The 113,263-nt window shown below is 72.5% G+C and carries 102 protein-coding genes, 1 tRNA gene and 4 pseudogenes (2 of these 107 running past the window's edge); 57 read left to right on the top strand and 50 right to left on the bottom strand.

Annotation, left to right across the window (positions count from 1 at the left end):
- The 4 genes from nuoL to GA0070214_RS09005 form a co-directional block, all read left to right on the top strand.
- Positions 1-116, top strand: the 3' end of a protein-coding gene (gene nuoL / locus GA0070214_RS09020) for an NADH-quinone oxidoreductase subunit L (protein WP_091261512.1). 1,810 nt of this gene lie to the left of the window's left edge; only the last 116 of its 1,926 coding nucleotides appear in the window; its start codon lies off the left edge, out of view; the stop codon is at positions 114-116.
- 64 nt (positions 117-180) lie between these two features.
- Complete coding sequence (locus GA0070214_RS09015; protein ID WP_091261222.1) at positions 181-1,713, top strand: NADH-quinone oxidoreductase subunit M; 1,533 nt, start codon at positions 181-183, stop codon at positions 1,711-1,713.
- Entirely contained in the window at positions 1,710-3,263 is a 1,554-nt protein-coding gene (nuoN, locus tag GA0070214_RS09010) for an NADH-quinone oxidoreductase subunit NuoN (RefSeq protein ID WP_091261220.1), read from the top strand. The genes GA0070214_RS09015 and nuoN overlap by 4 nt, the downstream gene beginning before the upstream one ends.
- A gap of 87 nt (positions 3,264-3,350) precedes the next feature.
- Positions 3,351-4,433, top strand: a complete 1,083-nt coding sequence (locus tag GA0070214_RS09005) for a polyprenyl synthetase family protein (protein WP_091261218.1) — start codon at positions 3,351-3,353, stop codon at positions 4,431-4,433.
- Positions 4,434-4,545: 112 nt separating this feature from the next.
- Here GA0070214_RS09005 and GA0070214_RS09000 read toward each other — a convergent pair whose 3' ends face one another.
- Positions 4,546-5,724: an MFS transporter gene (locus GA0070214_RS09000; RefSeq protein WP_091261217.1), complete on the bottom strand. Its 1,179-nt coding sequence runs from the start codon at positions 5,722-5,724 to the stop codon at positions 4,546-4,548.
- A gap of 154 nt (positions 5,725-5,878) precedes the next feature.
- On the opposite strand from GA0070214_RS09000, the gene GA0070214_RS08995 reads away from it, so the two are divergent.
- Entirely contained in the window at positions 5,879-6,661 is a 783-nt protein-coding gene (locus GA0070214_RS08995) for an IclR family transcriptional regulator (protein ID WP_091261215.1), read from the top strand.
- A gap of 7 nt (positions 6,662-6,668) precedes the next feature.
- Here GA0070214_RS08995 and sigJ read toward each other — a convergent pair whose 3' ends face one another.
- Positions 6,669-7,577 carry an RNA polymerase sigma factor SigJ gene (gene sigJ, locus GA0070214_RS08990; protein WP_091261214.1) on the bottom strand — a complete coding sequence of 303 codons (909 nt, stop codon included), beginning with the start codon at positions 7,575-7,577 and terminating at the stop codon, positions 6,669-6,671.
- A 137-nt stretch (positions 7,578-7,714) separates the two neighbouring features.
- Between sigJ and wrbA the strand changes: the two genes are divergently transcribed.
- Positions 7,715-8,326: an NAD(P)H:quinone oxidoreductase gene (wrbA, locus tag GA0070214_RS08985; RefSeq protein ID WP_377462985.1), complete on the top strand. Its 612-nt coding sequence runs from the start codon at positions 7,715-7,717 to the stop codon at positions 8,324-8,326.
- Positions 8,327-8,413: 87 nt separating this feature from the next.
- Here wrbA and GA0070214_RS08980 read toward each other — a convergent pair whose 3' ends face one another.
- Positions 8,414-10,534, bottom strand: coding sequence for a PhoX family protein (locus tag GA0070214_RS08980; RefSeq protein WP_091261210.1), 2,121 nt, complete (start codon positions 10,532-10,534; stop codon positions 8,414-8,416).
- Between the two features lie 221 nt (positions 10,535-10,755).
- Here GA0070214_RS08980 and GA0070214_RS08975 point away from each other — a divergent pair, with 221 nt between their 5' ends.
- Both GA0070214_RS08975 and GA0070214_RS08970 read left to right on the top strand, forming a co-directional pair.
- Entirely contained in the window at positions 10,756-11,271 is a 516-nt protein-coding gene (locus GA0070214_RS08975; protein WP_208602699.1) for a sigma-70 family RNA polymerase sigma factor, read from the top strand.
- Positions 11,268-11,993, top strand: coding sequence for an anti-sigma factor family protein (locus GA0070214_RS08970; protein ID WP_091261206.1), 726 nt, complete (start codon positions 11,268-11,270; stop codon positions 11,991-11,993). Before GA0070214_RS08975 ends, GA0070214_RS08970 begins: the two co-directional genes overlap by 4 nt.
- 7 nt (positions 11,994-12,000) lie before the next feature.
- Here the strand turns inward: GA0070214_RS08970 and rarD are convergent, their stop codons facing one another.
- From rarD to eccE, 4 genes are all read right to left on the bottom strand, one after another.
- A complete protein-coding gene (rarD, locus tag GA0070214_RS08965; RefSeq protein ID WP_091261204.1) occupies positions 12,001-12,924 on the bottom strand; it encodes an EamA family transporter RarD in 924 nt (307 codons plus the stop codon).
- Positions 12,921-13,409 carry a GNAT family N-acetyltransferase gene (locus GA0070214_RS08960; RefSeq protein WP_091261202.1) on the bottom strand — a complete coding sequence of 163 codons (489 nt, stop codon included), beginning with the start codon at positions 13,407-13,409 and terminating at the stop codon, positions 12,921-12,923. Before GA0070214_RS08960 ends, rarD begins: the two co-directional genes overlap by 4 nt.
- A gap of 94 nt (positions 13,410-13,503) precedes the next feature.
- Positions 13,504-13,890, bottom strand: a complete 387-nt coding sequence (locus GA0070214_RS08955) for a phage holin family protein (protein ID WP_091261200.1) — start codon at positions 13,888-13,890, stop codon at positions 13,504-13,506.
- A 47-nt stretch (positions 13,891-13,937) separates the two neighbouring features.
- Complete coding sequence (gene eccE / locus GA0070214_RS08950) at positions 13,938-15,692, bottom strand: type VII secretion protein EccE (RefSeq protein ID WP_425255628.1); 1,755 nt, start codon at positions 15,690-15,692, stop codon at positions 13,938-13,940.
- 286 nt (positions 15,693-15,978) lie between these two features.
- Between eccE and GA0070214_RS08945 the strand changes: the two genes are divergently transcribed.
- Complete coding sequence (locus GA0070214_RS08945) at positions 15,979-16,296, top strand: WXG100 family type VII secretion target (RefSeq protein WP_091261506.1); 318 nt, start codon at positions 15,979-15,981, stop codon at positions 16,294-16,296.
- Between the two features lie 20 nt (positions 16,297-16,316).
- A complete protein-coding gene (locus GA0070214_RS08940; RefSeq protein ID WP_091261196.1) occupies positions 16,317-16,610 on the top strand; it encodes a WXG100 family type VII secretion target in 294 nt (97 codons plus the stop codon).
- 68 nt (positions 16,611-16,678) lie between these two features.
- On the opposite strand, the gene mycP is transcribed toward GA0070214_RS08940, so the two are convergent.
- Positions 16,679-17,881 carry a type VII secretion-associated serine protease mycosin gene (mycP, locus tag GA0070214_RS08935; protein WP_091261194.1) on the bottom strand — a complete coding sequence of 401 codons (1,203 nt, stop codon included), beginning with the start codon at positions 17,879-17,881 and terminating at the stop codon, positions 16,679-16,681.
- A gap of 153 nt (positions 17,882-18,034) precedes the next feature.
- On the opposite strand from mycP, the gene GA0070214_RS32325 reads away from it, so the two are divergent.
- Together GA0070214_RS32325 and GA0070214_RS08920 are read left to right on the top strand one after the other, a co-directional pair.
- Positions 18,035-21,196 carry an SseB family protein gene (locus tag GA0070214_RS32325; RefSeq protein ID WP_244167602.1) on the top strand — a complete coding sequence of 1,054 codons (3,162 nt, stop codon included), beginning with the start codon at positions 18,035-18,037 and terminating at the stop codon, positions 21,194-21,196.
- Positions 21,193-21,558, top strand: coding sequence for a hypothetical protein (locus tag GA0070214_RS08920; protein WP_091261193.1), 366 nt, complete (start codon positions 21,193-21,195; stop codon positions 21,556-21,558). Before GA0070214_RS32325 ends, GA0070214_RS08920 begins: the two co-directional genes overlap by 4 nt.
- A 1-nt stretch (position 21,559) precedes the next feature.
- Here the strand turns inward: GA0070214_RS08920 and GA0070214_RS08915 are convergent, their stop codons facing one another.
- From GA0070214_RS08915 to acs, 5 genes are all read right to left on the bottom strand, one after another.
- A complete protein-coding gene (locus tag GA0070214_RS08915) occupies positions 21,560-22,492 on the bottom strand; it encodes an alpha/beta fold hydrolase (protein ID WP_091261191.1) in 933 nt (310 codons plus the stop codon).
- Between the two features lie 167 nt (positions 22,493-22,659).
- The gene (locus tag GA0070214_RS08910; protein WP_091261189.1) at positions 22,660-25,089 is read right to left on the bottom strand and encodes an immune inhibitor A domain-containing protein; all 2,430 of its coding nucleotides are present in this window, start codon (positions 25,087-25,089) and stop codon (positions 22,660-22,662) included.
- 286 nt (positions 25,090-25,375) lie between these two features.
- Positions 25,376-27,706 carry an immune inhibitor A domain-containing protein gene (locus GA0070214_RS08905; RefSeq protein WP_091261188.1) on the bottom strand — a complete coding sequence of 777 codons (2,331 nt, stop codon included), beginning with the start codon at positions 27,704-27,706 and terminating at the stop codon, positions 25,376-25,378.
- 376 nt (positions 27,707-28,082) lie between these two features.
- Positions 28,083-30,875, bottom strand: a complete 2,793-nt coding sequence (locus GA0070214_RS08900) for an immune inhibitor A domain-containing protein (protein ID WP_091261187.1) — start codon at positions 30,873-30,875, stop codon at positions 28,083-28,085.
- 242 nt (positions 30,876-31,117) lie between these two features.
- Positions 31,118-33,106, bottom strand: coding sequence for an acetate--CoA ligase (gene acs, locus GA0070214_RS08895; RefSeq protein WP_091261185.1), 1,989 nt, complete (start codon positions 33,104-33,106; stop codon positions 31,118-31,120).
- A gap of 199 nt (positions 33,107-33,305) precedes the next feature.
- Here acs and GA0070214_RS08890 point away from each other — a divergent pair, with 199 nt between their 5' ends.
- Complete coding sequence (locus GA0070214_RS08890; protein WP_091261183.1) at positions 33,306-34,052, top strand: Fic family protein; 747 nt, start codon at positions 33,306-33,308, stop codon at positions 34,050-34,052.
- A 24-nt stretch (positions 34,053-34,076) separates the two neighbouring features.
- On the opposite strand, the gene GA0070214_RS08885 is transcribed toward GA0070214_RS08890, so the two are convergent.
- The 3 genes from GA0070214_RS08885 to GA0070214_RS08875 form a co-directional block, all read right to left on the bottom strand.
- Positions 34,077-34,886 carry an HAD family hydrolase gene (locus GA0070214_RS08885; RefSeq protein ID WP_091261181.1) on the bottom strand — a complete coding sequence of 270 codons (810 nt, stop codon included), beginning with the start codon at positions 34,884-34,886 and terminating at the stop codon, positions 34,077-34,079.
- A gap of 385 nt (positions 34,887-35,271) precedes the next feature.
- Entirely contained in the window at positions 35,272-35,652 is a 381-nt protein-coding gene (locus tag GA0070214_RS08880) for a VOC family protein (protein ID WP_091261179.1), read from the bottom strand.
- A 99-nt stretch (positions 35,653-35,751) separates the two neighbouring features.
- The gene (locus GA0070214_RS08875; RefSeq protein WP_244167601.1) at positions 35,752-36,327 is read right to left on the bottom strand and encodes a DUF6518 family protein; all 576 of its coding nucleotides are present in this window, start codon (positions 36,325-36,327) and stop codon (positions 35,752-35,754) included.
- Positions 36,328-36,482: 155 nt separating this feature from the next.
- Between GA0070214_RS08875 and GA0070214_RS08870 the strand changes: the two genes are divergently transcribed.
- The 9 genes and pseudogenes from GA0070214_RS08870 (at position 36,483) to GA0070214_RS08830 (ending at position 43,725) form a co-directional block, all read left to right on the top strand.
- Positions 36,483-37,094 (top strand): RNA polymerase sigma factor, encoded by a 612-nt coding sequence (locus GA0070214_RS08870; RefSeq protein WP_091261175.1) that lies wholly within the window; start codon positions 36,483-36,485, stop codon positions 37,092-37,094.
- Positions 37,091-38,068 (top strand): CU044_5270 family protein, encoded by a 978-nt coding sequence (locus GA0070214_RS08865; protein ID WP_091261173.1) that lies wholly within the window; start codon positions 37,091-37,093, stop codon positions 38,066-38,068. Before GA0070214_RS08870 ends, GA0070214_RS08865 begins: the two co-directional genes overlap by 4 nt.
- A gap of 284 nt (positions 38,069-38,352) precedes the next feature.
- Positions 38,353-39,456 (top strand): septum site-determining protein Ssd, encoded by a 1,104-nt coding sequence (gene ssd, locus GA0070214_RS08860; protein ID WP_091261171.1) that lies wholly within the window; start codon positions 38,353-38,355, stop codon positions 39,454-39,456.
- Positions 39,453-40,664, top strand: a complete 1,212-nt coding sequence (locus GA0070214_RS08855; protein WP_091261170.1) for a TadA family conjugal transfer-associated ATPase — start codon at positions 39,453-39,455, stop codon at positions 40,662-40,664. Before ssd ends, GA0070214_RS08855 begins: the two co-directional genes overlap by 4 nt.
- Before the next feature lie 470 nt (positions 40,665-41,134).
- Positions 41,135-41,863 (top strand): annotated as a pseudogene (locus GA0070214_RS08850) (hypothetical protein); the annotation flags it as partial.
- On the top strand, positions 41,863-42,597 hold the full coding sequence (locus tag GA0070214_RS08845) for a type II secretion system F family protein (RefSeq protein WP_091261168.1): 735 nt from the start codon (positions 41,863-41,865) through the stop codon (positions 42,595-42,597). The pseudogene GA0070214_RS08850 and the gene GA0070214_RS08845, both read left to right, overlap by 1 nt.
- 23 nt (positions 42,598-42,620) lie before the next feature.
- Positions 42,621-42,788, top strand: a complete 168-nt coding sequence (locus GA0070214_RS08840) for a DUF4244 domain-containing protein (protein ID WP_013283643.1) — start codon at positions 42,621-42,623, stop codon at positions 42,786-42,788.
- Between the two features lie 137 nt (positions 42,789-42,925).
- Complete coding sequence (locus GA0070214_RS08835) at positions 42,926-43,243, top strand: TadE family type IV pilus minor pilin (protein WP_091261498.1); 318 nt, start codon at positions 42,926-42,928, stop codon at positions 43,241-43,243.
- 113 nt (positions 43,244-43,356) lie between these two features.
- Positions 43,357-43,725, top strand: coding sequence for an Rv3654c family TadE-like protein (locus GA0070214_RS08830; protein ID WP_091261167.1), 369 nt, complete (start codon positions 43,357-43,359; stop codon positions 43,723-43,725).
- 117 nt (positions 43,726-43,842) lie between these two features.
- Here the strand turns inward: GA0070214_RS08830 and GA0070214_RS08825 are convergent, their stop codons facing one another.
- From GA0070214_RS08825 to GA0070214_RS08815, 3 genes are all read right to left on the bottom strand, one after another.
- A complete protein-coding gene (locus tag GA0070214_RS08825; protein WP_091261165.1) occupies positions 43,843-44,421 on the bottom strand; it encodes an LURP-one-related family protein in 579 nt (192 codons plus the stop codon).
- A gap of 121 nt (positions 44,422-44,542) precedes the next feature.
- Positions 44,543-44,749 carry a hypothetical protein gene (locus GA0070214_RS08820; RefSeq protein ID WP_091261163.1) on the bottom strand — a complete coding sequence of 69 codons (207 nt, stop codon included), beginning with the start codon at positions 44,747-44,749 and terminating at the stop codon, positions 44,543-44,545.
- Positions 44,750-44,851: 102 nt separating this feature from the next.
- Entirely contained in the window at positions 44,852-47,266 is a 2,415-nt protein-coding gene (locus tag GA0070214_RS08815; RefSeq protein WP_091261162.1) for a DEAD/DEAH box helicase, read from the bottom strand.
- Between the two features lie 164 nt (positions 47,267-47,430).
- On the opposite strand from GA0070214_RS08815, the gene GA0070214_RS08810 reads away from it, so the two are divergent.
- From GA0070214_RS08810 to topA, 6 genes are all read left to right on the top strand, one after another.
- Positions 47,431-47,787 (top strand): STAS domain-containing protein, encoded by a 357-nt coding sequence (locus tag GA0070214_RS08810; RefSeq protein WP_091261160.1) that lies wholly within the window; start codon positions 47,431-47,433, stop codon positions 47,785-47,787.
- On the top strand, positions 47,787-48,224 hold the full coding sequence (locus GA0070214_RS08805; RefSeq protein WP_091261158.1) for an ATP-binding protein: 438 nt from the start codon (positions 47,787-47,789) through the stop codon (positions 48,222-48,224). Before GA0070214_RS08810 ends, GA0070214_RS08805 begins: the two co-directional genes overlap by 1 nt.
- Positions 48,225-48,540: 316 nt before the next feature.
- Complete coding sequence (locus tag GA0070214_RS08800; RefSeq protein ID WP_091261156.1) at positions 48,541-50,889, top strand: sodium-translocating pyrophosphatase; 2,349 nt, start codon at positions 48,541-48,543, stop codon at positions 50,887-50,889.
- 119 nt (positions 50,890-51,008) lie between these two features.
- Positions 51,009-51,548: a hypothetical protein gene (locus GA0070214_RS08795; protein WP_091261154.1), complete on the top strand. Its 540-nt coding sequence runs from the start codon at positions 51,009-51,011 to the stop codon at positions 51,546-51,548.
- Positions 51,539-52,147 carry a hypothetical protein gene (locus GA0070214_RS08790; RefSeq protein ID WP_091261152.1) on the top strand — a complete coding sequence of 203 codons (609 nt, stop codon included), beginning with the start codon at positions 51,539-51,541 and terminating at the stop codon, positions 52,145-52,147. Before GA0070214_RS08795 ends, GA0070214_RS08790 begins: the two co-directional genes overlap by 10 nt.
- A gap of 313 nt (positions 52,148-52,460) precedes the next feature.
- Complete coding sequence (gene topA, locus GA0070214_RS08785; protein WP_091261150.1) at positions 52,461-55,292, top strand: type I DNA topoisomerase; 2,832 nt, start codon at positions 52,461-52,463, stop codon at positions 55,290-55,292.
- Positions 55,293-55,340: 48 nt separating this feature from the next.
- Here the strand turns inward: topA and GA0070214_RS08780 are convergent, their stop codons facing one another.
- Both GA0070214_RS08780 and GA0070214_RS08775 read right to left on the bottom strand, forming a co-directional pair.
- Positions 55,341-56,309 (bottom strand): type IV toxin-antitoxin system AbiEi family antitoxin domain-containing protein, encoded by a 969-nt coding sequence (locus tag GA0070214_RS08780; protein ID WP_091261149.1) that lies wholly within the window; start codon positions 56,307-56,309, stop codon positions 55,341-55,343.
- A 105-nt stretch (positions 56,310-56,414) separates the two neighbouring features.
- A complete protein-coding gene (locus tag GA0070214_RS08775; RefSeq protein ID WP_091261147.1) occupies positions 56,415-57,722 on the bottom strand; it encodes a D-arabinono-1,4-lactone oxidase in 1,308 nt (435 codons plus the stop codon).
- Between the two features lie 222 nt (positions 57,723-57,944).
- Between GA0070214_RS08775 and GA0070214_RS08770 the strand changes: the two genes are divergently transcribed.
- A complete protein-coding gene (locus tag GA0070214_RS08770; protein WP_091261145.1) occupies positions 57,945-58,520 on the top strand; it encodes a TetR/AcrR family transcriptional regulator in 576 nt (191 codons plus the stop codon).
- Positions 58,521-58,635: 115 nt separating this feature from the next.
- On the opposite strand, the gene GA0070214_RS08765 is transcribed toward GA0070214_RS08770, so the two are convergent.
- Entirely contained in the window at positions 58,636-59,844 is a 1,209-nt protein-coding gene (locus GA0070214_RS08765; protein WP_091261143.1) for an amino acid deaminase/aldolase, read from the bottom strand.
- 274 nt (positions 59,845-60,118) lie between these two features.
- Here GA0070214_RS08765 and tmk point away from each other — a divergent pair, with 274 nt between their 5' ends.
- From tmk to GA0070214_RS08735, 6 genes are all read left to right on the top strand, one after another.
- Complete coding sequence (gene tmk, locus GA0070214_RS08760; protein WP_279615644.1) at positions 60,119-62,212, top strand: dTMP kinase; 2,094 nt, start codon at positions 60,119-60,121, stop codon at positions 62,210-62,212.
- Positions 62,209-63,519 (top strand): DNA polymerase III subunit delta', encoded by a 1,311-nt coding sequence (locus tag GA0070214_RS08755; protein ID WP_091261141.1) that lies wholly within the window; start codon positions 62,209-62,211, stop codon positions 63,517-63,519. The genes tmk and GA0070214_RS08755 overlap by 4 nt, the downstream gene beginning before the upstream one ends.
- A 123-nt stretch (positions 63,520-63,642) precedes the next feature.
- A complete protein-coding gene (locus GA0070214_RS08750) occupies positions 63,643-63,972 on the top strand; it encodes a YbaB/EbfC family nucleoid-associated protein (protein ID WP_091261137.1) in 330 nt (109 codons plus the stop codon).
- A 1-nt stretch (position 63,973) separates the two neighbouring features.
- On the top strand, positions 63,974-64,279 hold the full coding sequence (locus GA0070214_RS08745) for a type VII secretion target (protein WP_091261135.1): 306 nt from the start codon (positions 63,974-63,976) through the stop codon (positions 64,277-64,279).
- Positions 64,279-64,947: a hypothetical protein gene (locus GA0070214_RS08740; RefSeq protein WP_091261133.1), complete on the top strand. Its 669-nt coding sequence runs from the start codon at positions 64,279-64,281 to the stop codon at positions 64,945-64,947. The genes GA0070214_RS08745 and GA0070214_RS08740 overlap by 1 nt, the downstream gene beginning before the upstream one ends.
- A gap of 288 nt (positions 64,948-65,235) precedes the next feature.
- Positions 65,236-66,072, top strand: coding sequence for a PSP1 domain-containing protein (locus tag GA0070214_RS08735; RefSeq protein ID WP_091261132.1), 837 nt, complete (start codon positions 65,236-65,238; stop codon positions 66,070-66,072).
- Between the two features lie 131 nt (positions 66,073-66,203).
- Here GA0070214_RS08735 and GA0070214_RS08730 read toward each other — a convergent pair whose 3' ends face one another.
- Positions 66,204-67,940: a metallophosphoesterase family protein gene (locus GA0070214_RS08730; protein WP_091261130.1), complete on the bottom strand. Its 1,737-nt coding sequence runs from the start codon at positions 67,938-67,940 to the stop codon at positions 66,204-66,206.
- Between the two features lie 133 nt (positions 67,941-68,073).
- On the opposite strand from GA0070214_RS08730, the gene GA0070214_RS08725 reads away from it, so the two are divergent.
- Positions 68,074-68,147, top strand: a tRNA-Thr gene (locus tag GA0070214_RS08725).
- A gap of 149 nt (positions 68,148-68,296) precedes the next feature.
- Here GA0070214_RS08725 and GA0070214_RS08720 read toward each other — a convergent pair.
- Entirely contained in the window at positions 68,297-68,746 is a 450-nt protein-coding gene (locus GA0070214_RS08720; RefSeq protein WP_091261128.1) for an SRPBCC family protein, read from the bottom strand.
- Between the two features lie 115 nt (positions 68,747-68,861).
- On the opposite strand from GA0070214_RS08720, the gene GA0070214_RS08715 reads away from it, so the two are divergent.
- Entirely contained in the window at positions 68,862-69,635 is a 774-nt protein-coding gene (locus tag GA0070214_RS08715; protein WP_091261126.1) for a class I SAM-dependent methyltransferase, read from the top strand.
- Between the two features lie 15 nt (positions 69,636-69,650).
- Here the strand turns inward: GA0070214_RS08715 and GA0070214_RS08710 are convergent, their stop codons facing one another.
- Positions 69,651-70,397 (bottom strand): DUF899 family protein, encoded by a 747-nt coding sequence (locus tag GA0070214_RS08710; RefSeq protein ID WP_091261124.1) that lies wholly within the window; start codon positions 70,395-70,397, stop codon positions 69,651-69,653.
- Between the two features lie 56 nt (positions 70,398-70,453).
- Between GA0070214_RS08710 and GA0070214_RS08705 the strand changes: the two genes are divergently transcribed.
- Complete coding sequence (locus GA0070214_RS08705) at positions 70,454-71,104, top strand: winged helix-turn-helix transcriptional regulator (RefSeq protein ID WP_091261122.1); 651 nt, start codon at positions 70,454-70,456, stop codon at positions 71,102-71,104.
- Here GA0070214_RS08705 and GA0070214_RS08700 read toward each other — a convergent pair whose 3' ends face one another.
- The 3 genes and pseudogenes from GA0070214_RS08700 to GA0070214_RS08690 all read right to left on the bottom strand — a co-directional run bounded on the left by GA0070214_RS08700 (position 71,105) and on the right by GA0070214_RS08690 (position 73,278).
- On the bottom strand, positions 71,105-71,689 hold the full coding sequence (locus GA0070214_RS08700) for a GNAT family N-acetyltransferase (RefSeq protein ID WP_091261120.1): 585 nt from the start codon (positions 71,687-71,689) through the stop codon (positions 71,105-71,107).
- A gap of 366 nt (positions 71,690-72,055) precedes the next feature.
- Positions 72,056-72,505: pseudogene (locus tag GA0070214_RS32320) on the bottom strand (SRPBCC family protein); the annotation flags it as partial.
- Between the two features lie 119 nt (positions 72,506-72,624).
- Positions 72,625-73,278 (bottom strand): SAP domain-containing protein, encoded by a 654-nt coding sequence (locus GA0070214_RS08690; protein WP_091261492.1) that lies wholly within the window; start codon positions 73,276-73,278, stop codon positions 72,625-72,627.
- Between the two features lie 445 nt (positions 73,279-73,723).
- Here GA0070214_RS08690 and GA0070214_RS08685 point away from each other — a divergent pair, with 445 nt between their 5' ends.
- Positions 73,724-75,925, top strand: coding sequence for an acyltransferase family protein (locus tag GA0070214_RS08685; RefSeq protein ID WP_091261116.1), 2,202 nt, complete (start codon positions 73,724-73,726; stop codon positions 75,923-75,925).
- A 52-nt stretch (positions 75,926-75,977) separates the two neighbouring features.
- Here GA0070214_RS08685 and GA0070214_RS08680 read toward each other — a convergent pair whose 3' ends face one another.
- On the bottom strand, positions 75,978-76,598 hold the full coding sequence (locus tag GA0070214_RS08680) for a pyridoxamine 5'-phosphate oxidase family protein (protein WP_091261114.1): 621 nt from the start codon (positions 76,596-76,598) through the stop codon (positions 75,978-75,980).
- A gap of 165 nt (positions 76,599-76,763) precedes the next feature.
- Here GA0070214_RS08680 and GA0070214_RS08675 point away from each other — a divergent pair, with 165 nt between their 5' ends.
- From GA0070214_RS08675 to GA0070214_RS08665, 3 genes are read left to right on the top strand one after another with little or no spacing between them, the layout of a single operon-like run.
- The gene (locus GA0070214_RS08675) at positions 76,764-77,270 is read left to right on the top strand and encodes a DUF2231 domain-containing protein (protein ID WP_091261490.1); all 507 of its coding nucleotides are present in this window, start codon (positions 76,764-76,766) and stop codon (positions 77,268-77,270) included.
- The gene (locus GA0070214_RS08670; protein WP_091261111.1) at positions 77,267-77,806 is read left to right on the top strand and encodes an Hsp20/alpha crystallin family protein; all 540 of its coding nucleotides are present in this window, start codon (positions 77,267-77,269) and stop codon (positions 77,804-77,806) included. The genes GA0070214_RS08675 and GA0070214_RS08670 overlap by 4 nt, the downstream gene beginning before the upstream one ends.
- A gap of 49 nt (positions 77,807-77,855) precedes the next feature.
- Entirely contained in the window at positions 77,856-78,962 is a 1,107-nt protein-coding gene (locus GA0070214_RS08665) for a glycosyltransferase family 9 protein (RefSeq protein WP_167364214.1), read from the top strand.
- Between the two features lie 3 nt (positions 78,963-78,965).
- Here the strand turns inward: GA0070214_RS08665 and GA0070214_RS08660 are convergent, their stop codons facing one another.
- Together GA0070214_RS08660 and rfaE2 are read right to left on the bottom strand one after the other, a co-directional pair.
- Positions 78,966-79,844 (bottom strand): glycosyltransferase family 2 protein, encoded by an 879-nt coding sequence (locus tag GA0070214_RS08660; protein ID WP_091261108.1) that lies wholly within the window; start codon positions 79,842-79,844, stop codon positions 78,966-78,968.
- Entirely contained in the window at positions 79,841-81,688 is a 1,848-nt protein-coding gene (gene rfaE2 / locus GA0070214_RS08655) for a D-glycero-beta-D-manno-heptose 1-phosphate adenylyltransferase (RefSeq protein WP_091261106.1), read from the bottom strand. The genes GA0070214_RS08660 and rfaE2 overlap by 4 nt, the downstream gene beginning before the upstream one ends.
- 121 nt (positions 81,689-81,809) lie before the next feature.
- Here rfaE2 and GA0070214_RS08650 point away from each other — a divergent pair, with 121 nt between their 5' ends.
- Positions 81,810-82,358: a type 1 glutamine amidotransferase domain-containing protein gene (locus GA0070214_RS08650; protein ID WP_091261104.1), complete on the top strand. Its 549-nt coding sequence runs from the start codon at positions 81,810-81,812 to the stop codon at positions 82,356-82,358.
- Between the two features lie 51 nt (positions 82,359-82,409).
- On the top strand, positions 82,410-84,083 hold the full coding sequence (locus GA0070214_RS08645) for an MDR family MFS transporter (RefSeq protein WP_091261101.1): 1,674 nt from the start codon (positions 82,410-82,412) through the stop codon (positions 84,081-84,083).
- A 29-nt stretch (positions 84,084-84,112) separates the two neighbouring features.
- Here the strand turns inward: GA0070214_RS08645 and GA0070214_RS08640 are convergent, their stop codons facing one another.
- Positions 84,113-85,063 (bottom strand): alpha/beta hydrolase, encoded by a 951-nt coding sequence (locus GA0070214_RS08640; RefSeq protein WP_091261099.1) that lies wholly within the window; start codon positions 85,061-85,063, stop codon positions 84,113-84,115.
- 19 nt (positions 85,064-85,082) lie between these two features.
- On the bottom strand, positions 85,083-85,976 hold the full coding sequence (locus GA0070214_RS08635; RefSeq protein ID WP_091261096.1) for a LysR family transcriptional regulator: 894 nt from the start codon (positions 85,974-85,976) through the stop codon (positions 85,083-85,085).
- Positions 85,977-86,059: 83 nt separating this feature from the next.
- Between GA0070214_RS08635 and GA0070214_RS08630 the strand changes: the two genes are divergently transcribed.
- Positions 86,060-86,959, top strand: a complete 900-nt coding sequence (locus GA0070214_RS08630; RefSeq protein ID WP_091261094.1) for an EamA family transporter — start codon at positions 86,060-86,062, stop codon at positions 86,957-86,959.
- Here GA0070214_RS08630 and GA0070214_RS08625 read toward each other — a convergent pair.
- Positions 86,952-87,443: an NUDIX domain-containing protein gene (locus tag GA0070214_RS08625; RefSeq protein ID WP_091261092.1), complete on the bottom strand. Its 492-nt coding sequence runs from the start codon at positions 87,441-87,443 to the stop codon at positions 86,952-86,954. The two genes, GA0070214_RS08630 and GA0070214_RS08625, sit on opposite strands and share 8 nt — an antisense overlap.
- A gap of 85 nt (positions 87,444-87,528) precedes the next feature.
- On the opposite strand from GA0070214_RS08625, the gene GA0070214_RS08620 reads away from it, so the two are divergent.
- Positions 87,529-89,178 (top strand): fatty acid--CoA ligase, encoded by a 1,650-nt coding sequence (locus GA0070214_RS08620; protein WP_091261089.1) that lies wholly within the window; start codon positions 87,529-87,531, stop codon positions 89,176-89,178.
- A gap of 184 nt (positions 89,179-89,362) precedes the next feature.
- Here the strand turns inward: GA0070214_RS08620 and GA0070214_RS08615 are convergent, their stop codons facing one another.
- The 5 genes from GA0070214_RS08615 to GA0070214_RS08595 form a co-directional block, all read right to left on the bottom strand.
- Positions 89,363-90,376: an NADPH:quinone reductase gene (locus tag GA0070214_RS08615; protein WP_091261087.1), complete on the bottom strand. Its 1,014-nt coding sequence runs from the start codon at positions 90,374-90,376 to the stop codon at positions 89,363-89,365.
- A gap of 109 nt (positions 90,377-90,485) precedes the next feature.
- Positions 90,486-91,139 (bottom strand): HAD family hydrolase, encoded by a 654-nt coding sequence (locus tag GA0070214_RS08610; RefSeq protein WP_091261085.1) that lies wholly within the window; start codon positions 91,137-91,139, stop codon positions 90,486-90,488.
- A 28-nt stretch (positions 91,140-91,167) separates the two neighbouring features.
- Positions 91,168-92,025 carry an SCO6745 family protein gene (locus GA0070214_RS08605; RefSeq protein WP_208602696.1) on the bottom strand — a complete coding sequence of 286 codons (858 nt, stop codon included), beginning with the start codon at positions 92,023-92,025 and terminating at the stop codon, positions 91,168-91,170.
- Between the two features lie 139 nt (positions 92,026-92,164).
- Positions 92,165-92,902 (bottom strand): FKBP-type peptidyl-prolyl cis-trans isomerase, encoded by a 738-nt coding sequence (locus GA0070214_RS08600; RefSeq protein ID WP_167364213.1) that lies wholly within the window; start codon positions 92,900-92,902, stop codon positions 92,165-92,167.
- A gap of 41 nt (positions 92,903-92,943) precedes the next feature.
- Complete coding sequence (locus tag GA0070214_RS08595; protein ID WP_091261077.1) at positions 92,944-93,594, bottom strand: DUF4241 domain-containing protein; 651 nt, start codon at positions 93,592-93,594, stop codon at positions 92,944-92,946.
- A 90-nt stretch (positions 93,595-93,684) separates the two neighbouring features.
- Here GA0070214_RS08595 and GA0070214_RS08590 point away from each other — a divergent pair, with 90 nt between their 5' ends.
- Positions 93,685-94,077, top strand: coding sequence for a PPOX class F420-dependent oxidoreductase (locus GA0070214_RS08590; RefSeq protein ID WP_091261075.1), 393 nt, complete (start codon positions 93,685-93,687; stop codon positions 94,075-94,077).
- Between the two features lie 37 nt (positions 94,078-94,114).
- Here GA0070214_RS08590 and ku read toward each other — a convergent pair whose 3' ends face one another.
- Entirely contained in the window at positions 94,115-95,152 is a 1,038-nt protein-coding gene (gene ku, locus GA0070214_RS08585) for a non-homologous end joining protein Ku (protein WP_091261074.1), read from the bottom strand.
- An 85-nt stretch (positions 95,153-95,237) separates the two neighbouring features.
- Between ku and ligD (GA0070214_RS08580) the strand changes: the two genes are divergently transcribed.
- The 4 genes from ligD (GA0070214_RS08580) to GA0070214_RS08565 are packed head-to-tail and all read left to right on the top strand — an operon-like array spanning position 95,238 to position 98,526.
- Positions 95,238-96,176, top strand: a complete 939-nt coding sequence (gene ligD, locus GA0070214_RS08580) for a non-homologous end-joining DNA ligase (RefSeq protein ID WP_091261485.1) — start codon at positions 95,238-95,240, stop codon at positions 96,174-96,176.
- Positions 96,166-97,080, top strand: a complete 915-nt coding sequence (gene ligD / locus GA0070214_RS08575) for a non-homologous end-joining DNA ligase (RefSeq protein WP_091261072.1) — start codon at positions 96,166-96,168, stop codon at positions 97,078-97,080. The genes ligD (GA0070214_RS08580) and ligD (GA0070214_RS08575) overlap by 11 nt, the downstream gene beginning before the upstream one ends.
- 33 nt (positions 97,081-97,113) lie before the next feature.
- Entirely contained in the window at positions 97,114-97,632 is a 519-nt protein-coding gene (locus tag GA0070214_RS08570; RefSeq protein WP_091261070.1) for a SigE family RNA polymerase sigma factor, read from the top strand.
- Between the two features lie 6 nt (positions 97,633-97,638).
- Complete coding sequence (locus GA0070214_RS08565) at positions 97,639-98,526, top strand: hypothetical protein (protein ID WP_091261068.1); 888 nt, start codon at positions 97,639-97,641, stop codon at positions 98,524-98,526.
- Between the two features lie 60 nt (positions 98,527-98,586).
- Here GA0070214_RS08565 and GA0070214_RS08560 read toward each other — a convergent pair whose 3' ends face one another.
- The 3 genes from GA0070214_RS08560 to GA0070214_RS08550 form a co-directional block, all read right to left on the bottom strand.
- A complete protein-coding gene (locus GA0070214_RS08560) occupies positions 98,587-99,582 on the bottom strand; it encodes a hypothetical protein (RefSeq protein WP_091261066.1) in 996 nt (331 codons plus the stop codon).
- A 95-nt stretch (positions 99,583-99,677) separates the two neighbouring features.
- Positions 99,678-99,848: a hypothetical protein gene (locus tag GA0070214_RS08555; RefSeq protein WP_208602684.1), complete on the bottom strand. Its 171-nt coding sequence runs from the start codon at positions 99,846-99,848 to the stop codon at positions 99,678-99,680.
- A 28-nt stretch (positions 99,849-99,876) separates the two neighbouring features.
- Entirely contained in the window at positions 99,877-100,245 is a 369-nt protein-coding gene (locus GA0070214_RS08550; protein ID WP_091261064.1) for a DUF4267 domain-containing protein, read from the bottom strand.
- Positions 100,246-100,332: 87 nt separating this feature from the next.
- Between GA0070214_RS08550 and GA0070214_RS08545 the strand changes: the two genes are divergently transcribed.
- The 4 genes from GA0070214_RS08545 to GA0070214_RS08530 all read left to right on the top strand — a co-directional run bounded on the left by GA0070214_RS08545 (position 100,333) and on the right by GA0070214_RS08530 (position 103,745).
- Positions 100,333-100,911: a TetR/AcrR family transcriptional regulator gene (locus GA0070214_RS08545; protein ID WP_091261062.1), complete on the top strand. Its 579-nt coding sequence runs from the start codon at positions 100,333-100,335 to the stop codon at positions 100,909-100,911.
- A 27-nt stretch (positions 100,912-100,938) separates the two neighbouring features.
- Positions 100,939-101,676: a TIGR03089 family protein gene (locus GA0070214_RS08540; RefSeq protein ID WP_091261060.1), complete on the top strand. Its 738-nt coding sequence runs from the start codon at positions 100,939-100,941 to the stop codon at positions 101,674-101,676.
- A gap of 237 nt (positions 101,677-101,913) precedes the next feature.
- Complete coding sequence (locus GA0070214_RS08535) at positions 101,914-102,831, top strand: alpha/beta fold hydrolase (RefSeq protein ID WP_091261058.1); 918 nt, start codon at positions 101,914-101,916, stop codon at positions 102,829-102,831.
- A 68-nt stretch (positions 102,832-102,899) separates the two neighbouring features.
- A complete protein-coding gene (locus GA0070214_RS08530; RefSeq protein WP_091261482.1) occupies positions 102,900-103,745 on the top strand; it encodes a patatin-like phospholipase family protein in 846 nt (281 codons plus the stop codon).
- Positions 103,746-103,823: 78 nt separating this feature from the next.
- On the opposite strand, the gene GA0070214_RS08525 is transcribed toward GA0070214_RS08530, so the two are convergent.
- Complete coding sequence (locus tag GA0070214_RS08525) at positions 103,824-104,264, bottom strand: DUF1801 domain-containing protein (protein ID WP_091261056.1); 441 nt, start codon at positions 104,262-104,264, stop codon at positions 103,824-103,826.
- A gap of 651 nt (positions 104,265-104,915) precedes the next feature.
- Here GA0070214_RS08525 and GA0070214_RS32315 point away from each other — a divergent pair.
- Complete coding sequence (locus GA0070214_RS32315) at positions 104,916-105,218, top strand: GNAT family N-acetyltransferase (RefSeq protein ID WP_244167599.1); 303 nt, start codon at positions 104,916-104,918, stop codon at positions 105,216-105,218.
- A 319-nt stretch (positions 105,219-105,537) separates the two neighbouring features.
- On the opposite strand, the gene GA0070214_RS08515 is transcribed toward GA0070214_RS32315, so the two are convergent.
- Positions 105,538-105,804 (bottom strand): hypothetical protein, encoded by a 267-nt coding sequence (locus tag GA0070214_RS08515; RefSeq protein ID WP_091261054.1) that lies wholly within the window; start codon positions 105,802-105,804, stop codon positions 105,538-105,540.
- Positions 105,801-106,088, bottom strand: coding sequence for a DivIVA domain-containing protein (locus GA0070214_RS08510; protein ID WP_091261052.1), 288 nt, complete (start codon positions 106,086-106,088; stop codon positions 105,801-105,803). The genes GA0070214_RS08515 and GA0070214_RS08510 overlap by 4 nt, the downstream gene beginning before the upstream one ends.
- A 396-nt stretch (positions 106,089-106,484) precedes the next feature.
- Between GA0070214_RS08510 and GA0070214_RS08505 the strand changes: the two are divergent.
- Positions 106,485-106,694 (top strand): annotated as a pseudogene (locus tag GA0070214_RS08505) (winged helix-turn-helix domain-containing protein).
- Positions 106,695-106,998: 304 nt separating this feature from the next.
- On the opposite strand, the pseudogene GA0070214_RS08500 reads toward GA0070214_RS08505, so the two are convergent.
- The 4 genes and pseudogenes from GA0070214_RS08500 to GA0070214_RS08485 all read right to left on the bottom strand — a co-directional run.
- Positions 106,999-107,671 (bottom strand): annotated as a pseudogene (locus tag GA0070214_RS08500) (IS5 family transposase).
- Between the two features lie 86 nt (positions 107,672-107,757).
- Positions 107,758-109,605, bottom strand: coding sequence for a hypothetical protein (locus tag GA0070214_RS31370; protein WP_139141775.1), 1,848 nt, complete (start codon positions 109,603-109,605; stop codon positions 107,758-107,760).
- Positions 109,556-112,048, bottom strand: coding sequence for a sensor histidine kinase (locus tag GA0070214_RS08490; protein ID WP_091261048.1), 2,493 nt, complete (start codon positions 112,046-112,048; stop codon positions 109,556-109,558). Before GA0070214_RS08490 ends, GA0070214_RS31370 begins: the two co-directional genes overlap by 50 nt.
- 15 nt (positions 112,049-112,063) lie before the next feature.
- Positions 112,064-113,263, bottom strand: partial view of a TRM11 family methyltransferase gene (locus GA0070214_RS08485; protein ID WP_139141774.1) — the 3' portion only. Its footprint extends 168 nt past the window's final position; only the last 1,200 of its 1,368 coding nucleotides appear in the window; the start codon falls outside the window, past its right edge — the gene reads right to left on this strand; the stop codon is at positions 112,064-112,066.

Below are 113,263 nucleotides of genomic sequence, written 5' to 3'. Positions count from 1 at the left end.
GCCGGCTCCGGCGGCTGCAGACCGGTTTCGTGCGGTCGTACGCGACCTCGATCCTGACCGGCGCGCTGCTCGTGGTGGCGGCGTTCCTGGCGGTGCAGGCGGGGTGGCTGGCGTGATCGACCTCAACGCGGCCGCCCCCGCCGGCGGGCCACGCAGTCACGACGGAGGTAAGGCCGAATAATGTCCAACTTCCCGTTCCTCTCGGTGCTGACCGTGGCACCGCTGGTCGGCGCCCTGATCGTGGCCCTGCTGCCGCGGCGCAACCCGGACCTGGCCAAGCTGGTGGCGTTCGGTTGGTCGCTGCTGGTGCTGGTGCTGTCGGTGGTCATGTGGATCGCCTTCCAGGCCGACGGTGACCGGTTCCAGTTCCGCGAGTCCTACGCGTGGATCCCGAACTGGGGCGTCAACTTCACCTTCGAGGTGGACGGCATCGCGCTGGTCATGCTGATGCTGATCGCGATCCTGGTGCCGCTGGTGATCCTGGCGTCCTGGCACGACGCCGAGTCGTCCAAGCGCTCGGTGCCGGTCTACTTCGCGCTGCTGCTCATCCTCGAGTGCACGATGATCGGCGTCTTCGCGGCCGCCGACGTCTTCCTGTTCTACGTGTTCTTCGAGGTCATGCTGGTGCCGATGTACTTCCTCATCGGCAGCTACGGCGGCCACCAGCGGCAGTACGCGGCGGTCAAGTTCTTCCTCTACTCCCTGGTCGGCGGCCTGTTCATGCTGGCCGCGGTGATCGGTCTCTGGGTGGTCGGCGGGAAGACCTTCGACTGGCAGGCGCTCAGCCAGGCCGAGTTCGCCACCGACACGGCCCGCTGGCTGTTCCTCGGCTTCTTCCTCGCGTTCGCGATCAAGGCGCCGTTCTTCCCGTTCCACACCTGGCTGCCGGACGCCGGTGGCGCGGCCCCGGCCGGCGCCGCGGCGCTGCTGGTCGGCGTGCTGGACAAGGTCGGCACCTTCGGGATCCTGCGGTACTGCCTGCCGCTGTTCCCCGAGGCGTCGCGGTGGTTCGCCCCGTGGGCGCTGGCGCTCGGCGTGATCGGCATCATCTACGCCGCGCTGCTGGCGGTCGGGCAGAACGACCTCAAGCGGCTGGTGTCCTACACCTCGATCGCGCACTTCGGCTTCATCGGGGTCGGCATCTTCGCCTTCACCACCCAGGCCGGCACGGGCGCGGTGCTCTACATGCTCAACCACGGCCTGGCCACCGGCCTGCTCTTCCTCGTGGTGGGCATGCTCATCGCCCGCCGCGGCTCGGCGCTGATCAGCGACTTCGGCGGTGCGGGCAAGCTGGTGCCGGTGCTCGCGGGCGTGCTCTTCTTCGCCGGTCTCGCCTCGCTGGCGCTGCCCGGCACCGCGCCGTTCGTCTCCGAGTTCCTGGTGCTGATCGGCACGTTCACCACGAACAAGCCGGTCGCGGTGATCGCCACGCTCGGCATCATCCTGGCCGCGGCGTACGTGCTGTGGATGGTGCAGCGCACCACCCAGGGCACCCTCAACCCGGCCCTGACCGAGGTCGACGGCATGCGCCGCGACCTCAGCCTGCGCGAGAAGATCGTGGTCGCTCCGCTGATCGCGCTGATCGTGCTGCTCGGCTTCTATCCCAAGCCGGTCACCGATGTCATCAACCCCGCCGTCCAGGCGACCATGCAGGACGTCGGCAAGACCGATCCCGCCCCTGAGATCGGCAGCGTCCAGGAGGCTGCGAAGTGAGTGAACTGAAGCTGCCGTCGATCGACTACGCGGCGCTCGCTCCCATCCTGATCATGCTGGGCGCCGCCCTGGTCGGCGTCCTCGTCGAGGCGTTCGTGCCGCGCCGCCTGCGCAACGCGGTGCAGCTCGCGCTCGCCCTGGTCGCCGTGCTCGTCGCGCTGACCATGGTGATCCTGAACGCCGACGACCGGCTGATCACCGCCGGCCAGGCCATCGCGGTGGACGGGCCGACGCTCTTCCTCCAGGGCGCCATCCTGATCCTGGCCGCCATGGCGCTGCTGCTCGTCGGCGAGCGCACGGTGGAGCGGGGCGGGGCCTTCGTGGCCCAGGCCGCGGTCACCGCCGAGTCCGCCGACGACCGGCGGCAGGCCGACGGGATGGGCGGCACCACCGAGGTGTACCCGCTGGTCACCTTCGCGATCGGCGGCATGCTGATCTTCGTGGCGGCGAACGACCTGCTGACCATGTTCATCGCGCTCGAGGTCTTCTCGCTGCCGCTCTACCTGCTCTGCGCGCTGGCCCGCCGCCGGCGGCTGCTGAGCCAGGAGGCCGCGCTGAAGTACTTCATGCTCGGCGCGTACGCCTCGGCGTTCTTCCTGTTCGGCGTGGCCCTGATCTACGGCTTCACAGCCGGGATCCCGGGCCGGGGCGCGGGCGTCGACTTCGCCACCGTCCACGCCGCCGTGGCCGAGTCCTCGTCCAGCCCGGTGCTGCTGTTCGCCGGCATGGCGCTGCTCGCCATCGGCCTGCTCTTCAAGGCCGCGGCCGCCCCGTTCCACGTCTGGACCCCGGACGTCTACCAGGGCGCGCCGACCCCGGTGACCGGCTTCATGGCCGCCTGCACCAAGGTCGCCGCGTTCGGCGCCCTGCTGCGGGTCTTCCACGTCGCCTTCGCCGGCGCCTCCTGGGACTTCACCCCGGTCCTCGGCGCGGTGGCGGTGCTGACCATGCTGGTCGGCGCGGTGCTGGCCGTCACCCAGACGGACATCAAGCGGCTGCTCGCGTACTCGTCGATCGCGAACGCGGGCTACCTGCTGGTGGGCGTGCTGGCACCCAGCAAGGAGGGGCTGTCCGGCACGATGTTCTACCTGGTCGCGTACGGCTTCTCGGTGCTCGCCGCGTTCGCCGTGGTGACCCTGGTCCGGGACGCCGACGGGGAGGCCACCCACCTGTCCCGCTGGGCCGGGCTGGGCCGCCGGTCGCCGTTCTTCGCGGCGATCTTCACGTTCATCCTGCTGGCCTTCGCCGGTATCCCGCTCACCAGCGGGTTCACCAGTAAGTTCGCCGTCTTCGCCCCGGCGCTGGACGCGAACCAGGCCTGGCTGGTGATCGCGGGCGTGCTGACCAGCATGGTGCTGGCCTTCCCGTACCTGCGGGTCGTGGTGATGATGTGGCTCTCCGAGCCGGGCGACGCCACCCCGACGGTCACCGTGCCGGGGGCGCTCACCTCGGCCGCCCTGGTCATCGGCGTGCTCGCCACGCTGGTCCTGGGTGTCGCCCCGGCGCCCCTGCTCGACCTGGCCAACGGTGCCGCCGAATTCGTGCGATGACCGAGGTTCCACCCGGGGGCCGGTACGCCGTGGCGTGCCGGCCCCCGGTCCGTATCCCCCTCGCTGGGCAGGTCGAACGGGTGTGGCATGGTTGATGGCGTGGTGATTCCGGCTGGCGAGCGTTCAGGTGCCACCGGGCCGGGCGGTCGTCCGGGCCCGGAGGCCACGGGTCAGTTCGGCGCGCTCGGCCTGCACCTCGCCGACCCGCGCGTCGAGGCGTCCGTGCTCGGCCTCCTGGAGCGGGTCGAGGTCGACCTGCGGGCCAACGTGGCCAGCGCGGACCCGCTCGTCAGCGAGGCGGCGCGGCACCTGGTCGAGGCCGGCGGCAAGCGGTTCCGCCCGCTGCTGGTGGCGCTGGGCGCCCAGTTCGGCGATCCGGACGCCGCGCAGGTCGTACCCGCCGCCGTGGTGATGGAGCTCACCCACCTGGCGACGCTCTACCACGACGACGTCATGGACGAGGCGGCCGTGCGCCGGGGCGCCCCGAGCGCCAACTCCCGCTGGACCAACTCCGTGGCCATCCTGGTCGGCGACTACCTGTTCGCCCGGGCCGCGGACATCGCGGCCGACCTGGGCCCGGAGGCCGTACGCCTCCAGGCGCGCACCTTCGCCCGGCTGGTGCACGGGCAGATCGCCGAGACCGTCGGTGCGCGCGGCGCCGACCCGGTGGCGCACTACCTGCACGTCATCGCCGAGAAGACCGGCTCGCTGATCGCCACCTCGGCCCGCTTCGGCGGCATGTTCAGCGGGGCGTCCTCCGAGCACGTCGAGGCGCTGGCCGGCTACGGCGAGATCATCGGGGTGGCCTTCCAGCTCTCCGACGACCTGCTGGACATCGCCAGCGAGTCGGGGCAGTCGGGCAAGACGCCCGGCACCGACCTGCGCGAGGGCGTGCCGACCCTGCCGGTGCTCTACGCGCTGGCCTCCGACGACTCCGACGCGGCCAGCGTCCGGCTCCGGGAGATCCTGGCCACCGGCCCGCTGGTCGACGACGCCCTGCACGCCGAGGCCCTCGGCCTGCTCCGGGAGTCCCCGGCGCTGAAGCGGGCCCGGGAGACCGTCCGCAGCTATGCGGAGGACGCCCGCGCCCGCCTCGCCCCGCTCCCCGAGGGCCCGGCCCGCCGCGCCCTCGAATCCCTCTGCGACTACATCGCCGACCGCACCAACTGAGCCGGGCCCCCGGCCCGGATCGGCCGGCTGATCATGAAGTTGACGGCGATGTCGATCTCCTGAACTGCCGTCAACCTCATGATCGGCGCGCGGAGAAGGGTGGGGGTCGCCGTCAGGCGCGGGACAGCAGCCGGCTGCCGGTGAGCATGAACAGGGCGGCGAGGAGCATGGCGGCCGCCGCGGTGAGCCACATCGCCGGGTAGCCGGCCGCGTCGGCGAGCGTGCCCAGGCCGAGCGGGCCGAGGCAGCCGCCCGCGTACACCCCGGTCTGGGTGATCGAGGTGGCGGCGGCCGGGGCCTGCGGGTGGAGCCGGACCACGGCGAAGTTCATCAGCCCGGGCCACGCCCAGCCGAGACCGAAGCCGAGCACCACGCCGGCGACCAGCGGCACCGGACCGGCCACCGCGAGCAGGGCCAGCCCCACGGCGCCCACGACCAGCATCCCGGCGATCAGCGCGACGTGCCCGGCCGCCCGGCGGTCGGCCAGCCAGCCGGTGCCCACCCGGGCCACCACGCAGACCGCGCTGCCCAGGGTGAGGGTGAGCCCGGCGAGCGCCGGGGACAGCCCCCGGCCGGCGGCCGAGTCGACCACGAAGGTGCCCAGCGCGTTCGCCGCGGCCGCCGCCAGGGTGGCCGCCACGCCGACCACGACCAGCGCCGTCGTGGCCCGGCCCGCCCGGCCGGCGGCGGCGCGCCGGACCCGGTCCCGCTCGGCCGGGGGTACGGCGGGCAGCGCGGCCAGCGCCGCGAGGGCGGCCACCACGAACGCCCAGCGCCAGCCGGCGGTCAGCGCGATGGTCGGCACCGCCGCGCCGGCCAGCAGGGTGGAGACCGGGATGGCGGCCTGCTTGACCCCGAACGAGAGCCCCTGCCGGTGGGCGGGCACGTGGCGGGCCAGTGCGGCGTTGCTGGCGAGCTGGCCGAGGGCGTTGGCGGCGGCACTGAGCGCGAGCAGCGCCACCAGCACCGGGTACGACCGGGCCAGCCCGGCCACGGCCAGCAGCGAGCCGGCGGAGAGCAGGATGCCGGCGCGGGCCACGACGGCTGGCCCGTACCGCTCGACCAGGGCGCCGGAGGGCACCGAGGCGAGGGCGCTGACGCCGAAGTAGACCGATACGGCCAGGCCGAGCCCGGCCGGGGTGAAGTGGAGGTCGTCGCCCATCTGCACGGCGAGGCCGCCGAGCAGGAAGACGGGCAGGACGCAGGCGATCGTGGTGGCGATCGCGCCCGCGTTGATCCGGAGGGTACGCCGGGACGCGGGCGGGGCGGGGTGCGGCGCGGTCTCAATCATGTCCGGCCAAACCTACGCCGGTCACGTTTCGGCAGCTGATCGTGTCTGTCGGTGCACTGTCTGTGCCCGGTGATCTGGCATCCTCGATCCGAACAGGCATTTCGCACTCGGCATGTTTTTCATATGGTGTAAGTCCCCGGCGGCGGAGGTGGTTGTGCGTGACCCCTTGGCGGAACCTTCGGACCTGATCCGAAGTGTCTCCCGCGCGCTACGAGTGCTCGAGTCGGTCGGCCGTGCGCCGAAGGGGCTCACGGTCAAGCAGATCGCCCGCCGCTGCGAGCTGACCGTCGCCACCACCTACCACCTGGTCCGCACCCTGGCCTACGAGGGTTATGTGATCCGCCGGGAGGACGGCACGTACATCGTCGGGCTGGAGGTCGCCGACCGCTACCGCGAGCTGGTCACCGCGTTCCGCGGGCCGCCGCCGGTCGGGGAGGCGCTGCGGCGGGCCGCCGCGGACACCGGCTGGAGCCACTACCTGGGCCGGTTCGTGGGCGGCCAGGTGGCGGTCACGGCGGTGGCCGAGGGGCCGCGGTCGCCGTACCTGGAGGATCTGGTGCCGGGCTTCGACGAGGGGGCGCACGCCACGGCGCTCGGCAAGAGCCTGCTGGCCACCCTCACCGCCGAGCAGCGCTTCCGCTACCTGCGGGAATACGGCATGCGGCCGTTCACCAGCGCCACCCTCACCACCACGGAGGCGTTCGAGGCCGACCTGGCCGCCGGCGACCGGCGCGGCATGCAGTTGGAGCTGGGTCAGTTCCGGCAGGGCGTGGCGTGCGCGGCGGTGCTGGTCACCCCCGACAAGGACATCGAGCGCCGGGTGGTGCTGGCCTGCGCGCTGCCGGCCAGCGAGATGATGACCTCCGCCCGGGTGGTCCGGGCCAAGCTGCTCACCGTCGCCCGCGCGGTCGCCGACGGCATCGCCGCCGACACCTGAGACGCCGTCAGCCCGCCGTCCACGGGTGCAGCTTCTCGGGGTTGAGCACCGCCCAGATGTGGTCGATCCGGTTGCCGGTGACGTGGAACGCCATCACCGACACGGTGACGCCGTCCCGTTGCGCCACCAGACCCGGCTGGCCGTTGACCGTGCGCTCCACGAGCGCCAGGCCGGGCGCGGCGGCGGGCCGGTCGGCGAAGAAGCGCGCGACGTGCTCGGCGCCCTCGACCGGGTGGAGCGCGGCCGTGACGAGGCCGCCGCCGTCGCCGGTCGCCGTGGCGTCGGGGGCCAGCAGGCCGATGAGGGCGTCGACGTCCCTGGCCTCCCAGGCCTGCTTGAAGGCTCGCACGAGGCCGGCGCGGCGGGCCGCGGAGACCGGGTCGGGGCGTGCGGCGCGGATGCGCCGCCGGGCCGAGGTGGCGAGCTGGCGGCAGGCCGCCGGGGTCCGGCCGACGATCTCGGCCACTTCGGGGAAGGGGTAGCGGAAGACGTCGTGCAGGATGAACGCGACGCGTTCGGCCGGGGTCATCGCCTCGAGCACGACGAGGAAGGCCATGTCGACCGACTCGTCGAGCGTGACCCGGTCGGCCGGGTCGACGGCGCCCGGCCGCCCGCTGATCCACTCCGTACGGTCGGGCAGCGGCTCCGGGATCCACTCGCCCACGTAACGCTCGCGGCGGACCCGTGCCGAGCCCAGCTGGTCGAGGCAGATCCGGCTGGCCACAGTCGTCAGCCAGGCGCCGGGGGAGTCGACGGCCTCCCGCTGCGGTGGGGACATGGCATACCAGCGGGCGCAGGTCTCCTGCACGACATCCTCGGCGTCGGCCAGGGAGCCGAGCAGCCGGTACGCGAGGTTCGTCAGTCGGCGCCGCTCGCTCACGATCACGCTCAGGCCCGGATCGGACGGGTTGGTCATGGTGTCACCGGCTCCCTCGGACGCGCTGCCACATCCCTTACGACGGGCTGCCGCCCCGAACTGTGAGGTCGGCGGGTCACCTCACAATCCGCCGGGCGGTTCCGTCGTACCGGGCAGACCCGCTCGGAAGGAAACCGATCATGGAACCCGTGCACGTCGCGATCATCTACTACAGCGCCACCGGCACCGTCCACACCCTGGCACAGGCCGCCGCCGAGGGCGCGGAGAAGGCCGGCGCCACCGTGCGACTGCGCAAGGTCGCCGAAACGGCTCCGCCGGAGGCGGTCAGCGCCAGGCCGGAGTGGGAGCGGCACCTCCGGGACACCGCCGAGGTCGCCGAGGCCGGCCACGACGACCTGGAGTGGGCCGACGCCGTGCTGTTCGGCACCCCCACCCGCTACGGCAACCCGGCCAGCCAGCTCCGGGCCTTCATCGACACCACGGGCCCGCTGTGGTTCCAGGGCAAGCTGGCGGACAAGGTGTACTCGGCCTTCACCGCCTCCAACACGGCACACGGCGGGCAGGAGTCCACCCTCCTGGCACTCGGCAACACCTTCTACCACTGGGGTGGCATCATCGTGCCGCCCGGCTACACCGACCCCGTCCAGTTCCGGTCGGGCAACCCCTACGGCACCTCCCACGTGGCCGGTGACGGCCCGCCCGGTGAGGTGGCCCTCGAGGCGGCCCGCCACCAGGCCCGCCGCGTCGCCGACACGGCGGCCTCCCTCAAGGCCGGCCGCGCCGCCTGACCCGGCAGCGGATACGCGAAGGGCCCCTCCCCGGCGGGGGAAGGGGCCCTTCGCCGGCGGTCCAGCGCCGGACCGCCAGGGGGAACGTCAGCTGCCGACCGGGCGGCCGTCGAGGCGCCAGGTCACGACCACGCCCGGCTTGGCGAAGTCGCCGTCCGGCCAGGTCGAGGCCGGGTTCTCCACCGAGGCGCCGGTGATCTCCCCCGGGTGCTGCACGGCCACGAAGACCGAGCGGTTGTCCTTCGTGATGAACGGGCCGCAGGTCTCCGCGCCGAGCGGCACGGTGAGGAACTGCTTCAGGTGACCCCGCTCGGGGCCCTCGACGGCGGTGGCGAAGAGGCCGTCGTTGCTGCCCAGCGCGTTGCCGTCGGTCGAGATCCAGAGGTTGCCGGTGGCGTCGAAGGCGACGTTGTCCGGGCAGGAGATCGGGGAGACCCTGGTCTTGTCGTACCCGGCGAAGTGGGTCGACGGGTCGGTCGGGTCGCCGCATACGATCGGCAGCGACCAGACGAAGCTCTCGGCCGTGTTGTCGCCGCGGTCCTCGACCAGCTCCAGGATCTGCCCGTGCTTGTTGAGGTTGCGCGGGTTCGCCTCGTCGGCCGCCGCCTTGCCGGCCCTGCCCCGGTCGGTGTTGTTGGTCAGCGCCACGTACACCTTGCCGGTGAGCTGGCTCGGCTCGACGTCCTCGGGGCGGTCCATCTTGGTCGCACCGACCTTGTCCCCGGCGAGGCGGGTGAAGGTCAGCACGTCCGCGGCGGTCATCCCGTCGACGTACGAGCGATTGCCGCTGACCAGCTTGATCCAGCGGCCCCGGCCGTCGAACGCCCCGTCGGCGGGGAGCTTGCCGGTGCCGTCGATCTCGGCGGCGCTGTTGCCCTCCAGGGCGGCCACGTAGAGCGTGCCGGACTCCAGCAGGGTCAGGTTGTGCTTGCGGGCCACCCACGAGTTGCCCGGCATGAACTTCTTGTCCGAGACGAACTTGTAGAGGTAGTCGAAGCGCTCGTCGTCGCCCATGTACGCGACCACGTGCCCGCTCCCGGCCACGATGACGTTCGCGCCCTCGTGCTTCACCCGGCCCAGCGCGGTGTGCTTGCGGGGGCGGCTCTCCGGGTCGAACGGGTCGATCTCGACGACCCAGCCGTAGCGGTGCGCCTCGTTCGGGTGCTTGGCCAGGTCGAAGCGCTCGTCGGCGCGCTCCCACTTGCGGCTGCCGCTCGGGTACCGCACGTCGGTCGGGATGCCGTAGCGGAGCAGCTTCGGCTTCAGCTCCTCGGGCGCGCCGTCGCCGCCGACGAAGTACTGGTTGAAGTTCTCCTCGCCGGAGAGCACGGTGCCCCACGGGGTCACGCCGCCGGAGCAGTTGTTCAACGTGCCGATCACCGTACGACCCTTCGGGTCGGCGGCGGTGCGCAGCCAGGCCGAGCCGGCGGCCGGGCCGGTCAGCTCGAACCTGGTGGCCAGCGCCGTGACCCGGCGGTTGTACTGCCGGCGGCCGCTGCGTACCGGCCGCCACTGGCCGGTGGCGTCGACCCGCTCCAGCTCCACGACGGACATGCCGTGGGCGGCCATCGCCACCCGCAGCTGCTCCACCGTGAGGGCCTCCTGGCTGGTGAAGCCGGGGAACATGAGGTCCTCGTTGGTGTACTCGTGGTTGACCACCAGCAGCGCGCGCCTGCGGTCGATCGGCAGCACCCCGACGAAGTCGTTGTTGTAGCCGAACTGCTTCGCCTGGGCGGCGGCGGTCTGGTCGTGCACGTCGAACGCGGGCGCGCCCGGCACCACCGGGTCACCCCACTTGATCACCACGGCGTGGTCGTACCCGTTCGGCACGACGAGGGTGTCGAGCTTGTTCGGCGGGATCGGCTTGAAGGTCAGCGCGCCGCTGCCCACGCCGCCAGCCGGCGCGGCGGCCTCGCCCGCGCCGGGGACGGCCGGGGCGGCGGGAGCGGCGGCGGCCGGGGCCGCACCGGCCAGGGCACCGGCCACGGCGCCCCCGAAGCCGAGGACCAGGGCGCCGGCGGCGCCGGCCCGGACCACGCCGCGCCGGGAGACCTCGGCGTCGACCAGGTCGCCGAAGTACGGGTTGTCGGAACGGTTCGGCACCGGGTGGTCGCAGGCGTTGCCGCACCGGTACAGGCAGGTCATGGCGTCCCGGGCGCCGTGGCGGGTGGCGCCCAGCAGCGGGAGCAGCCGAGGACGGTCGCTCATGGGGTGGAGCCTCCTGATCGGACGTCGGTGGCGCGCCCGGATCGGCCGGACGCGCGTACGGGGCGCACGCTGCCAGGGTGCGGTGAGCGGGTACCGGCGGGAACATGAACCGGGTGTGAACAGCTGCGGCGTGACCTGCGGCTGAACCATTCGGCGTCACGGCACGTATCAAGGGGCGAACGCATCGCCGGTCTCCCCGCCGCCGGAAGCGAGGTACCGCCATCAGCGACCACGACGCCCAACTGCTGCGCGCGCTGCACGACGAGCATGCCGACGCGCTCTTCGCGCACGCCCTCCGGCTCGTCAACGGTGACCGTTCGCGCGCCGAGGACCTGGTGCAGGAGACGCTGCTCCGGGCCTGGCGGCACCCCGAGTCGCTGGACCCGCGCCGCGGCTCGGTCCGCGCCTGGCTCTTCACGACCGCCCGCAACCTGGCCATCGACGCCTGGCGCCGGCGGTCCACCCGGGTCGGCGAGATCTACACCGACGAACTGCCCGAACCTGCCGAGACGGTCGACGAGACGGAGCGCGCGGTGGAGGCGTGGACCGTGGCCGAAGCGCTGAACCGGCTCAGCCCGACCCACCGGGAGGTGCTGGTCGAGTGCTTCTATCAGGGGCGGTCGGTGGCGGAGGCGGCCGCGCGGCTCGGGGTGCCGCCGGGCACGGTGAAGTCGCGGACCCACTACGCGCTGCGCTCACTACGGTTGGTGCTGGTCGAGATGGGGGTGACCGGATGACACGCTGCGAGTTCGAGCACGACGACGGCGCGTACGTCCTGGGTGCTCTCGCTCCCGCCGACCGCGCCGCCTACGAGCGGCACCTGGCCGGCTGCGCGTCCTGCCGGGAGGCGGTGGCCGAGATCGCCGTGCTGCCCGGCCTGCTGGGCCGGCTCGACCCGGCCGGGCTGGAGCAGTTCCTGCCCTCCGCCACGGAGACCTCCCGGGTGCCCGCGCTGCTCGACGCCGCGCGGGACCGCCGGCGCCGCGAGCGGTCCCGGTCCCGGCGCCGGTACGCGCTGACCGTGCTCGCCGCGGCCGTGCTCGCCGTGCTGGCCGGCGCCGGGGTGTCCCTGGTCCGCCCGCCGGCCACCGCTCCGCCGACGGCGACGGCCACGGCCACGGCGACGGCCACCGCGGCTCCGCTGACCATGACGGCCATGCGGCCGGTCGCCGGCGCGGTGCCGCTGCACGCCGAGGTCGGCCTCACCGACAAGAGGTGGGGCACCGAGGTCACCATGCGCTGCGGGTACGACCAGCGCGCGGGTCACCGCGAGGCGTACACCTTCCGGCTGGTGGCACACGGCCCGGACGGCGCGACGGAGCAGGTCGGCACGTGGCTGGCGGCCCCCGGCGACAACGTCCGCGTCGTGGGCGCCACGCACTTCACCCACGGCGAGCTGGTGCGCCTCGAACTGGTCCGCGCCGACGGCACCCCGGTGCTCGCCTACGACGCCCGCTGAGGCGCGGTCAGCGGGCTGCGGCCGGCACCGGGGCGGCGGCCCGCGCCTGGGCGCGGGTCCGGCGGGTGTGGCGGACGGCGTCCACGGTGAACACCACGAGAGCGACCCAGACCAGGGCGAACCCGGCCAGCCGGGCCGGCGGCATGGGCTCGTGGAAGACCAGCACACCGCAGCCGAGCTGGAGGATCGGCGCCAGGTACTGCAACATGCCCAGCCCGGTCAGCGGCAGCCGGTTGGCCGCCCCGGCGAAGAGCAGCAGCGGGATCGCGGTGGCCGCTCCGGCCAGCACCAGCAGTGCGGTGTGCCCGGCCGAGCCGTGCCCGAAGGTCGCCTCGCCCTGCCGGCCCAACCAGCCGAGGTAGGCCAGCGCGGGCAGGGCCAGCACCGCCGACTCGACGAAGAGCCCCTCGGCGGCGGGCAACCCGAGCCGCTTCTTGACCAGCCCGTACCCGGCGAAGCTGAAGGCCAGCGTGAGGGCCAGCCAGGGCAGCCGGCCGTAGTCGACGGTCAGCACCGCCACCGCGAGGCCACCCACGCCGAGCGCCGCCCACTGCGCCGAGCGCAGCCGCTCGCGGAGCACGAAGACCCCGATGAGCACCACGACCAGGGGGTTGATGAAGTAGCCGAGGGCGGTCTCCACCACCCGGTCGGAGTTCACCCCGTAGATGTAGGTGCCCCAGTTGACCGCGATGAGCGCGGCGGCGGCCGCGATGGCGGCCAGCGCCCGGGGCCGCCGGGCCAGCGCCCGCAGGAAGCCGATGTTGCGCATGGCGGCCAGCAGCAGCGCCACGAAGACCACCGACCAGACGATCCGGTGCGCGAGGATCTCCACGGGGCCGGCCGGTCGGAGCAGCTTCAGGTAGATCGGGAAGAAACCCCAGATCAGGTAGGCGCCGAAGCCGTAGAGGTAGCCGAGACGGGTCTGGTTCACGCCTCCACCGTAAGTGGTGAACCCGCGCTTTGCTCCTTTCCGGTGAGCTGGGTCACCCGCTGGTCGTACTGCATCCAGCGGTCCGGCTCGACCGGGGTGAAGCCGACCTTCGCGTAGACCCCGTGCGCGTCGTTCGTGGCCAGCACGATCCGGCGTACGCCCCACTCGGCCAGGTGGTCGCGGGCCGCGCCGGCCAGCCAGGTGCCCAGCCCCCGGCCGCGCTCCGGGCGGTCGACGTAGACGTCGCAGAGCCAGGCGAAGGTCGCCCGGTCGGTGACCACCCGGGCCACCGCCACCTGCCGCCCGTCCCCGGGCCGGTAGACGCCGAAGCCGATCGAGCCGGCGAACGCCCGCCCCACCGTGTCCCGGTCCCGCCCGAGCGCCCAGTACGCGTCGGTGGCGAGCCAGTGGTGCACCCGGTCCAGGTCGAGCCGGTCCGGATCGGTGGTGAGCAGGTAGCCGTCGGGGCGGGTCAGGGTGAACACCCCTCCGACCCTAGTTGCGGCCGCACCGGGCCTCGCCAGCCAATTCCCGCCCACTGGCCTGGCCGGCGGGCGGGAATCGGCGGGCGGCGCGAGCTCAGTCGCGGTCGAGGATGGCGCCCAGGATCCAGGTGACGATGCCGACGAAGAGCGCGCCCAGGACCGCGGCCGGCCAGAAGCCGTCCACGTGGAACGGCAGCCCCGCCTCACCCGCGATCCAGCTGGTGAGCAGGAAGAGCAGGCCGTTGACCACCAGCGCGATCAGGCCGAGGGTGAGCAGGTAGAAACCGCAGCCGACGGTCTTGATGATCGGCTGGAGCACCGCGTTGACCACCCCGAAGATCACCGCGACGAGCACCAGCGTGGTGACCGTCTCGGTGGTCGAGTCCGAGTCCAGCGTGATGCCCGGGATGAGCAGCGTGGCCAACCAGAACGCCACGGCCGTTGTGCCCAGCCGGATCAGGACACCCTTCAGAAAATCCATGGCCGGGATCGTGCCACCTAACGCCGACTCGCGGAACCCGTGCCGGCTCAGTGGCGGGCCGGGCGACCGACCAGTTGCGACTCGATCGGCGTCCGTGCGAGCAACGCCCAGCGCAGCGCCCGACGGTTCACCACGGCCACCATGTCGTCCCGGATCCGGGTCAGCCACTCCGCCGAGGCGCCCAGGCCGAGCGCCGCGCCGGCCAGCGCCGCCTCGCCAGGGTCGAGCGGTTGCAGGATCGCGAGGTCGGCGCGGGCCAGCGCGGCCGTGTCGGCGCGGGTCAGCTCGTCGCGGACCACGAGAACGGACTGCCAAGCCGCCGCCGGGCCGACCTCCGGCGGCACCGGGCCGGCGTCGACCACCAGCAGCAGGGGGCGCAGCGGGGTGCCGGGCGCGCCGCCGACCGGCCGCCCCGGCGGGACCAGCGGCACCGCGCCGCCCGGCGCGCCGACGCCGCGGACGAACGGCTCCCAGACCCGGGGCCGCGTCGTCTGCACGGCCACCCGCGCGCCGAGCGCCAGCGCCCGCAGGGTCAGCAGCTGGGCGGCGTGCACCCCACCCACCAGCAGCAGCCGGGTCGGCGCGGGGCGGAACAGGCGTACGGTCACCGCGCCGCCGTGCCGGTTGGCGCCCACCATCAGCCCGGACTCGTCGACGGCGAACTCCAGGGTGGCCAGCTCGGGCCCGACCGTGGGGGCGTCCGGCCGGGCCACCGCGAGCGGCAGGGTGGCCGCCAGCCCGATCAGGTGCTCGCCGTCCAGTCGGCGCAGGTCGGCACCGAGATCCCCGGCGAGCCGGCGCAGCGCCCGCTCGGCCACCGCCAGCTCCGCGGTGGTGTGGGCGGCCAGGCGTACGGTCAGCTCGGCCGGCGTGGGCGCGGAGTCCGCGCCGGCACGCGGACCCACGCAGAGCGAGACGGTGGTGGCGGTGGCCGGCAGCGCCAGCAGCCGGGGCACGAGCCGCCGCGCGGTGCCGGTGCGCGGATCCGGCCAGCGGCGCAGCCGCCAGGTGGCCTGCGGCAGCCCGCCCACGGTCACCGCCGGCCAGCTCTCCCGGACGGGCGCCCCGGCGTCGTGGTGGGCCAGCTCGGCCACCACGCGCAGCGCCGCCGGACCGCCGAGGGGCCGGCCGGTGAGCGGGGCGATCCGGCGGACGATCCGCCGGACGGTGCCGGACACGCTCCGGCGCAGCTCGTCGTCCGACCAGCCGTCGGCCCGGAGGGCCCGGACGGCCAGCACCACACGCGACCGGCCCGCCAGCCGCCCGTCGGTGAGCTGCCGGTACGACGTGCCGGCCGCGCCCGCCCCGGCGGCGGGGACCGGCGCGGGCGACGCGGAGAACAGCAGCTGGATCCGGACCGGCGGGCCCTCCGGCCCGGCCGGGGGCAGCAGGGCGAGTGGCGGCGGAAGCTCCCGTGGGCCGTCGCCGAGCAGGTCGTCCGGGTCGCCGAGCTCCAGCAGCGCCGTCATCCCGGCGGCGTCCTCCAGCACCGCCGCCGGGCCACCGGCCAGCTCCGCCGCGTGCACGGCGGCGCCGGGGCGCGCCAGTTCCAGCAGCGCCGCCGGCCCGGAGGTGGCGGGGAGGGTCCGGCGCCGGGTCAGGTACGCCGCGCCGACAGCGAGCCATTCGAAGAGCCATCGACCCCGCAGCCGGATCCAGGCGGCGGGCAGCAGCACCGCCGCGAGGAGCAGGGCGGCCGCGGTCACCAGGACGCCCCGGCCCACGGCCGCCACCAGCGCGGCCACCGCCACCTGAGCGGTCACCACCTGCCCGGCCCGGACCGGCGGGGCCGGCCGCCGCATCCCCTGGGGTGGGTCGGCGGCGGGTGGCCGGACGGTGGTGGTCGCGCTCACCGCACCTCCTCCGTCTGTTCGCCGGGTGACGCCGCCGTGGCTCATCGTAGAACTTCGCTGTCCACAGGGGAGCCCGAGGGGTAGCAGAACCGGAGTCGGGCGGCTACCGTCAGCGACGAGTTCCGTCGAGCGCGGCCGCCGTCCCCTTCCCCCCTTTCCGGTGGCGCGCTCCGGCGAGTCCACGGTGGCCGCTGCGGCGGCCAGCCACGACCGAGGAGACGAGGTGACGTCCGGGGTGTCCCAGACTCAGGCAGAAGCCGCGGTGATGAAGCAGACCGCCGCGAAGTTCGAGCAGGTCGACCAGTCGTTGCAGACCATGCTCAGCGGCCTGATGGCCGAGCTGGAGGTCCTGCAGCAGGCCTGGCGGGGTGCCGGTGGGCGCTCCTTCGAGCAGGTCAAGCAGCAGTGGGCGCAGGACCAGGCGGCGCTGCAGCGGGCGCTGCGCGAGACCGCCACGGCGATCCGCACCGCCGGCCGGCAGTACGACGTGTCCGACACCGAGGCCGCCGGTCGCGTGGCGGGCACCAACCGCGGCATCCAGCTGCCCCTCTGACGCACGGGAAGGACCGATCGATGGACCATGGTGTGCTGGTCGTCAACTTCGCCGCCCTGCACCAGGCCGGCGCCGACATCCAGAGGGCGCTGACCACCCTCGAGAGCCAGCTCGGGCAGCTCGAACGCGACGCGGCCCCGCTCGTGGCGAGCTGGTCCGGCGAGGCGCGCGAGGCGTACGAGCAGCGGCAGGCCCGCTGGCGGGCCGCCTCGCAGGACCTCCAGACCATGCTGCGCGACATCAAGCTGGCCGTGGAGGACTCCGCGGCCGACTACCTCGACACCGAGAAGCGCAACGTCAACCTGTTCCAGTAGTCGCCGGCGGGCGGCACGGGCGCTCCCGCCCCGTGCCGCCCGCCGCCGCGTATGCGGTTCCGGCCGGGTCAGGCCGGGTCGGCCGGGTGCCAGCGACGACGCGCCCCTCGCGGCAGCACCACGGCGAGCAGCACCGCCACCACGGCGGCGGCCCCGGCCGCGCCGGCCACCAGCAGCGCCCGGTCCCGGGCCGACGTGCGCCGGGCCCGCCGGGCCAGCTCCGCCTCGTCCGGCCGGTCCACCGGCAGCGCGGCAGCGGCCCGGGGCCGAGCGGCGACGGCCGGCGACTCGGTCACCGCGCGATACGGGTTGAGCACCCCGGCGCCGTAGCCGTCGCCCCGTCCGGGGGCGGGGTCGGCGCCGGCCACGATCCGCCGGGCGATCTCGGCCGCGCCCAACTCGGGGTGATACTGCCGCAGCAGCGCGGCGGTGCCGGCCACGAAGGGCGCCGCGTAGCTGGTCCCCTCCGCACGGCGGTGCCCCCGGCGGGGCGCCGCCATCAGCACGTCCGCGCCCGGGGCGACCAGGTCGACGTACGGGCCGGTCTGGGAGAAGGCGGCCCGGGTGCCGTCCGCCCCGATCGCACCCACCCCGAGCACCCCGTCGTACGCCGCCGGGTACGGCCGGGGGTCCCCGCTGTCGTGCAGGTTGCCGGCGGCGGCCACCACCACCACGTCCCGTCGGACCGCGTAGGCGACCGCGGCGCGTACGGCCGGGTTGTCCGCGTACAGGACGACGGAGAGGTTCACCACGTCGGCGTCGTGGTCCACCGCCCAGCGGATGGCCCGGGCGAAGTCGGCGGCCTCGACCGTGCGCCCCGACTCCCGCCCGTCGACCACCTGCTGTTCGCTGACGCGTACGGGCAGGATCCGGGCGTTCGGGGCGAGGCCGCGGAAGGCCACGCCCGGCCGGGGCGCGGCGGCGACGAGGCTCGCCACACCCGTGCCGTGCCCGGCGCAGTCGCGGGTACCGTCGCCGCCGGGATCGAGGAAGTCGGCGCCGTCGAGGACCCGGCCGGCGAGCTGCGGGTGGGACCGGTCCACCCCGGAGTCGACCACCGCGACCACCACCCCGGCGCCGGTGGCGAGCGGGGCGAGCCGGTCCGGCGCGTACCGTTGCTGGGGCCACGGCTGGTCCGCGACGGATCGGGCCGGTGCGGGTGGCGTGGCGCAGCCCGAGGGCCCGCGGGCCGAGGCCGGTGCGGCCGGCAACCCGGCGACGAGGAGGGTCACCAGGACGGCCAGGGCCGGGCGCGCGGTGGGCCGGGACATCGACGCCCTCCGTATCGTGTCGACTCCGGAACGGGATGTTAGCGCCTCCCCGGCGCCCCGGCCGACCGGCGACATCCAGGCATTTGTGATCTTGTTACCACCTTGTAGGTTGTAGGCGATGCCTGTGGCCTGTTCGCGGAAGGAGAGGTGGCCGTGACCGGATGGAAGCCGGCCACCGAGGCCGAGGTGGCGCTGCACGACGCGTTGCGCGCGCAGGACCAGCAGCTCTACTTCCGCATCCTGACCCGCGTCGAGCTGCTCCTTCCGGTGTCCACCGAGACGCCCGGTGGGCAGAGCCCGGCGGGCTGGGGCACCTGGACCACCGGCGGCCGCACCCACGTGCTGGCGTTCACCTCCGCCACCGCGCTGCGCGCCTGCCTGGGGGAGAACGCGGGCAGCACCCGCCGCGTCCCCTATGCCGAGCTGGCCGCGAACTGGCCCAACCACGAGTGGTGGCTGGCGGTCGACCCCGGGCTGCCGATCGAGGGCTATCTGCCGGCCTGGTTCGTCGCGCAGCTCGCCCGGGGTGATGTCCGGCTGCCCGGCCGGACCATGGGCGCCCGGGCCCGGCTGGAGCGGGTGGAGAGTGCCGCACGGGCCGCCCGGGGTGCCCCCTCGGCACCCGGCCGGGACGTCCCGGTGCCCGGAGGACGGGTGCCGCCCGGCCCGCTGCCGCCGCTCCGGAACGGCCGCGGGCCCGCCGACGGCGAGCCGTCGACCGTCCCGATCCCGACCGTTCCCGCCCCGAGCACCCGGGCCACCGTCCCCGACCCGTCGACCATCCGCCCTGATCCGTCGCCCCTTCGCCCCGACCCGTCGGTCCTCCGTTCCGGCTCGTCGACCCCGCCGCCGGCCCTCCGCCCCGAGCCGGCGAGCGGTCGGCCGGGCCGCCCGCTCGGCCGCCGTGATCCCGACGATGCGCGGCCCGCGGACCCGCCCGGTACCGATGCCGGCGCGGACAATCTCGCCGGCTGGCTCACCGACCTGCGCCGGCGTCCAGACGAGCAGGATCCGTTCGCCGGCGCCGGCCGCTCCGCCCCCGCCAACGGCCGGACGGCCGAGCCGGCGCCGCCACCCGCCCGGTCCTTCTTCGAGCCCACCTCGGGCCACGCGCCACGGCGGTCCTCGCCGCTGGACCCGCCGCGCCGCAGCGGGGACCGGGCCGTGCCACCCTCCCGGTTCGCCGGTGGTGGCGGCCAGCCGTTCCCGCGCCGCAGGCCGCTCAACGAGCCGGTGCCGGAGGACCCGACGCAGGCGTTCCGGATGGACTCCGCCGGACCGGCCCCGGCGAGCCGGCCCGCGGAACCGGCCCGCCCGTTCCGGCCCGCCGCCCCGCCCGCGGAGACCACCCAGGCCCTGCCGCGCCGGCACCCCGGCGACGCCGACGACCCGGGCTCGGACGAGCGGACCCAGCCGATCCCCGGCCCGGGTGACCCCGCCGAGGCCGAGGAGCTTCCGCCGTCGATCGCCGAGCCGGTTTCCGGCCCGCCCGCGCCGCGTCGGGGCTTCACCCCGATCGTCATCGAGGGCACCGTCATCGAGTCCCGCGACCTGACCGAGCCGCCCGAGCCGTACGTGGTGCCCGCGGTGCCCGCCGCCGCGTCCGCGATGGCGACGGCGGCGGCCGAGGGTGACACCTCCGTGCCCTGGGCCGGACCCACCGATCCCACGCTGTCGCTGACGGTCGATCCGCCCGCCTCGCCCGCTCCCGACCGGGCCGCCGCCGAGCCCTCCGGCCCTGGGGAACGGCGCGTCGGAGCGTCCGGCGAGACCACCGTGCCGCTGTTCGGCCCGTCCGCGCGGGTGGCCACGGGACGGGCGGACGACCTGCGGCCGCCGCCATACACCCCGGCCGGGTCCGGGGCGGACACCGGCGTGCCGGCGGAGGAGCCGACGGCACCGCTGCCGGAGCCGCCGACCACCCCGCTGGTGCCGCCCTCGTCAAAGCGGAACGCCTCGGCAGACTCGACCACGTCGCTGTTCGCGCCGCCTTCCTCGGCGCCCGAGCCGACCACGCCGCTGTTCGAGCCGGTCTCCCCGGCGCCCGAACCGACCACCACACCGTTCCCGCCGGCCGAGCCGGCCACCACTCTGTTCGAGCCGAGCGAGCCGCGGTTCGCGCCGCCTGCGCAGGTGTTCCCGCCGGCCGAGCCCAGCGCACCGGCTGCCGCAGTGGACGAGCCGACCACGTCGGTGTTCGCGCCGACCGAGCCCACCGCGCCCGTTACCGGCGACGAACCGACCACGTCGGTGTTCGCGCCGACCTCCGCGGCCGGGCCCGCGCCGACGGAGACTCCGCCGGCGGGCGTCCCATCTCCAGGGGACGTCACCGCCAGCACCACGGCGGCCGACTTCGTGCCGGCGAACGAGGTGGAGGAGGACCTGCTGACGGCGGCCGGCAGCGGCAGCACGGACAGCTTCCTCACCACCCTGCTGCTGGCCCGCGTGCTGCTGCCGGTCGCCCCCGAATCCGCACCGGGCAGCCGCCCCGGGGACGCCGGCTTCGTCTGGCGTACGGAGCAGATCGACGGCGGGACCTACGTGGTCGTCCACACCTCGCCGGAGCGCCTGGCGGACCGCGCCGCCGGTCCGGTCGAGACGGTACGGGTCAAGTTCGTCCAGCTCATCCGGCGCTGGCCGGACGCGAGCTGGTCGTTCGCCGTGAACCCGGGCACACCGGTCGGCGCGACGTACCCGGGGGAGCAGGTCCTCGCGCTCGCCAACTGGGCCGCCGAGGTGGGGTTGGGCGACGACCCCGAGAGCGAGCCGCCGGCCACGGCGCCCGAGCCGGCGGCGGAACCCCGGCCCGCCGCACCACCGGTGGATCCGACCCGCCCGGTGACCATGCAGAAGGCGATCGCGCCGAGCCAGCTCGCCTACTACCTGGAGCGGGGCTACGACCGGGTCTCCGGCTTCGTGCACCGCGCCGGCGAGCTGGCGCACCTCCGCACCCCGGCCGAACTCTACGAGGCGCTCGGTCTCGGCCACCCCGGCTCCCCGTTCGCCCGCGACGCCGACGAGATCTACCTGCTCCGCTGGCCGGCCTACCGGCCGAGCCTGTACCGCATCCCGTACGGCGGGCAGAACGAGGCCGCGATGCGGGCGATGGAGGGCTGGGTGATCGAGCGGCCCCCGTTCCGCGGCAACGGCTTCGCGCCGGGGGAGAGCAGCGACGTGGTCGCCGAGTTCAAGGTGGACAGCGCCCGGCTGCCGCACGGCGCCGAGCTGTGGCGCGTGGGCGCGGACCGCAGCGAGCGGGTGGTCGCGGTGCTGGACGCCGACACGCTCCGGTGGGTCAGGGCGGGTGACGCGTGACCCGCGACGGCTACGTGGCGCGCTGGCGGGGCCGGGAGTACCAGGCCAGCCCCGACGGCGCCGACGTCCGCCTGTACCAGCCGGAACCGGGCGAGGGCTTCACCGAGGTACGCCCGGGCCGGCACGTCCGGGTGGTGCCGGTCGCCGAGGTCGAGGATCTGGTGTACGTGCGGACCACCTGCACCTGGCAGGGGCAGCCGTTCATCGTGCTGGCCGAGCACGACGGCTGGCTGCGGGTGGAGTACACGGGTGGCCGCTGGCCGGTGGCCCAGAAGATGGGGCTGGAGGCGTTCGACTTCGGCGTCTACCAGGGCTGGGCGCCCGCGAACGAGGTGACCGACCTGCGCGAGCAGCGGGTCTGAGTCAGGACTTCGTCCAGCGCAGGATCTCGCCGAGCACCAGGTCCCGGGCCTCCACGTGCGGGAAGTGGCCCACTCCGTCGAGCAGCCGCCACTCGTAGGGTGCGGTGACGTAGCGGCCGGAGCCCTGGGCGGTGCGCGGCAGGGAGGCCCGGTCCAGCGCGCCGTGCAGCTGGAGGGTCGGGGTGACCAGCGGCTTCTGCATCAGCCGGACGAACCGGTAGCCGTGCAGCCGCAGCACCGACCGGAACGCCCAGCGGTAGCCCTCCATGGCGCAGAACGCCGCCTGCGGGATCTGCATGGCCACCCGGCAGCACCGGGCGTACGCCTCGAAGTCGGGGCCGTTCACCCAGCGCGGCCCGCCCCAGCGGCGCAGCATGGCCTCCACCTCGGCCGCGTCGTCGCGGGTCAGCACGTGCTCGTAGCGGGGGAGCTGGAACTTCAGGGTGGGGGTGGACGCGGTGAACTGGCCGCGCGGGTCGGCGAAGATGGCGGCCCGCAGCCGCAGCGGGTGCGGCGCGCCGAGCACCACCAGCCGCCGGACCAGGGTGGGGTGGAACGAGGCGGCGGTCCAGGCGATGAGGCCGCCGGCGCCGCTGCCGACCAGGGTGGCCGACCGCTCGCCGAGGGCGCGGATCAGCCCGGCCACGTCGGCGGCGAGGGTGTAGCCGTCGTACCCCCGGGGTGGCTTGTCGCTCGCGCCGTAACCCCGCAGGTCGACGGCGACCGCGCGGAAGCCGGCGTCGGCCACGGCCGGCAGCATCTCGCGCCAGGCGTACCAGTATTCGGGGAACCCGTGCAGGAAGAGCACCATGGGGCCGGTGCCGGCCTCGACGACGTGGAAGCGGCTGCCGTTCGCGCCGACGAACCGGTGCGTCCACGGCCCCTCGGGGAGCACGCAGGACTCGTCGACGGGTCCGCCACGCTGGTCGGTCATGGGGCACAGCCTAGGGCCGGTGGCGCGGCGGCGGCCCCGCAGGTGCGCAGGATCAGGGGATTCTCCGGGACATCGCCGGACGGATCCGCCGCTCCGGCCGCCGGAAAGGGCGATGCCCGGGCAGGTGACCTGCCCGGGCATCGCGGGGTGTAGCGGTGATCAGCGGCTCAGGAGAAGCGGACCTTCATGGAGGTGCCGTTCTGCTGCAGAACCTTGATCTTGACGCCGGCGGCCGGGAGCTTGACGCCGTGGTTCGGCAGCTCCGGGTACCAGTACTGCTTGGTGTCGTCGAACAGCGGCTGCGCGGCCTGGCCACGGATGTACTGCGGCTGGCTGTTGATGTGCAGCGTGAACGAGTCCGCCTTCTTGAGGCTGAACGGCGCGTCGTAGACCTGGACGCGGGCCCGCCACGGGGCGCCGGTCAGGTTGTAGATCGGCCGTGGGTGCGCGTCGATGATCAGGTTGCGACCCTCACCCGGGTGCTCGAAGGTGTCGTTGTCCGCGTACCGGAGGTTCCAGTACGAGATCAGCAGACCCTCCTGGTACGCGTAGTGGTCCACCCAGTCCGGGCGGGTGTTCGCGTAGCCGAAGAAGTACGGACCGGTCTTCAGGTACTTGTCGTACGAGACGTACGACCGGTTGCCGGCGATGTAGTAGTTGTCGAAGAGCCGGGTGTAGCTCTCGCCGGTGATGCTCCAGCCGGCGAGCGCCCAGTCTCCGGCACCCGTCTCGGCGCCGTCGCTCAGCAGGGTCTGGCCGTCGGCGGTCACCGTGATGGCGTCACCGAAGAAGCCGCCCGACGCCACGCCACCGTCGGTGACGTAGTGGAACCGGAACTGCGCGACCTTGCCGGCCAGCGCGTCCATCGGAATGTTGATGTCCACCCACTTGCCGGCGCTGCTGCCGGTGAGGCCCGGCGTCGGGTCGGTGTTGGACACCGGCGGAATCGGCTTGCCGTTGACCGTGCCGTTCAGCGCGTTCCACGTCTTGCCGCCGTCCGTCGACGCCTCGAAGAAGAGGTAGTCGTAGCCGGTCTCGATGTTGAAGCGGCCCTTCATGGACAGCGCCGCCGAGGTCTTCCCGGTGAGGTCGAGCGTCCTGGTCATGGTGTTGTTCAGGTCGTCGTCGTTACCGGAGAAGTACTGCTTGGTGCCCTCGAACGGAGCGCCGTACTGGAAGGTGTACTCCCGCTGCGGCAGCACCACGACCGCGGCCTGCGCCTTCTTGGAGTTGTACTCCTGCGGGCCCAGGTCCAGGTCGCGCTTCTGCCCGGCCTTGACCACCTCGTAGTCGAGCCAGCCGAGCTGGAGCTTGTTCCACGCGCCGAGGTCGCCGCCGCGCTCGCCGATGCCCGCGTCGTTCTTGCCGCTGAGCCGGCTCTGGGCCATCAGGGTCCAGTGCTCGTTGTTGTTGTCCCCACCGTTGATGACGTTGTAGTCGTCCGGCAGGCCCAGGTCGTGGCCGTACTCGTGGTAGAAGACGCTGCGGCCACCGTTCTCCGGCTGGATCGTGTAGTCGCGGATCCAGACGCCGGTGTTGCCGATCTGGGTGCCGCCGATCGGGAAGTTCGGCGGACCGACGCGGGACGTGTTGTACGCCGCCCACCGGTGGCTCCAGATGGCGTCCTCACCCTGGTGCGGGTCACCGTCGGCCTGGTCGCCGCCGGAGTGGACGATCTGGAAGTGGTCGATGTAGCCGTCCGGCTCGTTGAAGTTGCCGTCGCCGTCGTAGTCGAACCGGTCCCACTGGTCGAACGACTGCATGTCGGCCTTGATCTGGGCGTCGGTGCGGCCCTTGGCCTTCTGGTCGGCGACCCACTGGTTGGCGGCGTCGCGGATCAGGTCCCAGGTGTTCGGGCAGACGTTGTCCGCGCAGACCGCCGGGTCGTTGGCCGGGTCGTCCGAATCGTCGGCGATCGGGTCGTCCGAGCGGCCGTAGCGAGCGGCGTTGTACTTGACCTTCACCCAGTCGGTGACCTCGCCGTCCACCGTGTAGCGGCCGGACGACTGGGCCTCGTAGTACTGCTTGAGCGACTCGTCGCCCGGCTTGGTGCCGAAGTACAGCTGCCGGAAGTAGTCGGCGCTGTAGTTGGCCTGCCAGACGGTGGAGTTGTCCACGGCCCGGTTGGGCTGCGGAATCTCGTTGTGCCGCGGACCGTCGAACCGGGTCGGGCCGGCGATGTCCGGGTTGATGTCCTTGTCCGGGTAGGCCGGGTCGCGCTCGTCGCCGAACTCGGCGAGGATCACGAAGATCTTGTCGGTCCGCTCCCGGGCCAGCTCGACGTACTGGTCCTTCTTGCCCGCCTTGGCGGAACGGGCGCCGGCCGACGCCGCCGCGCCGCCGGCGGTCTCGCCGACCTTGACGACGGTGCTGCCGTTGATCTTCTGGGCCTTGGCCCGGCCGGACAGGACCTCGCTGAGGCCCTCCTGGCGGAGCGCCCGCCGCTTGTCTTCCAGCTTGTCCGGCAGATCGTGGGGGGCCTGCGGCTCGGCGACCGCCGGAGCGGCAGCCGGCAGCTTCGGGGTCGGTGCCGCGCTGGCGGTGGCGGAGCCGGCCACCAGTCCTGTCGCCGTCAGCGAGAGCCCGAGCAGACCCACTGCGACTTTGCGCACGTGGTACCTCCGGTGTGAGGGAACCGGCCCAACGGGGGTACGGGCCGGTGGAAGGTCCCGTTACTGGGAACCACTGGTGAAGATAGACACTCCCGTGACACGTGGGAAGATAGACGCGTCGATTTGTAGCAACTTTTTGTTGGGAACGCTCCTCACCGTCACATCAGGATCGGTCGATCGGGTCGATTGAGCTGGGGCGAAACGTTTCGGGGTACGCGAAAGGGGCCGCCGGCGTCTCCGCCGACGGCCCCTGCCGTGTGGTGCTACCCGATCAGTTGGTGACCTTGACGACCATGTCGCTGGTCGGGGTGGTGCCCTGCTTGAGGATCTCGATCTTGGTGCCGGTGCCGGCGACCTTCACCGAGTTCCACGGGTTGTTGGTGTTCCAGTACTTGTTGACCCCGTTGTCGGTGAACACCGGGTTCGGGTCCAGCTTCGGAACCGTGACCCCCACCCCGTTCAGGTGGAAGGTCTGGGCCGGCTTGGCGTACAGGCTGAAGGTGCCGTCGTAGCCGTTGCGCCGGTTGGTGATGGTGCCCTGGCCGCCGACCTGGATCTTGCCCGGGCGGACGTCGACCGGCAGGTTCAAACCGTAGCCCGGGTGCTCCGACGTGTTGTTGTCGCCGTACGCGTAGTTCACGTACCAGACCAGCATGCCCGGCTGGACGGAGAACCGCTCCACCCAGTTCGGCCGGCTGTTGTTGAACCCGTAGTTGTAGCCACCGGTCCGCAGCGTGTCGTCGTAACCGAAGTAGGTCCGGTTCTCGGCGATGTAGAAGCGGGGGTAGCTGTCGGTCACCGAGCCGCCCATCCGGGTCCAGCCCTTGGCGGTCCACTCCGCGGCGAGGGTCTCCGCGTCGTCGGTCCAGGCGACCGCGCCGTTCTTGGTCAGCGAGATGTTGTCCAGGAACGGACCGGCGAAGTGCACGCCGCCGTCGGTGGCGTACCGGTAGCGGAACAGCACCGACTTGCCGGCGTACGCCGACAGGTCGTAGGTCGAGTCGACCCAGGCGCCGTTGCTGGAGCCGTCGATGCCGCTGTCACCCGCGTCGACGAGGTTGTTCTTCACGTCGGCCCAGGTGGCGCCACCGTCGGTCGACACCTCCGCGTAGAGGTAGTCGTAGTCCTCTTCGATGTCGTACTGCAGCTTGGAGGTGATCGACGCGGAGGTCGCGCCGGTCAGGTCCAGGGTGCGGGTCAGCGAGGCGTTCAGGTCGTCCGCGCTGCCGCCCCACCACTCGTACGACCCGCCGAACGGCGTGTTGTAGTTCGTGGTCTGGGTCTGCGCGGGCAGGTTCACCACGACCGCCTGGGCCTTCGGCCCGTCGCTGTCGCCCGCCGGGCCGAGGGTCACCTGGGTGGTGCCCGAGCCGTAGTCGACGGTCGAGTGGTTCAGCCAGCCGAGGAAGAGCTTCGACCACGGGTCCATGTAGCCCGGGGTCGAACCGATGTCGTCGGTGCCGTGGCTCAGCCAGGAACCCGAGGACATCAGGCTCCAGAAGCCGACGCCGTTGTCGCCACCGGCGGTGTCGTACAGGTCCGGCAGGCCGAGGTCGTGACCGTACTCGTGGGCGAAGACACCCAGACCACCGTTCTCCGGCTCCGTGGTGTAGTCACGGATCCACATCCCGGTGTCGCCGATCTGCACACCACCCGCGAGGTTGCCGGCCGGGCCGGCCTTGCCCTCGAGGTTGGTGAACGCCGCCCAGCGGTGCGACCAGATGGCGTCCTCGCCCTGGGCGCCGCCGCCGGCCTCCTCGCCCTCACCGGCGTGCACCGCCTGGAAGTGGTCGATGTAGCCGTCGGGCTCGTTGAAGTTGCCGTCGCCGTCGAAGTCGTACCGGTCCCAGACGTCGAACTGGGCCAGGTAGTCCTTGATCTCCTGGGACGACTTCCCGGCCGCGACCTGGGCCTGGTACCAGGACGTGGCGCTGTCCCGGACGAAGTTCCAGTAGCCCTCGGCCTCGGAGATGTTGTCGTTCGGGTTGTTCGGGTCGTCGTTGTGACCGTAACGGGCCTCGTTGTAAGGCACCGTGATCCAGTCGCTGACGTCGCCCTTGACCGTGTAACGACCACCGGACTGCTTCAGGTAGAAGTCCCGGAACGACTCGCCCTCACCGTAGAACATGTCCATGTAGTGCTCGCGGTGGAAGTCCGGGCGCCACAGGGTGCTGTTGTCGTCGGTGGAGCTGCCGTCCCAGTTGCGGTCCGGCTCCGGGATCTGGTTGACCACGGGACCGGCGGAGCCGCCGGCACGCGGGTCGGTCTTGTCACCGAAGTTGACCAGCATCGTGAAGATGGGGTCTTCCTTCGGGGCCTGCTGGTACTCGACGAACAGGTCGTCCTTGACCTGGATGACCTTCGAGCCGTTGCGCGTCTGAAGCTTGGCCTTGCCCGTCAGCAGGTCGGAGATCGCCTGCTTCTTGAGCTCCCTCTGCTGGTCCGCCTTCGGATCCGGGAGGTTGTCCTTGCCGTGCTTCGCCTTCTCGACGCCGGGGGTGGGCTCCGCCGCCGGGGCGGCGGACACCGGCGTCGTGACGACACCGGCTGCCAGCAGCGCGGCCGCGGCCGAGGCCAGGCCCGCTGTGACTCGTCTCCTCAAAGGTCCTCCTCCTTTGTGGATGTGTTACATGACAGGGACAGCCATAGCCATCGCTGTCATGTCATGCGTCACTCACAATGACAGGTGTTTGCATCGTTGTCACCGGTCAATCACCCGATGATTCGGCTTTTTTTCCTGAGCAAATGGGGCCAAAAACGCCCAGCGAGCCACCGCAGATTCACGTTACGTTTCGGCCACGATCACTGTAGGTGACAGTGATTATGAGGTCCCCAAAGGGGAGCGCAGCGGCCCTGGAAAATGTCACACGACCGCGAGGAAAAACTGCCCGCATGTAAGAAAAGGCGGGGCCCGCCCGGAGCAGTGTGCTCCAGACGGGCCCCGTCGTGTGGTTCCGACGCGCTCTCGGCGTGTCAGGTCACGGGGTCGCCGGGGTCACGTACACCGTGGCGTACGAGTTGTCCTTGGCCGCCCGCTTGATGGTGATCGAGACGCCGTAGGCGACGCCCGCGTCACCGGGGTTGCCGGTGCCGAGCACGATCGCCCCGCCGCCCAGGGTGGCCCCGTAGTACGCCGGAGCCGGCGTGCCGTCGGGGTTGGTCACCCGGGTGGTGTACTTCGCGTTGCCCCGCGACGGGACGACGACGGAGGCGTCGTTGTCCCGGGCGTACGCGGAGCCGTTCCGGATCTCGATGCCCGGGTACCAGCCCTTGGCGTCGGTGAACGTCGGCACCGCGGCCTGGGCCGGGAAGTTGGTGCAGTACTCGCTGTACGGCTCGTCCGCCGCCTCCAGGCACTCCTTGAAGGGGTACGAGGAGCCCAGCGAGAACGCCGCGTTGGACGACTGCGGGCGGCTGGGCAGGTTGTCCAGCACCGACGGGTCCTTGACGGCCGCCTCGCCCTGCCGGCGCAGCGGGTCGTTGTGCGAGTCGACGATCAGCAGCCCGCCCTTGGCCCCGTAGCTGGGCAGCGCGGTCATCTGCGCGGTGACGTGGTTGACGTCGCCCAGCTCGGTGTCCCGGTACCAGACCAGCATGCCCGGGGCGTTGTAGGAGAGCTTGTCGACCTTCCACGCCTCGTGCGAGTAGACCGTGTCGTACGCGTACTTCAGGCCCTTGTCGAAGCCGTCGAAGTTGCGCCACTCGGCCAGGTAGTAGTGCGACTTGACCTGGGTGCCCGAGTCGACGTGCCAGCCCGCGCCGGTGGTGTCGGTGAAGGTGCCGCCGGTCTGGGTCCAGCCGTTGGCGCCGCCCTCGACGTCGTCGCTCCAGGTGGTGGCGCCGCCGCCGGTCACCGAGAAGTCGTCGGCGAACCAGCCGCGCTCCACGAACGCCTCGTCGGTGGCGTACCGCAGGCGGACCTGGATGGTCTGCCCGGCGAACGCGGACAGGTCGACGTAGTCGTGCCGCCAGCCGCCCGTGCTGCCCGTCAGGCCGTACTTCTTGTTGCCGAAGTCGACCATGCGGCCGTTCGGGTCGGCGTACCCGTCGTTGGTGGTGACGAGCTTGCCGGTCGCGTCGTAGACCTTCTGCTCGGACCAGGTGGCGCCGCCGTTGGTGGAGACCTCCAGGAAGCCGTAGTCCCAGTCCGCCTCGATGACGTAGTTGTTCCACATCCAGAACTTCGCGTCGGCGGCGTTCGGGACGGTCACGGTGCGGCTCAGCTTGACGTCGGCCCAGTCCTGGTCGGCCCCGGAATACCACATGTTGCTGCCGCTGTGCGGCTGCGCCAGGGTGATCACCTTGTCCGGCAGGTTGATCTTGATGCCGTCCTTGGTGCCGACCGGGGTGTTCGAGGTCTGGCCCAGCTGCACCGAGCGCGGGTCGTCACCCGGGTTCAGGGTCAGCGGGTCGGCCCAGCCGAGCACCCACTTGTCCCAGAGGCCCATGTGGGTGGGCAGCGCCTGGAAGACCTCGCCGCTGTGCGAGCCCGAGGCCATCAGGTCCCAGAAGTCGACGTCCGAGTCGGCGTTGCCGGAGGTGTCGTAGAGGTCCGGCAGGCCGAGGTCGTGACCGAACTCGTGGGCGAAGACGCCGACGCCGGCGTCCTCCGGCTGCACGATGTAGTTCGCGACCTTCTTGTTCGTGCCCGGGATGGTGTAGCCACCGGCCACGGTCGAGGAGTGCGCCCAGACCGAGTAGACGCCGATGTCGCCGCCGCCGCGGGACTTGCCCTGGTTGGCGTGCACCAGCACCAGGTGGTCGATCACGCCGTCCGGCTCGTTGACGTTGCCGTCACCGTCGGCGTCGCCCTGGTCCTCGATGTCGTAGTCGGCCCACGGGAAGTTCGGGTCCATCTTGGCCAGCGCGTCCACCGCGTCGGTGGCCAGCCGGCCCGCGCCCTGCGGGTTGTCCGGGTGGCCGTTCATCGACTGCTCACGACCGGCGACCCAGTTGCCGTTCTCGTCCTGGAAGCAGCGGGAGGCCGCGTACCAGCCCTCCGAGTGCGGCACGGTGATCCACGGGCTGGCCTGCCCGTCCACCGTGTACGCACCCTTGGACATCTCCAGGTACATGTTGTGCATCGTGCGCCCGGAGATGTCGACGCCCGGCTTGCCGTCCGGCCCGGTCAGGTCCTTGCGGATCCGCTCGGTGATGCCCTCCTTGGTGTAGAGCATCTTGTCGTAGTGCGCCGGGGAGAAGTCCGGCACCCACATCGAGTTGTTGTCCTCGTGCGGCAGGGTGGCCGGGTCCGGGATCTGGTTGTGCTTCGGGCCGTTCTGCACGGTGCCGAGGACACAGCTCCGGTCCTCGAAGACCGTCTTCGGCACGTACACGTTGGTGAAGTCGTCGTTCGCCTTGTCGTTGAACTCCACCAGCAGGGTGAGCAGCTTGGCGGTCTGGGTGCCCTTGGCCTGCTTGATCTGGCGGGGGCTCTTGCCCGTCTTGATCGCCTTGGCCTCGATCTTGGCCAGTTCCCGCGCGGCCTTCGGGTTGCCGCCGGCGAACTTGCGGTCGTAGGCCCGCGCCGCGTCGACCGGGCTCGTGAAGACCCCGTCCTTGCCCTTGACCTCCTTGCCCGGCGTGTCCGGCTGGACCTCCGGCTCGGCGTAGTTGATGTAGTAGTCGTCCGCCCCGATGGTGGCCCGGGCGCCGCCGGACGTCTGGGCGGCCGCGCTGCCGGTCACGGTCAGTGACGCGGCCGCGAGGGCGATGGCGGGCAGCGCGACGAGTAGGCGTCGGCGTGACCCGGACTGCGGAAATGTGTGCATGCCACTCCGTTCGTAGGGCATGGGAGGGGGGAACCGGCCGGTCGCGCGTCGTAGCGACGCCCGTCGAACCGGTCCGATGCGGCGAACCTAACCGAAGAGGCGCTCCATCGACAGGGGGCGACATAGCCTCTGGCCGATCAGCCTGCCGGGCCTCCACCGAACTTCCGACAGGTGTCTCAACAGAACGACGGTGGGTGGCGGCCCGTCCGGACCGCCACCCACCGTCAGGGGTACGTGTGCGCTCAGTCCTCGTCGGACTTGCCGCCGCCCATCCCCGAGGAGATCAGGTCCATCACCGAGGAGTCCTGGAGCGTGGTGACGTCGCCGAGCGACCGGTTCTCCGCGACGTCCCGCAGCAGCCGGCGCATGATCTTGCCCGAGCGGGTCTTCGGCAGCTCCGGCACCAGCATGATCTGCCGCGGCTTCGCGATCGGGCCGAGCGTCTTCGCCACGTGGTTGCGCAGGTCGGCGATGAGCTGCTCGCCGGCCGCGCCGGAGATCTCCGTGCTGCCGCGCGGGATGGCGAACGCCACGATCGCCTGGCCGGTGGTCGGGTCGGTCGCGCCCACCACGGCCGCCTCGGCCACCGCCGGGTGGCTGACCAGCGCCGACTCCACCTCGGTGGTGGAGATGTTGTGGCCGGACACCAGCATCACGTCGTCGACCCGGCCGAGCAGCCAGATGTGCCCGTCGTCGTCCTTCTTCGCGCCGTCGCCCGCGAAGTAGACCCAGTCGTCCCCGTGGTTGGCGCCCGCGCCGAAGCGCGACCAGTAGGTCTCGATGAAGCGGTTGTCGTCGCCCCAGATCGTGCGCAGCATCGACGGCCACGGCTCGCGCAGCACCAGGTAGCCGCCACCGCCGTTGGGCACCGACTGCCCCTGGTCGTCGACCACGTCGGCGGCGATGCCGGGCAGCGCGGTCATGGCCGAGCCGGGCTTGGCCTCGGTGACACCGGGCAGCGGGGAGATCATGATCGCGCCGGTCTCGGTCTGCCACCAGGTGTCCACGATGGGCAGCTCGCCCCGGCCGATGTGCTGGCGGTACCAGATCCACGCCTCCGGGTTGATCGGCTCACCCACGCTGCCCAGCAGGCGCAGCGACGAGAGGTCGTAACCGGCGGGGATGTCCTCGCCCCACTTCATCATGGTGCGGATCAGGGTGGGCGCGGTGTACAGGATGCTCACCTTGTACTTGTCGACGATCTCCCAGAACCGGCCCTTGTGCGGGGTGTCCGGGGTGCCCTCGTACATGACCTGGGTGGCGCCGTTGGAGAGCGGGCCGTAGACGATGTAGGAGTGCCCGGTGACCCAGCCGATGTCGGCGGTGCACCAGTAGACGTCCGTCTCCGGCTTCAGGTCGAAGACCGCGTGCGTGGTGTACGACGCCTGGGTGAGGTAGCCGCCGGTGGTGTGCAGGATGCCCTTCGGGCGGGCCGTGGTGCCGCTGGTGTAGAGGATGTAGAGCGGGTGCTCGGCGTCGAACGGCTGCGCCGTGTGCTCCGGCGAGGCCGTCTCCACCGTCTCGTGCCACCAGTGGTCCTTGCCCGACCAGGCGACCTCCTCGCCGGTGCGGCGCACCACCAGCACGTGCTCGACGGACGGGCACTTCGCCACCGCCTCGTCGACGGTCGGCTTGAGCGCGGACGGCTTGCCCCGGCGGAAACCGCCGTCCGCCGTGATGACCACCTTGGCGCTGGCGTCCTGGATCCGGTTGGTCAGCGCGTCGGCGGAGAAGCCGCCGAAGACCACGCTGTGCGTGGCGCCGATGCGCGCGCAGGCGAGCATCGCCACCGCGGCCTCGGGGATCATCGGCAGGTAGATGGCCACCCGGTCGCCGGCCGTGACGCCCAGCTCGGTCAGCGCGTTCGCCGCCTGGCAGGTGAGCTTGTGCAGGTCCGCGTAGGTGACGGTGCGGGTATCACCCGGCTCGCCCTCCCAGTGGATCGCCACCTTGTCGCCGTGGCCGGCCTCCACGTGCCGGTCCAGGCAGTTGTACGCCACGTTGAGCTGACCGCCCACGAACCACTTCGCGAACGGCGCGTTCGACCAGTCGAGCACCTGGTCCCACTGCCGGTGCCAGTGCAGCCGCCCGGCCTGGCGCTCCCAGAAGGCGAGCCGGTCCTCGGCCGCCTCGCCGTACGCGTCGGCGGTGACGTTGGCGTTCGCGGCGAGCTCCGCCGGCGGCGGGAACTGGCGCGTCTCGTTCAGCAAGTTGGCCAATGCCTCGCTCATGCGGTGACTCCTTCATCGCGTGACCTGCGTCTCCTACCCGGGAGAGGTTAGTCGGGGCGCACCCTCCGCCGCGACCGCCCGGTCAGCCGTCACGCGCCCAGTGGCCCTCCGCGCGCGCCGAGCAGTAGCGGAGAGTGGCTCGCGTCGCGTTCCGGCGGCTGGCGCTCCGGCCGGGTGCGGGGATCGCTAGCGTGGCGGGGTGACCACCGACCCGCTCGCCCCGCTGCTCGCGCTCGCCGACATCGCGCCCGCCGTCGAGCGCGCCCGCGACCGGGTCGACCAGGCCCACCGCCACCGCGCGCTGCGCCGCCAGGGCGGCCAGGTCGCCGCCGAGGTCAGCCTCCGCTCGGCCGTGGCCAGCGCCGCCCTGGAGGGCCGGGTGCACGACCGCGAGGAGGTACGCGCGGGTACGGTCACCGATCCGCTGCTCCAGGGCGCCCTGCGGGTGGCGGGAGCACTGCCTGGGCTGAGCGAGCTCTGGCCGAAGGCGCCCCGCCAGGCGCTCGCCCGGCTGCACGTGCTCGCGGCCCGCGACGTCGTGGCCGAGGCCGAGCTGGGCCGCCCGGTCGCGGACCCGGTGGTGGCGGCTCGCCTCGACGGGCTGGCCGGCCTGGTGGCCGGCGGCACGAAGGTGCCGCCGCTCGTGCTGGCCGCCGTGGTGCACGGTGAACTGCTCAACCTGCGCCCGTTCGCCGGCCCGTCCGGGGTGGTGGCGCGGGCGGCCGCCCGGCTGGTGCTGATCTCCACGGGCTTCGACCCGCGCGGGCTGGTCGCCGTCGACGTCGGCCACCGGGAGCGGGAACCCGAGTACGTGGGCGCGGCCGGCGCCTTCGCCACGGGCACCCCCGACGGGCTGCGCTCCTGGCTGCGCCACTACATGGCGGCCGTCGAGGTCGGCGCGGACCAGATCACGCTCATCGGCGACGAGATCCTCGCCGCGTCCTGAACCGCCGCGCGGCTCGGCGCGGCCTCAGACGGTGGGGGTGGTGGCCGCGCGGGTGCGGCGGTGCCGGCCGTACCAGGCGATGCCGATGGCCACGCCGACGCCCACGCCCAGGGCCGCCGCGGCGACCGGCACGGCCGGGCGCTCCCGCAGCCGCCGCCCCAGCGGCACCGGGTGCCGGAACTCCAGCACCGGCCACGAGTTCTCCGCGGCCAGCTTGCGCAGCGCCCGGTCCGGGTTGACCGCGGTCGGGTGCCCCACGCACTCCAGCAGCGGCCGGTCGCTGTACGAGTCGGAGTAGGCGTAGGAGTCGGCGAGGTCGTAGCCGCGGGCCTGGGCCAGCTCGCCGACGGCGTCGACCTTGCGCGGGCCGGCCGCGTAGAACTCGACCTCGCCGCTGTAGCGGCCGTCCGCCACCGCCATGCGGGTGGCGATCACGTCGGTCACCCCGAGCAGCTCGCCGATGGGACGGACCATCTCCTCGCCCGAGGCGGACACCAGCACCACGTCCCGCCCGGCGGCCTGGTGCTCCTCGATGAGGGCGGCCGCCTCGGCGTACACGTAGGGGTTGATCAGCTCGTGCAGCGTCTCCGCGACGATCTGGCGGACCTGGTCCACCGGCCAACCCTTGCACAGCGTGGCGAGGTAGTCCCGGGTGCGGGCCATGGTCTGCTCGTCGGTGCCGCCCAGCCGGAACATCAGCTGCGCGTACGCCGACTTGACCACGTCACGGCGCGTGATCAGCCCGTCCCGGTAGAACGGCCGACCGAACGCCAGTGCGCTCGACTTGGCGATGACGGTCTTGTCGAGATCGAAGAAAGCGGCACTCCGGCCCACGGCGCGAAAGTCTAGCCCGACGGGGCACGGACGGCGGGTCCCCGGGGCCCCGGGAGCGGGCCGGTGGGGGCATGCCACTCCTCTGAGTGACGGCGGTCACACACTCGTACCACGATTTAGCGTTGCGTGGAGTGGACACCACTCGACGTATAAGGGTCCATTGCGGCATGCTTGTGCTCACGACGGGAGCTCACAACCCGTCAATGAAGGCCCTCGGCGGTTGCACCCCCCGTGACCGCTGAGTGGGTTCGGCTCGACCCCCCCGGAGCCGAACCTCACGACGACCCCCGTCTCCCCCCGACGGGGGTCGTCCCTATTCGGGGCGGGGCGAGCCGAGCAGGCCGCCGCCGGGGCCGCCAGCGTCCGTCCGTTCGGACGAGGGCCGTCAGAGCGGGTCGAGGCGGCGCCTGAGCAGGCAGAACTCGTTGCCTTCGGGATCGGCGAGGACGTGCCAGGACGCATCCGCGGGCTGACCGATGTCGACGAGTTTGGCCCCGGCGGCCAGGAGGCGCTCAAGTTCGGCGTCCTGGTCGCGGTCGGTGGCGTTGACGTCGATGTGCAGCCGGGCAGGCCCGTTCTTCGGCTCGTCGTTGCGGATGAGGAAGATCGTCGGCTGCGGGCCGCCGAACCCTTCGCGCGGGCCGATCTCGATGCAGCCCTCCGCTTCGCGATCGAGCTCGACGAAGTCGAGGACCTCGCACCAGAACCGCGCCAGCACCTCGGGGTCGCGGCACTTGAGCACGAGCTCACTGATTCGGCATGCCATTGACGAAACCTACTCTCAGGATGGGAACTGCCGGGGCAGCCGTACGCGGATCTCGTGGGCTTCCGGCAGTGAGAACAAGCTCGCGATCGTACCGGCCGCTCAGAATCCGGCGGCCAGCGCGAAGCCGACGAAGATGACGGCGGCGACCGGCACCGCCACGGCCAACGCGAGCGCCCGCTGCCGGTTCGATCGGCCGACGAGCACGACGGCCAGGACGCCGAGCGCCACGTCGATCGCGACGTTCCAGGCCGCGCCCGGCCGGCTGGCAAATCGTGCCGCCTCCTCGAAGAAGACGGCGGCCGGAAGCGCGGTCCCGACGATCCGTCGCGGGCCTGGCAGACGGGCCCAGGTGCCACCGGTGCCGAAGACGATCCCGGCGAGCACGCCGAAGGCCATCCAGAGCAGCGACGTCGGCGCCCACAACACGGCCAGGTCGTCGCCCTGGAGCAGGGTCGCCGTGAGGTAGTAGCTCGGCACGGCGACGACGAGCAGGACGGCGGCCCCCAGCGCCGCGCGCACCGGGCCGGACCGGAGCCACCAGCCGAAGGCGAAGGCGGCGACGGCCCAGGTGGCCGTGGAGTTGCCGAGCTCCGCGAAGGGATACGGCACCCATTTGATCCACACGAAGTCCAGGAAGCCGAGCAGGAGGCCACCCGGCACGGCGGTGAGTGCCACCGGTCGATGATCAATCCGCACGGCGGGCAGCATACTCAGTATGCCCAGCGGGCGGTTTCGTCGGGCTGCCGCCGCGAACACTCCGGCCGCCCGCGGCGAAGTAGGGGTGAGCCCTCGGCGCGCAGGAGGGGACGCGGGAAACAGAAGGAGAATTCATGGGTGTGGTGACACGAGACGTGTGCACCGACGCCGAGGAGACCGACGCCGAGATCATCAGCCGGATGCACGGGGATCCGGCGGTGTTCGACGCGATCTTCGACCGCTACTACCCGGCGATCCACGGCTACGCCAGCCGACGACTGGGCCGCGATCTGGCCGACGACGTGGCGGCGGAGACCTTCCTGGTGGCCTTCGACCACTGGCGCCGGTACGACACCACGCAGCACAGCGCCCGGCCGTGGCTGTTCGGCATCGCGTCGAACCTCATCGCCGGGCACCGGCGGGCCGAGGCGCGACAGTACCGGGCGCTGGCCCGGGCGGAGCACGCCGACCGGGACGGCCACGACGGGCCGGCCGACCGGATCGCCGTACGCCTTGACGCGCAGGCCGTGCGCGCGCGGCTCGCGGCGGCACTGGCGGAGATCTCACCCTCCGACCGGGAAGTGGTGCTGCTGGTCGCCTGGGCGGACCTGACGTGCGAAGAGGTGTCCCGGGCACTGGAGATTCCCGCTGGCACCGTCCGGTCCCGGCTGCACCGGGCGCGCAAGAGGTTACGGGCGGCGCTGGGTGGCGCCGATCCGACGGCAACCGGAGAGGATTCCGAGTGATCGACGACATCACCGCCCTGCGCGACAGCTGGAGCGAGGCCGAGCCGCCCGCGCCCGAAGCCCGGGACCGGGCCCGGGCGGCGCTGCTGGCCCGGATCGCCGAGCGTGCGGCCACCGTGCCGAGCCCGCCACAGCGGCGCGGCCGGCGCCTGCCGGGGTGGGCCTGGCGTGCCGGATTCGCCGCTGTCGGCGCCGCCGCACTGGTCGCCGGGGTGGTCGCGGTCCGTGGCCTCGGCCCGGCGGCTCCGCCGGCACGGCCGGCGCCGTACGTGGCGAGCGGGCCGGTCGCGCAGACCTTCGAACTGGCCGCCGTGCACGCCGAGAGCGAACCGTTCACCCCACCACGCCGCGACCAGTGGACCTACGTCGAGCTGAGGATGGTCCGCGGCAAGATCGCCGAGGACAAGGGCCAGGCCACCCGCGAGACCACGCGGTCCTGGCAGCGGGCCGACGGGCGGCAGGCTGCCGAGATGATCGACGGCAAGCTCGAAGTCATGCCGGAGAGCACGGATCTGCCTCAGGTCATGCCGCCGCAGGACTACCCGACGCTGGCTGGCCTGCCTACCGATCCGCGGGCGCTGCTCGACTGGCTGCGGACCCGGAGTCAGTCCGGCAAGGACGGCGACGCCGTCTCGTACCTGCTGATCGAGTCGATGCTGCGGGACAACGTGCTGCCGCCCGGTGTGAAGGCGACCCTGCTCCGGGCCCTGGCCCTGCTCCCCGGCGTCACCCGGTCCGACGAGCCGGTCGACTTCGACGGCCGCCCGGCGATCGCGATGGGGATGGTGCAGGACGGCTGGCGGCGGGAGGACATCCTGCTCGATCCGGCCACCCACGAGTTCCTCGGCAGCCGGACCGTCGTCGTCCAGGACCACACGACGCCCGAGGGGGTCGCCCTGAAGAAGGGCGACGTCGAGGTCGAGCTGATCCGGGTCGCCGGCAGGATCGTGGACGCGCCGGGCCGGACCGGCTGACCGTACGGCGGCGGTCCCCGCGTGGGCGGGCGGCCGGACCATGGTGGGTCCGGTCGCCCGCCTGCGGGTAGGTCAGGACCGGGACAGGGGCACGATCGAGGTGCGATCAAGGGTGGACGCGGATCGCGGCAGGCTCCCGTCGCCATAGCAGATCGATCCGGCGGCCGGGGGTTGTCCACAACGGTCGTCGCCGTCCACAGGGGAGGTGGTGGCGGGCGGTTGCCCGGTGGGCCCGGCGGCAGGCTGCTCCGCGGCACGTCCGAGTCCGACCGCTGGAGGCCGCCATGCCGCCCCGTACCCCGCTGCCGCCGTTCCGCCGGCTGCCCCTGCTCGTCACCGCCGACGGCGACCTCCTCGACGAGCTGCTGCGGCTCGCCGCTGCGGGCGGCACCGAGGTCGAGCTGGCGGCCGATCCCGCCGCCGCCCGGGCCCGCTGGACGCCGGCGCCGCTGGTGCTGGTCGGCGCCGACCAGGCGCAGGCCTGCCTGCGGGCCCGCCTGCCGCGCCGGCCCCGCACGGTGCTGGTGGGTCGCTCCGGCCAGCTCGATCCGGGTACGCAGGTCGCCGAGCTGATCGGCGCCGAGCACGTCGCCACGCTGCCCGCCGCCGAGCCGTGGCTGGTCGACCGGTTCGCCGAGTGCGTGGGCGAGCCGCCCGGTGCCGGCCCGGCCCGCGTGGTGGCGGTGCTCGGCGGGCGGGGCGGCGCCGGGGCCAGCGTGCTGGCCGGGGGCCTCGCCGTCACCGCGGCCCGGGCCCGGCTGCGCACCCTCCTGGTGGACGCCGACCCGCTCGGCGGCGGCCTGGACCTCGTACTCGGCTGGGAGCAGCTCGAAGGGCTGCGCTGGCCCGGCCTCGCCGGCACCGACGGCCGGGTGGACCCGCCGTCGCTGGTCCGGGCCCTGCCCAGCCGTGGCGACCTGGTCGTCCTCTCCTGGGACCGGGGCGCCCTCCGCCACCTGCCGGCCGAGGCGATGGCCGCCACCGTCGACGCCGCCCGCCGGGGTCGCGACGTGGTCGTCCTCGACCTGCCCCGGCACCTGGACGACGCGGCCGTGGTGGCCCTCCAGGCGGCCGACCGGGCGCTGGTCGTCGTCCCGGCGGAGCTGCGGGCCACCGCCGCCGCGGCCCGGGTGGTCGCCGTGGCCGGCCCGCACTGCGCCGACCTGGCGGTGATCGTGCGGGGCCCCTCCCCGGGCCGGCTCAAGGCGGGCGAGGTGGCCCGCGCGCTCGGGTTGCCGCTCGCCGGCACGCTCCGGCCCGAGCCGGGACTCGGCCGGGGGCTGGAACGGGGCGAGGCGCCGGCCGCCACCGGGAAGGGCCCGCTCGCCGTGCTCTGCCAGCGGCTCCTGGACGAGCTGACCGACGCGCCCGCCGCGGGTGCGGCGTGAGCGGCCCGGCCGACTCCGGTGACCTGGCGGCCCGCGTCCGGCACCGGTTCGCCGCCGAGGCCACGCCGGTCACCCCCGCGGCCATCGTCTCCGCCGTACGCGCCGAGCCGGACGCCGCCGTGCTCGGGGACACCGCCCTGCTCCGGATCGCCGACCGGGTCCACCACGATCTCGTCGGCGCCGGCCCGCTCGCGCCGCTGCTGGCCGACCCGCAGGTCACCGACGTGCTCGTGAACGGCACCCGGGTCTGGGTCGACCGGGGGCGGGGGCTGCACCAGGTGGCCGTGCCGCTCGGCACGGTCGACGACGTACGCCGGCTGGCCCAGCGCCTCACCGCCGCCGCCGGGCGCCGGCTGGACGACGCCTCCCCGTACGCCGACGCCCGCCTGCCCGACGGCACCCGGCTGCACGCCGTGCTGCCACCGGTGGCGACCGACGGGCCCTACCTGTCGCTGCGCACCTTCCGGCAGCGGCCGTTCACCCTCGACGAGCTGGTCCGGCAGGGCACCGTGCCCCGGCCGGTCGCCCCGCTGCTCGCCGCCGTGGTGGCGGCCCGCCTGGCCTACCTGGTGACCGGCGGCACCGGCTCCGGCAAGACCACCCTGCTCAACACGCTGCTCGGGCTCGTGCCGGCGACCGAGCGGATCGTGCTGGTGGAGGACGCGGCCGAGCTGCGGCCCGTGCACCCGCACGTGATCGGCCTCCAGGCGCGCACGTCCAACGTGGAGGGCGTCGGAGCGGTCGGGCTGAGCGACCTGGTCCGTCAGGCGCTGCGGATGCGGCCGGACCGGCTGGTGGTGGGCGAGTGCCGGGGCGCCGAGGTGGTCGACCTGCTCGCCGCGTTGAACACCGGCCACGACGGTGGAGCCGGGACGCTGCACGCCAACGCCCCGACGGACGTACCGGCCCGGCTGGAGGCGCTCGGGATGCTCGGCGGCCTGCCCCGGGCCGCCCTGCACGCCCAGGTCGCCGCCGCGCTCCAGGTCCTCCTCCAGGTCCGGCGGACCACCGAGGGCCGGGTGCTGGAGTCGGTCGGCCTGCTCCTCCCCGAGGGGCCCGACCGGGTGGTCACCGTGGTCCCCGCCTGGATACGCGGGCGCGGCCTCGGCCTCGCCGCCCGGCCGCTCGGCGCCCTGCTCCGCGAGCGGGGCGTGGCCGTGCCGCCGATCCTCAGTGCTCCGTGGCCCGGCTCGGCGGACCCGTCGTGACCGGCCAGGTGTGGCTGGCGGCCGTGCTCCTGGCCGGCGCGGCGGCGGCGATCGCCTGGCCGGTACGCGCCGCCCGGGCCCGGCGGCACACCGTCCTCGACCTGGGCGGCCTTCCCGGCCAGGGTGCCATCCGACCGCTGCACGCACGCCCCGGTGCGGGGCCTGGACCGAGGGTGCGCCTGCCCCACCCCAGCGTCTTCCGCCGCCCCGCGACGCTGCTCGGACCTCCCGCCGACCGTCCCCCTCCCGGCCGCCCGCCGGGGCGCCGGGACCCGACCCGCCCGACATCCGGGCTCGTCTCCACCGGTGAGCCCCGGTCCAGGCGGGCCGCAGCTCAGCTACCCGCCGATCGCACACCGGGGTCGCGGGCAGCAACTGCTACGGCCCCCGCCGATGACGCACGTCAGCCGTCTGCCGCCTTCACCGTCGATCGCGCTCTCCGGCTGGCCGCCGCGCTCCGGTTCCGGGGATCGGGTGCAACCGCATCGACATCCGAACCGACGCCGTCCGGTCCTGCCGCTCATGCGCCGCTCTCCGGGCGACCCGTCCTGACGGCGGCGGCCGTGGTCAGTGCCGGGGCCGGAGGGCTGCTCGGCGGTCCGGTGGCCGCGTTGGTGCTGGCCGCGTACGGCACGCTCGCGGCCCGGGCGGTGCTGCGCCGGCGGGCCCGCCAGGCCGCCGACCTGGCCCACCGCCGCGACCTGGACCAACTCGGCGCGCTCGCCGCCGACCTCCGGGCCGGACTGCCGGCGGGCGGCGCGATCGCCGCCGATGTGCAGGCCGTGCTGCCGGAGGGCGGTGCGCTCGGCGCTGATGTGCGGGCCGGATTTCCGGCTGGCGGGCTCGGCGACGGCTCGCGGCGCGCCGCCCGGCTGGCACAGGCCGCCGTGCGGCTGGCCGACCGCACCGGGGCGCCCCTGGCCGACCTGCTCGAACGGGTCGAGGCCGACGCCCGGGCGGCGGACCGGGGTCTGGCCGCGGCAGCCGCGCAGGCGGCCGGCGCCCGGGCGACGGCCTGGCTGCTCGCCGCGCTACCGGTCGGCGGGATCGGGCTGGGCTACGCCATCGGTGTCGACCCGGTGGCGGTGCTCCTGCACACCCCGGTCGGCGGCGGCAGCGCCGTCGCGGCCGTCGCGTTGCAGATCGGCGGGCTGTTGTGGGCGGAGCGGCTGGGCGCTGCCCCTGGGCGGGCCGCCTGATGTCGCGGCCGGTGGTGGCCGCGGCCTGCCTGGGCGCGGCGGCGTTGCTCCTGGTCGCCCCCGGTCCGGCAGCCCGTCCGGCACGGCGGCTGCGCGTCCTGGCGCTCACCCGCCGGGCGGAGCGGAGCCGCCCGTCCTGGTGGCCGGACCGGATCCGCCTCGGCGCGGGCCTGGCGGGGGTCGCCGCACTTGTCGTGGTGGGCGGCTGGCCGGGGCTGCTCGTCGGCGCCGTGGCCGGGACGGCCGCCGACCGCCTGCTGCGCCGGGTCGAGCCACGGGCCGTCCGCGACCGGCGGCTCCGGGAGACCGCCGACCTGCCCCTCGCCGCCGACCTGCTGGCCGCCGCGCTCCGGGCCGGCGCACCGGTGGACCGTTCGGTGCTGGCGGTGGCCGAGGCACTCGGCGGACCGCTCGCCGACCGGCTCGGCCGGGTCGGGCGGACGCTGGAACTCGGCGGCACGGCGGCGGAGGCGTGGGACCACCTGCGACCCGTGCCCGGTGCGGAGCCCCTGGTGACCGGCGCGATCCGGTCGTCGCGCAGCGGTGCCGCGCTGGCCGGCGCGCTCACCCGGCTCGCCGACGACCTGCGGTCCGACCGCTCGACCGCGGCCGAGGCCGCCGCCCGGCGGGCCGGGGTGCTCATCGTGCTGCCGCTCGGGCTCTGTTTCCTGCCCGCCTTCATTCTCGCCGGTCTGGTGCCGGTGATCGTCGCCGTCCTGGGCGACGTGCTGTGAAACCCGAGGAAAGGGAGTACGACATGCGCAAACTCCTCACCCGCCTGCGCGGCGACGCCGGGATGAACACGGCCGAGTACGCCGTCGGCACCCTCGCCGCGGTCGCCTTCGCCGGGATCCTGCTGAAGGTGCTCACCTCCGGCAACGTGCAGTCGGCGCTCACCGCCGTCATCGACCGGGCCTTGAAGTGACCCGCCGCCGGTGGGTCGGCCGCCGACCCGGTCCCGACCAGGGCTGCCCGTCAAGCGCAGCGGATCGCGGGCGTCGGGAACGGCCCGACGGGCGCCGACCCTGGGGTGCCCGGGAGCGGGGCTCGTTCACGGCCGAGCTGGCGGCCGGCCTGCCGGCGCTGATGCTTCTCCTCTTCGCCGGTCTCACGGCGGTCGACGCGGTCACGACGCGGGCCGGCTGTCTCGACGCGGCCCGGGAGGCGGCGCTCGCCGCCGCGCGGGGCGAACCCGGATCGGCGGCCGGCTCCCGGTACGCCCCGGCCGGCGCGGACATCGCCGTGACCGTGGTGGGCGACCGCGTCATCGTCACCGTGCGGGCGCCGGTCCGGAGCTTCGGCGCCCGCCTGCCCCGGCTCACCGTGTCGGGCACCGCGGTGGCCGCCGTCGAACCCGGCACGCCGGGGCCGCACCCGTGACCCCGTGCGGCGGGATCCGCCGGGCCCGTCCGGGCCGCTGCGCACCGAGTCCTCCACCCCGCTCGCCTGCTCACGGGTGCGGACGAGGCCGGTGGGCGGACCGGGCTGGAAGGGTGGTCGACGGGCGGGGAAGCCCGGCCGCCGATCGCGGCGGGGCGACCGTGTGCCTGCTCGCGGTGGGGCTGGTGCTCGTGCTGGTCGGGCTCCTCGGCGCCGCGCTCGGCGCGGCCCGGTGCGCGCGTCACCAGGCCCGGAACGCCGCAGACTTCGGGGCTCTCGCCGGCGCCGCCGGGGCCCTCGAAGGCGCCGAGGCGGCGTGTGGACGGGCCGCCGACCTGGCGGCGGCCAACGGCGGCCGGCTCACCGCCTGCCGGCTCGACGGTCTCGACGTCGTCGTGACGACGGAGGTGACGGTCGCTCCGCTGCCCTGGCTCGCCCGCGCGGCGACCGCGACCTCCCGGGCCGGCCCGAGCCGAGGCTGACGAGCGCGGACGGTGCAGGGTGGCCCGCGCGGCAATGACAACCGCAGCCGGTGTCGGGACGGCAGACCACCGCCTCGACACCGGCCGCGTCGATCGGTGCCGGCTGAACTTTCCGCGTCAGCGGGACTGGAGGGCGTCCAGGCCGACCGCCATGGCGATGACCACCCGGCGGTCGATCTGCGGGTGGTGGATGTCGACCACGTACCGGTCGCGGAGGCCCCACTTCTTGTCGACCGAGAACACCGGCTGGCCGTTCGCCACGAAGTCGAAGTGGTAGGGCAGCCAGGAGAGCGAGTCGACGAAGCGGCGCAGCAGGGCCACCGGCAGGCTGCGCTCCTGCCCGGTGATCTGCGGCAGGCCGGCCTGCTCGACGTGCCAGGTGGAGCGCAGCAGCGACTGGGCGAAGTCCTTGCGGAACAGGCCGATGGGGGTGCCGGCGTGGTCGGTCACGTCGTACGTGGCGCCGAGGTCGAGGCGCTGCCGGGCCTTGAAGCCGAGCAGGGGGTACTGCTTCGAGTCGTCGGTGTAGATGGTCACCTGCTCCTTGAACGCGAGCCGCTTCTGCTGCGCGAACGCGAGCAGCCCACCCTCCGAGCCGTCCGGCGCCACCGAGTGGACCTCGTACTGGTTGACCATCATCCGGATCCGCTGCCGGACGATGAACCGCTGCTGGGCCTGCAAGCTGTCGAGCTGCATCTGGTCTCCTTGAAGAGGTAACGCCGGAGTCTCGCACAACCCCACCGTCACCGTCCGCCCGCGCCCGGCCCGTGCCGCCCGGTGATCCGATCGACCGCCGTCCACCCGCCGACCCGGACGGTCATCGGCCGCCGTCGACGGTCGCCTTCATGGCCCAGGCGTTGAGCACCTGGTGGATGCCGCGCAGGCGCTCGTTGATCTGGTCCAGGCGCTCCGCCTGCGCGAGGCTGGCCAGCGCGGTGCCCAGCGCGATCTGCTGGTCGGGGGTGAGGTTCTCCTGGTCGATCGTGTAGAGCAGGTCGACGGTCTCGGCGATCGTGTCGGCCACGGCGGTACCTCCGGCGCGAAGGATCTCGGGATATGGAAGCGCTCCCATGCATCAATGCCCCGATGCCGCCCCACTCATGCACCCGTCCCACCAAGCAGGAGGTCAGTCCGCGGCGCGGCCCTCCTGCCGGGGCAGCACCGCCCCGCGCCCGCCCTCGGCCGCCGCCAGGTTGGCGAGGACCACGTCGAGGACCTTGACCGCGTCCGGCTTGGACAGCGGGTTGTTGCCGTTGCCGCACTTCGGGGACTGCACGCAGGACGGGCAGCCCGACTCGCACCCGCACTCGGCGATCGCGTCCCGGGTGGCGCGCAGCCAGGCGGTGGCCGTCCCGTACGCCCGCTCGGCGAAACCCGCCCCGCCCGGGTGGCCGTCGTAGACGAAGACGGTGGGCGCCTCGGTGTCCGGGTGCAGGGCGGTGGAGAGCCCGCCGATGTCCCACCGGTCGCAGGTCGCCATCAGCGGCAGCAGGCCGATCGCGGCGTGCTCGGCGGCGTGCAGTGCGCCCGGGATGTCCGCCGCCTCGACGCCGGCCACGGCCAGCGACTCCGGCGAGAGGGTGAACCAGACCGCGACGGTGCGCAGTTCCCGCGCCGGCAGGTCGAGCGGCCGGGTGTCGATGACCTCGCCCGTGGCGATGCGCCGCCGCTGGTAGGACACGACCTGGCTGGTCACGTCCACCTCGCCGAGGAAGAGCCCGACCGGCCCGGCGTCCACGTAGGACCGGACGGACACCACGGACAGCGAGGTGACGTCCCGGGCGTGGGTGGACCAGTCCGGCTCCTCCGCGTGCACCAGGGCGCACCCGTCGGCCAGGTCGAGCGAGTCGACCACGTACGACACGCCCTGGTGCAGGTAGACCGCGCCGGTGTGGAGCAGGAAGTGCGAGGAGCCGCCGTCGACGGTGCCGAGCAGGCGCCCGGTGGACTCCTCCACCACGCAGACCGGTGCCCCGCCCTCACCGCGCAGGTCGACCTCGGGGCGCTCGCGGTGCCGCCAGTACCAGCCGGTGGGCCGCTGCCGCAGCGCCCCCGCCTCGACCAGCGAGTCGACCGCCTCCTTGGCGCCCTCGCCGAAGAGTTCCAGGTCGGCCGGGGTGAGCGGGGCCTCGTGCGCGGCGCAGGCGAGCTGCGGCGCGAGCACGTACGGGTTGGCGGGGTCGAGCACGGTCGCCTCGACGGGCCGCCCGAACAGCGCCTCGGGGTGGTGCACCAGGTAGGTGTCCAGCGGGTCGTCCCGCGCCACCAGCACCGCGAGGGCCTCGTCGCCGGAGCGGCCCGCCCGGCCGGCCTGCTGCCAGAGCGAGGCGCGGGTGCCCGGCCAGCCGCAGATCAGCACGGCGTCCAGCCCGACCAGGTCGACGCCGAGTTCCAGCGCGTTGGTGGAGGCGAGCCCGAGCAGGTCGCCGGTGAGCAGCGCGCGTTCCAGCTCGCGGCGCTCCTCGCGCAGGTAGCCGGCCCGGTAGGCGGCCACCCGGTCGCCCAGCCCGGGCACCGCCTCGTCGAGCGCCCGCCGGGTGTTCGCGGCGACCACCTCGGCACCGCGCCGGGACCGGACGAAGGCGAGCGTGCGTACCCCCTCGATCACGCTGTCGGCGAGCAGGTCCGCGGTCTCCCGCAGCGCTGAGCGGCGGACCGGAGCGAGGTCGGAAACCTCTCCAGAAACAGGATCAGGGAGCAGCGGCGGCTCCCAGAGCGCGAAGGTCACCCCGCCGCGCGGCGAGGTGTCCTCGGTGACGGCCGCGACGGGCAGGCCGGTGAGCCGCCCGGCCGCCGTCGCCGGGTCGCCCGACGTGGCGGAGGCCAGCACGAAGACCGGGGTACGCCCGTAGCGCGCGCACTGCCGGCGCAGCCGCCGCAGCACGTGCGCCACGTGCGAACCGAACACGCCCCGGTAGGTGTGGCACTCGTCGACCACCACGTACGCGAGCCGGCGCAGGAAGCCCGACCAGTGCGCGTGCCCGGGCAGGATGCCGCGGTGCAGCATGTCGGGGTTGGTCAGCACGAACCGGGAGTGCCGGCGGATCCACTCCCGCTCGGTGCGCGGGGTGTCCCCGTCGTAGGTGGCGGGGCGTACCCCCTCCAGTTCGAGGCCGGCCACGGCGCGGAGCTGGTCGGCGGCGAGCGCCTTGGTGGGGGCCAGGTAGAGCACCGTGGCGCGCGGGTCGGCGAGCAGGGTGCCCAGCGCCGGGAGCTGGTACGCCAGCGACTTGCCGGACGCCGTCCCGGTGGCCACCACGACGTGCTTCCCCGCGTACGCCAGCTCGGCGGCCTCGGCCTGGTGCCGCCACGGCGCGACCACGCCGCGCCGCGCGAACGCCGCCCGCAGCTCGTCGGGCGCCCAGTCCGGCCACGGCGCCGGCTCGCCGGCCCGGGCCGGCACCCGCTCGACATGGGTGACCGGATCGGTGGCGTGCCGCAGGCGCAGCCGGCGCAGCAGCTCGCCCGGCGGCCGTCCGGGGCCGCTCGGTCCCGGCACGGTGGGTGCGGACGGCGGCTCCGGGTCGTGGCGCGGCGCCAACCGCGCCGAGCTGGAGCCGTCGGAAGTCACGTCCTGCACTCTCGCACTGGTGTTCGGAATTGGAAACCGCGGGGCGGGGGTATGGGGAAGCCTTCGCCGGTGACCCGAGGGGGTCACGCGGGGGGATGGTTAGATGCCCAGGAGAGCTTACCGAGGAGGGGCCGATGGAGCTGTCGCTGGCGACCCGCACCGTGGGGGAGCACACGGTGCTCGAGGTCGGCGGTGAGGTGGACGTCTACACCGCGCCGCGCCTGCGGGAACGGCTCCTGGAGCTGATCGACGGCGGTGCCCGCCGGGTCGTGGTGGACCTGGGCCGGGTGGACTTCCTCGACTCGACCGGTCTCGGCGTGTTGGTCGGCGCGCTCAAGCGGCTCCGCTCGGCCGGCGGTTCCTTCGCGCTGGTCTGCGACAAGGAGCCGCTGCTCAAGATCTTCCGGATCACCGCCCTGGACCAGGTGTTCCCGTTGCATCCCACGGTCGACGCGGCGATCGACGCCGACGCGACCGGCGCCGGCGCGTGATGGCGACCGTCAAGCTGTCGTTCTCGCCGGCGCCGGTGCACGTCCGCACCGCCCGCCTGGTCGGCGTCGCGGTGGCCCGCCGCGCCGGGGTACGCGAGGACCTGCTCGACGAGGTGCGCCTGGCCATCGGCGAGGCGTGCACCCGGGCGGTCGCACTGCACCGGCAGTACGGGCTGCCCGACCCCGTCTACGTGGAGATGTCCGACAGCGGGGCGTACACGGTGCGGGTGGTGGACCGTGCACCCATCGAGGCGAGCATCGGGCTCGCCGCACTGCCTCCGGACGAGCTGGCCAAGGAGTCGCTCAGCGAGGACGCGCTGACCACCGGGGTGGGCTTCGCCCTGCTCGCGGGCTTCGTCGAGGACCTGCAGGTCCGCCCGGTCGACGAGGGCGTCGGCACCGAGGTCCGGATGGTGTGGCCGGTCGGCCGCGCCTGACCCGACTCAACCGCAGGCCGCGCTCCCCTCGGGGAGCGCGGCCTCGTCGTGCTGCCCGGCCCTTATATCAGATTTCTTCGCATAGCACAGTTACGAAGATCATCGGGCCACGGTGCCCCCTGCCTGTGACCCTCACCACGTCGGAGGGCTACAGTACCCGGGTTGTCAGCAAGTGACCTGTCTCGCAGCCAGCGGGAATGGGTGTTCATCGCTGGTCCGCCGGGGTGGGTTGGCGCGCGCTTGCGAGTCCGCATCCAGGCGTCGGTCCGTGCGTCTCCACGGGACGGCGCGAGTTGTTCGGTACAGGAGGACATAGATGTCCGGGACCTTGGCCGCCGACGGCGGCGCACTGTCCCTTACCGGAGCCAACGTGACGTACGTCGTCATCGCCGCGGTCATCGCGCTGGTGGCGCTCGTCTTCGCGGCCGCCCTCACCAGGGCGGTCCTGGCGGCCGGTACGGGAACCACCAACATGCAGGAGATTTCCGGGGCGGTGCAGGAGGGCGCGTCCGCGTACCTGCTGCGGCAGTTCCGCACCCTGGCGATCTTCGTGGTGATCGCCGTCGTGCTGCTGTTCCTGCTGCCGGTGCACGACACCGACGGCAGCGAGATCCTCGTGAAGATCGGCCGGTCGGCGTTCTTCGTCGTGGGTGCGCTGTTCAGCGCGTTCATCGGCGGCGCCGGCATGTGGCTGGCCACCCGCGCCAACCTGCGGGTCGCCGCGGCCGCCCGGGAGCGCGAAGGCGGGCGCGAGGGCGCCATGAAGATCGCCTTCCGCACCGGTGGCGTGGTCGGCTTCCTCACCGTCGGCCTCGGCCTGTTCGGTGCGGCGCTGGTCGTGCTGATCTTCCGGGGCGACGCCCCGACCGTGCTGGAGGGCTTCGGCTTCGGCGCCGCGCTGCTCGCCATGTTCATGCGGGTCGGCGGCGGCATCTTCACCAAGGCCGCCGACGTCGGCGCCGACCTGGTGGGCAAGGTCGAGCAGGGCATCCCGGAGGACGACCCGCGCAACGCCGCCACCATCGCCGACAACGTGGGCGACAACGTCGGCGACTGCGCCGGCATGGCCGCGGACCTCTTCGAGTCGTACGCGGTCACCCTGGTCGCCGCGCTGATCCTGGGCCGCGCCGCGTTCGGCGAGACCGGCCTGGTCTTCCCGCTGATCATTTCCACCATCGGCGTGCTCGTCGCGATCGTGGGCGTCTTCATCACCCGGCTGCGCACCTCGGACCGCAACGGCCTGACCGCGATCAACCGGGCCTTCTACCTCTCCGCGGTGATCGCCGCGGTGCTGGTGGCGATCGCCGCGTTCGCCTACCTGCCGGCGACCTTCGGCGAGCTGGAGGGCGGCCTCACCGACGTCGACCGCAACCCGCGTCTCGTGGCCATCGGCGCCGTCGTCATCGGCATCGTGCTGGCCGCCGCGATCCAGGCGCTCACCGGCTACTTCACCGAGACCAACCGGCGCCCGGTGCAGGACATCGGCAAGAGCTCGCAGACCGGAGCGGCCACCGTCATCCTCGCCGGCATCAGCGTCGGCCTGGAGTCGGCGGTCTACTCGGCGCTGCTCATCGGCGCGGGCGTCTTCGGCGCGTTCCTGCTCGGTGGCAGCTCGATCACGCTGTCGCTGTTCGCGGTGGCGCTGGCCGGCACCGGCCTGCTCACCACCGTCGGCGTCATCGTCGCCATGGACACCTTCGGCCCGATCTCCGACAACGCCCAGGGCGTGGCCGAGATGTCCGGCGACATCGACGAGCACGGCGCGCGGACGCTCACCGAGCTGGACGCCGTCGGCAACACCACCAAGGCGATCACCAAGGGCATCGCGATCGCCACGGCCGTGCTGGCCGCGACCGCGCTGTTCGGCTCGTACACCGACACGCTGCGCTCCTCGTACGAGGACGCGGGCGTGGGCGACGTCGGCGCCGAGATCCTCAACTCGCTGAACGTGGCCAACCCGCGCAACCTGGTCGGCCTCATCATCGGCGCGGCGGTGGTCTTCCTCTTCTCCGGCCTGGCCATCAACGCGGTCTCCCGCTCGGCCGGCGCCGTGGTCATGGAGGTACGCCGGCAGTTCCGTGAGCTGCCCGGCATCATGGACCGCACCCAGCGCCCCGAGTACGGCAAGGTCGTCGACATCTGCACCCGGGACGCGCAGCGCGAGCTGATGACCCCCGGCCTGCTGGCCATCCTGGCCCCGATCGCTGTCGGCTTCGGCCTCGGCCCGGGCGCGCTGGCCTCGTACCTGGCCGGTGCGATCGGCGCGGGCACCCTGATGGCGGTCTTCCTGGCCAACTCCGGCGGCGCCTGGGACAACGGCAAGAAGCTGGTGGAGGACGGCGCGTACGGCGGCAAGGGCTCCGAGTCGCACGCCGCGACCGTCATCGGCGACACGGTCGGTGACCCGTTCAAGGACACCGCCGGCCCGGCGATCAACCCGCTGATCAAGGTGATGAACCTGGTCTCGCTGCTGATCGCCCCGGCCGTGGTGGCCTGGAGCGTGGGCGACGACCGCAACACCCCGCTGCGCATCGCGATCGCCGTGGTGGCCGCCCTGGTCATCGTGGCGGCGGTGGTGTTCAGCAAGCGCAAGGGCGTGGCGATGGCGGACTCGGACCGCGACGCCGGCACCCCGGACCAGCACCCGGAGACGGTCAACGCCTGACCCGGGCGACGCGACGGTTCCCGGTCGGCCTCGGCCGGCCGGGAACCGTGCCGTCCGGCGGTCCCGTGCACGAAACCTGACCGGTGGCACTTCCATCGCAAGGTCGTACGCTGCAACGCATGCGTACGCGCCGGGCGGCAACCGCCGGAAAGCTCACGGTGGTCCTGGCCACGCTGGTTCTCGTCGTCGCCGGGTGCGGTGGCCCCAGCCCGCAGGCCTGGGCCGCGTCGGTCTGTCAGGCACTCAGCCCCTGGCGCGCCGAGATCAACAAGCTGACCAGCAGCACCCAGCAGCAGATGACCGCGCAGACCACCCCGGCGCAGGCCAAGGAGAACCTGGTCCGGCTCTTCGCCGGGGCCGAGCAGGCCAGCGAGACGGCCCGGCGCAAGGTCGAGGAGGCCGGCGTGCCGGACACCGATCACGGCGACGAGATCTCCGCCGGGTTCCGCGCCTCGCTCAGCAAGGTGCGGGACGCGTACGGGCGGGCCCGGGACACCATCGACCGGCTGGACACCGCGCAGGCCGGCCCGTTCTACGACGGGGTACGGGCCGCCGTGGACACGCTCAACAAGGAGTACGACGCGAGCGCGCTGGACACCAGCCGGCTCAACTCACCCGAGCTGAAAAAGGCCTTCGACGAGGTCCCGGAGTGTCGCTGACCCCTCCCCACCCGAACCCGGCCCGCCAGCCCTCGCTGTTCTCCACCGAGGCGGCCGATCCATCGCTGGCGGACCTCGCCGGCCTGCTCGCCGGGCCCGGTGAGGTGGTCCGGATGGGCGGGACGGCCCGGGTCTCCGTACTGGTGGACGCCGCCTGGCGGGTGCACGTGCTGGTGGCCGAGCTGGGCGCCCGGGGTGTCCCGGCCAGTTGGGAGCCGACCGGGGACGGGCGGCACCTGGTGCGCACCGCGTACGCCACCACGCTCGCCCCGCTCGCACTGGCCTGGCTGCGCGGCCCGGTGAAGCGGCCCCCGGCGGCGTTCCACCTCAACGGGCGGCGGCTGCGGCTCTGGCTCGCCGCCGCCGGTGCCGCCGATCCGGCCGGGTTCCGGCTCCGGCTCGGCCCGGCGGACGAGGAGTGCTGGCCGCCGGTGCGCGCGGCGCTGGCCGCGGTGGGGCTGCCGGCCGCGTTCGTCGAGTCGGACGAGGGCGGGCCGGCGTACCGGATCACCGGGCGGCGGGTGGCCCGGCTCGCGGAGCTGGTGGGGGACCGGCCCCCCGCCGCGCCGACGGCCGAGTGGCCGGGGACGCACGGCTGACCCTCCGGCGCAACCCCGCCGGCTGTCCGATCCCGGACATGTCGTGCGGAGGTTTGCGCAGGAAAACGACCGGTGTCCCCTCCGCCGTGGGTGCGTGATCGTCACAGTGACCCGCTCGGCGCCCTACCCACGGTGTACGGTGGCGCCGTCCGGCGGGGTGCCGGCCGATGGTCGACGCCACCTGATCATTTGCCGCCCACGAAACCCGGAACGCGGACGGCGCGTTACGTTGGACATCCGGACCGCCGGTGGTCCGGCAGGGTGCAACATGCCGCGAAGCGGGCATTACGTAGGAGTGAGGTCGGGGAGAGACGTGCCGAGCAACGCTGGAACCACCCGTCTGGTCATCGTCGAGTCACCGGCGAAGGCCAAGACGATCTCGGGCTACCTCGGCCCGGGGTACGTCGTGGAGGCCAGCTTCGGCCACGTCCGGGACCTGCCCCGCAATGCCGCCGAGATCCCGGCCGCCTACGAGGACAAGCCCTGGGCCCGGCTCGGCGTGGACGTGGACAACGGCTTCGCCGCCCTCTACGTGGTCTCCGCCGACCGGAAGAAGCAGATCACCAAGCTGAAGTCGCTGGCCAAGGAGGTGGACGAGATCTTCCTCGCCACCGACGAGGACCGCGAGGGCGAGGCGATCGCGTGGCACCTCGTGGAGACGCTGAAGCCCAAGGTGCCGGTCAAGCGGATGGTCTTCCACGAGATCACCAAGCCGGCCATCCAGGCCGCGGTGGCCAACCCCCGGGAGATCGACCGGGACCTGGTCGACGCGCAGGAGGCCCGGCGCATCCTCGACCGGCTCTACGGCTACGAGGTCTCCCCGGTGCTCTGGCGCAAGGTCCGCAGCGGCCTCTCCGCCGGCCGGGTGCAGTCCGTGGCCACCCGGATCGTGGTCGAGCGGGAGCGGCAGCGGATGGCGTTCCGCACCGCCGAGTACTGGGACATCCTGGCCACCCTGGCGGTCGCGAACCCGGGCGAGGGTCCGCGCACCTTCAACGCCACCCTGATCGCGCTGAACGGCGACCGGATCGCCACCGGCAAGGACTTCGAGCCCACCACGGGCCGGGTCCGGGCCGGCGCCGGCGTGGTGCACCTGGACGAGAGCGGTGCCCGGGGGCTGGCCGCGCGGCTGGACGGTCGGCCCTTCACGGTCACCCGGGTCGAGGAGAAGCCCTACCGCCGCCGCCCGTACGCGCCGTTCATCACCTCCACCCTCCAGCAGGAGGCGGCCCGCAAGCTGCGGCTCTCGTCCCAGCAGACGATGCGCACCGCGCAGCGGCTCTACGAGAACGGCTACATCACCTACATGCGTACCGACTCGGTGAACCTGTCGGAGACCGCCATCGCGGCGGCCCGCCGGCAGATCGCCGAGCTCTACGGCGAGCGCAGCGTGCCGCCGGAGCCGCGCCGCTACACCGGCAAGGTGAAGAACGCACAGGAGGCACACGAGGCGATCCGCCCGGCGGGGGACAACTTCCGCACCCCGGGCGAGGTGGCCAAGGAGCTGTCCGCCGAGGAGTTCAAGCTCTACGAGCTGATCTGGCGGCGCACCATCGCCTCGCAGATGACCGACGCGGTCGGCTCCAGCGTCTCGGTGCGCATCCGGGCGCTGTCCAACGCCGGCGAGGAGGCCGACTTCGGCGCCACCGGCAAGACCATCACCGACCCCGGCTTCCTGCGGGCGTACGTCGAGTCGAGCGACGACGAGAACGCCGAGGCCGAGGACGCCGAGCGGCGGCTGCCCACCCTGACCAAGGACCAGCCGCTCACCGCCGACGAGCTGGCCCCCCAGGGCCACCACACCCAGCCGCCCGCCCGCTACACCGAGGCGTCGCTGGTCAAGGCCCTGGAGGAGCTGGGCATCGGCCGCCCGTCGACGTACGCGTCGATCATGCAGACGATCCAGGACCGCGGGTACGTCTTCAAGCGCGGCCAGGCCATGATCCCGTCGTTCCTGGCGTTCGCGGTGATCGGGCTGCTGGAGCGGCACTACCCGCGCCTCATCGACTACGACTTCACGGCCAGCATGGAGAACGAGCTGGACGAGATCGCCGGCGGTGACCACGCGGCGGTCGACTTCCTCACCTCCTTCTACTTCGGCAGCGCCAACGGCACCGGCGACCAGGCCATCGCCCACGCGGGCGGGCTGAAGAAGCTGGTCACCGAGAACCTCAGCGAGATCGACGCGCGCAGCGTCAACTCGATCCCGCTCTTCACCGACGAGGACGGGCGCGAGGTCGTCGTCCGGGTCGGCCGCTACGGGCCGTACCTCCAGCGGGCGATGCCCGGCGAGCAGCCCACGCCCCCCGCGGAGGGCGAGGAGGGCGGCGGCCAGGGCGACCGGGCGCCGATCCCCGAGGGGCTGGCGCCCGACGAGCTGACCCCGGAGAAGGTGCACGAGCTGTTCCTCGGCGGCGGGGGCGAGCGCAAGCTCGGCGACGACCCGGCCACCGGCGAGCCGATCCTGCTCAAGTCCGGCCGGTTCGGCCCCTACGTGGCCAGCGGTGAACGGAAGTCCTCGCTGCTGCGCTCGCAGTCGCCGGACAGCCTCACCTTCGACCAGGCGTTGCAGCTGCTCAGCCTGCCCCGGCTCATCGGCACCGACCCCGAGGGCAACGAGGTGGTCGCCAACAACGGCCGCTACGGCCCCTACGTCAAGCGCGGTGACGAGTTCCGCTCGCTGGACTCGGAAGACAAGATGTTCACCGTCACGCTGGACGAGGCGCTGGCCCTGCTGGCCGCCCCGAAGACCCGGCAGCGCCGGGCCGCCGCGCCGCCGCTGCGGGAGATGGGCAACGACCCGCTCACCGAGAAGCCGCTGGTGATCAAGGACGGGCGGTTCGGCCCGTACGTGACGGACGGGGAGACCAACGCCTCGCTGCGGCGCGCCCAGACCCCGGAGGCGCTGACCCTCGAGGAGGCCTCCGAGATGCTCGCCGAGAAGCGGGCGAAGGGTCCGGCGCCGAAGAAGAAGGCGGCCAAGAAGGCCGCCCCGGCCAAGAAGGCAACGGCCGCCAAGAAGACCGCCGCCGCGAAGTCCACCACGGCCAAGAAGACCACGACCGCGAAGGCCACGACGGCAAAGAAGGCCCCGGCAAAGAAGGCAACCCCGAAGAAGGCAACCGCGAGCACCGAAACCGACTGACGATCTTGGTACGTAGCCGCCCTCCCAGGGGCGGATACGTACCAAGATTCAGCCGGGCCAGCCCGCCACTCTGAGGGCGGTGCGGAGTTGGGTCAGGACTTCGCTGGGATTGTGGCGGATCGCCCAGGCGGGGAAGCGGAGTATGCGGTCACCGCTGGCCCACAGGTCGTTCTGCCGTCGCATGTCGGCCCAGGCGGTGCGCGGATCGAGGTGCTGTCCACCGTCGATCTCGACGTGCACCCGCCACTGGGCGAACCACACGTCGAGATAGCGTCGCCGTCCGTTGGCGTCGCGGCGGATCACCTGCCGTGACGGCTCGGGAAGGCCCGCTCGACGGACCAGGTTCAGGAAGTCCAGTTCGGCCAGGGAGTGGGCGCCGCCCGTCGCATCCGACGCGGTCGCCCGGATCAGTTCGCGCCGGCGCGCCCGGGGCAGCCCGGCCAGGACGCGGTGCACGTCGTCTCCGCCGACGAGACGCTGCTGGAAGCCCGCGGCGATGACCGCTCGGGCCTCGTCGTCGGTCGAGGCCCACTGCGCCGCGTCGACCAGGGACCGGGCGGGCATCGTCCGTGGCGGCTGCCCGACGGTCAGCACGTCCTCAGCGGGCAGCAGCGTGGTCCGGTGGAGCCGTACCCACGACGGCAACGACCGTGCCTGGTGCCGGGCGGGCAGCAGCAGGTGGACGACGGGTGACTCGTAACGGCGCAGTCCCCACGCCTGGGCCGCGGTGAGCCCGCCCAGCACGGCCGCCGGGCCGGCCGCGAGCGCAGCGATCCAGCGGAGCTGGGCGCGACCGACGGGCCCGTTGTGGGCGACGTAGATCCCCCGGTGCACCTGACGCCACCGGCCGCTGGCCACCCGGTGGCGAACAGCCTTGTCGGACAGGAACCGCCGCGCCTGCGACGCGCTGAGCACATCCGCCTGCCGAAAGAGCAACCAGCTCAACCCATCGGCATGATCCGCCGGCACACGCCGCCCAAACCCTGCCGATTCCCCACCCGCCGACACACCCTCCATTCCTCCGGATCCCGCCGCCGTCCACCACCCCTGTGGACAGCCGACGGATCTTGGTAGGGATCCGCCCTTCCAGGGGCAGGTTCGTACCAAGATCCTCAGGAGGGGTCAGGCGCCCAGGACCTGGTTCAGGTAGGGGTTGGTGAAGCGGCGGTCGGGGTCCAGGCGGTCGCGGACCGTCAGGAAGTCACCGAACCTCGGGTACGCCTCCGCCAGCGACTCGGCGTCCCGCCAGTGCAGCTTGCCCCAGTGGGGGCGGCCGCCCAGGTCCGTGGCGACCTTCTCGAACGCGCGGAAGTACGGCTCGTACGGCATCCCCACGTACTGGTGGATGGCGACGTAGGCGGAGTCCCGCCCGTACCCGTGGGAGAGCCAGATGTCGTCGGCGGCGGTGAACCGCACCTCGACCGGGAACAGCACCTTGAACGGCAGCCCGTCGACGATCCGCCGCAGTTCGGCCAGGGCGGTGGGCAGGGCGGCGCGCGGGAGGCCGTACTCCATCTCCACGAAGCGGACCCGGCGCGGGGTGCAGAAGACCAGGTCGGAGCGGCCCGTGTAGGTGCGTTCGGTGAGCGCCCGGGCGGAGATCGCGCTGATCCCGGGGGCGAGCGCCGGCACGGCGCGGCCCAGCCGGCAGGCTCCGGCGAAGACGGTGTTGGAGAGGAACTCGTCGTCCAGCCAGCCGCGCCAGCGGGGCAGTGGCCGGTCGTCGGCGGGCACCCGGTCGTTGGCCTTGACCTGCACCCGGTCCGTGTACGGGAACCAGTAGAACTCGGCGTGGTCGTGCCGCTCGACCAGGCCGGGCAGGTCGTCGAGCACCGCGGCGAGCGCGGCCGGCCGCTCGTGCGCGCGGAGCACGAAGGCGTCGACGCAGCGGAGCGTGACCTCGACCAGCACCCCGACGGCGCCGAGCCCGACCCGGGCGGCGGCGAACACGTCGCGGTGCTCGTCGGCGGAGCAGCGCAGCACCTCACCGGCGCCGGTGACCAGTGTCAGCGCGGTGACGAAGGTGGACAGACAGCCGAGCTTGCCGCCGGTGCCGTGGGTGCCGGTGGAGAGCGCGCCGGCGACGGTCTGCGCGTCGATGTCGCCGAGGTTGGGCAGCGCCAGACCGTGGCGGGCGAGCAGGTCGTTGAGCGTGTGCAGCGTCGTTCCGGCCGGTACGGTGACCAGGCGGCGAGCGGTGTCGACGGTGACCCCGGTGTCCAGGTCGGCGAGGTCGAGCCGGTGCCCGTCGGCGACGGCGGTGCCGGTGAAGGAGTGTCCGCTGCCCACCGCCCGGATCGTCCGGCCGGTGTCGGCGGCGTGGCGGACAGCCTCGGCGACCTCCTCGACGGTGCGGGGGCGCACCGTCAGGGCGGCGGTGCTGCGCTGGTTGCCGGCCCAGTTGGACCAGGCGGCTGGCGTGCCGGCCATGGGACGCTCCTCGACGTGAATATGAACTGACTTCATATCAGGAACGTTGTTCCTGGTAAATACCGCAATCGAGCCCGGCTCGTTGTACCGGTAGTCACAGACTCGTGACGTGCAGATATGTTCTCCGTCGAAGGGGGGTGGCGAGTGTCCACACCAGCCGCCACGACCGGGCCGCTGCGTCGGGTACCGGTGCAGGGTCGAAGTGTCGCGCGGGTCCAGCGGATGCTGGACGCCTGCGCCGAGCTCGTCGACGAGGTGGGGTACGAGGGCTTGACCACGACCCTCCTCGCCGAGCGTGCCGAGGTGGCGATCGGGTCGGTCTATCAGTTCTTTCCGGACAAGCGGGCCATCGTGCAGGCGCTGACGCTGCGCACGATGGAGTCCTATCTCCAGCGGCTCGACGAGCGGTTCTCCTCGCCCGACCTGACCCACTGGTGGGACGGGGTCGATGCGGCGATCGACGAGTACATCTCGATGCACCGCACGGTCCCCGGTTTCCGTACCCTGCACTTCGGCGACGTGGTCGACGTGCACCTGCTCGACGAGCAGCGGGACAACAACGGGGTGATCGCGGATCAGCTCGCCCGCGTGCTCACGGAGCGGTTCGGTCTGGCCGGTGTGCCCGACCTCCGCTTCCACCTGGAGGTCGCCGTGGAGGCCGCCGACTCCCTGATCAAGCTGGCGTTCCGGCGGAAGACCGAGGGCGACGAGCGGGTGCTGGTCGAGGCCAAGGCGCTCATCCGGGAATACCTGCACCGGCAGGTCGACGCCCGGACGGAGGCCGTGCAACAGGGCTGAGCAGGACGTCACCGCCATGGTGCCGGCGGTGACGACAAGGTGCGACGCCCGGGGTGCGACCGGGCAGGACGACGAGCGGCGGGTTCCCGAGGTGTCCGGGACCCGCCGTCACCGTCTAGAGGAACGCGTGGCCCTCGCCCCGGTAGGTCGGCACGGTGGCCACCACGCTGTCGCCGTCGACGAGATGCACCTCGTTGACGTGCTCGCACAGCTCGCCGGCCTTCGCGTGCCGGAACCACACCCGGTCGCCGATTCGGAGGGCGGTGGCGACGTCGCCGGCCAGCGGCGTCTGCACCTCACCCGCGCCCTCCGCGCCCAGCAGCTTCAGCCCGGCCGGCAGCCACGGCCGGGGCAGGCGGCTGTCGGCGGCCGGGCCCGACGCGATCCAGCCGCCGCCGAGCACGGTGGCCAGCCCGGGCGCCGGGCGGCGGACCACCGCGCAGGCGAAGAACGCCGCCGGGGTCGGCCGCCAGGCACGGTACGCGTCGAAGAGCGTCGGCCCGTACAGGCCGGAGCCCGCGGTGACCTCGGTGACCGCGGGGTCGGCGCTGGTGGCGGCCACGCTGCCGGTGCCGCCGCCGTTGACGAACTCGAGGTCGGCGTGCTCGCGTACCGCGGCGACCGCGGCGGCACGGCGGGCCAGCAGTTCGCGGTACGAGCCACGCTGGGTGACCCGGATGGCGGTGCCGAGCACCGCCTGCCCGGGCGGGGCGTCGCCGAGGCCGGCGATCTGCGCCTCGTAGGACATGAGGCCGACCAGCCGGAAGCCCGGCCGGCCGGCGACCGCGGCGGCGAGGCTGCCGGCCGCCCCGGCGCTGTGCACCGGGGACCGCCGCACGCCGACGTGCACCCGGCCGCCGAGGGGCCGCCAGGAGGCGTCGAGTTCGAGGCAGACCCGCAGCGGCGGCCGGCGGTCGGGCGGGCAGACCTGGTCGACCAGGTCGAGCTGCCCGGCGTCGTCGACCATCAGGGTCACCGCGTCGGCGAGCGCCGGGTCGGCGGCCAGTTCGGCGAGCGCCCTCCGGTCGGCGGTCGGGTAGGCGACCAGCACGTCGTCGCTGACGCCGCTGCGGGCCAGCCAGAGCGCCTCGGGGAGGGTGAACGCCATCACCCCCCGCCAGCCGGGCCGGGCCAGCGCCCGGGTCAGCAGCTCCCGGACCCGGACCGACTTGCTGGCGATCCGCACCGGCTTGCCCGCGGCCCGCTGGACCAGAGCGTCGGCGTTCGCGTCGAAGGCGGTGAGGTCGACCACCGCGTACGGCGGGTCGAGATGGGCGGTCGCCCGGTCGAGGCGATCGCGAAGTTTGTCACGGTCGATGGCCACGTGTGCACGCTAACTGTCTGGACGCCAATGCGAAATACCCTCGCGTCTGTCCGGGCTGCGGGCGGTGGTGCCGGCGGCCTAGGCTCGCGAGCAGGCGAATGTCGCGGAGGGGGACGCATCTCGCCGCGACTAGAGTGTTCCACCGGGGGTGCCCAACTCTGGGCCGGCACGTGGAGGTACGGCCATCGAAAGCCAGAACAACGGCGAGTCGCCCGGCGTGTCGGCGCCCGCGGCCGACCGCTCCGGAGCGGCCGCCATCCGGTCGGTCCTGCGCATCCGGCCCTTCCGCCGGCTGTGGATCGTGCTCGGCGTCGCCTCCTTCGGCGACTGGCTCGGCCTGCTCGCCACCTCGGTCTTCGCCGCCGCCCAGGTTTCCGGCAGCACCGCGAAGGGCGCCGCGTTCGGCACGCTGATCGCGATCCGGCTGCTCCCGGCGCTGGTGCTCGGTCCGGTCGCCGGTGTCTTCGCCGACCGGTTCGACCGGCGCTGGACGATGGTCATCTGCGACCTGCTGCGCTTCGTGCTCTTCGCCTCCATCCCGCTCTACGCGCTCACCGGCGCCAGCGGCGGCCTCGTGGTCACCTGGGCGGCGATCGCCACCTTCCTGATCGAGACGGTCACCCTGCTGTGGATCCCGGCCAAGGAGGCCGCGGTCCCGAACCTGATCCCGCGTACCCGGCTGGAGACCGCCAACCAGCTCACCCTGATCACCACGTACGGCATCACCCCGATCGCCGCCGCGATCGTGGCCGCCGTGCTCGACCGCAGCGTGCGGGGGCTGGTCGGGGGCGACCTGCCCGACTGGGCCGAGCCGGCCCAGCTCGCGCTCTGGGTCAACTCGTTCTCCCGGCTGGCCACCGCGCTGGTCGTCGCGTTCGGGATCAAGGAGATCAGCCAGAGCCGGGGCGGCGAGCGCGAGCAGGCCGAGCAGACCATGGTCCGCCAGTTCGCCGAGGGCTGGAAGTTCATCGGCCAGACCCCACTGGTCCGCGGCCTGGTGCTCGGCATCTTCGGCGCCTTCGCCGGCGGCGGCATCGTGGTCGGCACGGCGAAGTTCTTCGCCGCCTCGCTCGGCGCCGGTGACGCCGCCTTCTTCCTGCTCTTCGGTGCGATCTTCATCGGCCTGGCGATCGGCATCGGGGCCGGCCCGATGATCGTCCGGGACATGTCCCGGCGCCGCTGGTTCGGCATGAGCATCGTGCTGGCCAGCGCCTCGGTGCTGGTGCTCGCCTTCGCCATCCACCTGTCCATGGCGATGCTCGGCGCGGTCCTGGTCGGCGCGGGCGCGGGCATGGCCTTCCTGGCCGGCACCACGCTGCTCGGCGGCGAGGTCGCCGACGAGGTGCGCGGCCGCGTCTTCGCGGTGGTGCAGATCGGCACCCGGCTGGTGCTGATCCTGGCCATCGCGCTGAGCAGCCTCCTGGTCGGCGTCGGCGGCTCCCGCCAGCTGACCATCGCCGACCTGGGCATCTCGGTCTCCTCGACCCGCCTGCTGCTGCTCGCCGCGGGCGCGGCCGGCATCTTCGCGGGGATCAGCGCCTTCGGCCAGATGGACGACAAGAAGGGCGTGCCGGTCCTGGCCGACCTCTGGGGCTCGATCCGGGGCCGCCCGCTCATGCCGTCCGAGCCCTTCGTCTCCAGCGGCCTCTTCGTGGTCTTCGAGGGCGGCGAGGGCGCCGGCAAGTCCACCCAGCTCGCCGCACTCGCCGAGCGGCTGCGCGGGCAGGGCCGGGACGTCGTGGTCACCCGGGAGCCGGGGGCCACCGGCATCGGCCAGCGGATCCGCTCGCTCGTGCTGGAGACCGCCGACGACGAGGCCCCGTCGCCGCGCGCCGAGGCGCTGCTCTACGCCGCCGACCGGGCGCACCACATCGCCACCGTGGTCCGGCCGGCGCTGGTCCGGGGCGCGGTGGTGATCAGCGACCGGTACGTCGACTCGTCGCTCGCGTACCAGGGCGCCGGGCGGACCCTGCCGGTGCAGGAGGTGTCCTGGCTCTCCTCGTGGGCCACCGGCGGGCTGAAGCCCGACCTCGTGGTGCTCCTCGACGTCGACCCGCACACCGGCCGTACCCGGGTCGACTCCCGCAACCAGGGCGCCGACCGGCTGGAGGCCGAGTCGATCGGGTTCCACGAGCGGGTCCGGTACGCCTTCCTCGACCTGGCCGCCGCCGACCCGAAGCGCTACCTGGTGCTCGACGCGTCCCGCCCGGTCGAGGAGATCGCCGCGGCGGTGGCGCGGCGGGTGGACGAGTTCCTCGTCGACCCGGCCGCCATCGTGCACCCGCGCCCCGCCCAGGGTCCCGACACCACGGTCCAGCCCGAGTTATCCGACGCGGAGCTGGTGACGATGGAACGCCCGCACCGATGACCGACGTCTTCGCCGACCTGGTCGGGCAGGACGAGGCGGTGGCCACGCTCCGGCGGGCCGCCGCCTCGGCCGCCGCCCTGCTGCGTGCCGCCGCGCCCGCGGTCGCGCGGGCGGGCGCCCCGGCGGCCGGCGGAGCCGACCCGGACGGCGACGACGACCTCGACGCGCTCGCCGACGAGTTCGACGAGCCCGGCCCGGCCGGCCCGGAGGGCGTCGACCCCGGCGCCGGGATGACCCACGCCTGGATCTTCACGGGGCCGCCCGGTTCCGGCCGGTCGGTGGCCGCCCGCGCCTTCGCCGCCGCCCTCCAGTGCGTCCACGGCACCGGCTGCGGCCACTGCCCCGGCTGCCACACCACCCTCGCCGGCACCCACGCCGACGTGCGGCTGGTGGTGCCCGAGGGGCTCTCCATCGGCGTGAGCGAGATGCGCGCGCTGGTGCTGCGAGCGGCCAGCACGCCGTCCGGCGGCCGCTGGCAGGTCGTCATCATCGAGGACGCCGACCGGCTCACCGAGGCCGCCGGCAACGCGCTGCTCAAGGCGGTGGAGGAGCCGCCGCCGCGTACCGTCTTCCTGCTCTGCGCCCCCTCCACCCACCCGGACGACATCTCGGTGACCATCCGGTCGCGGTGCCGGCTCGTGCCGCTGCGGCAGCCGCCGGCCGGGGCGGTGGCCGAGGTGCTCGTACGCCGCGACGGCATCGCCCCCGACGTGGCCGAATGGGCCGCCGCGGCGGCGCAGGGCCACGTGGGCCGGGCCCGGCGGCTGGCCCGCGACCCGGAGGCCCGGCAGCGCCGCGACGCCGTGCTCGCCGTGCCGCGCCGGCTGACCGGGGTCGGTGCCGCGTTCGACGCCGCCTCCGCGCTCATCGAGGCGGCCGAGGCCGAGGCCGCCGCGGCGGTCGCCGAGATCGACGAGACGGAGAAGGCCGCGCTCCAGACCGCGCTCGGCGCGGGCGGGACCGGCCGGGGTGCGGCCGGCGCCATGCGGGGCGCCGCCGGGCAGCTCAAGGACCTGGAGCGGCGGCAGAAGTCGCGGGCCACCCGGGCCCAGCGGGACGCGCTCGACCGGGCGCTGGTCGACCTGGCCGGCTTCTACCGGGACGCGCTCACCATGGCGCTGCGGGCGCCGGTCGCACCCGTGCACAGGGACACCGCGGCGCTGGCCGGGGCCGGCGCCCAGAAGTGGGACGCCGAGGGCGCGCTGCGCCGGCTGGAGGCCGTGCTGGAGTGCCGGGCGGCCATCGAGGCGAACGTCAAGCCGCGGATCGCGGTGGAGGCGATGATGCTCGCCCTGTGGCGGGGCTGACCACCCGCCGAGGTTGTCCACAGGGCATCGACAGGCTTTGTTGACTGCGGTACGGTCCGGTGTGGCCGCGCGGTGACGGTGGCGGCACGCTCAGTGATGAGGTCAGCCGGGAGGAGTCCGCCGATGCCACGCGGGGAGATCGACGAGGCCTGGATCGAGGAGGCGGTGCGGCGCTACCGGCGCATCGAGACCCTCCAGGCCGAGTTCGACCAGGCGGTGGCGACGGTCGAGGTCACCGTCCGCTCGCCCGACGGCCTCGTCGAGGTGGTGGTGACCGCCGGCGGGCGGATCACCGACGTGCGCTTCCTCGGCCCGCTCCACCAGCGCAACCCCCGGGACGTCGCCGGGTCGGTGCAGGCCGCCGTGACCGCCGCCGCCGACGCGGCGCAGTGGGCCCGCGAGAAGCTCCACAACGAGACGTTCGCGGCCTACCGGCCGCTGGCGGGAGCCTGACATGGACACGTTGCGCGCGCTGGCGGCCCGCCTGGACGAGGCCGGGGCCACCCTCGCCACGCTGGCCCACACGGTGACCGCCACCGACCCGCCCCACCCCGCGTTCGGGGCACACGCCACCGGCCGGCCCGGCGAGATCGGCCGGGCCCTGCACCGGCAGTGGACCGCGGCCACCGGCGACCGGGCCCGCGAGGCGCAGGCCGCCGCCGCCCGGCTGGCCGCCGCCGCGGCCGCCCTGCGCAGCGCCGCCGACCGCTACCCGGCGACCGACGAGTCCGTCGCGCGGCGGCTGGCCCGGGAGGCGTGATGGACGCCCTCGACCGCCTCGCCGAGCCGGGTCTCGACCTGCTCACCCGGGTCGACGCGCTGCTCGCCGCCGGCGCGCCCGAGGGGCACCGGCTCTGGCCGCTGCTGCGCCGGATGCAGGTGCTCCCCGGCGCGGCCGTCCGCGAGTTCCTCGACCTGCACCCCGCGCCGCTGACCGGCGCCGGCCACGCCGTGCGCCGGCTCGTCCGGGGGTACGACGACACCTGCGCCGCCCTCGCCGACCCGGTCGCCTGGTCCGGGCCGGCCGCCGCGGCCTACGACGAGGCCCGCACCGCCCTGCTCCGCCACCTCGACGAGGGGCCGGAGAGCCTGGTCGGCCGGCTGGAGTCGACCGCCGGCTACGCGGACGCGCTGGCCGACTGGGCCGAGGGCAGCCGGGTCGCACTGGCCCGGGCGCTGGCCGAGGTGCTGCGCTCCGCCGAGGCGGTCACCGTGCACGCCGCCACCCGCCCGGGCGCCGAGGCCGGCCGGTCGGGGTCGCTCGCGGCCGCCGAGATCGCCACCCGGGTGCTGGGGGTGCTCGGCGTGGCCTACGACGGCGCGGAGACCCTGCTGCGGCAGTGGGCGCCGAGCCTCGCCGAGACGACCTGGCGGGACCGGGTCACGAGCGCCCCCCGCTACGGCGGCACCACCCGGATCGGGCACTGACCGGGGGCCGCACAGGTCCACGGCGTCGCACGCCGGACCGGCCGTGGCCGGGCTCCGGCGGCGACGCCGTGGCCTTCCCCTGCACCCCCCGCAGGTCTGGCTTCACTCAACGCGGTCGACGGCCGTTTGTCCCGTAGCCGACTCATGTTTCAACCGTCCGGGCGAGGATCACGGCACGAGGGGTCGGCTCCGGTTCGGTCGAGTCGACAAACATGGATCGCTGCGGCGGGTGACCGGACGGCGACGGGCGGCCGTCCCGGAACCCGGAGAAGGTCGTAGGGTGGTGGCATGGGCATGCTCTGCGCGGTCAGCTTCAACCGGTACGGGCGCCTCTTCTACCTGGATCCCGGTGAGCTGCGCCCGCAGGTGGGCGACAAGGTGCTGGTGCCCACCGACGACGGGCCCGAGGTGGCCGAGTGCGTCTGGGCGGCGCAGTGGGTCAGCGAGGACACCGAGGGCTTCCCCCGGCTGGCCGGCCTGGCCGGTGACGAGGACCTGCGCCGCGACGAGCTGCTGCGCCGGCGCAAGGCCGACGCCAAGGTGGCCGCCAAGCGGCTGATCCGCGAGCACGGCCTGCCCATGAAGGTGGTGGCGATCGACCACGTCTTCGCCACCCCGGAGACGGGCAGCGACCGGACGATCGTCTACTTCACCGCGCCGCACCGGGTCGACTTCCGCTCCCTCGTGCGCGACCTGGGGGCGACCCTGCACTGCCGGGTCGAGCTGCGCCAGCTCTCCGCCCGGGACTCGGCCCGGGTGCAGGGCGGCATCGGTTCCTGCGGGCGGGACCTGTGCTGCGCGACCTTCCTCACCGACTTCGAGCCGGTCACCATCCGGATGGCCAAGGACCAGGATCTGCCGCTCAACCCGCTGCGCATCTCCGGCGCGTGCGGCCGGCTGATGTGCTGCCTGAAGTACGAGCACCCGCTCTACCAGCGGTTCCAGGAGTCCGCGCCGGCCATCGGCAGCCGCGTCTCCACCCCGGAGGGCGAGGGCAAGGTCGTCGGCCACAGCGTCCCCCGCGACTCGGTCACGGTCCGCCTCGACGCCGACGGGTCCCGCTGCTCATGCAGCCGCGCATCGGTCTGCGCCCCCCGCCAGGCCCACGACCAGCACTATTCCTGACCGCCCCCATCCCGCCGGGTTCCGGCCGGTCTCCGGCTGTCCTCCCGCGTTGATCATGAAGTTAGCGGCGATTTTGATCTCTCTCCGTGCCGCTAACTTCATGATCAACGCTGCTCGGGGGCTCGGTCCGGTCAGCGGAGGACGATGGGGGGTTCGGCCAGGCGGGGGGTCAGGGGGGACTTGGGGAGGATCCAGCTCGCGGTTTGGGACTGGTCGGGGTTGAGCTGCCAGGCGTGGGAGACCTTGTCGACCGCGATCGGATAGATGGTCAGGGTGCCGTCCGGGTCGATGCGGAAGCGGAGGAACGACTTCGAGTCCTCGATGCCCTGCCCGGCGAAGAGCTCGTTGACGTTCACCCCGAACGAGCCGGCCACCAGCAGGTACAGCGCCACCAACTGGCTGGCGACCAGACCGCTCACCGGCCCGTACAGGACGGCGGCGGCGACCGCCGGCAGCGGCCACGGCCAGTCGTAGAACGGGAGCTGGAGCCAGAGCCAGGTGCCGCCGGCGGCCAGCGCCACGTGAGCCAGCCCGTGCGTCACGCCGAGGATCCAGTGCCGGGCGTGCCGCTTCCCGCCGGAGCTGGGCGGCTTGGCGAAGAACGCCGCGCTCAGGAGGGTCACCACCAGCATGATCACCAGCGGGACGCTGAACAGTCGCTGCTCGGTGGTGCCCACCTGGTTCGCCGTCACCCCGGCCATGGCCAGCATGAGCAGCGTGTGCAGGGTGCCCAGCAGGGTGGTGAAACCCGGGTTGCGTAACGGCAGCCGGGCGAAGATCCCCCAGCCGTACCGCCGGGAGCGGGCCTTGTCCGGATAGCGGGCGGCCAGCTCGTACTCGCGGGTGCGGCTGGACCGGCGGGCCAGGGTGTCCCGCGGCGGCACCTCCAGCCGCTCGGGCAGCTGGTGGGTGGGGTAGAGGTAGGCGCCGCCGCCCCCACTGGTGATCAACTGACGCTCCGGGCCGGTGTAGCGGGCGTAGTGGTGCAGGTCGCCCGAGACCAGCAGCCGCACCTGCGCGCCGGTGGGCGCCACGATCGTACGGATGAAGTAGTCGATCGAGTCGTAGGCCGTGGGATGGTCGTGGGCCTTGACCCAGGTCGGCGCCGGTACCGCCAGGATCACCTTGGCCTGCGGCGTCAGCTTCCGGGCGACCTCGTCGAAGTAGGTGAGCTGCGGGTCGTCCAGGTACGACCCGGACTGGTCGTCGAGGCCGAGCAGCCACCAGTCGGCCGGCAGCTCCACCGCGAAGTACGAGCGGGACTGGCCCGTGCCCCAGCCCGCGAAGTGCCGGTCCCGGGAGCGCACGAACAGCCGCAGGAACGCGGTCAGCCCGTCGTACCAGTCGTGGTTGCCCGGCACCGCGAAGAGCGTCGGCCGCTGCGGTGGCGCGATCGGCAGCGCGGCCTGGTACGGCCCCTTGCACCGGTCCTCGTACGCCTCGTAGGCCGCCGACGGGTAGACCTGGTCGCCCCCCATCACCAGCGTCTGCGCCCGGGGCAGCCGGTGACCGTCCACCTCCAGCTCCGGCTGGGCGAGCAGATAGGCCACCGAGTACGTGGCGTCGAAGCCGTCACCCAGGTCGGCCACGTAGTCCAGCCAGAGCCCGCCGTCCGGCCCCACCTGCCGGAACGTGTCGTTGCCGAACGCGTTCTGCAACTCGCGCTTGTCCAGGTACGCCCCGAACAGCATCGCCAGCAGCGTCCGGAGCCCGGTGCTGATGAGCAGCAGCGGCGCGAGCCAGGGGACCGGCTTCCGGGGGGTGAAGCCCAGCTCCAGCGGGTCCAGGCTGCGCGGCCGTCGGCTGGCCCGCTCGCCCGGGTGCGCCTCGGGGATCGGCTGCTGCGGCGGCACGTGATCGTCACTCACCCGCCGCAGGGTAGTCCCGACGGAGCGCGAAGTCTCTCCCGCGTACGTGCCGAAACTCCCCGATGTCCGGATCGGAGGTGAGGGGGATCCCGTTCGGCGTCCGGCGGGGTGTGCCGTACACTTGACGATCGTTGCCGCCTTAGCTCAGTCGGCTAGAGCGACGCACTCGTAATGCGTAGGTCGACGGTTCGATTCCGTCAGGCGGCTCGGCACAGAAGCCCAGGTCATAGGCCTGGGCTTCGCCGTTTCCCGAGGTCAGTCACGCCGCCGGCGGCCCGAGTCCTTGAACCGGCGGCGGCTCACCGCCGTGGAGTTCGGAGGCGACCCGGCCCGGCGATGAGGCGGCCACGGTGGACCTACGGTGCGGGGAGTTGCCGGTGTATGGCGATGTCCTCCACCCGGTGCAGTGTTTCCGAGTTACGCGGGCGCAGCATCAGTGCCAGTGCGGCCTCCGGGAGGAAGCGGGCGACCCCTGCGGCCGCCCGCCAGCCCATCCGTACCCGGGTGGTGTCGGCGGATAGCGGCTCCAGTGCCAGGCGGACACGAGCGATCCCGAGCGGACCGGCGTGCGCATCGAGTTCGAGCAGACGGTTGGGCTCCATCTCCCGCACCACGGTCCGGTCCTCGATCTGCAGCGGCCACGGGCCCACCCGGTGATGGACCCGGGTGCCCACTGCGGGCCAGCCGTCATCGACGGCCCGTATGTGGGCGGCACCGACGACCCAGCTGGCGTAGCTCCAACCGTCCGACAGCACAGCGAAGATCCGCTCGGGTGGGGTGCGGATGGTTCGGCAGACCTCGATCATCGCGCCTCCTCGCTTCCGGCCGCGTCGTGGCGTTCCCTGCCCACGCGGCGGCAAACGGGGACAGGTCGGACTTTCCCGGCCTGAGCAGTTGTGGCGCGGTGGGTAGGGTGACCGCGTGGAGGAATCGCTGCTTCTCAGCTCCTCGTTCGGCTCGGCGTCGGCCGCGTACGCCGAGCACCGCCCGGACTACGCGCAGGCCGCGGCCCGCTGGGCGCTCGAGCTCGCGCCCGGCCCGCGAGTGCTCGACCTCGGTGCCGGCACCGGCAAGCTGACCGCCACACTGGTCGCGCTGGGTGCCGACGTCGTCGCGGTCGAGCCCGACCCGGCGATGCTGGCCGAGTTGTGTCGCGCGCTGCCGGCCGTCCGTGCCCTGCCGGGCAGCGCCGAGGCGATCCCGCTGCCGGACGCGTCCGTCGACGCCGTGCTGGCCGGCAACGCCATGCACTGGTTCGACATGGCCGTCGCGGGCCCGGAGATCGCCCGGGTGCTCGCGCCCGGTGGCGTCCTGGCCGGTCTGTGGAACGTCATGGACGACCGGGTCGACTGGATTGCCGGGCTCGAACGGGTCAGCGGAAGCGCCGCCATCGGCCCGCGCGACACGTTGAGCAGTTGGCGCGCCGCGACGGCAGGCCTGCACCTGCCGAGGACCGGCGTGGGCGCCCGGTTCGGCTCGCCGGAGCAGGCGGAGTTCCCGCACGGGCAGCGCCGCACCGCCGACTCGCTCGTGGCGACGCTCGCGACCCGCGCGGGGATGCTGGTGATGCCGGAGCCGGACCGGGAGGCCGCGCTCGGCCGGGTCCGAGCCTTCCTCGGGAGCCGGCCCGAGACCGCCGACGGCGAGTTCACGCTCCCGATGCTGACCGGCGTGCTGCGCGTCCGGAGGCTGTGACGGTCGTCGACCGTCTCAGTGGCAGTGGCGCTCGCCGCCGGCGGGCCCGGTGGTGCCCAGGTCGTCGTCACGACCGGCGGCGAGGCGGGACCACTGCGAGGTGGGTCGCCCGTCGAGCCGGAACTGGTCGCCGTCGGTCCGGAACCTCCGCGGCCAGCCTTCCGGCGAGTCCTCCCAGTCCTCCTGGCGGCCGTGGACGGTCATGTCGAGCACCCCGTACGACGGGGCCATCGGCTCGACGCCCCGCCCGCTGGTCCAGTAGGTCTCGAACACCCGGTCGCCCTGGCGCAGGTAGCACGCCTTCATCCCGAACGCGCGCCCGGCGAGGAGAGGGCCGACCGAATCCGCCGGCACCGAGTACCAGGGTGCCTGCCAGCCCATGAAGTCACGGTAGCGGGACGACTCCTCGAACGGTCCCTGGCAGAGGACGGCGAACGTGACGTCGCGCGAGTGCAGGTAGGACAGTTCGAGCAGGTGACCGTTGAAGAACGTGCAGCCCTCGCACTGGTCGGCTGCCGACCTGCCGGTGTGCCACATGTGGTACGACGCGAACAGCTGGGTCCGGCCCTCGAAGACGTCGAGCAGGGGCACCGGACCGTCGGCGCCGATCAGCGGGACGGCCGGGTCGACCTCGACCATCGGGAGCCGCCGGCGGGCCGCCGCGATGGCGTCGCCCTCGCGGGTGTGTGCCTTCTCGCGCAGCCGGAGTTCGTCGAGCTGCTTCTGCCAGGTCTCACGGTCGGTGAGCGGAGGTGTCGGCATGCTATGACGCTAATAGCCGCTAGTATGCGCGTGCAAGTGCGACGGGGAGGTGTTCCATGCCGGTTCAGCGGGGCTATCGGCAGGCCTGCGGCATCGCGCGCGGCCTCGACGTCGTGGGTGAACGGTGGTCCCTGCTCGTGGTGCGCGAGCTGCTGCTCGGGCCGAAGCGGTTCACCGACCTCCAGCAGGCGCTCCCGACCGCGAGCCCGAACGCACTGTCCGACCGGCTGCGCGAGCTCGCCGACGCGGGCGTCGTGCGCCGGCGGCAACTGCCTCCACCGGGCAACGTGCGGGTCTACGAGCTGACCGCCTGGGGTCGTGACCTGGAGCCGATCCTGCTCGCGCTCGGCACCTGGGCACTGGCCGCCCCGCCGACCGCGGAACAGCTCTTCGTGAGCGTGGACAGCGCCATGCTGAGCATCCGCACCTACTTCGCGCCGACGCCGGAGCAGCCCGGGGCGGCGATTCGGGTCGAGCTCCGCGACCACGGTCCCGCCGGGGTGTTCGGCGTCCGTCTCACGCCGGCCGGCGCCGAGGTCTCCCACGAACCGCCCGACGAGCCGGACGCCGTCCTGGCCACCACGACGGACGCTCTCGTCACCGCCTTCGGGAGCGACGACCTGGCCGCCGGCGCCGTCGTCACCGGTGACCCCGAGGCCGTACGTCGTCTCCTCGCGGGCGTTCACCTCCCGCACAGGATGGGCTGATCAGGCCGGCTGCCGCATGATCCAGGTCGGCAGCGGTTCGGCCACCTCGCGTACCACCTGCCACCCGGCCCGGCGGTAGATCTCGACGTTGCCCGGGTTGCTGGTCTCCAGCACCGCCGGGAGCCCGTCCGCCGCGGCCCGCTGCAGCCCGGCCCGCATGACGGCGCGGCCCCAGCGTCGGCCGGCGCTGTCGGGGTGGGTGCCGAGCACGCCGAGGTACCAGAACGGGCCGCTGGGCAGCGCGGCGTGCACGGCCTCGTCGTAGGCGCGTACCCGGGCCAGCGCGTCGGCGGGCAGGTGGGCGGCGAGCGGGTCGGCCGGACCGGACTCCGCCGGGGTGGGCGGCTCCCAGATCGCCACCGAGGCGCCCCCGCCGATCGTCCAGATCGTCTCCCGCCCGACGCGCTTGTCGAAGAGGTAGCCGAAGAAGGCCGCGGCGTACCGGGGGTAGCTGGCCGGATCGGGGAAGAGGTGGGTCAGGACGGGGTCGGCGGCGAAGGCGGCGACCAGCGAGTCGACCACCCGCCCGCGGTCCGCCGGGGTGGCGACGGTGATCTCCGGTGTGCGTCGTCCGAGGTCGGTCACGGGCGGCAACGATACGCGCCACACGAAGCGAGCCCGGCGGGCACGGCGCGGGGGCCGGCCCGCCGGGCTCGCTCCGGCAGGGAGGTGAAAGGCCTAGAGGTTGCGGCGCGGGTCGGCCGGGTCGGGCGGGAAGGCGCCGGTCCGCTGCGCGGGGACGTCGGTCACCACGTACCCCGTCTCGGGCTCCGGGGCGGGTTCCTCGTCGGTGTCCGAGCGGTGCTTGGCCACCGCGGCGGCCCCGGCCGCTGCCGCGCCCGCGGCGACCGCGCCGGCCGCGACCGCCTTGCCCGAGACGCCGGCCTTGCCGTCGTCGCCGCGCGAGGCCGCGGCGTGCTCCACGCCGGGCGTGCCGAGGGTACGGCCCTCGTCGATGGTGCCCCGCCAGGCGCCCGTCTCCGCGCCCCGGCCCTCGATGTACGACTTGAACTTCGCCAGGTCGGCCTCGGCCCGCTTCTCCACGAGGTGCAGCTTGTCGCCGGCCTTCTCGACCAGCCCCTCCGGCTCGTACTCGAGGGAGAGCTGGACCTGGGTGCGGTCGGTGCCGATGGGCTGGAAGTGGACGGCGCCGGCGTTGGTGGCGCCGCTGGTGGCGGCCCAGGCGATCTTGCGGTCCGGCACCTGCTCCAGGACCTTGGCGTCCCACTCGCGCTTCACGCCCGCGATCTCGGCGACCCAGTGCAGCCGCCGGTCGTCGAGCTGGCGGACCTCCTGCACGCCACCCATGAACCGCGGGAACTCCTCGAACTGCGTCCACTGGTTGTACGCGGTGCTGACCGGTACGTCGACTTCGATGGACTTCTCGACCTTCGTGGTCATGAGCACTCCTTGTCGTTCAGTCTTCCGTACCGAAATTCGTACCCCAGACGATCGGGCCTAATCGGAGCAAAAGGCCCGGACCCGTCACACCGGCCCGGGCCCTTCGACGTCGTCGGGTGTCAGCCGTCCTCGCGGTCCGGGTTCTCCAGCCGGAAGAAGTTGCTCTGCTTCCCGTCGGACCGTTCCTCCTGGTAGATGAAGTTGAGCCGCCGCTCGTCGAAGGTGCGGAACCACTCCTCCCAGCTGATCTCGCGCAGCCGCTGCTCGCGCCCGTTGCTCGGGAAGTCGAAGCGCAGCACCCCTGCGTGCCCGTCGTGCTCGGTGCCGTCCACCGTGCTCGGCACGCCCTTGCGGGCCTCGGCCCACTGCCGGATCACCTCGTGGTCGGTGGTGACGAGGCTGCGGCCGGGCCGCTCCGGCTCGTCGTCGACCGAGGTGACCTCCTGGGCGTACTTGATCGACTTGGAGGTCTGCGGTCCCTTGCGGATCCCGCCGTCGCCGCCCGGGGAGCGGGCTTCGCGCAGGCTCTTGACCAGGGCCTCGACCAGCTCCGGCTTGTGCATGTCCGAGGTGCCGGCGACACCCCGGGCGCGCAGGCGGCTGCGCAGCTCGTCGACCTTCAGCCGGGCGATCTCGCTCTCGTTGATGTCGGGGGTGTTCGGGGTCTGGTTGCCCGGCGGATTCGCCGACGACGTGCTCTTCTTCGCCGACGAGGAGCTGCGGGACGAACCGCCGGCCCGGGTGGAGGTGCTCTTCTTGGCGCCGTCGCGCATGCTCTTCACCAGGGCCTTGACCAGGTCGTCCTTGCGCATGTCGGCGGTGCCGGTCACGCCGCGCCGGCGCAGCCGGTCGCGGAGCTGGTCGACCTTCAGCCGGGCGATCTCACTCTCGTTGATGTCCGGGGTGTTGGGGGTCTGGTTGCCCGGCGGGTTCGTGGTCGCGGTCGAGCCGCTGCCGCGCCCGGAGCCGTTCTTCGGGGGCATCGCACATCATCCTTCCTCGACCCGGTCTCAGGGGGTGTCCGGCGTCGTCTGGTGGCGGTGGGCCGTCCTTCGAATCAGTACCCCCAGCCGCCCGTCCAAACGCCCGGCGTTCGGCCGCCGCCGCTTCGGGGCCCGGGCCAGGGCCGGCGGCAGCCGCGGGGCGGCACGATTGCTCCCCCGCCTGACCAGCCGCTATCGTTCCCGAGGCTGGAATCCCCCAAGGTTGAGGATCGTGATGACTTCCCCGGAGTTGACGACCGTTGCCGCCCCGGGAAGTTCCCAGATCGAGAAGCCGCCACCGGCGGGCCCGAGCACCCTCCCGGACCAGGCGGCCGGGCGCGAGCCGCGCCGCGAGTCCACGCCGAGCCGGTTCCGGGCCGACGTCGCCGGGCTCCGGGCGGTGGCCGTCGGGCTGGTGCTGCTCTACCACGCCGGCCTGCCGTTCCTCCCGGGTGGCTTCGTCGGGGTCGACGTCTTCTTCGTGATCTCCGGCTTCCTCATCACCGGGCAGCTCATCAACGAGATCGACCGCACCGGCCGCATCTCGTTGCTGGGGTTCTACGCCCGGCGGGCCAAGCGGATCCTGCCCGCCGCGACGGTCGTGCTGGCGGCCACCGCCGTGGCGGTCCGGCTGTTCGTTCCCCGGGGCCAGTGGCAGGAGATCGGCGGCGACATCGCCGCCGCGGCGATCTACGTGGTGAACTGGCGCTTCGCCGACCGCGCGGTCGACTACCTCGCCGCCGACAACGCCACCACCTCGCCGGTCCAGCACTTCTGGTCGCTCGCCGTCGAGGAGCAGTTCTACCTGCTCTGGCCCCTGCTGATCATCCTCGCGATCCTCGCGGCGAAACGGCTCCGGCGGACGAACGTGCGGCCGGTCCTGTGGATCGGTCTGGCGGTCCTGGCGGTGCCGTCGTTCGCCTGGTCGATCATCGAGACGGCGACCTCGCCGGAGCGGGCGTTCTTCGTCTCCACGACGCGGTTGTGGGAGCTCGCCGTCGGTGCGGGCATCGCCCTGGCCGCGACCGGCGCCGCCCGCATGCCCCGGGCGCTGGCCGTCGTCCTGGGCTGGCTCGGTCTCGCCGCGATCGTGGCGGCGGCGCTGCTGGTGACGAAGAAGACGGCGTGGCCCGGGTACGCCGCCGCGCTGCCCACCCTCGGCGCCGCGGCGGTGATCGCGGCCGGCGCCGCGGCGGGCTCCCGCGGCCCGGTCCTGGTGCTCGGCACCCGCCCGTTCCGGTGGGTCGGTGACCTGTCCTACTCCCTGTACCTGTGGCACTGGCCGATGCTCATCGTCGCCGGCGCGTACTGGGACGGCCTGTCGGTGAAGCGCGGCCTGGTGGTGGCGCTCGCCTCGGTGGTCCCGGCCTGGATCACCTTCCGGCTCGTGGAGAACCCGCTGCGGTACTCGCGGGCGGTCTCGAAGTCGCCGCGTCTCGCGCTCAGCCTCGGTGGCAACTTCACGATGGCCGGGATCTGCGCCGGCCTCGCCCTGGTGCTGACGGCCGCGTGGGCGGCCAACGCCCAGCCGACCCGGCAGCACTACGCGCCCGGCGCGGCCCTGCTGTCGACCACGCCCGGCACCGCCCCGATCGGCCCGGTCCCGGAGCGGTTCGACGTCATCACGCCGGACCCCCTGCAGATCCGGCAGGGCTTCATGGATGTGCCCGTCACCAACCGGGACAAGTGCTTCCAGCAGGTCGTGGGGTCCGAACTCCTGTGGTGCACCTACGGCAACCCCACCGGGTCCACCACGGTCGCGCTGGTGGGGGACTCCAAGATGGACCAGTGGCTGCCGGCGTTCCAGGTGCTCGCCGCGCAGAACGACTGGAAGCTGGTGATCGCCGCCAAGGCGTCGTGCCCGTTCACCAGCGCCCCCGCGCTCCGGGCCGATGATCCCACCAAGCTCTACACCGACTGCATCGACTGGAACAAGGCCCTGCTGCGCAGGCTGACCGAGGAGCGTCCCGACTACGTCGTCACCTCGCAGGGGGCGTCGCGCGCTCTCGACACCAAGTCCGGCAAGGGGACGGTCGAGGCGATGATCGCGGGTGTGCGCGCGTCGTGGAAGGCACTCGACTCCGTGGGGTCGAAGGTCGTCGTCCTCGCCAACAACCCCGGTCCCGGCCCGGCCGTGACGTGCGCCGACAAGAACCGGAACCACCTGTCGGCCTGCGCGTTCGACCGCAAGCGCCACGACCAGGACGCCGCCTACGTGATGCAGCGGAAGGCGGTGGCCGGGGTGCCCGAGGTCAAGATGATCGACCTGTTCGACGCCATCTGCCCGACCGACAAGTGTCCGGTGGTGTTCGGCAACGTCCTCATCTATCGCGGGGGCTCGCACATCGGCGCGGCCTACGTCAAAACCACGGCCCCGCACCTCGCGCGGGCGCTGTCGGACATCGGGGTGCCGGCGCGTTTCGCCCCGTCGAACTGACCGCCACCGCGCGGGCCCGGCGGGCGGAGCGCCGGCCGGGCCGCCGGTGCGGTCAGACGTAGAGGCGGCGGGCGTAGTCCGGGCCGTAGTGGCGTTCCAGGTCGGCGAGGTTCTCCGTCGGAGCCTCGACCTCCTTGACCAGCCGGGCGCGGGTGGGCAGCGCGTCGGGCCGCCAGGTCTCCGGCTTCCACAGCTCCGAGCGGAGGAACGCCTTCGCGCAGTGGTAGAAGATCTGCTCGATGGCCACCTCGACGGCCAGCACCGGCCGGTGTCCCTGCACCACCATGTCGTCGAAGTACGGCGCGTCGCGCACCAGCCGGGCCCGGCCGTTGATCCGCAGCGTGTCGGTGCGGCCGGGGATCAGGAAGATCAGCCCGACGTGGGGGTTGGCCAGGATGTTGCGGTAGCCGTCGGCCCGCCGGTTGCCGGGCCGCTCGGGGATGGCGATGGTGGTCTCGTCCAGCACCACCGTGAAGCCGGCCGGATCGCCCTTCGGGGAGACGTCGCAGCTGCCGTCCGCGCCGGCCGTGGCGACCAGGCAGAACGGCGACGCGGCCAGCCACTCGCGGTCCCGCTGGTGCAGCGTCGTGCGCTCCTTGTCCCGCGCCCGCTGGTTCGGTGCGCCCAGCAGTTCCGCCAGTTCCTCCGGGCTGGTGATCTCCCGTGTCGTCACGTCTGCCTCCCCCGTCCGTTGACCTTGACGGCGATTCCGGCCCGCGAACGGCTGGTTTCCGCCATCGTCAGCCTAGGAGAGCGCGTCGACGGCGAGGTTTGCCCCCGGGTCCGGCGGGTACGGACTGAGCCGCAGCGCGCCCGGACGCGATCGATGGAGGCCGAGATGGAGAGCCGACTGAAGGTGCTCGGCCATCCCGTGCACCCGATGCTGGTGATGTTCCCGGTGGCCCTCCTGGTGACCGCGGTGATCTTCGACGTGATCGACACCGTGGGCGGGCCGGACTTCCTCGGCGAGGTCGCCTACTGGAACATCACGGTCGGTCTGATCGGCGGCCTGCTGGCCGCGGCGGCCGGCGCCGTCGACCTGCTCGCCCTGCCCACCGGCACCCGGGCCAAGCGGGTCGGGCTGACCCACGCCGCCGCCAACGTCGCGGTGATCCTGCTCTTCGCCGCGGTCTGGGTGGTCCGGCTCAACGCCGACTCCCGGGCCGCCGGGGGCGCCCTGATCGCCATCGAGGTGGTCGCCGTGGCCATCCTCGGCGTGAGCGCCTGGCTCGGCGGCGAACTGGTGGACCGGCTGGGCGTGGGCGTCGACCCGGAGCACGACCTGAATGCCCCGAGCTCGCTGCGACCCCCCTCGGCGACCCAGCGGATCGGAGACGTGCGATGACGGAACAGAGCGGTGGCGGTCGGGGCTGGCGGGGTCGCCAGCAGGGCTGGGACCCGATGGGTGAGCTCCAGTCGCTGCGCGCCGAGCTGAGCCGCCTGGTCGGTGGTCGCGGCGGCAGCCAGGACGTGGAGCTGAGCGAGGTCGCCGACGGCTGGGAGGTGGTCGTCCGGCTGCCCGGCGTGGCCCCCGAGGAGGTGGCCGTCGAGCTGGACGACCGGGAGCTGTGCGTACGGGCCCGGTCGGAGGCCGAGGTCAACGCCGACCAGGGCATCCCCGGCGGGTTCACGACCCGCGGCTTCGAGTACCGGGTGGACCTGCCGTCCCGGGTGGACCCGGACCGGATCGACGCCGTGATGGACCACGGCCTGCTCCGGGTGCGGCTGCCCCGGGCGGCCCGGCCCGCGCCGCGCACCATCACCGTCGGCCGCACCGGCCCGCACGTCACCTCCGGGGGTACGCGGACCGTGTCCGACCCGGCCGCCGACCGGGAGCTGCACCACCCGGACACCGCGGTCGACGAGATCGACCGGCCGTAGGGGTCGCGTGGCCACCTCCAGCTCGGCGCGTCTGTCGCCGCGCCGCGACCTGAAGCCGTCGCCGGTGCTCGGCCCGGCCGGCGAGCGCGTCCCCGACGTCGAGCGGATCGCCGTGCTGCGGGCGAACGCGCTCGGCGACTTCATCTTCGCGCTGCCGGCGCTGGAGGCGCTGCGGGCCGCGTACCCGTCGGCCGAGATCGTGCTGCTCGGCGCGCCGTGGCACGCGAAGCTCTGGCGCCACCGCCCCGGCCCGGTGGACCGGGTCCTGGTGGTCCCGCCCGCGCCCGGCATCCGCGAGCCCGGCGCCGACGAGGAGCCGGCCGAGCTGGCGGGCTTCGTGGCGGCGGCCCGCAAGGAGCAGTTCGACCTGGCCCTGCAACTGCACGGCGGCGGCGCCAACTCCAACCCGCTCATCGCGGGGCTGGGCGCCCGGGTCACCGCCGGCCTGCGGGCCGAGGACGCGCCGCCGCTGGACCGCTGGATCCGGTACGTCTACTACCAGCACGAGGTGATCCGCTACCTGGAGGCGGTGGCCCTGGTCGGTGCGGAGGCGGTGACGATCACGCCGGCGCTGGCCGTGACCGACGCCGACCGGGCGGAGGCCGGCGACGTGCTCGGCGAGCCGACCCGGCCCCGGGTGGCGCTGCATCCGGGTGCCACGGACAGCCGGCGGCGCTGGCCGCCGGAGCGCTTCGGCGCGGTGGCGCGGGCGCTGGCCGGCGACGGGTACGAGGTGCTGGTCACCGGGACCCCCGCCGAGCGGGAGACGGTGGACGAGGTGGTCGCCGCTGCCGGGGTGCCGGTCCGCCCGCAGGTCGGCACGCTGAGCCTGGGCGGGCTGGCCGCCGCGTACGAGGGGTGCGCGCTGGTGGTCTCCAACGACTCCGGCCCGCTGCACCTGGCCGCCGCGGTGGGCGCACCGACGGTCGGTATCTACTGGATCGGCAACCTCATCAACGGGGCGACGCCGCTGCGTGTCCGGCACCGGCCGATCGCCTCGTGGACCACCCACTGCCCGGTCTGCGGCACCGACTGCACGCGGGACATCTACCCGCACCGGCCGGGCGACGGCGTGTGCCCGCACCGCGACTCGTTCGTGGCCGACGTGCCGGCTGCCGAGGTGGTCGAGGCGGCCCGCGAGCTGCTGGCGGAGTGAGCGTCAGGCCGGCTGGGGCGTGTCCGACTCGGTGACCACGACCTCCCACGCCTCCACGTCCCGCTCGGTGACCGTGGTCGGCGACTCCAGGTGGTAGGCCCCGCTGGGCAGCACACCGGCGCCGCCGTGCCGCTCCAGCACCGCGAGCTGCGCGGCGACGTCCTCGCCCTGGTGCCGCTCGTGCACCCGGCGCCAGAACTCGAAGCCGCCGGAGTCGAGCAGCTTGGCCCGGTCGTAGAGCACGCACCCGCCGATCCAGGAGATCTTGTACGCCCGCCACGCCCCGGCCGGCAGCCGGAGCTTCTCGGTGACGTGCAGCAGGTTCGCGGCCGGGTGGATGCTCGCCCGCTGCCACTCCGGGGTGCCGGGGCGGATCCGCTCGGGCACCGGGCGTCCCTGCCACTCCTCGTAGTGCCCGTGCGTCTCGGGGCGCACGTCGTCGGCGTAGGAGAGGCCGTGCACGGCGTTGCCGACGAAGCCACAGCCCAGCTCGCGGATGGCGGTGACCAGCCGGGAGACCGTGCCGGGCTCCAGCCAGACGTCGTCGTCGAGGCAGAGCACGTACCGGGCCGCCGACCGGTCCAGCAGGTAGGCGCGGTGCTCGGCCAGCCCGCGCCGGGGCAGCCGCCGGGTGAGCAGCACCGGGTGGCCCCGGTGGCGCAGCGCCCGCACCATGGTGGCCGCGGCCGGGTGCGCGTACGCGGGCTCGCCGTCGGACTGGTCGCTCACCACCACCCCGAAGTCCGGTACGCCCTCCTGCGCCGCCAGCCCGGAGAGGGTGACCGCCAGTTCGGCGGGGCGGTTGCGGGTGGGGATCAGCACGTCGAGCAGCCGGGGGCGGCGGAACCCGTCGGGTACGCCGAGGTCGAGCGGTCGGTTCACGCCGGCCTGCCCTCGCCCACCGGCGGGACGACCGGGTGCGCCCGGATCCGGTCGATGATCGCCGAGGTGGAGCGGTCCGGCACGTAGCCGAGGGTGCGCACCTGGCCGCCCAGCCGGCGCACCAGCGGGGCCTCCGGGACCATCTCGGGCGGGTAGTCGCCGCCCTTGACGTAGACGTCCGGGCGGACCGCCTCGATGAGCTTCGCCGGGGAGTCCTCCTCGAAGACCACCACGTGGTCGACGCACTCCAGCGCGGCGAGCAGGGCGGTGCGGTCCTCGACCGGGTTGACCGGCCGGTCCGGGCCCTTGAGCCGGCGTACGCTGCCGTCCGAGTTGACCGCCACGACCAGCAGGTCGCCGAGCGCGCGGGCCTGGGTCAGGTAGCGGACGTGCCCGGGGTGCAGCACGTCGAAGCAGCCGTTGGTGAAGACGATCGACCGGCCGGCCCGGCGGTGCTCGGCCACGATCGCGGCCAGTTCCTCGGCGCCCACCTGGGTCGGGCGCCCGGCCTCGTCCGGCGCGCTGCCCAGCGCGTCGAGCAGGTCCTCCCGCCGGCACACGCAGGTGCCGGTGTCGGAGACGGTGATGGTCGCGGCGAGCTGGGCGAGCTGCGCGGCCGTCGGCAGGCTCGCCTCCGCGGCCAGTGCCAGGGTCATGGCCGCCAGGTACGCGTCCCCGGCTCCCACGGCGTGGCTGGCCGGGACCGGCGTGCTGTGGCTGCGCCGGGGTTCGCCGTCGGCGCCGCCGACCACCGCGCCCTCGGTGTCCAGGGTCACCGCCACCACGTCCGCGCCGGTGTGCTCGCGCAGCTCGTCCAGGCGGGACTCGGCCAGCACGGCCCGGTCCACGCCCGCGCCGGCGGCCGCGTTGACGGTCACGCCCGTGCCGGTGACGCTGAGCCCGTCCCCGGTCAGCGCGACCCGCTCCTCGCCGGGCGTCGGCTCGCCGGTCGGGCCGGCGAACCCGCCGCCGTGCTCGTCGGCGGGTGCGCCGGAGGTCGGGTGCGGGCTGCCGGGCTCCCGTTCACCGGCCCCGCCGGGCGCCGCGCCGACGACCAGCTCGGACGGGCCGTCGGCCGGGTCGTCCAGGTGGTCCAGGTGCAGGTCGGCGGCCGTCGCGCCGCGCGCCGGGCTCCGGTGCCCGTTGCCGAAGCCGGCGGCCGCCCGGGCCAGCAGCCGGGTCGCCTCGGCGAAGCTCGGGGTCACCACTGTCGGGTTGAGGCCGCGCCAGTCGGCCAGGTCGTGCGCGTCGAGCGCGACGGTCGCGTACCGGTCCCGGTTGGCGACCAGCCAGGCGCGCACGCCCGAGGGCAGCGCGCCCAGGCCGTAGTCGCAGACGACAAGGGTGGGCGGCTGCCCGGCGGCCGCCGCGCGCAGCTCCTCGGTGGCGCAGTGCAGCGCGGTCAGCAGGCGGGCCACGCCGTCGTCGTCGAGCGCGTCCTCCGGCTCGCCGGAGTCCTCGCGGAGCAGGATCTGGTTGCCGGCGAGCATCCGCCGCTTCACCGGCGTGGGGCGGCCGGGCTGGTTGACCGTGCGGTCCCAGACACCGGCCCGGTCGAGGCAGTCGTGCAGCTCGTCACCGGCCACGTCGGCGCCCACCGGGGCGACCAGGGCGGCCCGGCCGCCGAGCGCGGCCACGTTGACGGCGGTGTTCGCCGCGCCACCGGCGGCGGAGATGCGCCGGCGCAGGGTGAGGACCGGCGCGGGCGCCTCCCGGCAGAGTCGCTCCGACTCCGCGAACCGCCACTCGTCCAGCATGGCGTCGCCGACGACCAGCACGGGTCGCCCCTGCCAGCCGGCCACGACGGTGGCGAGCCGGCGCTCTTCCGCTGCTGCTCCTGCCATGCCCCTTCGGGTCCCCCGAGCGGGACCGGCCAAACCTGCGGCGCGGGCCACTCCCGGCGTCCGGTTTCGCCCGGTCACGCCCGGGAACGGGTGCAGGTACACCCCGGAGAGGAGAACCACCATGGCAGCGACACTGCAGGGCAAGCGGATCGCGTTCCTGGCCGCCGACGGCGTCGAGGAGGTCGAGTACGTCAAGCCCCGCGAGGCGGTGGAGAACGCCGGTGCACAGGTCGAGCTGGTCTCGATCGGGTCCGGTTCGATCCAGGCCTTCAACCACCTCGACCACGGTAAGCAGTACCCGGTCGACGTGACGACCAAGGAGGCGGACGCGGGGGCGTACGACGCGCTGGTGCTGCCCGGCGGCGTGGCGAACCCGGACTTCCTGCGGACCGACCCGGAGGCGGTGCGGTTCGTGAAGTCGTTCTTCGAGGCGGGCAAGCCGGTGGGCGTGATCTGCCACGGGCCGTGGACGCTGGTCGAGGCGGACGTGGTGCGCGGCCGGACCATCACCTCCTGGCCGAGCCTGCGCACCGACCTGACCAACGCCGGCGCGAACTGGGTCGACCAGGAGGTCGTCACCGACAACGGCCTGGTGAGCAGCCGCAAGCCGGACGACCTCCCCGCCTTCTGCGACAAGATCGTCGAGGAGTTCGCCGAGGGTAGGCACTGACTTCTTCTCCCACCGGGGGCATGATCCGCCCCCGGTGGGAAAGGAAGCGGGATGACAGCCCAGGCCGCTCGTCCCGTGCTGCACGCCCGCCAGATCCGCCTGCTGATGCTCGGCCTGATGACCGGCATGCTGCTGGCGGCGCTCGACCAGACCATCGTCGGCACCGCGCTGCCCACCATCGTCGGCGAGCTGGGCGGGATCAATCACTACTCGTGGGTGGTCACCGCGTACCTGCTCGCCTCCACGGCCTCCACGCCGCTGTACGGCAAGATGGCCGACCTGTACGGGCGCCGCCCGGTCTTCCTCTTCTCGATCGGCACGTTCCTGCTCGGCTCGCTGCTGGCCGGCCTGTCACAGAACATGACCCAGCTGATCGTCACCCGGGGCGTGCAGGGCATCGGCGCGGGCGGCCTGCTGACGCTGGCGTTCACGATCATCTCGGACGTGGTCCCACCCCGGGAACGTGGCCGCTACCAGGGCCTGTTCGGGGCGGTCTTCGGCATCTCCTCCGTCGCCGGCCCGCTGGTCGGCGGCTACTTCGCGGAGACCAACTGGCGGTGGATCTTCTACATCAACGTGCCGCTGGCCATCCTCGCCATCGTGGTCTGCTACCACGTCATGCGGCTGGTCCCGTTCGAGCGCCGGGAGCACACCGTCGACTGGATCGGTGCCGGGCTGCTGGTGGCCGGGGTGAGCTGCCTGCTGCTGGCGCTGAGCTGGGGCGGCAACGAGTACGCCTGGGGCTCCGGCGTGATCATCGGGTTGTTCGTGGCCGGGGCGGTGCTCGGCGTGCTCTTCGTGCTCCAGGAGGCCCGGGTACGCGAGCCGATCCTGCCGCTGCGGCTGTTCCGCAGCGCCACCTTCGCGCTGGCCAACTCGGCGGGCTTCGTGCTCGGTCTGGTGATGTTCGGGTCGATCATCTTCATCCCGCTCTATCTCCAGATCGTCAAGGGCGCCTCGCCGACCAAGAGCGGCCTGCTGATGCTGCCCATGATGGCCGGCATCATCTTCACCTCGATCATCACCGGCCGGGCCATGAGCCGGATCGGCCGGTACAAGTGGTTCCCGGTGGCCGGCGCGACCGTGCTGGTCGCCGGCATGCTGCTGTTCCGGCAGCTCCAGGTGGCGACCTCGCTCTGGGTGGCCTTCGGCTTCATGGTGGTGATCGGCGTCGGGCTGGGTCTGTGCATGCAGTCGCTGATCCTCGGCGTGCAGAACGCGGTCGACCCCCGCGACCTGGGCGCGGGCACCTCCTCGGCGACGTTCTTCCGCTCGCTGGGCGGCTCGTTCGGCGTGGCGATCCTCGGCGCGGTGCTGTCGTCCCGGCTCAGCGGCGAGCTGGCCGGCCGGCTGCCGGCGGCGCTCGCCCAGCTCCCGCCGGACCAGCGGGCGGCCGTGGCGGCCAGCGGCGGCGGGAACGTCTCGATCAACGACCCGGCGACCGTCCTGGCGCTGCCCGGGCCGGTGCGGGCGGCCATCCAGGCCTCGTTCGTGGAGTCGCTGCACCTGGTCTTCCTGACCACCGGGCTGATCGCCATCGTGGCCGTGGTGGTCACCCTGCTCATGCCGAACGAGCAGCTGCGCGGCGCCGGCCCGCAGGGCTCGACCGGCGGCGCGGACCCGCTCGGCGGCCCGGCGGCCGCCCCCGGCGGCAAGCCCCTCACCAGGGAGTCGAAGGAGGAGGCCGCCGCCGACATGGAGTCCAAGTCGCAGACGATGCTCTGACCGGTCTGCGGATTCCGGCCGACGTCACGTCACGCGAGGTGGGCGAGCAGGTCGGCGACGTCGGCGAGAACCCGGTCTCCGGCCGCCGCCGCGGCAGGTGAGACGGTGTCGAGGGTGAGGAATCCGTGGACCATCCCGGCCTCGCGGCGATGCCGGACCGGAACGCCCGCGGCGGCAAGCCGGGCCGCGTACGCGTCGCCCTCGTCCCGGAGGGGATCGTGCTCCGCGGTGACGACGACGGCCGGCGGGAGCCCGCCGAGGTCGGGGGCGAACACCGGACTCACGTCGGGATCGGCGCGACGGGAGGGGTCCGGAACCCACTGCTCGGCGCCCCAGGCGACGTCGTCGGTGGCGAGGCCCCACCCCGTGGCCTTCGTCCGGGTGCTGGAGTGGGAGAGGGTCAGATCGGTGTTGGGATACACCAGGATCTGGGCGGCCGGGAGTGGCCCGCCCTCGTCGCGCAGGCGCAGGCAGGCGAGCGCGGCGAGGTTGCCGCCGGAGCTGTCGCCCATGACGGCCGTCGGGCCCTCGATGCCGGCGCTCGAACTCCCGCCGGTCGCCGCCCACCGGATGACGTCCACGCAGTCGTCGACGGCCGCCGGCCACGGGTGCTCCGGAGCCCGCCGGAAGTCGACGCTCAGCACGGCCGCGCCGGTCTCGCGCGCCAGACGGCGGCATGCCCGGTCGTGTGAGTCGAGATCGCCGATCGTCCACATCCCGCCGTGGAGGAACACCACCAGGGCGCGGACCGTCTCCGATGGCCGGTAGCGGCGGGCCCGCACGCCGGTCGTACCCACGGTCAGATCCTCGACCCGGGCCATCTCGGGGCCTCGCGGGCGCGCCTCGACGCGGGCGCGTTGCGCGCGTCGCAGTTCCGCCGCCCCCACGGCACGGGCCGGCGGCCCCGGATCCTGCCGGACAGCCGCGATGAAGGCGGCCAGTTCGGCATCGGCGAGCGAGCCATCGAGGGGTTCAGCCACGCAGGACAGGATGCCAGGTTCAGCGGGCGGGTTCTCCCGTGAGCAGGTCGAGGATCAGCGCCAGCGGCGGCCAGGCCGCCCGGCCGCGGCGGGTCACGGCGTACGCGCGCAGCAGGGCCTGCGGTCCGGTCAGCGGCAGCAGGCCGACGCACGGCGCGGTGGGCTGGTCGCCGGGGAGCAGGCCCACGCCGAGCCCCGCCACGATGAGGTCCTGGACCAGGTCGAGGCTGTCGGCCCGGTGCACGATCCGGGGCTCGAAACCCGCCATCGAGGCGATGGTCCGCACCACCACCTCGTCGGCCGTGTTGCGCGAGTTGACGATCCAGTCCGCGTCCCGGAATGCGTGGAAGACCGCCGGTGCGTCCGCCGCCGGGCCGGGCGCCGCCGCGGACGGCACCCCGAGGCGCCAGGCCGCCGACCACAGCGGCGTGACGTCGAGCGTCGGGTCCGGCGCGAGCGGGGCCAGGTTGTAGTCGTAGGTCAGCGCGAGGTCGACCTCGTCGGCGGCGAGCGCCGCGTACGCCTCGGCCGGCTCGTGCTCGCCGATGCGGAGGCGCACCCTGGGGTGGTCCGCCGCGAGCCGGGCGGTGAGCGGCAGCAGCGAGCGGCGGACGGCGGTCGCGAAGCCGGCGACGCGGACGGTGCCGGCCGGCTCGGCGCGCGGGTCGAGGTCGAGCCGGGCCGCGTCGACGGCGGCCAGGATGGTGACGGCGTGTTCGGCCAGCCGGCGCCCGGCCGGCGTGAGCCGGACGCGGCGACCGTGCGGCTCGACCAGGTCGGTGCCCACCTCCCGGGCCAGCACCGCGAGCTGCTGCGACACGGTCGACGTGGTGACGTGCAGCTCGTCGGCGACCTGCCGCATCGAGCCGAGCCGGGCCAGTTCCCGCAGCAGGCGCAGTCGACGCAGGTCCATGCCACGATTGTTCACGATTGCCGAACGGTCCGTCCAGGAACGGCACGTGGACGCGAAGGGTCCGGACCGGCTCGACTGTCCCCATGACCACCGTGACCCCGGCCCGCGCCGGCACCGCCATGGCCGTCGCCTCCATGACGTGCGTCCAGCTCGGGCTGGCCGCCTCGGTGGGGCTCTTCGACCGGGTCGGCCCGGAGGGCGCCGCCTGGCTGCGCCTCGCCTGGGCCGGGGTGCTGCTGGCGGTCGTGGTCCGGCCCCGCCCGTCGGCCTTCACCCGCTCCGCCCTGCGGGCCTGCGTGGCGCTCGGCGTGGTGACGGCCGGCGTCACCATCCTTTTCATGGCGGCGGTGGCCCGGCTGCCCCTGGGTACGGCCAGCGCGCTGGAGTTCCTCGGGCCGCTGGGCGTGGCCGTGGCGCGTGGCCGGGGCGGGGCCAAGCTCTGGCCGGCGCTCGCGGCGGTCGGGGTGCTGCTGCTCACCGAGCCGTGGCACGGCGGCGCGGACCCGGTCGGGGTGGCGTACGCGCTCGGGGCGGGGGCCTGCTGGGCGGCGTACATCCTGCTCACCCAGCGGGTGGGCGACGAGGTCTCGGGCGTCCGCGGCCTGGCGGTCTCCATGCCGGTGGCCGCCGTGGTCGCCACCGTGGTGGTCGGTCCGTCGGTGCTCGGCGACCTGACCTGGCCGGTGCTCCTGGCCGGCCTCGGGCTGGCCGTGCTGCTGCCCGTCGTCCCGTTCGTGCTGGAGCTGCTGGCGCTGCGCCGGCTCACCACCGCCGCGTTCGGCACGCTCATGAGCCTGGAGCCCGCGATCGCCCTGGTGGTCGGCCTGGTCGCGCTGGGTCAGGTGCCCGGTCCCGCGGCGGTGGCCGGCATCGCCTTCGTGGTGGCGGCGGGGATCGGCGCGGAACGGTCCGGTGCCCGGCCGGGTGACCACACCGGGGCGGCCGGGGACGGGCGGCCGGTGGCGGCCGGCGCCGTCACTTGAGGATGAGCCGGTTGGTCTGCTCGAAGACGTCCAGGTCGGCGAGGGTCTCGATGACGCTGCCGGAGAGCGGGGGGGGCAGCTCCTCCGGGTGGAAGAAGCCGGCGTCGGTGGTCTCGTCGGTCATCCGGGCCAGCTCGCCGTCCCACTCCTCGACCCGGAATGCCGTGGTGAAGACCTGGTAGGTGTGGCCGTACATGTTGGTGTTGGTGAAGTCGGGGCCGGTGTAGAGGGCGAACGCGCAGACCCGCAGCGCGCGCAGGCCGGTCTCCTCGCGCACCTCCCGGACGGCGCAGTCGGCGATCGACTCGCCCAGCTCCATGGCACCGGCCGGCAGGGCCCACTGGCCGTTGTCCGAGCGCCGGATCAGCAGCACCCGGGCCGCGTTGTCCCGCACCACGGCGCGGGCGCCGACGAACATCAGGGTGCGGTCACCGGCCAGCGCCCGGAGCTGCCCCACGTACGAGTCGGCCCACGAGATGCTCACCCGGACAATCTACGCAGCTTCGCGAACCGGGTCCGGCCGTTCCGGGGGTTCCGTTCGTGTGACCGGCGACACTAGTTTGCTACCCATGCGTAGCACGATGATGGACGCCCCCCTCCAGGTCGCCCGGATCCTCGAACACGGCACCACCGTGCACGGCACGGCCGAGGTCGTCACGTGGACGGGCGCCGAGCCCCGACGGATGACGTACGCCGAGGTCGGCAGGACGGCCGCCCGGCTGGCCCACGCGCTGCGCGACGAGTGCGGGGTGACCGGCGACGAGCGGGTCGCCACCTTCATGTGGAACAACAACGAGCACCTGGTGGCCTACTTCGCCGTGCCGAGCATGGGCGCGGTGCTGCACACCCTCAACATCCGGCTCTTCCCGGACCAGGTCGCCTACATCGCCAACCACGCCGAGGACCGGGTGGTGCTCGTCGACACCACGCTGATCCCGCTGCTGGCCCGGGTCATCGGCGAGATGACCACGGTGCGGCACGTGGTGGTGGTCGGCGGCGGCGACCCGGCCCCGCTGCTGGCCGCGGCCGGCGACCGGATCACCGTGCACCACTGGGACGCCCTGCTGGCCGACCGGCCGGACACCTACGAGTGGCCCGAGGTGGACGAGCGCGACGCCGCCGCCCTCTGCTACACCTCCGGGACCACCGGCAACCCCAAGGGCGTCGCCTACTCGCACCGCTCGATCTACCTGCACTCGCTCCAGGTGTGCATGCCGGAGGGCTTCGGCCTCGGCCCGAAGGACCGCGAGCTGGCCATCGTGCCGATGTTCCACGCGATGTCCTGGGGCCTGCCCTTCGCGGCGTTCCTCTCCGGCGCGTCGCTGATCATGCCGGACCGGTTCCTCCAGGCCGAGCCGATCGCCGCGATGATCGCCGCCGAGCGCCCCACCCTGGCCGGCGCGGTGCCGACCATCTGGACCGACCTGCTGTCCTACCTGGACACCCACGACGTCGACACCTCCTCGCTGCAGGAGGTGATCGTCGGCGGCTCGGCCTGCCCGCCGTCGCTCATGCACGCCTTCCACGACCGGCACGGCATCGAGGTGATCCACGCCTGGGGCATGACCGAGATGTCCCCGCTGGGCTCGGTCTCCCGGCCGCCGGCCGGCGCGACCGGCGAGGCGGCGTGGCGCTACCGCTACACCCAGGGCCGGGTGCCGGCCGGGGTCGCCGCCCGGATCGTCGGCCCGCTGGGCGAGCCGCTGCCCGCCGACGGGACGTCCGTGGGCGAGCTGGAGGTCCGCGGGCCGTGGGTGACCGCCCGGTACGTCGGGGACGACACCCCGGACGAGGAGAAGTTCCGGGACGGCTGGCTGCGGACCGGGGACGTCGGCACGCTCTCCCCGGACGGCTACATCACGCTCACCGACCGCGCCAAGGACGTCATCAAGTCGGGCGGGGAGTGGATCTCCTCGGTCGAGCTGGAGAACGCCCTCATGGCGCACCCGGCCGTGCTGGAGGCGTGTGTGGTGGGCGTGCCGGACGAGCGCTGGGACGAGCGGCCGCTCGCCACCGTGGTGGTCCGGGAGGGCGCCTCGGTCAGCGCGGAGGAGCTGCGGGAGTTCCTGGCGACGTCCGTGGCGCGCTGGCAGTTGCCGGAGCGCTGGGCGTTCATCGACGCGGTCCCGAAGACCAGCGTGGGCAAGTTCGACAAAAAGGTCGTGCGTTCCCGCTACGCGGAGGGCGACCTGGAGGTACGCGAACTGACCGCGCCGTAACACTTTCCGGCGTAGCGTCGCCAGCACGGGTAGGACCTGTTCCTCGCGAACATTCCTCCCCAGAGGGCGGCCCCGGCGTTCGCACCGCGCCGGGGCCGCCCGTCCATGCGGGGCGACCCGCAATGTCATTCTCGCGAAACTTGTTCGTCTCTGTCCTGATGATGGCGAAATACGTTTCGCGTTCTCACGTGTCGCTGGTCGTGATGAGCACCTTACCGACCACCGAGTTCTCGACGGCCTCGTGCGCCGCCCGCGCCGCCTCCAGCTTGTGGTGGTGCAGCGGCAGGCCGGCCTCGTCGCCCACCCGGATCGCGCCCTGCGCCACCGCCGCCGCGATGTCGGTCACCGCCTGCGCCTTGGCCGCCTTCGGCGCCGTGTAGATCAGCACGAACTGCCAGCGGGCATTGGGCATCATGAGCGCCCGGATCGGCAGGGTCACCTGCTCGCCGCCGTCGTCGGCGTAGACGCAGACCGCGCCGCCCGTGCGCAGCAGCTGCACGTCGGCGGCGGCGTTGCGGGCGGCGGAGACCTCGACGATCGTGTGCACCCCGTCGGGCGCGACCTTGCGGACCTCCTCGACCACGTCCTGCTCGCGATAGTTGATCACGAAGCTGGCCCCGGCCGCCGCGGCGAGCTGCGCCTTCTCCGGGCTGCTCACCGTGGCAATCACGCACGCGTCGGCCCAGCGGGCCAGCTGGATCGCGGCGTTGCCGACCGCGCCCGCCCCGCCCTGCACCAGCACCACGTGGTCGCTCAACGCGCCGGCGTGCAGCTTGTCCGGCATGAACTCGCCGGCCGTCAGGCAGCGGTGCGCGGTCATGAACGGGATGCCCAGCGCCGCGCCCAGGTCGAACGAGGCCGAGCCGAGGCTCACCGCGTGCCGGACCGGCACCACCGTGTACTCGCTGGCCGTGCCCCAGGGCCGCTGCCAGGCGGCCTCCCAGAGCCACACCCGCTCGCCGATGAGGATCTGGTCGACGCCCTCGCCGACCGCCTCGATGATCCCCGCGCCGTCCTGCCCGGGGATCTGCCAGCCCTGCGGCAGCGGCCAGGCGCGGCGGGCCTTCCAGTCGGTCGGGTTCACCCCGGCCACGGCCATCCGCACCAGCACCTCGCCGCGGCCCGGCTCGGGCACGGGCCGGTCCACCAGCTGGAGCACCGAGGCGTCCCCGTTGCTCTCGTACACGATCGCCTTCATCGCCGTCCCCTCCGCCGTCCTGCCGGCTGCGCTACCCGGACGCCCCGCGATCATTCCGATCCGGCGTGCCCCGGAAACCGTACAACCGGGCGCTCCACGGACATCGGGCTCACCCGAGCCGTTCCACCACCTCCGGGGTGAGCGCGTCGATCGAGGGGAGCAGCGCGGCCGTCAGGGCCACCGCGTCCGGATCCAGCGGGTAGGAGCCGTGCGGCACGGCCACCACCCGGCAGCCCGCCGCCGACGCCGAGCGGACCCCGTTCGAGGAGTCCTCCACGGCCACGCACCGGGCCGGGTCGACGCCGAGCCGCTCCGCCACGGCGAGCCACACGTCCGGCGCGGGCTTGCCCCGGGCGGTCTCCTCGGTCGACAGGGTCGCGCCGAACACGTCGGTCAGGCCCGTCGCGTCCAGCGCCGCGGCGATCAGCCGGGTGGGCGAGGAGCTGGCCAGCCCCAGCGGCCACCGCGCGGCCGTGCGGCGCACGACTGCGGCCGCGTCGTCGATCAGGGGTACGCGCTGCGCGTACCGCCGGGTCATCTCCGCCACCACCTCGGTGGCGACCTGCTCGGGAGTGCGGTCGACGCCCAGCTCGCCGCTGAGGTAGGCGGCCCACTCGCCGGTGCTCATCCCCATGAGCCGGCGCTGGGTGTCCGGCTGCCAGGTGCCCCCGTGCTCGGCCACGTACGCCCGCCGGACCTCCTCCCAGACGGGCTCGGAGTCCACGATCACGCCGTCCAGGTCGAAGAGCACCGCGTCCACCACGTACCCCATCCTGCCGGACCGGCGGCGCTCAGCGGGCCGGAGCCGCCGCGTCCTTCGCGGACCCGCGCTGCGCAGGCAGGCCGATGGGGGCCTTCGGCGGGATGATCGTGCGGCACCGGGTGGCGATGGGTTCGAGTAGTTCGCGCAACCGCGCGGTCCGTGCCGCGCCGAGCGCCCGCCACGGCCCGAGGGCGGCCCGGTCGGTGGCCTCCTCGACGGCGCGGAAGGTAGCGGTGCCGTGCTGGGTCGGCTCCCGGTCGGCGGTCAGCCAGCCCGCCTCGACCAGCCGCTCCTCGGCCGCGGCCCACTCCTCGTCGGTCCAGCCCCGGGCCGGCTGGTGGAACTCGCGGGACTGGTCGACCCGGCACCGCCAGGCCACCACCTCCACAGGCGCCAGGCCGGTCGTGACCAGCGCGGCCACGTGCCCGTCGCCCCGGTGCTCGCGCAGCGTCGTGGCGGCCTGCCAGAGCCGGGACAGCGGGTAGTCGCCCCGGGGCAGGGCGGCGTTGGCCGCGCCGAGCACGCGGCCGGCCGTCTCCACCTGCCCGGCCGCCTCCTCCAGCAGGTCGGCGGCCTCGACCAGGTGCGACTCGGGCAGCTCGTAGGTGAACTCGGCGAGGGCCTGCACGGCGCCGGTGAGCCGGGCGCGCAGCGCCTCCTCGGGGGTGGCCAGCCGCCACACCGAGGGCAGGGCCCGGGCCACCATCGACGGCGCGAAGCTGAAGAACGCGGCCACCACGGTCGGGGCGGCGACCGCACCGAGCGGGGCGGCCCGGCCGGCGAAGTAGCCCCGCCAGTAGCCGCGCAGCCCGACCGCCTCGTAGGCCGAGCGGGCCCGGGGGTGGAAGTAGGTCACCGCGTGGACCGGCTCGAAGTGTGTCCACATCAGCCGGGCCAGGCCGGTGTCGTCCAGCGCCGCCACGTGCACCTCCGCGTCGGTGGGCAGGTCGCCGCGGGCGGGTGGACCGCCCGCGGTGACCATGAACCTACTGCCGCTGGGTGACCGGACGGAAGCCTGCTGTGAGCTACTGCGCGGCGAGCACGTCGACGACGAAGCGCAGCGGCCCGGCCGGACGGCCGCCCGACGCGTCGTTGCCGTACGCCAGCTCGGCCGGGATGTCGAGCTGCACCCGGCTGCCGACCGGCACGCCCACGAGGCCCTGGTCCCAGCCCGGGATGACCTGGCCGACGCCGATCGGGAAGGTGGCCGGCTGGCCGGTGTTCCAGGACGCGTCGAACTCCTTGCCGTCCTTGTAGAACACGCCCACGTAGTTGGTGGTGATCTGCTGGCCGGCCTTGACCGCCGCACCCGTGCCCTTGACCAGCGTGGTCACGGTCAGCTTCTTCAGCTCGCCCTTGCCCGCCGCGACGGTCGGCTTGGACTTCAGCGCCGGGTCGAGGTCGGCGGGGAGCTGCGGGGCGGCCGGCGCGGTGGGCTCGGCGGCCGGGGCGCTCGCGCTGGGCGCGGCGGCGGTGCTCGCCGGCTTGTCGTTGTCACCGCTGTTCTTCCAGACGATGCCGCCGATCACGAGCGCCACGGCGAGCACACCGGCGGCGGCCCCCAGGATCGACTGCCGGCGGCGCCTCGCCTCGGCGGCCTTCTTCGCCGCCAGCTGGGCGGCCAGCCGCCGCTCCGCCTTGGTGCCCGGGCTCTGGCCCGCCGACCGGTTCTCCACGCGCTCGCTCACGTCGACTCCCTGCTGGGTGGGGTGGGTGCCCCCGGCGGGCCGCCGCCGAGGCCAGCGCACACGGTACCCGCCCATGCGCCCGCGGTGCTCCCTCGGCCGGTCTCGATCCGGACAGCTCACCCCTCGGCGGGCACCACCATGAAGTCGGTGACGAACGACGCGACCCGGTCGTCGGCGGTCCGGCCCACCCAGGTCCCGTAGCAGCCGTCGCCCCAGCCCGACCAGACGGTCAGCACGTTCGCGCCGGTCGCCTCGTCGCCGACCGCGTCGACCAGCCCCGGGACCGGGCCCCGGACCTGGTCGTCGTCCTCGGCGAGGAAGACCTCCTCGACCCGGTCGTAGTCCCAGTCCTCAAGCGGGGCGAGGGCCGCCCGGTCGGCGAGGGTGCCGGTGCCCGCGTCCACGCCGTAGCCGAAGAACCCGTCGTCGTCCAGCTCGCCGACGTCCTGGCCGTCCACGAGGGCCATCTCCCAGCGGGCCACCGGCTCGTCCCGGATCACCAGTTCGAGCGCGGCCACCCGCCGGTCGCTCTCCGCGCCGTCCCTCCGGATCGACGACACCCAGGCCCGGGCCGGGTAGCGGCCGGGCTCGACGGCCACCGTGAACGGGTCGCTCTCCGGGCAGACCAGCGGGTCGCACCCCACGACGCGCCCGGTCGGCAGCACCACCTCGCCGGCCGGGTGCACCTCCAGCACGTGCTCGGCCTCGCCGTCGGGGAAACGCGCGCCGGGCGTCAGCAGCCGGTCGAAGTCAGGGGTGTACGGCACGGTGGTCGTCCTTTCCGGGGGAGGCGGCCGGCGGAGCGTACCTGTGTCGACCGACAGCGACAGCCGTCCCTGCGGAGTACCTTCTCGACCATGGCGATCCTCACCGAAGAAGACCTGGCCCTGCTCGCCGAGCCGCAGCTCGCCCACGTGGCGACCATCGAGGTCGACGGCACCCCGCACGTCACCCCCGTGTGGGTGGACACCGACGGCGAGCACATCGTCTTCAACACGGCCAAGGGCCGGCAGAAGTACGTGAACATCGCCCGCAACCCGATGGTCGCGGTCTCCGTGGTGGACAAGGCGGACGACTTCCGCACCCTGTGGGTCAAGGGCACCGCCGAGCTGGTGACCGAGGGCGCGGACGAGCACATCGACCGGATGGCCCAGAAGTATCTGGGCCAGGACACCTACCCGTTCCGCCGCCCCGGCGAGGAGCGGGTGATCGTCCGGATCACCCCGACCGAAAAGCTCGGCCGAGGCTGACCCGCGCCGTCGAGGGGCCGGTCCCGGCCCCTCGACGTCAGGCGGTCTTGCGGGGGGCGGCCTTCTTCTCGGCCGCCTTCTTGGCGGGGGCCTTCTTCGCCGGGGTCTTCTTGGCTGCGGTCTTCTTGGCGGGCTCGGCCTTCTTCTCCGCCGCCTTCTTGGCGGGCGCCTTCTTCGCGGTGGCCTTCTTCTCGGCCGCCTTCTTGGCCGGTGCCTTCGTCGCCTTGGCCGCCTTCTGCGCCGAACGGGCCGCGGAGATCGGGGTCGGCTCGCCCGCCCCGCCCTCCGGCGCCTCGCCCCGGGCCGCCCGGGCCCGCTCGACCGACGCCTTCAGGGCGGCCATCAGGTCGACGGCGGCGGCCGGCGCGGCCTCTTCCTCCTCCGGCTGGACGACCTCGCGGCCCTCGATCTTGGCGTCGATGACCTCCTGCAACGCCGCCCGGTAGTCGTCGGTGAAGGCGTCCGGCTCGAACTCGCCCGCCATCGAGTCGATCAGCGAGCTGGCCATGGCCAGCTCCGGCGGGCGTACCTTGAGGTCCTCGTCGAGGAAGCCGAAGTCGGGCTGGCGCACCTCGTCGGGCCAGAGCATGGTGTTGAGCAGCAGCACGCCCTCGCGGACCCGCAGCGTGGCGAGCTGTTCCCGCTGGCGCAGCGCCACCTTCACGATCGCCACCCGCTCCGAGTCGGCGAGCGCGTCGCGCAGCAGCACGTACGGCTTGGTGGCCGAGCCCTCCGGCTCCAGGAAGTACGCCTTGTTGTAGAGGATCGGGTCGACCTGCTCGGCCGGCACGAACTCCAGCACGTCGATGGCGTGCGAGGTGGTCAGCGGCAGCTCGGCGAAGTCCTCGTCGGTGAGGATGACCATCTCACCGCCGCCGATGTCGTAGCCCTTGGCGATGTCGTCGTAGGTCACCTCCTCGCCGCAGACCGAGCAGGTGCGCTTGTAGCGGATGCGGCCGCCGTCCTCGCGGTGCACCTGATGGAAGCGGATGTCCTTCTCCTCGGTGGCCGAGTAGACCTTCACCCCGATCGACACCAGGCCGAACGACACCGCTCCCTTCCAGATCGCCCGCATGACGCGCTCCTCTCCCCGGTTCTGACCAGAATCGCAAATGATCGAACGGGACGCACGCGCTTCCGCGTGCAACTACAGTCAGAAGGTGCCCGGCGCGCCGTTGAAGCCGATGCTCGCGATGACCGGGCAGCTCCCGGCCGGTGACGGCTGGGCATATGAGTTCAAGTGGGACGGGGTCCGCGCGCTCGCCGACATCAGCCGCGGCCACCAGCACCTCTACGCCCGCTCCGGCGTCGAGATCACCACCGCGTACCCCGAACTGATCCCCCTGGCCGAGCAGGTCGACGACGCCCTGCTCGATGGCGAGGTGGTGCTCTTCACCGACGGACAGCCCTCGTTCACGGCCCTCGCCGAGCGGATGCACGTCCGCAACGCGGTCAAGGCCGCCCGGCTCGCGGCGGCCGCCCCCGTCACGTACATGATCTTCGACGTGTTGCGGCTGCGCGGCGCGGACCTGACCGGCCGGCCCTACCGGGAGCGGCGCGCCGCGCTGGAGTCCCTGGGGCTCGGCGCCGCCCGGTGGGCGGTGCCGCCGGTGTTCGCCGACGGCCCGGCTACCTACTCGGCGGCCGGCGAGCACGGCCTGGAGGGCGTGATGGCCAAGCGGGTCGACGCGGCCTACCGGCCCGGGGTGCGCTCGCCGGACTGGGTGAAGGTCAAGCTGGAGGTGACCGGCGACTTCGTGGTGGGCGGCTGGCGGCCCGGCGCGCGGAAGATCGGCGGGCTGCTGGTCGGGGTGCCACGGCCGGACGGGCGGCTCACCTTCCGCGGCCGGGTGGGCGGCGGGATCGGCGCGGCGCTCGAGCGTGAGCTGCTGCGCGAGCTGGAACCGCTGCGCACCGCCGGGTCGCCTTTCGCCGGCGATGTGCCGCGTGAGGATGCGCGCGGCGCGATCTGGGTAACTCCCCAGGTCGTGGTGGAGGTCAAGTACGGCCAGCGCACGCCGGACGGCCGGCTGCGCTTCCCCCGGATCCTGCGCCTGCGCCCGGACAAGCCTGCCGAGGAGGTCGACGATGCCAGCTGACCGCTTCAAGGTGGACGTGGAGGGCCGCACGCTGGAGCTGTCCAACCTGGACAAGGTGCTCTACCCGAAGGCCGGCTTCACCAAGGGCGAGGTGATCGATTACTACACGCGCATCGCCCCGGCGCTGCTGCCGCACCTCCGGGACCGGGCGCTGACCCGGATCCGCTTCCCCAACGGCGTCGACGGCGGCTCGTTCTTCGAGAAGAACGCACCCGCCGCGACCCCCGGCTGGGTACGCACCGAGAACCTGCCCGCCCCCGGGTCGAGCAAGGGGCGGGAGACGATCGACTACGTGGTCGCCGACGACCTGCCCACCCTGGTCTGGCTGGCCAACCTCGCCGCCCTGGAGCTGCACACGCCGCAGTGGAAGGTCGGCGAACACCCGGACATGATGGTGGTCGACCTGGACCCGGGCGCCCCCGCGGCACTGCGGCAGTGCTGCCAGGTGGCGCTGCTCATGCGGGACCGGCTGGCCGAGGACGGCATCGACTCCTACCCGAAGACCTCGGGGAAGAAGGGCATGCAGCTCTGCTGCCCGATCGCCGGCACGCAGGACGCCGACGACGTGTCGGCCTACGCCAAGCGGATCGCGCAGGAGCTGGAGAAGGAGCAGCCGAAGCAGGTCGTCTCGAAGATGGCGAAGAACCTGCGCCCCGGGAAGGTCTTCATCGACTGGAGCCAGAACAACGCGGCGAAGACGACGGTGGCGCCGTACTCGCTGCGGGCCCAGGACGTGCCCTCGGTGTCCACCCCGCTGACCTGGGACGAGGTCGAGGCGGGCGCAGCCGGCAAGCGGCCGGCGACGAAGCCGTACACGGCCACCGAGGTGCTGAAGCGGGTGGAGAAGCAGGGCGACCTGCTGGCCCCGCTGCTCGACGGCGGCCCGGAACTGCCGCTGCGCTGACAACCTTCCGGCTCACCGCCACGTGTTAGGGGCGTGACCGACCAAACGCAACCCCGGTCCGCGGCGGACCGGTCGTACGTCGCCTTCGTCGAGGTGGCCTGGCAGCGACATATCCGGCTCGCCATGCTGCTGGCCGGCGACCGGTGGCGGGCCGAGGAACTGCTCCAGGACAGCCTGGTCAAGGTGTACGAGCGGTGGCGGCGGCTGTCCCGGCTCGACGACCCGCACGCCTACCTGCGCCGCGCCCTGGTCAACAACCACACGTCCGGCTGGCGGCGGCGCCGCCGGGAGTGCCTCGTCGCCGACGTCCCCGAACGGGCCGCCCCGGCCGGCGACGTCGGCCCCGACGCCGTGGTCCTGCGCCGGGCGCTGATGTCGCTACCCGCGAAGCAGCGCGCCGTGGTGGTGCTGCGCCACTACGAGGACCTGACCGAGCGCGAGGTCGCCCGGCTGCTGGGTTGCTCGGTGGGCACCGTCAAGAGCCAGAACGCCCGGGCGCTGGACAAACTCCGCAATTTCCTCGACGAACCCTCCCACTCGACAAGCAGGTGATCAGTCATGAACACGATCGATGAGCGGCTCGCCACCCGGCTGCACGACATGGTCGACGGCGAGCCGGGCTCCGTACCCCCGGTGGGTGCGCTGCTGGAACGCGGCCGGCGGGCCCGCCGCCGCCGGACGACCGCGCTGGCCGGTGCGACGTGTGCGCTGCTGGCGCTGGGCGTCGCCACCGCGGCGACCGTGGCGACGACGCCCGCGCCGGGCCGTCCCGGCGTCACCGCCGAGGCGTCGCAGCCGGAACCGCCCTCGCCGGCGATCCGGCTGGTCTCGGCCGCCACCGCCAGTGAGAACATCAGCTACCGGATGCGGCTGACCAACTCGGGGCCCCAGGGCCTGACGTACGAGGGCGCGTTCGACCCGAGGACGGCCACCGGCTATGTGCGCGTGGCGCTGGACGACTCCGTCATGACCGAGCTGCTGATCAACGGCACCCGGTACGAGGGCGGGGAGCGACCCCGGGGCAAGGTGCCGGCCGACAAGGCGGGCCCGGGCGAGACGTACGGCCGCTACGGCCAGTACCCGGGCCGGTATGACCGGCTGTCCCTCTACGGCGACGGGAACGGTGTCCTGGGCGCCGCGTCGCCCGACCCGGCGGCCCTGTTCGCGGCGCTGAAGAGCGCGAACGCGACCATCTCGGAGAACCCCGACGGCACGCTGCACTTCGGCTACACGACGTCGGACAAGGTCGGGTCGACCACCACGGCCGGTGACGTCACGCTCGACGGTGACGGCCGGATCGCGAAGGTGGCCCTCACCGGCACCTGGCAGTCGACGGCGAAGGGCCGGCTCGACACGGGCACGTTCGGCTCGACGCTCGAACTCTTCGACTATGGCGTCACGGTGACGGTGAAGCGCCCGACCGACGTCGTCAAGGTCAAGCAGTAGCCGGCCTCCCCACCGGCGACGAAGTTGCCCGCGACCCGGACGGTCGCGGGCAGCTCCGCGTCAGCGTGCGGGCGCGGGAACAGCTGACGAGGGCGCGCGCAGCCGCCACCAGGCGCCGCCGACCAGGGCAAGGACGATCACGCTGATCGCCACGTCACCCACCAGGGCCGCCGCCGGCGTCGCCGGGGCATAGGTGGGCACGGCGTACGCGTACGCGGCCGCGACGAGCAGGCTGACCGAACCGGCGGCGAGCACGTGCCGCTGCCCCCAGCCTGGTCTGCGGGACCAGCGCATGAGCAGCACGGCGGCGGCCGCCGACAGGGCCAGCGCGAGTGCGATCCCCGGCCAGCCGGGGGCGAGCCCGGCGCCCGCGTAGGCGACGGCGACCGTGAGGCCGACCCAGGCGGGACGCGGTGTGGGCCGGGTGGCGTGGTCCGCGGGCCGGGGCCTGCGCAGCAGGGCGGTGGCGATCAGGGCCAGTGCGACAGCGGCGGCGAACGCCAGCTGTGCCGGGGCGGCCAGGAAGTTCTTGCGGCCGCCGTCGTCGGCGAAGACCAGCAGGCTGCCGCCGAGCCAGAGCACGGCGACGACGGCGAGCCCCGGCCGGCCCAGCCACGGCCGAAGCCGCCGGTCGGCACCGAGGTAGGACTCGACGAGCGCGATCGCCGCGCAGATGCTGAGCGCCACGTGGTTGCCCACGTAGTCGACCGCCTGCCGGGCGCTGAACCCGAGGCCGGGCACCGTCGTCTGCTGGGCGACAGCCTGGGTGTCGGCGAACTCGGTGTCGTCGAGGAAGCCGGGGTTGAACAGTGACTGGTCGACCAGGCCGGCCTGGATCACGCCGAACGCGGAGGCGAGCAACACGATCCCCGGCCAGCCGAGGCCGAGCCGCCGGGCCGCCTCCCGGATCAGCAGGGCGGCGCCCCCGTACATGGGGGCGAGCACGAGGACTACGAACGGCATGCCGGTTAGGGTGAAGCCGCCCCAGGCGCACTCGGCGGTCCAGGGGGCGAGCAGCAGGAGCGCGACGGCGGGCGGAAGGCGCTTGGCTGTCATGCCCGTACCGTGCCCGGCCGGCCCGGACCACCGAAACGGCCATCGGCCGACGGACCCGCGACCAAAGTCGACGGTCGCGGGTCCGGTCGTCGGTGTCAGCGGCGGGCGGCGTCCCAGGCGGCGCTGCTCCGGAAGTACGTGTCGTAGAGCTCCTGCACCTCCAGCAGGCTCTCCGGCGGCACCTTGCCGTAGGCGATGCGCTCCAGGTGGCGGAAGTACCCGAACCGCTCGACGCCGGGGGTGATGACGATCGTGATCAGGGACATCGCGCTACTCCTGTCGTGGCGGTGCGGGTCAGAGGGCGAACAGCAGGGCGGCGTTGAGCAGGACGACCACGGCGGTGGCGAAGTGGACGCCGAAGGCGACAGCCTTCCGGCCGTGGCGCAGCACGATGAGGGTGTCTCCCAGCGGGTTGATCGCGACGATCAGCAGGTACCAGGCGACCGCCTCGGCGCTGGTGAAGGCGATGAGCGCGAGGCCGAGCAGGCCGTAGCTCAGGTCGCGCAGGCCCTTGATCGTGAGGTACGCCGGGTCCTCGTCCGGCTTGACCGGGACGCCGTAGCCGGCGGCCGAGGCCTGCGGCGCCAGGAGAAATCGGGCGCCGATGAGGACGCAGAAGAGGCTGAGGACGACGGCGAGCCCGTAGGCGATGGTGCTGAGCATGGTCGGCTCCTATTGCTAGCGCTGCTAGATCCGAGAGCGAAGCTAGCAGAGCGACGGCAGTTTGGCTAGCGGTGCTAGAGTTCGGTCATGTCGATTCAGGCGCGGCGGGAGCGGGAGCGGGCGGAACGGGAGCGGGCGATCATCGCCGCGGCCCGGGAACTGGCCGAGGCGGAGGGCTGGGACGCGGTCACCACGCGCCGGCTCGCCGCCGAGATCGAGTACAGCCAGCCGGTCCTCTACAGCCACTTCAAGGGCAAGGGCGCCATCATGGCCGCTGTCGCCGTGGAGGGCTGCGCTGATCTGGCCGACGAACTCGCCGCCGCCCGGGCCGCCGCGACCGGCCCGCGGCAGGCGGTGGCCGGCATCGCCACGGCGTACGCCGAGTTCGCCGAACGCCGGCCCGCGCTCTACGACGCGATCTTCAACCTGCCCACCGATCTGTCCTTCGCCACCCAGGAAACGCCGGTCGAGCTGGTCCGGGCCTTCGCCGAACTGGCCCAGACCCTGCATCCCTTCGCGGGTGACGACAATCTGGAGACGTTCACCGAGACGTTCTGGAGCGGGCTGCACGGCCTGGTCACGCTGATGCGCAACGGCCGGCTCCGGCGGGAGGAACACGAGCGGCGGCTGGCCATCCTGGTCGACCGGTTCACCCGGCTAGGGTGAGCTGACCGCCAGGGAGGAGTGCACCCGATGGCCGACCCCGCACCCGTCGCCGTCGCGACCGGCGAGCCGCTGCTCAGCTACCTCGACGGCGCCACCGGCGAGCGCACCGACCTCACGGCGCAGCAGTTTGGCGCGTGGGCGGCCCGCAGCGCCGGGCTCCTCCGGGACGGCTGCGGGCTGCGCCCCGGCGACCGGGTCGCCGTGCTGCTGCCGCCGCACTGGCGCACCGCGGCCGTGCTCATCGGGGCCTGGTCGGTCGGGCTGGCGGTCTCGTTCCGGCCCCGGGCCCTGGCCGGGCTGCCGGTCCTCGAACCGGGTGCCGACCGGCCGTACGACGCCGTGTTCGTCACCCCGGAACGCCTCGACGACTGGCTGGAGGACGTGCCCGAGGGGACGCACCGCTACCTCGTCGGCACCGGCCCCGGCCCGCTGTCCCAGGTGCCCCTCGGGTGGCTGGACTGGTCCGCCGAGGTGCTGCGCCACCCCGAGATCGCTCCGGACCTGGGCGCTCTCCGCCCGTCCGATCCGGCCAGCCCGGACGGCACCAGCTACGGCGAGTGGGGCGCGGTGTCCCGGGAGTACGCCAGGCAGCTCGATCTGCGCGCCGGTGACCGGCTCCTGGTCGACGCGGCCGAGCACGAGCAGCCGCTGAAGTGGCTGCTCGCCCCCCTCGCGGCCGGCGCGTCCGTGGTGCTCTGCGCCAACCTCGACCCGGCCGACCGCGACGCCCGCGCCGCCGCCGAGCAGGCCACCCGGGTGCTGTGAGCCGCGCCCGCTGGTGCAGGGGGGCGCGGTTGGCTGGAGCCGCCAGGTCGCCGAGGTGGCGGGGTCCCGCGTCGGCTGATGGCGCCACTTCGCCGAGCTGGTGTTCCACGTCGGCGTGAGGCGGCGGATCCTAGCCGGGCCGGCGTCGCGCGGAACGCCTTCACGCGAACGCCGCCAGTGGCCCTCGTCCGCTTCTAGCGTGCAAGCGTCGGTGAGGCGAGCCCGAGGAGCGGCCGGATGAACGCCAGCGGATCGGCAGCGTCGTTCACGGACCTGCGGCAGGTCGACGCCGGTGTGCTGAACGTCGGATACGTCGACGCCGGCCCACCGGACGGGCCGGTGGTGCTCCTGCTGCACGGGTGGCCGTACGACATCCACAGCTTCGCCGAGGTCGTACCCCGGCTGGTGGCCGCCGGTCACCGGGTGCTCGTGCCGCACCTGCGCGGGTACGGCACGACGCGGTTCCGGTCGGACGACACCATGCGCAACGGCCAGCCGGCGGCCCTGGCCCTGGACGCCGTCGCGTTCCTGGACGCCCTCGGAGTGCCGAAGGCGACGCTCGCAGGGTTCGACTGGGGCGCCCGCACGGCCGACATCATCGCGGCGCTGTGGCCCGAGCGCTGCCAGGGCCTCGTCTCGGTGAGCGGCTACCTGATCGCGAGCCAGGAATCGGGGCGCACACCGCTGCCGCCGCCGGCCGAACTCGCCTGGTGGTACCAGTTCTACTTCGCCACCGACCGCGGCCGGGACGGCTACGCGAAGAATCTCGACGGCTTCGCCAAACTGATCTGGCGGACGGCGTCCCCGAAGTGGGCCTTCGACGACGAGACGTTCAACCGGAGCGTCGCCTCGCTGCACAACCCCGACCACGTCGACGTCGTGATCCACAACTACCGCTGGCGCCTCGGCCTCGCCCCCGGTGAGCCCCAGTACGACGAGGTCGAGCAGAAGCTGGCCGCGAACCCGAGCATCGGGGTACCCACCATCACTCTCGAAGGCGACGCCAACGGCGCGCCCCACCTCGACCCGTCCGTGTATGCCGGGCGCTTCTCCGGCCGGTACGAGCACCGGACCGTGAGTGGCGGCATCGGGCACAACCTGCCGCAGGAGGCGCCGGAGGCGTTCGCGGACGCGGTGTTGCAGGTCGCGAGCTGACCCCCTGAGGCGTCCGTCACGGATCACGGGCATCCACCGTGCCCGCGCGCTGTGCAAGGCTGGTGATCATGACGAACGCGCTCGTACTCGCCGGTGGCGGCGTGGCCGGGATCGCCTGGGAGCTGGGCGTCCTCCGTGGTCTCGCCGACGCCGATCCCGCCCTCGCCGACCGGATCCTCGCCGCCGACCTGATCGTGGGCACCTCCGCCGGTTCCGCGGTCGCCGCGCAGATCACCAGCGGCGTTCCGCTCGACGACCTGTACGCGGCCCAGCTGCGCCCGGAGACCGCCGAGATCGAGGTCGACGTCGACACGGAGAAGCTCTTCGCCGACTACGCCGCCGTGCTGACCGGCGTGTCCGGGCCGCAGGAGGCCCGCCGCCGGTTCGGCGGGATCGCCCTCGCCGCGCAGACCGTCGACCCGGCCCTCCGGCTCGCCGCGATCGACGCCCGGCTCCCCGTGAAGGAGTGGCCGGACCGGCAACTGCTGCTGCCCGCCGTCGACGCCGAGACCGGTGACGAGGTGATCTTCACCCGCGAGTCCGGCGTGACCCTGCGCGACGCCGTCGCCGCGAGCTGCGCCGTACCCGGCATCTGGCCGCCCGTCGCGATCGGCGACCGCCGCTACGTCGACGGCGGAGTGCGCTCCATGACCAACGCCGACCTGGCCGCCGGGGCCGACCGCGTGCTGGTCATCCGGCCGGCGCTCGCGGACACGCCGCAGCCGTGGGGCGACCTCGACGCCGAGATCGCCGCCCTCGCCCCGGCCACCGTCCACGTGATCAGCGCCGACCAGGCGTCCGTCGACGCATTCGGCACCAACGCGCTGTCACCCGCGACCCGGGCAGCGTCCGCCCGCGCCGGGCGGGCCGTCGGCGTCGTGCACGGCGCCACCGTCGCGGCTATCTGGAACTGAGGCGCTTGTTGCCGGAGGTGGGCACATCTGTCGCAGGCGTTCCCGGACGCGCGGTGGCAGACCCGTTCCCGCCTCCGGTCAGCCTTGGCTGGCCCGGTCGACGCCCTTGTGCACCCGGACCGTGCGGTCGACAAGCTCGCGCAGGGCGCTCTCGTCCACGTCATCAAGCCGCTTCAGGTAGAGGCAGCCCTTGCCGGTCTTGTGCGGGCCGAGCCGGGCCAGCACCGACGGATAGCGCTCCTCGTAGCCACCCACCAGGTAGACGACGAGCTGCTGCTTGCGCGGCGAGAAGCCCACCAGCGGCCAGTCGCCCGTGCGCCCGCCCGCGTAGGTGTAGCGGTAGGTGCCGAAGCCCACGATGCTCGGGCCCCACATGACCGGCGGCTCGCCGGTGACCTCGCGCAACAGGGCGCAGAGGCGCTCGGCGTCGGCCCGGCGGCGGTCGTCCGGCACGGCCGCCAGGAAGTCGTCGACGCTGGCGTCGGTCGGCACGGTCACCGGCTGCTTCGAGGTCGCCATGTGCTGATGCTCCCAGGCGAGTACGACAACGAATCCGGTTGACACCGGTCCCGGACGCGGGGCCTACTGCCCAGCGGCGACTGTCATCCGGGGGTGGGGCGTGGACGGGCTCATCTGGAAAGAGTTCGGCGAGGAGCACCTCGGGGAGCTGACCCGGCTGGCCGAGGCATGTCTGGCCGTCGACGGTGGGTTGCCGCTGTTCGCCCGTACCCCGTTGTTGCGGGCGCGGCTGCTCCAGACGCGTACCCTCGGCGCCTGGCACGACGGCGGCCTGGTCGCGGCCGTGGGGGTCGGCCTCGGCGGGCAGCCGGCCACCAGCACCGGCCTGGTGCATCCGGACTGGCGGGGGCGGGGTCTCGGCGGGCGGTTGGTGAGCTGGGCCGGCGAGCAGGCGGGTGACGCCGACCTGCTGGTGACCACCGAGTCGTGGAGCCCGGGCGCGGACACGCTGTTCACGGCGCGCGGCTTCGGGCGGACGTTCACCGAGTGGGTGCAGCGGCACGACCTCCGCTCTCTTCCTGAGGTCGCTCGTCCCGACGGTGTGACCACCGAGCCGGTGACGCTCGGCCCGGAGCTGTTCTCGACCTACTGGGCGTCGTTCGCCGACCGGCCCGGCTTCGGCTCGCCCAACGCGAGGAGTGGCTGGGTGAGTTGGGGGAGGACGACGAGTACCGGGCGGATCTGTCGCTCATCGCGCGTGGTCCCGACGGGGCTGCCGTGGGGTTCGTCAACGTCATCGACAACTGGATCGACCAGGTCGGTGTCGTGCCCGGGTGGCGGGGGCGGCGGGTCGGGGCGTATCTGGTGGCTGGTGCACTGCGGGGTCTGGCGGCGGACGGGGCGCGGGAGGCGTGGCTCTGCGTCAACGACAACAACCCGGCGGCGGAGCTGTACCGGCGGCTCGGGTTCCAGGACTTCGGCCGGCGGGCTCGCTACCTGTGCCGCCGTTCGTAGCCTTTGGGCGCGCTCGGCCTTCGTGGAGGCCGAGCGCGCTGGTTGTGCTTGTCTTCGGGCCGGTCCGGGGCTTACTGGAAGAGCCGGCCGGGCCGGGTGGCCTTCGCCTTGGTGATCAGGGAGTCTCCCCGTCTACGGCGCACCTGGATGCTCTTTGTCGCCCTCTTGATCGGGGTGAGAATTCTGTCCTTCATCGGGTGCCTCTCTTCTCTTCGGAGATGGCGCTTCCGCGGCAGGGCGTCTCCCGACCTGCCTCCAGTGCGCGTACCCGGTGGGGCGGCCGCCATTCCGCCGGCGCTGGCTGCGGCGTCGGTCGTGCTCAGCGGCGGGTGAGCCAGGGTGCGCGTCGGGCGCAGGGCGAGGTGTGGTCGACCGGCAGGGCGCACCGGCCGCTGCCGGGCAGTGGGCGGTCGCAGAAGACCCAATGGCGTACGCACTGCTGGTCCTCTTCCGAGACGGTCACCCCGCCGGGCTCTACGCGGGCGCTGAGTTGGGCCAGTAGGCGAGCTGCCGTGCGGGCGAAGATGCGGGCGCGGTGCAGGTCGGGGGCGGTGACGGGGAGGTGGATCACCCAGCGGCCGGTCATCGGTAGCGGTGGTTCGCCGATTGGGCGCTCTGCCAGGAGCGCAGGGCGTTCTTGATGCGGACGTTCTCCTCTTGGACGGCCCGCAGCGCGGTCTGCGCGACGGTGAGTTCGTCGGCGACCTGGTGGAGGAAGGTACGGATCTCGACGGGGTCGAGGCCGCGCCGGCGGACGTTGAAGCATCGCTCGCGGATCTGCCAGGGGCGGAGGGGTTGGCCTCTGGTGGCTTGTATCGGTGGTTGGCTCTCGTCGCGTCGGCCTGATAGCCGACGGATCAGGTTGCGCATGGGAAACCGCCCTTCGTCGGGGTGCGTCGAAGTGTGGTGGGGCGGCCTCCGCCGGTTGCGGTCGGCGGAGGCCGCTCTGCCCTGCGGCCTTGATACGGGTACGGCGGCAGGGCCGCGCTGGGAGCGCGGGAGGTTGAGGTCTCGACGGCGATGCGAGACCGGTACGAGAGGCGCCAACCGACCGCAGCGGCTCCGCATCACCGAGAGCGACGCTACCGATGCAGCATCACTTACGTCAAGTACCTCTTCATCCTCTTATGCCGAACCTTCATCACCAGCAGCTATGTCACCACCATCACCTCTTTCAGTAGATGCATTGCCTACTTCGAGGGCATCGATCGATACTGGGTGGGCCAACCGACCGCAAGGGGCCGCAACGTGCCTATTCCGCCCACTATGGATGAACTGCTCAACGATCTGCGGAGGAAGATCAAGGACGGAACTTACCCGCCGGGTACCTAGCTGCCCGCTGGTCGAGTGCTCGCCGACTCGTACGACGTTTCGCACTCGACTATTCAGCGGGCAATCGCGACTTTGCGTGAGCAGGGTGTGCTGGTCGGCCGGCCAGGTCGAGGCGTCTTCGTCGCGGAGTCCACTCGGCGCTGACTCTCGCCGTCGGATTAGCTCGCCCCGTTGGTCCCGTCGCGAGACCTGCCCTAAGGCCGGGTCGGCGCGGCCCTGCGCTCTGCCTGGGCAGCGCTGCGACCACGACCGGCGGAACGTTGCCAGAGGTGCGGCAGGCGGTCGTTAGAGGCTACCGGGAAAGAATTTGGCAGCCTGCTGTCGCGGCTAGCATTGGGTGCAATCCGGACGTTCGCGCAGGCCAGCAGGTGGGCTGCGTCACCTCTCCGACTCCCGGGTGGATCAACAGTGCCCGGACCGGCCAAGCGCCTAGCGCCTGTCCTGTCGATCATGGACGCCAGATGGCAGCGACCAGTCCAAGGCTGGCCGGTAGAGGGATGCGCGTTGGGCGTAGCGGGTGGCCAGATCACGCCATTGCTTGCGCCGGTTAAAGCAGCGCTCCACCACGTTGCGTCGTAGCCTCTGTCCGCGATCAGCACGTCGGGGCGCTTGCGGGGCCGGCCGGATCCGGGATCGTTGACGCGGATTGCGCCCAGCAGCGCCAATAGTTGCGGGTTGTCGCCGGCCGGGCCGGGAGTATCAGGATCGACAAGGGCCGTCCACGACAGCGACCGCGAGATGAATCGTGGTGCTCAGCCCGCCGCGTGATCGGTTGATCGCCTCGCCATCTTGCGCACCAGGCGTCGCCGCACTTGTCGGGGAGCCCAGATTTTTTCGGGCGCCAGCGGGATGCTGATGCGCCCGCACGATCGACAAATTGACGCTGATCGTCCGCCGGGGTGCCGTCGTGACCTGGGCCGCGGCCAGGATCCGATCCGAGGTGCCGTCCGCCGTTTAGCAGCGCAGGCGTTCGTGGCAGGTCTTCCACGGCCCGAAGCGTTCCGGCAGGTCCCGCCACGCCGTGCCCGTCCGCGGCTTCACCAAGATTCCGTTGATGACCGGCCGGTGATCCCGCGACCGCCCCGAGAACTCCCGGGCTCAGGCAACAGCGGCGCGATCACCGCCTACGCTTCATCGGTCAACTGACCACGACGTACCACCGGCAGATAGCCAACGATCAACCAGTACAAGATCGGCAGGACACGCCCTAGACCGAATCAATGAGCCACGAGTCGAACGCCTGGCGCATCTCACGCTGGGCTGCTCTAAGAACAAGCGCTCCACGGTATGGATCGCGGAGTCTAGCGACCCTGCTTAGCCCGAACCGCAGCTCATACTTGCTGAAGTCCAAGTTCACCGAAATTAGGTCGATGTGGGCTATACCCAGCAGTGCCTTCAGAAGTGAGGTCCTAGCCAACGGATCAGACACTGCCTCCAGCAGCGGCCGATGTTCGGTCAGCAAGTCGTGGACCCAAGCGTCCAAGTGCTTCCAACGCTCTTGCCACGACGGTACGAGGGCCGTTGGTGCTGGTCGCCCCTTGACCCATGTAGCAGTCCCATCGCCACTCACGACGCTCAGGTCAAGGACGTGCGCTGGCAGGTGAAATACACGGTTTAGTCGGACTTTACCGATTTTGGTGCGCTCCACGTCGAGATACGGGATCGAAAACCAGTGCTCGTCGCCGTAGCCGACATGACCTTCTCGAGGCCTCTTTCTACTGAAGCCTTCAAGTTGGATGGGGGCGACAGCAACCAGGCGATCGGCGTTGCGCCTACCGTCGCTCCTCACCATCAGATCACAGGGCTGACCGACTACAACGACAAACTCTGCAAGCTTCGCATCTGTCGGATCTTGGTCGCTGTCGCGCAAAACCTTGAAGATGTCGCCAGCTTCCAACGGCAGGGTCGGCCGCGCTTCGAGAGATGACTCATCAAGGTACTCAAGCCTCTGCACCCGAATAATGTCGTCACCGGGCGAAACCCCTATCTCCGCCTCAACTGGCAGAGATATTTCGTTAATGCGCATGAGAAGCCCGCCATCTTGGTGCACACGCTCACTGTTGTGGAGTGCAACCCTTATCTTGTCTTCGCAAAGGGCAACGGCAACACGAAGCAGGGTGTCAGGAGCCCACGTGCCCTCGCTAGCACGACGACCCGACAATGCCCTTTGAAGGGCATAAGGGTCGAGCTTCTCGAGTTGCTGGAAAGCGGATTCCCAGGTGCTGTGTACTGCTGATCGGATCTCAGCCGATAGCCTCTTTAGGGTCGCATTCAGTAGTGCCACCTTCAGGATACTTGGAAACTCTGAAGGGCGACCGATAAGCCTATTCTTGGCAATCACGATGAGACGTGTCGCCTCTTCACCGTACCGGCTCTTCAGGTCACGCCAAAGCTCGACCTCCCCGTCAGCGTCCGCGACGGTATGGGTGAGGAGTCCGAACCGCCAAGTTTCTGGCGCTTCCCGATACAGCCGCACAAGTTCGCGCTCACCCGCATCCGGGCCGAGCGACTCTCTATCGAAGTTTCTGTCGAGCAGCAGAAGAGTTGGAATTCCGTCCTTGAGGAGGCTGGATGACTCGCGACGCCAATCGCTTAATCTCAGCGTGAGATACTGAACAGGGATGATGTCTCTTAGCTCGTCGAGTGCAGGTGCATCCTGTGGTTCAGTCGACCCGTCCTCGGCAGTGTGGTCAGCCTCCAGAAGGAGATGCATTCTCTGTTTGATGGCTTCATCGAAACTGTCCCACGCTTCGCGCAGCTCTTCAGTGATGACCTCAATGTCATCGGTTGCCGGAAGGGCCTCTTGACTCTCGCGCCAAACATCGAGCACTTCGGAGGCCGGAAGTGCGCCGGCCACGAGACCACCGATGATCGGTTCGACCTCGACTGCGGTGGCGTACCAGTCATCAACGCAAATTACCCGGCGTATCCCAGCCGCATCGAGCAATTGCCCAACCGCCTCGACGGTTGCCGGCTCGATGGCTTCAGCGGTGGCAGCATCAGCGCTAGACACGAGGCCCCTCCAGGTCCAGCTCGAACTTGAATCGGCGGCCATGCCCGTTTTTGTCCGATAGCAAGGTGATACCGGCGTTCTCCGGCTCAAGAAGCTGAGTAACGACGAACAGCCCAAGCCCTCTACCAGTGCCATCAGGTTTCGTAGTTACGAAAGGCTCAAACATGGATATCACGACAGCAGGATCAACGCCCTTGCCGTTGTCCCAGACCCTGACTTTAGGTGCGTCGACCTCGATGTGAACGGAAGGGTGCAGGACATCCCCCGATTGAACGGAGCGCCGAAGCCAATACTCGCTGTTAATGATCAAGTTATCGAAAACCTGCGTCAACTTACCTTTGTTCATTGAGACGGAGAAGTCGTGCCCAGGGCTTGTGACGACAATGTTTATGGCCGAGGAGGCCATGCGTTCTCGGTGGTATGCCGCAATGTCCTCGCAGAACTCGCCGACTCGTATTAGCTCACGCCTTTCCCTCGTGTACCGGAGGGCGGGGTTCAGATGAGCTAGTTGGCGGCGCAAGCCGGCGGCCGAAGACGATACATACTCCAAGTATGTAAACAACGAGGGATCGCGGACTCCAGAATCTACAATCCGCTTACGCATGCTAGACGTGCGCTTCGTCAGCCGGTCTGCGATCTGTGCGACCTCGTGTGAAAGCGCCTCAGCTACCAGGCCTAGAGCAACCGCCTCCCACGCTCCCGCAAGTTGGTCCCGCAACTGATTGAGCTGCAGGCCGAGAATATCGAGTCGCGCCTTCTCAGACTCTACATCAACCAACGCCTGATTTAGCGTCGAGATTGCATTGGCAGAACTGGTGCGAGCTTCCGAAATCTCGTCGATTGCCTTTGCGACTGCGGGCGTAAGGCTTAGATAAGCGAAGGACTGCTGGTCGCCGTCGAGTTCATGTCGGAGGACTTCAGCAGCGTTACCGGTCCGGCTGGAGCTCTTCTCAATGTCAAGCAGCGTACGCCGGGCCGCCCCGGTTTTCTCCAGGCTGGCTTTGACATGGTCGATGAGCTCGTCGGGCGAGGGGGCCGCAGAGTCGGTCACCTGTATGGCTCGCCACTCGTTGACGTAGTCGTTATAGCTGCGCCTGAGGAATCCCTGGGTACGCTCAGTAAACTTCACCCACGCACTGAGCAGTGCGACGAAGCTTGCATAGTGGGGAGTAGCGGCGAAGCCCTCGCGGTCCGTCGTTTCGATCAGCTGGGCGTTGTCGCGGGCAGAGATGTCAATAAAACCCAGGGTGTTCTCAGGCTTGAGGCTGTAGTAGGACGAGCCGGAAGTCCAGCGCTTGCCTAGTCCTAGCCAGTCGCTATCTACCCCTACTCCAAATCCGTCGCGGTATACGCGTATGCCTTGCAGCGACCGCACATAGCTGCGGAACTCAGACCTCCGGTCAAATGCCCCAGTCCGATCTTCATCCAGATCAAGCGAGTCGACCTCCCCAGAGAATGGGCCCGGATCTGCCAGCTCACCGTCGGCGACTGTTGCGCCGACGTCTGCTAGATCAATCTCGGTCGCGAACTGTAGGAAGCGGCCCCGCACTGACGACGGAATTATCTTCGCCTCTTCAATCCGCGGCAGCCTATTGATGGTCAGCCATTGCCAGAAATGTTCCCCCTGGTCTTCAAGCAAAAGGCGCCGAAATAGTTCTTTGTCCTGTGGTTTACTTCCAGGCCCCGGAGCAAAGAAGCTGAGGCTTACTGATCCTGCTACCCGCAGCCTCTGGTCAGAGTAGTCCAGGGAGTACCTGAGCTCCGCGACCTCTCTGAGCTTCGAAGGCAGGCTGTATAGATCGAGCCTCGTTCCGTCGATGCTCAGCAGCACCCGGAAATCACGCTTCTCGCCATACGGTGAGATAAGGGTTGATAGCTGGCGCTGCAGTGGCGAAGCTGCTTGAGTGGTGGCTTGGCGCCATTGCTCTACTTCGTAGAGGTCCCAAATCCGCAGGACAGTGCCGGGCTTCATGGAAGCGGGAGATTCTGTAATCAATTCGAGCGTGAGATCACTCAAGCTTTCCTGCTGGGCGATCTTCGGCCACTCGATTACAACCTCATACTCAACGTCCTCCACGCGCGGACGGGTCTTGATCTCAACGACCGACCCCAATCGCTGCGCGCCCAATCGCCCAAGCCCTTTGTCGCCCAGTGGAGTCCTCTTCTTGGCGGTCTGCAGGCCATCGAGCTTCATTTGGCGCTTAATTGAATTGCTGACGGTCAGCCATCCTTTGCGGATCTGGTCCAAGGTCATGCCTGTACCGTCATCCGCAATTTCTATGCATGTTCGTCCATGTTCATCCCCGCTCGTGTCGATCTTAACCTGGGCATAGGATGCATCCGCATCATACGAATTCTTGACAAGTTCAATGAGTGCTTGCACGGAATCCGTTATCAGATCTTGCCCTAGTTTGAAGACGACGGATGGGTGGACGCCGAGCTGGACTTGCTGGCGCAGAATGCTAGTTCTATGGATCTCGCTCATGGCGCAACTCGCTAGCTAGGAGGGCGTTTCGGTTTGCTCGCCCCGAGGCGAACTCTGCATGACTAAAACACTCTCTCTGGAAATAGTTTCCACGGTCCCATTCCGCAGAGCCATCCGCTTCTTGTTCTTGGGTATCTTCCGTTCAAGTGTGACAATATGCTGCGCGCCGCGAGACTCCAGAAGTTCGCGCACGATCTGCACTGTTGGGATGTGAAGGCCGCTGATCTTTCGCTCCCCAAGCGTCCAAAACATCCAGCCCCTCGGCTTTAAATTGGAGGTAATGGGGTCCAGGCTAGCGTCTAGGTCGTGGAAGAATGCAAGGAATCTCTGCCTCGCATTTCGGGTGCGCTCCTGAAGTTGCGCAAGGCACTGAGCGATAGCGTTGGAGCGTTCGGCTAGGCTGTCGGCGTAGTGGAGTGCGCCCGACAGGCTGCCACCAAGAGCTTCGTTGTCGATTGCGTACGTAGTCGAGAGCAGGCTGGGGTCGAAGCCCGGGATGTCGGTTGCTTCAATCCATTGAAGCGGCAGGTAGCTGTGCTGCCCATACGAAACTGTCGTTTTGTTGTCACCGTACGGTGGCGAGGTCATCAGGACATCTGCTTTGCGGCCGGCAATGATATTCGCACTTGCGCGCGCGTCGCGGACTAGGCATCGTGCCTTCACATCCTGGCTGCCTGCCAGGCCCCGCAGCAATTCGTTTTGACGACGCAATTGCTTGATGTTCCGTTCAAACACGTCTTGGTAGGTGAACTGGGCGTCGATGACCCGATCCCGTGTATATTCGGTCGGGTATGCATGGAGCTTGACCGTAGAAGTCCGGCTGTTGCTCACGAGGCGCACGGTTTCGGCGAGGATCACCCATAGGGCTTGTCGATCATCGCGACTCTGAGCCTGCGTGATGGCCCTCCGAATGCGGGATAGATCGATGATCACATCCTCGCGGAACCACTTGTTGATGCCTGGGAAGTCGACCGCAGCCGACGTGGACTTAGCGTTGCTTGCCGCCTTGATGACCGAACGGCCGACGCTCTCTAATGCGTCCACATCGTAGTTGCGGGACTTGACGGTGGCGATAAGTACAGCGAGTGGATTTATGTCGGCACCGGTGAAGGAAAGGCCCCTATACCGCGCCTCGAGAAGAACTGTGCCCGAACCCATGAATGGATCGAACACACTTGTGACGTCATCCTCGACACCCATCAGGTCGTCGAGCAA

The sequence above is a fragment of the Micromonospora chaiyaphumensis genome (assembly GCF_900091435.1).
GTDB lineage: Bacteria > Actinomycetota > Actinomycetes > Mycobacteriales > Micromonosporaceae > Micromonospora > Micromonospora chaiyaphumensis.
This window is presented reverse-complemented; position numbering and strand designations above follow the sequence as displayed.

Excerpts from the sequence above, each read along its gene's own strand:
- GA0070214_RS08510 (WP_091261052.1), bottom strand. The coding sequence starts at position 106,088 with ATGCGCAACCTGATCCGTCGGCTATCAGGCCGACGCGACGAGAGCCAA.
- GA0070214_RS08900 (WP_091261187.1), bottom strand. The coding sequence starts at position 30,875 with ATGCACACATTTCCGCAGTCCGGGTCACGCCGACGCCTACTCGTCGCG.
- GA0070214_RS08530 (WP_091261482.1), top strand. The coding sequence starts at position 102,900 with ATGACGAACGCGCTCGTACTCGCCGGTGGCGGCGTGGCCGGGATCGCC.
- GA0070214_RS08955 (WP_091261200.1), bottom strand. The coding sequence starts at position 13,890 with ATGGATTTTCTGAAGGGTGTCCTGATCCGGCTGGGCACAACGGCCGTG.
- GA0070214_RS08645 (WP_091261101.1), top strand. The coding sequence starts at position 82,410 with ATGACAGCCCAGGCCGCTCGTCCCGTGCTGCACGCCCGCCAGATCCGC.
- acs (WP_091261185.1), bottom strand. The coding sequence starts at position 33,106 with ATGAGCGAGGCATTGGCCAACTTGCTGAACGAGACGCGCCAGTTCCCG.
- GA0070214_RS08740 (WP_091261133.1), top strand. The coding sequence starts at position 64,279 with ATGGACGCCCTCGACCGCCTCGCCGAGCCGGGTCTCGACCTGCTCACC.
- GA0070214_RS31370 (WP_139141775.1), bottom strand. The coding sequence starts at position 109,605 with ATGGCCGCCGATTCAAGTTCGAGCTGGACCTGGAGGGGCCTCGTGTCT.
- GA0070214_RS08555 (WP_208602684.1), bottom strand. The coding sequence starts at position 99,848 with ATGTCCCTGATCACGATCGTCATCACCCCCGGCGTCGAGCGGTTCGGG.
- GA0070214_RS08750 (WP_091261137.1), top strand. The coding sequence starts at position 63,643 with ATGCCACGCGGGGAGATCGACGAGGCCTGGATCGAGGAGGCGGTGCGG.
- GA0070214_RS08560 (WP_091261066.1), bottom strand. The coding sequence starts at position 99,582 with ATGACAGCCAAGCGCCTTCCGCCCGCCGTCGCGCTCCTGCTGCTCGCC.
- GA0070214_RS09015 (WP_091261222.1), top strand. The coding sequence starts at position 181 with ATGTCCAACTTCCCGTTCCTCTCGGTGCTGACCGTGGCACCGCTGGTC.
- GA0070214_RS08545 (WP_091261062.1), top strand. The coding sequence starts at position 100,333 with ATGTCGATTCAGGCGCGGCGGGAGCGGGAGCGGGCGGAACGGGAGCGG.
- GA0070214_RS08845 (WP_091261168.1), top strand. The coding sequence starts at position 41,863 with ATGTCGCGGCCGGTGGTGGCCGCGGCCTGCCTGGGCGCGGCGGCGTTG.
- GA0070214_RS08710 (WP_091261124.1), bottom strand. The coding sequence starts at position 70,397 with ATGCCGACACCTCCGCTCACCGACCGTGAGACCTGGCAGAAGCAGCTC.
- GA0070214_RS08970 (WP_091261206.1), top strand. The coding sequence starts at position 11,268 with ATGACACGCTGCGAGTTCGAGCACGACGACGGCGCGTACGTCCTGGGT.
- GA0070214_RS08605 (WP_208602696.1), bottom strand. The coding sequence starts at position 92,025 with ATGTGGACACACTTCGAGCCGGTCCACGCGGTGACCTACTTCCACCCC.
- rfaE2 (WP_091261106.1), bottom strand. The coding sequence starts at position 81,688 with ATGGCAGGAGCAGCAGCGGAAGAGCGCCGGCTCGCCACCGTCGTGGCC.
- GA0070214_RS08525 (WP_091261056.1), bottom strand. The coding sequence starts at position 104,264 with ATGGCGACCTCGAAGCAGCCGGTGACCGTGCCGACCGACGCCAGCGTC.
- GA0070214_RS08755 (WP_091261141.1), top strand. The coding sequence starts at position 62,209 with ATGACCGACGTCTTCGCCGACCTGGTCGGGCAGGACGAGGCGGTGGCC.
- GA0070214_RS08795 (WP_091261154.1), top strand. The coding sequence starts at position 51,009 with ATGCGTACGCGCCGGGCGGCAACCGCCGGAAAGCTCACGGTGGTCCTG.
- GA0070214_RS08810 (WP_091261160.1), top strand. The coding sequence starts at position 47,431 with ATGGAGCTGTCGCTGGCGACCCGCACCGTGGGGGAGCACACGGTGCTC.
- GA0070214_RS08705 (WP_091261122.1), top strand. The coding sequence starts at position 70,454 with ATGCCGGTTCAGCGGGGCTATCGGCAGGCCTGCGGCATCGCGCGCGGC.
- GA0070214_RS08940 (WP_091261196.1), top strand. The coding sequence starts at position 16,317 with ATGGACCATGGTGTGCTGGTCGTCAACTTCGCCGCCCTGCACCAGGCC.
- ssd (WP_091261171.1), top strand. The coding sequence starts at position 38,353 with ATGCCGCCCCGTACCCCGCTGCCGCCGTTCCGCCGGCTGCCCCTGCTC.
- GA0070214_RS08720 (WP_091261128.1), bottom strand. The coding sequence starts at position 68,746 with ATGATCGAGGTCTGCCGAACCATCCGCACCCCACCCGAGCGGATCTTC.
- GA0070214_RS09000 (WP_091261217.1), bottom strand. The coding sequence starts at position 5,724 with ATGATTGAGACCGCGCCGCACCCCGCCCCGCCCGCGTCCCGGCGTACC.
- GA0070214_RS08490 (WP_091261048.1), bottom strand. The coding sequence starts at position 112,048 with ATGAGCGAGATCCATAGAACTAGCATTCTGCGCCAGCAAGTCCAGCTC.
- GA0070214_RS08600 (WP_167364213.1), bottom strand. The coding sequence starts at position 92,902 with ATGGGCGGGTACCGTGTGCGCTGGCCTCGGCGGCGGCCCGCCGGGGGC.
- GA0070214_RS08620 (WP_091261089.1), top strand. The coding sequence starts at position 87,529 with ATGCGTAGCACGATGATGGACGCCCCCCTCCAGGTCGCCCGGATCCTC.
- mycP (WP_091261194.1), bottom strand. The coding sequence starts at position 17,881 with ATGTCCCGGCCCACCGCGCGCCCGGCCCTGGCCGTCCTGGTGACCCTC.
- GA0070214_RS08630 (WP_091261094.1), top strand. The coding sequence starts at position 86,060 with ATGACCACCGTGACCCCGGCCCGCGCCGGCACCGCCATGGCCGTCGCC.
- GA0070214_RS08690 (WP_091261492.1), bottom strand. The coding sequence starts at position 73,278 with ATGCGCGACGGCGCCAAGAAGAGCACCTCCACCCGGGCCGGCGGTTCG.
- eccE (WP_425255628.1), bottom strand. The coding sequence starts at position 15,692 with ATGCGGCGGCCGGCCCCGCCGGTCCGGGCCGGGCAGGTGGTGACCGCT.
- GA0070214_RS08745 (WP_091261135.1), top strand. The coding sequence starts at position 63,974 with ATGGACACGTTGCGCGCGCTGGCGGCCCGCCTGGACGAGGCCGGGGCC.
- GA0070214_RS08800 (WP_091261156.1), top strand. The coding sequence starts at position 48,541 with ATGTCCGGGACCTTGGCCGCCGACGGCGGCGCACTGTCCCTTACCGGA.
- ligD (WP_091261072.1), top strand. The coding sequence starts at position 96,166 with ATGCCAGCTGACCGCTTCAAGGTGGACGTGGAGGGCCGCACGCTGGAG.
- GA0070214_RS08540 (WP_091261060.1), top strand. The coding sequence starts at position 100,939 with ATGGCCGACCCCGCACCCGTCGCCGTCGCGACCGGCGAGCCGCTGCTC.
- GA0070214_RS08870 (WP_091261175.1), top strand. The coding sequence starts at position 36,483 with ATGGGTGTGGTGACACGAGACGTGTGCACCGACGCCGAGGAGACCGAC.
- GA0070214_RS08805 (WP_091261158.1), top strand. The coding sequence starts at position 47,787 with ATGGCGACCGTCAAGCTGTCGTTCTCGCCGGCGCCGGTGCACGTCCGC.
- GA0070214_RS08775 (WP_091261147.1), bottom strand. The coding sequence starts at position 57,722 with ATGGCCGGCACGCCAGCCGCCTGGTCCAACTGGGCCGGCAACCAGCGC.
- GA0070214_RS08980 (WP_091261210.1), bottom strand. The coding sequence starts at position 10,534 with ATGAGCGACCGTCCTCGGCTGCTCCCGCTGCTGGGCGCCACCCGCCAC.
- GA0070214_RS08670 (WP_091261111.1), top strand. The coding sequence starts at position 77,267 with ATGACGGAACAGAGCGGTGGCGGTCGGGGCTGGCGGGGTCGCCAGCAG.
- sigJ (WP_091261214.1), bottom strand. The coding sequence starts at position 7,577 with ATGACCAACCCGTCCGATCCGGGCCTGAGCGTGATCGTGAGCGAGCGG.
- GA0070214_RS08635 (WP_091261096.1), bottom strand. The coding sequence starts at position 85,976 with ATGGACCTGCGTCGACTGCGCCTGCTGCGGGAACTGGCCCGGCTCGGC.
- GA0070214_RS08685 (WP_091261116.1), top strand. The coding sequence starts at position 73,724 with ATGACTTCCCCGGAGTTGACGACCGTTGCCGCCCCGGGAAGTTCCCAG.
- GA0070214_RS08825 (WP_091261165.1), bottom strand. The coding sequence starts at position 44,421 with ATGCAGCTCGACAGCTTGCAGGCCCAGCAGCGGTTCATCGTCCGGCAG.
- GA0070214_RS08880 (WP_091261179.1), bottom strand. The coding sequence starts at position 35,652 with ATGGCATGCCGAATCAGTGAGCTCGTGCTCAAGTGCCGCGACCCCGAG.
- GA0070214_RS08535 (WP_091261058.1), top strand. The coding sequence starts at position 101,914 with ATGAACGCCAGCGGATCGGCAGCGTCGTTCACGGACCTGCGGCAGGTC.
- GA0070214_RS08735 (WP_091261132.1), top strand. The coding sequence starts at position 65,236 with ATGGGCATGCTCTGCGCGGTCAGCTTCAACCGGTACGGGCGCCTCTTC.
- GA0070214_RS08840 (WP_013283643.1), top strand. The coding sequence starts at position 42,621 with ATGCGCAAACTCCTCACCCGCCTGCGCGGCGACGCCGGGATGAACACG.
- GA0070214_RS08780 (WP_091261149.1), bottom strand. The coding sequence starts at position 56,309 with ATGGAGGGTGTGTCGGCGGGTGGGGAATCGGCAGGGTTTGGGCGGCGT.
- GA0070214_RS08770 (WP_091261145.1), top strand. The coding sequence starts at position 57,945 with ATGCTGGACGCCTGCGCCGAGCTCGTCGACGAGGTGGGGTACGAGGGC.
- GA0070214_RS08650 (WP_091261104.1), top strand. The coding sequence starts at position 81,810 with ATGGCAGCGACACTGCAGGGCAAGCGGATCGCGTTCCTGGCCGCCGAC.
- ku (WP_091261074.1), bottom strand. The coding sequence starts at position 95,152 with ATGCGGGCGATCTGGAAGGGAGCGGTGTCGTTCGGCCTGGTGTCGATC.
- GA0070214_RS08675 (WP_091261490.1), top strand. The coding sequence starts at position 76,764 with ATGGAGAGCCGACTGAAGGTGCTCGGCCATCCCGTGCACCCGATGCTG.
- GA0070214_RS08615 (WP_091261087.1), bottom strand. The coding sequence starts at position 90,376 with ATGAAGGCGATCGTGTACGAGAGCAACGGGGACGCCTCGGTGCTCCAG.
- GA0070214_RS09005 (WP_091261218.1), top strand. The coding sequence starts at position 3,351 with ATGGTTGATGGCGTGGTGATTCCGGCTGGCGAGCGTTCAGGTGCCACC.
- GA0070214_RS08515 (WP_091261054.1), bottom strand. The coding sequence starts at position 105,804 with ATGACCGGCCGCTGGGTGATCCACCTCCCCGTCACCGCCCCCGACCTG.
- GA0070214_RS08915 (WP_091261191.1), bottom strand. The coding sequence starts at position 22,492 with ATGACCGACCAGCGTGGCGGACCCGTCGACGAGTCCTGCGTGCTCCCC.
- GA0070214_RS08565 (WP_091261068.1), top strand. The coding sequence starts at position 97,639 with ATGAACACGATCGATGAGCGGCTCGCCACCCGGCTGCACGACATGGTC.
- GA0070214_RS08550 (WP_091261064.1), bottom strand. The coding sequence starts at position 100,245 with ATGCTCAGCACCATCGCCTACGGGCTCGCCGTCGTCCTCAGCCTCTTC.
- GA0070214_RS08590 (WP_091261075.1), top strand. The coding sequence starts at position 93,685 with ATGGCGATCCTCACCGAAGAAGACCTGGCCCTGCTCGCCGAGCCGCAG.